The following is a 110,136-nucleotide window of genomic DNA, read 5'->3' on the forward strand; positions in this document are numbered from 1 at the left end:
GGGGTCAGGGATCCGCTCGCCACTGCGGCGACGGTGCCGCCCACCCAGGTCCCGACCGGCCGTCCGCCCGCCGTGCGCACGCCCGCGTGCAGCGTCGAGGGCCGCCCCATCTCCGCGCCCTGGGAAACGACGAACGCGTGCTCGCCGTCGTCGGGCACCAGTCCGCGATCGGCCAGGAACACCCCGAGCGCGACGGCCGCGGACCCGGTGGCCGGGTCCTCCGGGACCCCCGAGGCGGGCGCGAACATCCGAGCGTGCACCCGCTCGGCGGTCGCGTCGACCGCGGCGACGAGCACCCCGATCACGTCGCCGGGCAGCGCGGCGATCGCGGCGGCGTCCGCGCGGGCCCTGGCGACCGCACCCGGGTGCACGAGCAGGATCGCGTACTCGACGCCGGCGCCGGCCGACCCCGGGGCGGCCGCGCCGTCGACGTCGTCGGGCCCGAGCCCGACCGCGGCGGCGAGCGCGGCCGCGTCCAGCTCGTCGCCGACCGACGGCGGGCCGCCCTCGACCCGGGCGCCGCTGCCGTCCACCCGGACCGGGAGCAGTCCGGCGCCGCACTCCTGGATCCGCTCGCCGTGCCCGATCACGCCGTCCCGGGCCAGCACCCAGGCGGTGCCGACGCTCGGGTGCCCGGCGAAGGGCAGCTCGCGGCGCGGCGTGAAGATCCGCACCCGGTAGTCGGCGCCCGCGTCGGCGTCGCCGGTCGGGGGCAGCGGGAAGGCGGTCTCGGACAGGTTGAACTCCGCGGCGATCGCCTGCATCCGGGCCGTGGAGAGCGCTTCGGCGCCGTGCACCACGGCGAGCTGGTTGCCGGCGTAGGGCCGGTCGGTGAAGACGTCGACGAGGTCGTAGCGCAGCGGGTCCGGGCCGGGCCGGTGCACGGGTTCGGGATGCGGCTCGTTCACGTCGCGCGAGCCTAATCACCGCAGGCCGCGCCGGCGCACCGCCCGGCCCGCCCGGCCCGGCCCCTCTACTCTCGACGCCATGGCCTCGGCACGGGTGTTCGTCGCGCGGCTGGCCGGGCTGGCCGTGTTCGGCCCGGACGGCGAGCGGATCGGGAAGGTCCGCGACGTCGTGGTGTCGTTGCGGGTCGACAGCCATCCGCCGCGGGTGCTCGGCCTGGTGGTGGACCTGTCCGCGCGGCGCAGCATCTTCGTGCCGATGCTGCGGGTCTCCGACATCGCCGGATCGGCGGTCACGCTGGCCAGCGGCTCGGTCAACCTGCGCTCGTTCGACCAGCGGGCGAACGAGACGCTGGTGCTGGGCGAGCTGCTGAACTCACCGGTCACCGTGCGCGACTCCGGCGAGGACGGGGTCGTGGTGGACGTCGCGATCGAGCCGACGCGCACCCGGGACTGGGCGATCACCCGGGTGGCGGTGCGGTTCCGTCGCACCCGGCTGGCCCGCCGCGCCCGGGTCGACGTGCACGGCTGGGAGAACGTGTCCGGGCTCGACGTGGCCGCGGCGCAGGGCGCGGACCGGCTGCTCGCGGTGTTCGACTCGATGCGCCCGGCCGACGTGGCGGCGGCGCTGTCCCGGCTGCCCGACGAGCGCCAGCACCAGGTCGTCGACGCGCTCGACGACGAGCGGCTGGCCGACGTGTTCGAGGAGCTCTCCGAGTCCGACCAGCGCGAGCTGCTGGCCTACCTCGACGACGACCGGGCCGCCGACGTGCTGGAGGCGATGAGCCCGGACGACGCCGCCGACCTGCTCGGCGAGCTGCCCGACGACGAGGCCGGCCGGCTGCTGGGGCTGATGGAGCCGGGCGAGTCGGAGCCGGTGCGCCGGCTGATGCGCTACGAGTGGGACACCGCGGGCGGGTTGATGACGCCGGAGCCGATCACGCTCGGGCCGGACGCGACGGTCGCCGAGGCGCTGGCCCGGATCCGCAACCCGGAGGTGCCGCCCGCACTTGCGTCGATGGTGTTCGTGGTGCGGCCGCCCACCGCCACCCCGACCGGCCGCTACCTCGGTTGCGTGCACGCCCAGCAGCTGCTGCGCGCGGCGCCGTTCGAGCTGGTCGCGGGGATGGTGGACACCGAGCTGTCGCAGATCGGGCCGGAGACCGGGCTCGGCGGGGTGACCCGCTGGTTCGCCACCTACAACCTGGTCGCCGGGCCGGTCGTCGACGCGCAGAACCACCTGCTCGGCGCCGTCACCGTCGACGACGTGCTGGACCACCTGCTGCCGCAGGGCTGGCGGGACCGCGATCTCGGACCGGCCGAGGTGGGCCGCGGATCGGCGAACGGACGACCGGGGGCGCACCATGCCTGAGATCACCACCGGCCGCCGGCTGGACCAGCCCCGGATCGGCCGCAGGCGGTTCGAGGTCGATCCGGACGGCTTCGCCCGGCTCTCCGAGCGGGTCGCCCGGTTCCTCGGGACCGGCCGGTTCCTGGCCATCCAGAGCGTGATCGTCGTCGTGTGGATCGCACTGAACCTGGTCGCCTGGCAGATCCGCTGGGACCCGTACCCGTTCATCCTGCTGAACCTGGCGTTCTCCACCCAGGCCGCGTACGCCGCGCCGCTGATCCTGCTGGCTCAGAACCGGCAGGACGACCGGGACCGGATCGCGCTCGAGGAGGACCGCCGACGGGCCGAGCGGACCAAGGCCGACACCGAGTTCCTGGCCCGCGAGCTGGCGGCGCTGCGGCTCGCGGTCGGCGAGACGGTCAGCCGCGACTACCTGCGCGGGGAGCTGGAGAAGCTGTCCGGGCAGCTCGACGACGCGGTGCACCGGGCCGCGGCGGGCGCCGGTCCGGACACCGGGCGCAGCGAGCGCAGGCGGGGCCGCCGGCGGGACTGATCAGGGGATCAGCTTGCGGGTGACCCGCTCCAGGTCGGCGAGGTCGGTGGCGGCGAGCCGGTCGGCGAAGTGCTCCCGGACCCCGCGCATGTGGGTGATCGCGGCGATCCGCAGCCGCTCGTAGCCGGCGTCGGTCATCCGGGCGGTGACGCCGCGCCCGTCGTCGGCGACCCTGGCCCGCTCGACCAGGCCGGCCTTCTCCAGCCGGTCCACCAGCCGGGTCACCCCGGACCGGGACAGCAGGACCGCGTCGGCCAGCTCGGTCATCCGCAGCCGGTGGTCCGGCGCCTCGGACAGCTGGACCAGGACGTCGTAGGCGGCCAGGGACAACCGCTGCTCGGCCTCCAGCTCGGTCTCCAGCAGCTTGGTGATCCCGGCGTGGGCGCGCAGGAAGCTGCGCCACGACTCGAGCTCGTCGCGGGTCGGGACCACCCGCCGCCGTCCCGGGTTCCCGCGCCCCGGGGCGCCGCCCGCCGTCTCGTCCACCAAAGTGATGCTAGGAGACGAGCGGGACGCTCCGGACACCCACGTAGCATGGCGGTGTCGCGAGAGGAAAGAGGTCGTTGAAGCTCATGTCCGTCACCGGCAGCACCAGCACCGTCTCCGAGGCCGTGCGCGCCGCCCTCGGGACCGTCGAGGACCCGGAGATCCACAAGCCGATCACCGAGTTGGGGATGGTCAAGAGCGTCGACGTCACCGACGACGGCACGGCCCGCATCGGGGTCTACCTGACCGTCGCCGGCTGTCCGATGCGGGAGACGATCACCGCCCGGGTCACCGAGGCCGTCACGAAGGTCCCCGGCGTCGAGCGCGCCGAGGTCGAGCTCGACGTGATGAGCGACGAGCAGCGCACCGAGCTGCGCCGCTCGCTGCGCGGCGACTCCGACGAGCCGGTCATCCCGTTCGCCCAGCCCGGGTCGCTGACCAGGGTGTACTGCGTGGCCTCCGGCAAGGGCGGCGTCGGCAAGTCCTCGGTCACCGTCAACCTGGCGGCCGCGATGGCCCGCCGCGGCCTGAAGGTCGGTGTGGTCGACGCCGACATCTACGGCCACTCGGTGCCGCGCATGATCGGCGCCGACGACCGGCCGACCAAGGTCGACAACATGATCATGCCGCCGCAGTCGCACGGTGTGAAGGTCATCTCGATCGGCATGTTCACCGACGGGAACACCCCGGTCGTCTGGCGCGGACCGATGCTGCACCGGGCGCTGCAGCAGTTCCTGGCGGACGTGTTCTGGGGCGACCTGGACGTGCTGCTGCTCGATCTCCCGCCGGGCACCGGCGACGTCGCGATCTCGACGGCGCAGCTGGTCCCGAACGCCGAGCTGCTGGTCGTGACGACGCCGCAGCAGGCGGCCGCCGAGGTCGCCGAGCGGGCCGGGGCGATCTCCACGCAGACCCGGCAGCGACTCGCCGGCGTCGTGGAGAACATGTCCTGGATGGAGATGCCCGACGGCTCCCGGGCCGAGATCTTCGGCTCCGGTGGCGGGCAGACCGTCGCCGACTCGCTGAGCCGGATCGTCGGCACGACGGTGCCGCTGCTCGGCCAGATCCCGCTCGACGTGGCGCTGCGCGAGGGCGGCGACGCCGGCACCCCGATCGTCCTGGGCAAGCCGGAGACGGCGGCCGCACAGGCGCTGGAGAGCGTCGCCCAGCAGCTCGTGGTGAAGTCGCGCGGCCTGGCCGGGATGAGTCTCAACATCTCCCCGGCCGGTCGCTGACCTCCTGCCGGCACCCCGGCCGTACGCGAACGTCCCCGTTCACCGGATCCGGTGAACGGGGACGTTCGCGTGCTGCGGGACGTGCGCTCAGGAGAGCGCGTCGGTCAGCGCCTTGGTCCAGAGCGCCAGGCCCTCGTCGACCTGCTCGGCGGTGACCACCAGCGGGGGGATCATCCGCACGACGTTGCCGTGCACGCCGCAGGTCAGCAGCAGCAGCCCGTGCTCGGCGGCGGCGGCGTGCACCTTCGCGGCGGTCGCGCCGTCCGGCTTGCCCTGGGCGTCGACGAACTCGATGCCCACCATCAGGCCTCGGCCGCGGATGTCGCCGATCGCGGCGATGCCCTGCGCGGCGTCCCGGACGCCGGCGACCAGCCGCTCGCCCTGCACCCGGGCGTTCTCCACCAGGTTCTCGCCGAGCACCACGTCCAGGGTGGCCAGCGCGGCGGCGCAGGCGACCGCGTTGCCGCCGTAGGTGCCGCCCTGCGAGCCGGGCCACGCCTTCTCCATGATCGCCTTCGGCGCGGCGATGGCGGACAGCGGGAAGCCCGACGCCAGGCCCTTGGCGGTGACGATGACGTCCGGGACGACGCCCTCGGCGTGCTGGTGGCCCCAGAACCGCCCGGTGCGGCCGAAGCCGGTCTGCACCTCGTCGGCGATCAGCAGGATGCCGTGCCGGTCGGCCCGCTCGCGCAGGCCCTGCAGGAACGCGGCCGGGGTCGGCACGTAGCCGCCCTCGCCGAGCACCGGCTCCACGATGAACGCCGCGACGTCGGAGACCGGCGCGGTGCTCGCCAGCTGCCGGTCGAGCTCGTTCAGCGCGAACTCGACCGTCTGCTCCTCGGTCCAGCCGTACCGGTACGCGTACGGGAACGGCGCGAACGCGACGCCGCCCATCATCGGGCCGATCCCGGCGCGGATCTTCGCGCCGGAGGTGGTGAGCGCCGCCGCACCCATCGTCCGGCCGTGGAACCCGCCGTCGAAGGCGACGACCAGCTGCCGGCCGGTGGCCTGGCGGGCGAGCCGCACCGACGCCTCGACGGCCTCCGACCCGGAGTTGGAGAAGAAGACCGAGTCGATCCCCTCGGGCAGCACGTCACCGAGCCGCTCGGCCAGCTTCAGCAACGGCTGGTGCATGACGGTCGTGTACTGGCCGTGGATCAGCGTCGCGACCTGGTCCTGCGCGGCCTTGACCACCGCCGGGTGGCAGTGCCCGGTCGAGGTGACGCCAATGCCTGCGGTGAAGTCCAGGTGGCGTCGCCCGTCGGTGTCGAAGAGATTGACGCCCTCACCGCGGGCGGCCTGGACCGGGGTGGCCTGCTTCAGCAGCGGGGACAGCTGTGCCATGGGTTCGCAACTCCTGATGCGTCGAGAGTCGTGCGGCCGGCTCCGGGGTCGACCGGAGGCATCGATCGAGGTTGTCGAGTTGTCGACAATCTCAGGGAATCATGCCCGGGCGGCTCGGGCAAGGGGTCGCCTGTTCCTCGCTTTGCTCTGCTCACCATCCGGGGCTCCGCCCCCGGACCGCCCGGACCGGCTCCATCGGACCCGCCCCGCCCGGTGGCGGGGCGGCCGCGCCGGTCGCTTCCGGGAGCCCCTTCCGGCGCCGGCACCGGTGGGAGCGCGGGCCGGGCCGGGTGCGGGCCGCTCCGGGGGTAGGCAGAGCAAAGCGACGTGCGGACCATCCCTGCCCTCCATGGTGAGCAGAGCAGAGCGACACCCGGAGACACCTCTCCCCTGCCGGCGGCGCGCAGGCCCGCGGCGCACCGGGCGGCCGGGCCGCCGGGCCGGCGGCCGCGCGGGCCGGCGGAGCGCTCAGCTCAGCAGTGCGGCCACGACCAGTAGCACCGGCACCGCGACGACGGTCGTGGCCAGCGCGGTGTCCCGGGCCAGGGTGATGCCGCGCTCGTAGCGCACCGCGTAGCCGAAGACGTTCTGCGCGGTCGGCAGCGCGGCCAGCACGACGACCGCCAGCAGGGCCGGGCCGGTCAGTCCGAGCACTCCGGCGGCGAACGCCCAGGCGATCGCCGGATGCACCACGTTCTTGATCAGCACGGCGGTCCACACCGAGAGTGCGGTGTCGCCCACGCCGGGGCGGCGGGCGCCGTGCAGGGACAGCCCGAAGGCCAGCAGCATCGCCGGGACCGCGAGCGCGGCCAGCAGCTCCACCGGCGCCATCACCGGCTCCGGCAGCTGCACCCCGGTCCCGGAGACCGTCAGGCCGGCGGCGGTGGCGATCGCGATCGGGTTCCGCAGCGGCGCGAGTGCGACACGGAGCGGGCCCGGCCGTTCTCCCCGGCCGTCGCCGGGCAGGACGTCGAGCAGCGTCGTGAACAGCGGCGTCAGCACCGCGAGCTGGAACAGCAGCACCGGCGCGACGGCCGCGGGATCGCCGAGCACGTAGGTCGCGATCGGGATGCCGAGGTTGCCCGCGTTGACATAGCCCGACGCCATCGACCCGACGACGGTCTCGCCGGCCGGGCGGCGGCGCAGCAGCGCCGCCGGCACGAAGATCAGGCAGGCCAGCGAACTGGTCACCGCCGTCACCAGGAGGCCCGACGAGAAGACCGCGGCGACGTCGGCCCGGGCCAGCGTGGTGAACAGCAGCGCGGGCGTCCCGACGAAGAACGCGGCGCGGGCCAGCACCCGGGCACCCTGGTCGCCGAGCAGGTGGTAGCGCCCGAGGACGTATCCGACACCGACGACCACGCCGATGACCAGGAACCCCTCGAACACACCCGTCACACGCCGTCACCTTACGTAGGACAACGCTCCTGCGGCGTGCCGAGCGCGCGGGCTCACACGCAGAACACGCCGGTCAGGCGGCGCCGGGCATCGCGGCCAGGATCCGTGCGACGGCGTCGTCCATGTGTGCGGCCAGCCGGTCGAGCAGCAGCTCGGTCCGGCCGTCGCGCAGCGCGTCCCGCAGCAGCTCGTGCTCGGCGACGAGATCGGGGGCCGGCGGCGCCGTCTGCTGGAACGCGGCCAGGCACATCCGGGTCTCCACCAGGAGCCCGTCGGTCATCCGGCGCAGCCGGGGACTGCCGGACGCGGCGACCAGCGCGGCATGGAAGTCGTGGTCGGCGTCGGCCAGCCCCACCGCGTCCCCGGCCGCCGCGGCCGCCCGCATGGCGCCCAGCGGGGTCTCCAGCGCGACGACGGCGGCGGCCCGGTCCGCGGCCAGCACCTGCAGCGCTGCCGCCCGTTCGACGGCGGTCCGGGCCAGGTAGACGTCCCGCACGTCGTCCGGGCCGAGCTCGCGCACGAACAGCCCGCGATGCCGCTCGCTGCGCAGCAGTCCCTCCGCGACCAGGCGTTGCATCGCCTCCCGCAGCGGGCCGCGGCTCACCCCGAGCCGCCCGGCGAGGTCCACCTCGCCGAGCTGGGCCCCGGGCACGAAGGTGCCGCGCATGATCGCCGTGCGGATCCGGTCCGCGACGATCTCCGCGGTGGACCGCCTGCTGACCGGCTCCAGTTCCGGGACCTCGATGCTCACCGTGTCATCCCTTCCGGAACAGCGTCCCCAGGCCGGGGCGGACGATGTCGGCACCGGCCAGGCGCAGGCCCTGCCAGATGCTGACCTGGTTCGCCGTCAGCACCGGCTTGCCCACCCGGGCGTCGAGCGCGTCGAGCAGTTCGACGGTGTGCAGCGCGGTGTCGGGCAGCAGCACCGCGTCGGCCTCCGGGGCGTCCGCCGAGACCGCCGAGACGAAGTCCAGCACGGTCTGTGCGGGCAGCGTCCCGACCTCGGCGGCGGTGATGATGTCGCGCGCCGAGACGGTCAGCACCGTGATGCCATGATGGGCGAGGAAGGCGACGAACGCGTCCGCCACGTCGGGCGGGTAGGTCGCGCCGAGCGCGACGGTCGAGATCCCGAGCCGTCGGCAGGCGTCCACGAACGCGAACGACGTGCTCGACGCCGGCACCCCGGCGACACCCTCCAGCGCCGCAACCTGACGCGCGGCACCCTCCGGGCCGAAGATGAAGCTGCCCGACGTGCAGGCCCAGACGATCGCGTCCAACGGCCCCGCCTCGGCCGCGACCCGCCGGGCGCCGTCGGCCAGCACCTCGTCACCGCCGATGTCGAGCAGCGCTTCCGGCCGGTGCGCGTCGACCTTCATCTCGGTGTGTACCAGCGGGAGCAGGCTGCCGTCGTCCAGCCGCTTCTCGGCGCGCGGGTAGTCGTCCTCGGCCGAGTGACCGGGATACAGGATTCCGACCGTGCTCATGTTGTCGACAATCCTACAGAGGCCCCCGGGCCCGCAAGGGTCACTCGATCCGCGAGTAGACGAGCCGCTCGCCGACGCTGCCCGAGCGCCACACGTCGTGGCAGGCCGTCTTCATCGCGTCCAGGCCGTCCACGATGGTGGCGAAGACGTTGCCCGGGACCCAGCCGACGTCGCCGTTGAGCAGCAGGTTGTTGCGTCCGTAGAAGATCGCGAGATCGATGCCGCCCGCCTCGGCGTCGATGCCCTGGTCGTCCTTGAACGACGCGTCGAGCATGCCGCCGTGGAAGTCGAAGTAGCACACGTCACCCGGGATCGGGGTGACCGTCGGGTTCTCCTGCCCGATCCGCGGCCCGAACCGCGGGACGATCGTGTAGACCTCGTTGCGCGCGTACTTGGCGTGCTGCGCGTCGCCACCCACCGGGCCGTCGGCGAGCGACTCCCATACGGCGGCCGCCGTCCGCGGCGCGTCCTTCTCCAGCAGCTCCGCGGTGCAGGCGACGCCGCGCTTCGCGAGCTCGATCCTGATCAGCTTGGTCACGGTTCCCCCAGGAACGATCGTGGGTGCGGGGAGACCTCCGCCGAATCGGCGGATTGTTGACAATCGTAGGTGCGCTTCATAGCGTGTCAACGCCGCCCGACCTCACCACCGACAGGATCTTGCTTTGCCGGTTTCCGCTGGTCAGGACCCCATTACCGTTGCCGTGCTGCACGCCGGCGAGGCCCCGCCCGGGCTGGAGGCCCGCGCGGGTGACGCACGTCTCCGGTTCGCCGCCGACGCCGACGAGCTGGCCGGCGCCCTCCCCGGCAGCGACGTGCTGCTGACCTGGGACTTCACCTCCGACGCCGTCAAGGAGGTGTGGCACGACGACCTGGCACGGTCCCTGCGCTGGGTGCACACCGCCAGCGCCGGCGTCGACCGGGTCGCCTTCCCGGAGCTGCTCGCCGCCCCGCTCACGCTCACCAACTCACGCGGCGTCTTCGACCGGCCGATCGCCGAGTTCGTGCTCGGCGCCGTGCTGGCGTTCGCGAAGGACACCGCCCGGTCGCTCGCCCTGCAGCGGGACCGGACCTGGCGGCACCGGGAGACCGAGACGATCGTGGGCCGGGTCGCCACCGTCGTCGGCAGCGGGCCGATCGGGCAGGCGATCGCGCAGCTGCTGGGCGCCGCCGGGCTCGACGTGCGGCTGGTCGGCCGGCGGGCCGCGGACGGCGTGCACGCGTTCGACGAGCTCCCCGGCCTGCTCCCGGACTCCGATTTCCTGGTGCTGGCGGCACCGCTCACCGGCGCGACGCGCGGCATGCTGCACAGCGGGACGATCGCGCTGCTCCCGGAGCGCGCCCGCCTGATCAACATAGGCCGGGGGCCGCTCGTCGTGCAGGACGACCTCACCGCCGCGCTCGCCTCGGGCCGGATCGCCGGGGCCGCGCTGGACGTGTTCGAGGTCGAGCCGCTGCCCGCCGACTCGCCGCTGTGGACGATGGAGAACGTGCTGATCTCCCCGCACATGTCCGGCGACGTCGTCGGCTGGAAGGACATGCTCGTCGAGCTGTTCGCGGACAACCTGGAGCGCTACCGGACGGGCCGGGAGCTGCGCAACGTGGTGGACAAGGAACGTGGGTACGTGAGCTCCTCCGGGGGAAGGGCGTGACGCCAGTGAGCAGGGACAGGGACACCACCGGGGACACGACCGGCACGGCGGACCTCAGCGCGACCGAGCTGCTGGCCGGTTACCGCAGCGGGGAGATCTCCCCGGTACAGGCGACCCGGGACGCGCTGGAGCGGATCGAGGAGCACGACAGCGCGGTGAACGCGTTCTGCCTCGTCGACGCCGACTCGGCGCTGGCGGCGGCGAAGGACTCCGAGGCGCGCTGGCAGGCCGGCGAGCCGATCGGCCCGCTCGACGGCGTCCCCACCTCGATCAAGGACATGCTGCTCACCATCGGCTGGCCGACCCGGCGTGGCTCGACCACCACCCCGTCCGAGGGGCCGTTCGAGGTGGACGGCCCGCCGGTGGCCAGGGTCCGGGAGGCCGGGGCGGTGCTGCTCGGCAAGAACACCACCCCCGAGCTCGCCTGGAAGGGCGTGACCGACTCGCCGCTGACCGGCGTCACCACCAACCCGTGGGACCCGTCGCGCACCGCGGGCGGCTCGTCCGGCGGGAGCGCCTCCGCGGTCGGGCTGGGCATGGGCCCGCTGTCGCTGGGCACCGACGCCGGCGGCTCGGTCCGCATCCCGGCCGCGTTCACCGGGACCGTCGCGCACAAGCCCACCTACGGCCGGATCGCGCACTACCCCGGCTCGGCGTTCGGCACGCTCGCCAACGTCGGCCCGATGACCCGCACCGTCGCCGACGCGGCCCTGCTGTTCGACGTCGTCGCCCGTCCCGACACCCGCGACCCGTGGGTGCTCGACGTGCCCCGCGAGTCCGCCGTCGACCGGCTCGCCGGCGGCGCGCAGGGACTGCGGATCGCCTTCTCCCCGACCCTCGGGTTCGTCGACGTCGATCCCGAGGTCGCCGCACTGGTCGCCGCCGCGGTCGAGGTCTTCAGCTCGCTGGGGGCGACCGTGCAGAGCGCCGATCCCGGGTTCGCCGATCCGGTCGAGCCGTTCCACACCCTGTGGTTCGCGGCGGCGGCGAAGTCCCTCGAACCGATCGACGCCCGGGCCCGCGAGCGGATGGACCCGGCGCTGGTCGAGATCGCCGACCAGGGCACGTCGGTGACGGCGCTCGACTACCTGGGTGCGATGGCCGTCCGCAACGAGCTCGGCACCCTGATGAGCGCCTTCCACGACGAGTACGACCTGCTGCTCACCCCGACGCTGCCGATCACCGCGTTCGAGGGCGGCCGGGAGGTCCCGGAGGGCTGGCCGTACCCGCGCTGGACGTCCTGGACGCCGTTCACCTACCCGTTCAACATGACCCAGCAGCCGGCGACCAGCGTGCCGTGCGGGTTCACCTCGGCCGGGCTGCCGGTCGGGCTGCAGGTGGTCGGGCCGCGGCACGCCGACGCGACGGTGCTCGCCGCCGCACACGCGTACCAGCAGGCGACCGACCACCACCTCCGGCGCCCGCCGCTGCTGGGCTGATCCGGCACCCGGTGCGCGGGCCCGCGGGTCCGCGCACCGGGTCACGTGCCGGGTCGGCCGAGCTGGTCGGCAGAGCGGCGTGCCTACGTGGCGTCGGGATCGACCGGGGGACGCTCGTCCGCCGCGAGCGGCTGCTGCGGGACCGGTCCGGCCGGTGCGGTGGCCGTCGTACCGGCCTGCGGGGTGCCGGCCGCGGTCGTGCCGCCGGACGCAGAACTCTGGGATGCCGTGCCACCGGACGTGCTGCCACCGGACGTGCTGCCGGGTGCGGTGCTCCCGGACGTCGCGGCGGCCGCCGCACCACCCGCGGCGGCGGCGCCGAGCCCGCCGGCCGTGCCGCGGGCGCCGGGGCTGTGCCCGTTGCGCTTCACCGGCTCATCATCGGAGAACAGGCTGCGGGTGATCGCGGTCCGCGGGTTGAACGACCGCAGGCTGCGCAGGTCGTTCAGCGGCTGCTGGATCTTGTCGAACTCCGGGCCGAGCTCACGCTTCAGATGGTCCTGGGCACCGGTGGCGTACTCCTTGACCTGGCGCACGGCACTGCCCAGCCAGCGGGCAGCCTCGGGGAGCCGCTCCGGGCCGAGGATGAACAACCCCGCGACCACCAGGATGAGGATCTCCCACATGCCGATGTTCTCGAACACCCCACCAGGGTACGGACACCGGCTGTGTGCCGGGTGTACAGGCCGGTGATCAGCGCCGGGACGTCGCCCGGGATCAGCGCTCGCCGAGCGTCGCCGTCACCGTGAGCGGCCTGCCCTGACGCACCAGCTCGATCGGCACCGGCTCCCCCGGCGCGTGCTCCCGCACCGCGACGACGAGTTCGTCGGCCCCGGCGATCGAGCGTCCACCCACCCGCACGACGACGTCCCCCTCGAGCAGTCCGGCCGCCGCCGCCGGTCCCCCGGCGGTGACGTTCTGGACCTGGGCGCCGTCGGTGGCGCCGTCGGTGACCGAGCGCGCGTTCACCCCCAGATCGGCGTGCGCGACCCGGCCGGTGCGGATCAGCTCCTCGGCGATCGTCCGGGCGTCGTCGATCGGCACCGCGAAACCCAGCCCGATCGACCCGCCCTGTCCGCCGGCCTCGGTCCCGGCGCTGCGGATCGCGGTGTTGATCCCGACGACGGCGCCGGTCGCGTCGACCAGCGGGCCGCCCGAGTTGCCCGGGTTAATCGCGGCGTCGGTCTGCACGGCGTCGATCACCGCGTCCCCGGCGCTGCCCTCCGGATCGAGCCGCAGCGGCCGGTCCACCGCCGACACGATGCCGGTGGTGACCGTGCCCGCCAGCCCGAACGGCGAGCCGATCGCGATCACCGCGTCACCGACCGCGAGCTCCGACGAGCGGCCGATGGCGGCCACCGTCGGGTTCGCGACCGGGACCCGGAGCACCGCCAGGTCGGTCAGCGGGTCGGTGCCGACGACGGCCGCCGGGACCCGGGAACCGTCGGAGAAGACCGCCTCGATCGAGCCCTCGCCGGGCCCGGTGGCCGGGGCGACGACGTGGTCGTTGGTGAGCACGTAGCCGTCCGGGTCGATGACCACCCCGGAACCGTTGCCCGCCTGGTTGCCGACCGTCACCTCCAGCGAGACGACCGACGGCAGCACCCGGGCCGCGACGTCCGGCACCGAGCCGGGCGGGCGCTCCTTCGCCTCCTCGGCGGTCGCGAGCACCGCGCCCGGGCTGGTCAGCGCGCTCGCCCCGGACGCCGTCCAGTGCCCGGCGAGCCCCCCGATCGCACCGATGCCGAGCGCCAGCACCCCGAGCAGCGCCAGCGCCCGCGGCTGGACGCGGTCGCCGAACAGCACCTCGCGCACACTCAGCCGGGGCCCGTCCGGGCGGTCCGGGGCCGGTTCCGGATCGGCGTCGCCGTGCGGGGGCGCGGCGACCACCGGCGCACCGGGGTTGCGCCACGGGTCGTCGGCGGAGCCACCGGGCCAGAACGCGTCCTTGCTCTGCTCACCATCGCCGCCGGACGTGCCGGGAGCCGCACCCGACGGCGGCCGCTGCAGACCGGTCCCACCACCGTCCGGCCTGCCGAACGCACGAGCGACGGCCCCGGTCGGCGGCGGCGCGACCGGGACCGACCCGTTCGAGACGGCGTGCGCAGGCGGCGCGAACGACGACCCGACACCGTCCGGCCTGCCGAACGCCGCGCGGTCCGCCGGATCGGGGTCCGGCCGCTCCAGCGGCCTCGGCTCCAGCCGCGGCGGGGCCGAACCGTCGCCGACCGGCGTCCCGGGGCCTCCGGACGGACCGGGGTCCGGGGTCTCGCTCATCGGCGGTCCATCACGGTCGGCACCGGGTCAGCCTGCCGGGCGGCCGGTGAAGTTCCTGTTTCGGGAACCTGCCCGGGCCCGGCCTCAGCCGGACGGGGGCAGGCCCGCGTTCCGCATCGGTGCCCCGGGATCCGGAGCACGCGTGACATCGGTCGCCTCCGGCGCGCCGGAGCCGCCCGGAGCGGGCGTCGCCGACGCCGAACGCTGCCGCGGCGCCTGCGTGGGGGTGGTCGCGAACCGGGCCACCGCGGCCGTCGCCGGGCCCTGGCCACCCTGGCCGGGGGCCGGCGAGGAGGTCGTCGCCGCGGGCATCCCGAAGGCCAGCGCGCCGAGCGCGATCCCCGAGACGGCGGCGCCGGTACCCAGCTTCACCCGCCGGGAACGGCTGGACCGGCGCTGCGGCTCGGCCAGCGGTGCCGGACGCAGCACCGCCACGAGCTCGCCCTCGGGGGTGAGCGACAGCCCGGCCGGTGGCGGGGGCAGCTCGGTGTCCTGCGGGATCGACCGCAACGCACTCATCAACGACGGCGGCAGGGTCGGCGCGTCCGCACCGCGCAGCGCGGACCGGGCCCGCCGCTGCTCCGCGACCTCGGCCGCACAGTCGGCGCACCGCTGCAGATGCCGGGTGGCCCGCTCGTGCGGACCGGAGGCAAGCTCGTCGTCCACGTAGGCGACGACGGCCTCCAGCGTCAGGTGGGCCTCCCCCCAGTTCGGGGGGACGACCTGGAAACGCCGCCGATCGGTCACGGCACCAACTCTGCCACCGGGCCGCGGTCGGGTGCCACCGCCTCCTTCATGTCGGTTCCGGTGCGCCGCTCCGCAGGCTCCGCGTCGGTGCCGATGCGCCGCTCCGCAGGCTCCGCGTCGGCTGCCCGGTGGCGCTCCAGCGACGCCCGCAGCGCCGTCCGCCCACGGTGGATCCGGCTGCGGACGGTGCCGAGCTTCACCCCGAGCGTCGCGCCGATCTCCTCGTAGGACAGTCCCTCGACGTCGCACAGGACGACCGCGACCCGGAAGTCCGGCGGCAGCTCGTCGAGCGCGGCCTGCAGGTGCGGGTCCAGGTGGTTGATCGCGAACACCGTCTCCGGCTCCGGGCCGCCACCGGGGAGCCGGTCGGTGTCGTCGGGCAGCCCCTCCATCCGCAGCCGGGCGCGGCGGCGGACCATGTCGAGGAACAGGTTCGTGGTGATGCGGTGCAGCCACCCCTCGAACGTCCCCGGCTTGTAGGACGCCAGCGACCGGAACACCCGGATGAACGTCTCCTGGGTGAGGTCCTCGGCATCGTGCTGGTTGCCGGACAGCCGGTAGGCGAGACGGTAGACACGGTCGGCGTGCTCCCGGACGACCTCGTCCCAGCTGGGCGGGGTCCAGTCGGCACCCTCGCCGGGGCGGGTGCCGTCGGCGGCGTCCCGGACCGGGGCGTCGTCGTGATCACGAGGAGCGGGCATCGGGGCGGGGCACCTCCGGTGTGGCGAGCTCACACGATCCCGTCCGTGTCCGTGCGACGGATGCGTGCGACCAGCGCGGTGTCGTTCGTTGCTATACAGAGTGCCCTCGCCCGATGAGGAAGATGTGAAACCCGTCTGAGAGAAGTCTGTGAAATCTCGCCCGCGGGGTCGCACCGATAATCTTGCGCCATGAGCACACCCGCGGGCGCGACCGCGTACGCCGAGGGCTACCTCGCCGAGGACGACGCGCTCGGTGCCGCGCGCTCCCTCGGCGCCACCGCCGGGGCGCACCCGATCAGCCCGGCCGGCGGTGCGGCGCTGTCCGTGCTGGCCGCGACGATCTCCGCGCGGGCGGTCGTCGAGGTCGGGACCGGGGCCGGGGTCAGCGGGCTGTACCTGTTGCGCGGCATGGCCGGCGACGGCGTGCTGACCACCATCGACGTCGATCCGGAGCTGCAACGATCGGCCCGCCGCACGTTCCTGGACGCCGGGTACGGGCCGGGCCGGCTGCGGCTGATCAACGGGATGGCGCTGGACGTGCTCCCCCGGCTCACCGACGGCGGGTACGACCTGGTCGTCGCCGACGCCGTCCCCGGTGAGTACCCGGGCTACCTCGCGGAGGCGATCCGGCTGCTGCGGCCCGGTGGCGTGCTCGTCCTGGAGGGGGTGCTCGACGGCGGCCGGGTCGCCGGCGACGGCAGCGGCGACGGGCCCGGCACGGCGGCGCTGCGCGAGACCGCCGGGCTGGTCCGCGACGACGAGCGGCTGCTCTCGGCGCTCCTGCCGGTCGCCGACGGCATGCTGTGCGCGGTCCGGCGCTGACCCCGGTCCGCCCTGCGGAAGGCCCCGCGCCTAGTGGGCGGTGACGCCCTTGCCGAGCACGACCACGCCGCCGTTGGAGACCGTGTAGCGGCTGCGGTCCAGGTTCATGTCGACGCCGATCAGTGCACCGTCCGGGACGACGACGTTCTTGTCCAGGATCGCCCGGCGCACCACCGCGCCGCGGCCGATCCGGGCCCCCGGGAGCACCACCGAGTCCGATACCTCGGCGCCGCCCTGGACGCTCACGTTCGGGCTGATCACCGACCGCCGGACGATCGCCCCCGAGATGATCGTCCCGGCGCCGACCACCGAGTCCTGGGCGATCCCGCCCTCGACGAACTTCGCGGGTGGCAGCGCCGGCGTCGCGCTGCGGATCGGCCAGCGCGCGTTGTACAGGTTGAAGATCGGGTGCACCGAGACGAGATCGGTGTGCGCGTCGTAGTACGCGTCGATCGTCCCGACGTCGCGCCAGTAGCCGGCGTCCCGGTCGGTCGCGCCCGGGACGATGTTGTCGGCGAAGTCGTAGACGTTCGCCTCGCCGCGCTCCACCAGCGCCGGGATGATGTCGCCACCCATGTCGTGGTCGGAGTCCGCGTTCGAGGCGTCGGCCCGCAGCGCGTCGAGCAGGGCCTGGGTGGTGAAGACGTAGTTGCCCATCGAGGCGAACGTCACGTCCGGATCGTCCGGCACGTGCGGCGGGTCGGACGGCTTCTCCAGGAACTCGGTGATCCGCCCGGTCTCGTCGGAGGCGATGCAGCCGAACGCCTTCGCCTCGGCCCGCGGCACCCGGATCCCGGCGACCGTGACCCCCGCACCGGACTCGGCGTGCTCGGCGATCATCTGCGCCGGGTCCATCCGGTAGACGTGGTCCGCGCCGAACACCGCGATGTACTCGGGCTCGTCGTCGTAGACGAGATTGAGGCTCTGGAAGATCGCGTCGGCGCTGCCGGTGTACCAGCGGCGGCCGAGCCGCTGCTGGGCCGGGACGGTGGTGATGTACTGGTCGAGGACGCTGGACAGCCGCCAGGTCGTCGAGATGTGCCGGTCCAGCGAGTGCGACTTGTACTGGGTCAGCACGCACAGCCGGTCCATGCCGGCGTTGACCAGGTTCGACAGCACGAAGTCGATCAGCCGGTAGTTCCCGCCGAACGGGACGGCCGGCTTCGCACGGTCCGCGGTGAGCGGCCACAGACGCTTGCCCTCGCCACCCGCCAGCACGATTCCCAAGACCCTGCCGGGCAGCCGTCCGGACGACGTCGGTCGCATGGGGTGAACCCTAGTGCCCGCACGGTGAAGGAGCCATACGTCCGGCGCGCCCTCCGGCCGCGGGCCGGGGAGCACTCGATCACTGCTCGCGACGCCCGGCCCGGATCCCGTACGGTCAGCCGCCGTGCGCGTCGGCCTCCTCACCCGTGAGTACCCCCCTGCCGTCTACGGCGGTGCCGGGGTCCATGTCGGACACCTCGTACCCGCCCTGCGGGAGCTCGTCGATGTCGACGTGCACTGCTTCGCCGAGCCGGGGAGCGACGCCCCGCCGGACGCCCGCACCCACTCCGCGCCGCCGCTGCCGGACGGGGCGAACGCGGCGCTGTCCACGCTCGGGGTGGACCTGTCGATGGCGGCCGAGCTGGAACGCTGCGACATCCTGCACTCGCACACCTGGTACGCGAACATGGCCGGGCACCTCGGCGGGCTGCTGCACGGCCGCCCGCACGTGGTCACGGCGCACTCGCTGGAGCCGCTGCGGCCGTGGAAGGCCGAGCAGCTGGGCGGCGGGTACCGGCTGTCGTCCTGGGTCGAGCGGACCGCCTACGAGGCCGCGGACGCCGTCATCGCCGTCTCGCACGGCATGCGCCGCGACGTGCTGGCCGCCTACCCGGCGATCGACCCCGAGCTGGTGCACGTGGTGCACAACGGGATCGACACCGAGTTCTACCGGCCCGACCCCGCCCGCGACGCGCTCGTCGAGAACGGGATCGACCCGGACCGGCCGAGCGTGGTGTTCGTCGGGCGGATCACCCGGCAGAAGGGGCTCGCCCACCTGATCGCCGCCGCGCACCGGTTCGACCCGTCGGCCCAGGTCGTGCTGTGCGCCGGCGCACCGGACACACCGGAGATCGCCGCCGAGACCGAACGGGCGGTGGCCGAGCTGTCGGCGTCCCGGTCCGGGGTGGTGTGGATCCAGCGGATGCTGCGCACCACCGAGGTCCGCCAGCTGCTGTCCGCCGCGACGGTGTTCGTGTGCCCGTCGGTGTACGAGCCGCTCGGCATCGTCAACCTGGAGGCGATGGCCTGCGGGACGGCCGTTGTCGCCTCGGACGTCGGGGGCATCCCGGAGGTCGTCGCGGACGGCGAGACGGGACTGCTGGCGCACTACCACGCGGGCGACACCGCGGCCTTCGAGACCGCGGTCGCGGACCGGGTGAACGAGCTCGTCGCGGACCCGGAACGGGCGGCCCGGATGGGAGAGCGTGGGCGGGAGCGCGCGGTCGGCGACTTCGCCTGGGCCGAGATGGCCCGGCGGACGCTGGACGTCTACGAGAGCGTGGTGTGACGGGCGGGTGGCGGCACCGCGCACGGTGCCGCCACCCGGAGTGGGTCAGCCGACGGTCGCCTTCAGCGCCTCGCTGAGGTCGGCGGCCTCGTCGGGGGTCATCTCGACCACCAGGCGGCCACCACCCTCGAGCGGGACGCGCATCACGATGCCCCGGCCCTCCTTGGTCACTTCCAGGGGCCCGTCGCCGGTGCGGGGCTTCATCGCGGCCATTCGTCCGTCCTCCGTCAAGGTCCACACACACTGTCGTCCCGCGTGGACGCGTTCGGGGCACGCGCCGCGGCGGGAACACCATTGTCCCTCATCACCGGTGCCGGGGTGCAACCGAGGCGATCACGGCGCGGCGGCGGCCGTCCGGAGCCGATCCGGCATCGACGCAGCGCAACGGCCCGGCGACGTTCCGGTCAGCTCATCCGGGCCGCCCGGAGGGCTCCGCGCCGCCGCCGGCCCGCCAGCAGTACGCCACGTGATCGTCGACCAGTCCGGTCGCCTGCATGAGTGCGTAGCAGGTGGTCGGCCCGACGAACCGGAACCCGCGCTTCTTCAGCGCCCGCGACAGCGCGGTGGATTCGGGCGTGCTCGCCGGGACGTCGGCGAGGGTCGCCGGCCGGGGCCGGACCGCCGGATCGGGTGCGAACGACGCCAGGAAGCCGCCGAGATCGTCACCGGCGTCGATCAGGTCGAGCACCGCGCGGGCGTTCGACACCGTCGCCTCGATCTTCTGTCGGTTGCGGACGATCCGGGCGTCGGTGAGCAGCCGGGCCACGTCGTCGTCGCCGAAGCGTGCCACCCGCTCCGGGGCGAACCCGGCGAACACCTCGCGGAACGCCGGACGCTTGCGCAGGATGACGATCCAGGACAGCCCGGACTGGAAGCCCTCCAGCGTCATCCGCTCGAACCACGCGGCGGTGCCGTGCACCGGCCTGCCCCACTCGTCGTCGTGGTAGGCGACGTAGTCGGGCGCGGAGAGCGCCCAGTCGCAGCGGCCGCGACCGTCCAGCCCGGTCGTCGGCCCGGTCACCGGCCCGCCCGGTAGCGGTCCTCGGTGCGTTCGGCCATCGTGCGCAGCGACCGGGCGACGCCGGCCCGCAGCGCCGGGCGCGCCACCGGCCAGCCGAGCCGGCCGAGCGCCCCCAGCGGCAGGTCGAGCAGCTCGGTCCACAGGAACCGGCTGCGCCGCGGGCCGAGCTCCTCGACGGCGAAGATCCCGTCGCCGCGGATCAGCCTGCCGGTGTGGGTGACGACGATCCGCCGGACACCCGGTTCGCGCGCCGGTGGCTCGGTCCATCCGGTGACGCGCATCGTGTCGGCGACGCCCAGCGGGCCGAACCCGGTGACGGCGCGCAGCTCGGTGCCCACCGAGCGGCCGTCGCCGGCGACGACCTCGACGGTGGTGGCGAGCATCCAGTCGGACTGGCCCTCGAGATCGGAGACGACCTCCCAGAGCAGGTCTGCGGGGACGTTCACGTCGACGGTGACGGTCAGCTCCGCCGCTCTGCTCTGCTCACCGGTGCCGCTCTGCTCACCGGTACTGCTCTGCTCACTGTTCCGGCCGGTTCCCGTCATCCGGACCCTCCTCGGCGCGCATCCGCGCGATCGTCGCCTCCAGCCGGACGACCCGCTCGGCCAGCTCGTGCCGCTCGACCTGGATCCGGTCCAGCTCCCCCGCCAGCCGGTCCAGCGCCCAGTCGACCTCGGCCATCCGGTAACCGCGCAGGACCTGCTGGAATCGCAGGTCACGCACGTCGGTGCCGGACACCTCGCGGGCGGGCAATCTCGTCGGTGTCGCGTCCGGGGCGAGCGGGGCGAGCTCCTCGCCACGGCCGAACACCGCGGCGGCCAGCACGAACACCAGCCCCGCCACGACCGCGAGGACGAGCACGTACACCAGTGCGGTCCCCATGGCGCCATCTCATCACGTGCCGGCGATACCGACATCCCGCCCCGCTGGGCCGTTCGCCGCCGGGCGCCGGGCGGCCGAACGGCTAGCTGACGGGACGGGCGCAGGCCGCGAGCGCCTCTTCGACCGGATCGGCCACGGACACCGCGACGGCCGCCGATCCCGGGGCCGCGCCGGATCCGCCGCCACCACGCACGACCCGCAACCGCTCCATCGGCGCCGACGAGGTGAAGCCGCCCGCGGCGAGACCGGCGACCCAGGTGAGCAGTCCGTCCCAGTGCCCACCCGGGTCGAGCAGTACGACGGGCTTGCCGTGCAGTTCAAGGACCGCCGAGGACCACACCTCGAACAGCTCCTCACAGGTACCGATGCCGCCGGGCAGCGCGAGGAATGCGTCGGATCGTTCCTCCATCAGCTGCTTGCGTTCTCGCATGCTGCCGGTGATGACGAGCTCGTCGCTGTCGTGGTCGGCCCACTCCCGCTCGACCATCGACCGCGGGATGATCCCGACGGTGCGACCGCCTGCGGCGCGCGCACCGGCCGCGACCGCGCCCATCATCGACTTCCGGCCGCCCCCGGAGACCAGCGTCCAGCCCCGCGCCGCGATGCCGCGGCCGACGGCCTCGGCGAGATCGAGGTGGTGTGCGGCGACGCCGTCCGAGCTGGCGCAGTAGACGCAGACCGCGAAGCCCCGTTCGCCGCCGTCCATCAGTGCGTCTCCTCCCAGGCGTGGTACGCCTCGTTCACCACGTCGACGGCGTCGTCGATGTCGTCGGTGACGTGCAGCAGGTCGAGATCCCGCGGCGAGATCTTGCCGTCACGCTGGACGGTCGTCGCGATCCAGTCGTAGAGGCCGCCCCAGTACTCGGTGCCGAGCAGGACGACCGGGAACTTCGTGACCTTCTTCGTCTGGACCAGCACGAGGGCCTCGAACAGCTCGTCCAGGGTGCCGAACCCGCCGGGCAGGCAGACGAACGCCTGCGAGTACTTCACGAACATCGTCTTGCGCGCGAAGAAGTAGCGGAAGTTGATCCCGAGATCGACCCAGGGGTTGAGGCCTTGCTCGAAAGGCAGCTCGATCCCCAGGCCGACCGACAGCCCGCCGGCCTCGGAGGCCCCGCGGTTGGCGGCCTCCATCGCACCCGGTCCGCCCCCGGTGATCACCGCGAACCCGGCTCCTGCGAGCCGGGCGCCGAGCTCGCGTCCCAGCTCGTACTCGGCCGAGCCGGGCGGCGTCCGCGCCGAACCGAACACGGTCGCGGCGCGCGGCAGCTCGGCGAGCATGCCGAAGCCCTCGACGAACTCGGCCTGGATCCGCAGCACCCGCCACGGGTCGGTGTGCACCCAGTCCGCCGGGCCCCGCGAGTCGAGCAGCCGCTGGTCGGTGGTCGTGGGCTCGATGCTGCGGCTGCGGCGGAGCACCACGGGGCCGCGCTGCTTCTCCGGCAGCCTCTGGGGGTCGGCGTTCTGGTCGGCCATGCGGAGCACGGTATTCCGGGGTCCGGACGGCCGATCGGCCGGATGGCTCAGGGCGCGAGATACCGTCGCAGCACGCCCGTGCAGGCCGTGATCGCGGCCTCGGCGACGTGCTCGTCGCGGGTGTGCGCGAGGTTCGGGTCGCCCGGGCCGTAGTTGACGGCCGGGATCCCCAGCGCGGCGAAGCGCGACACGTCGGTCCAGCCGTACTTCGCACGCGGCACGGCGCCACTGACCTCGACGAATTCGGCTGCGGCCGGCGCCGACAGTCCCGGCAGCGCACCCGGCGAGAGATCGGTGACGGTCAGCGGGAAGCCGTCGAACACCTCACGGACGTGCTCGACGGCCTGGTCCGCGGACCGGTCGGGCGCGAACCGGAAGTTCACGGTGACGGTGCATTCGTCGGGGACGACGTTGCCCGCGACCCCGCCGGAGATCCGGACGGCCTGCAGGCCCTCGCGGTACCGGCAGCCGTCGATGTCGACGTCGCGGGCCTGGTACGACGCCAGCCGGGAGAGGATCTCCCCGGCCCGGTGGATCGCGTTGTCACCGAGCCAGGAGCGCGCCGAATGTGCGCGCCGGCCGCCGGTGCGGAGTTCGACCCGCAGCGTGCCCTGGCATCCGGCCTCCAGCGCGCCGTCGGTCGGCTCGCCGAGGATCGCGAGATCGGCGTCGAGCCACTCGCGGTGCTCCCGCTCGATCCGGCCGAGCCCGTTGCGCTCGGCCTCGATCTCCTCGCAGTCGTAGAAGACGTAGGTGACGTCGTGCCGCGGCTCGGGCAACGTCGCCGCGAGATGGGCGAAGACGGCGTCGCCTGCCTTCATGTCCGAGGTGCCGCAGCCGTGCACGATCCCGCCGGACCGCCGGGACGGCACGTTGTCCGTGATCGGCACCGTGTCGAGGTGGCCCGCGAGCAGCACCCGGTGCGGCCGCCCGAGCCGGGTGCGAGCCAGGACCGCGTTCCCGGACCGCAGCACGTCCAGGTGCGGGGCCTGGTCCCGCAGGGCCCGCTCGAGCAGGTCGGCGAGCTGCCGTTCCTCGCCGGACACGCTCGCGACGTCGACCATCGCCGCGGTCAGCGCGACCGGATCGGCAGTCAGGTCCAGGGCGGGGATCGTGCTCGTCACCGCGACGACGGTACCGACCCCGCGGCGGTCCCCCGCCGCCGACCGCGCTCCGGACCCGAAGGCGTCCGTGGAGCGGGCCGGACCGGCGGCCGGGGCCCGGGGTGGTGGGGACCCCGTGTGTCGCTTTGCTCTGCTCACCTCGGGTTTCCGCCGGCTCCACACCGGCCCGGAGCCCTGCCGGGGCTCCCGCCCGTGCCCGTCGCGTTGCCGCGTACCGCGGGCCACCGCCGTAGGCCGCAGCCCCATCGCCACCTGCCCCGGACACGGGCCGGCGCCCGCCTCCCGGCTCGGCCGGACGGCTCGGTGGTGGCCGGGCGCCGCTGCTCCGCTCGCGCACCGACCCCGGCCGGTGAGCAGAGCAAAGCGGGACACACCCCCACCCACCTCCCGTCCGGTGTCGCCCAGCAGGGCGCGCCCGTACCGGCGGTCGGACAGGTAGTTGTCCACAGGGGGTCGAACGATCCACAGGCACGGAGGTCGCCGGTCCGGCCGGCTGGATCCCGCTCACGATCGAGGCATGAACAGGCCGGCGGACGACGATCGTCCACCCGAGGATCCGCGACCCCCCACCCCGGTCGGGGCGGTGCCCGACGTCTCCGGGATCGTGCGCGCGGTGCGACGCCGGGCCGATCTCTCCCAGCGGGAGCTGGCGGAGCGCACGGGCCTGTCACCGGCCACGATCGGCCGGATCGAGAGCCGGTCGCTGGTCCCCGCCCTCACCACGCTCGCGGCCATTCTCGCCGTCGGTGGCATCCGGCTGGTCGCGGTCGACGAGGAGAACCGGCGGGTCACGCCGATGGAGGATCCGCCCGGCGACGAGCTCCGCGACGGCGCAGGCCGGCGTTTCCCGTCCCATCTCGACGTCATCCTCGATCCGGAGCCCGGCGAGTGGTGGGCCGACCGCTACGGCTTCGCCCGGCCACCGGAGACGTTCCGGCGGGATCGGACGATGCGTGACGTGATGCGCCGCCGCAGCGTCTGGGAGGTCCGGGTGAAGGACTACCAGTGGGCGGATCCGCCGCCCACGATCGAGCGGTGGATCCAGCTGCAGGCTCGGTGCGAACAGTGCGGGCGGATCCCACCGCCGGTTCCGCCGCCGTTCACCGCCGAGCGGGTCCACCGCTACCTCGACGCGGCCGCCCGCATCGCGAGCGCTCAGGTGGCGGGCACGAGGGTGGCCGGGCGCACCCACGGCGGCGCGCCGCGACCGTCACCGGACCGGTAGGTTCGTGGTCCGTGAGTACCGAGTACCGCCGCGAAGGCGCTTCCGGCACCGGCCTGGCCACCGTCACGACCAATGGCACCGTCCTGGACGTGTGGTACCCGGCCCCGGCGCTCGCCGGGACCGAGGTGACCGATCCCGCTGACGATCTGGCCGCGCTCGTCACCTCCGACGAGCTGCGCGGGGTGCGCTCCGAGGTCGTCCGCACCGAGATCGCGTCGCTGGCCGACGCTCCAGCCGACGCCGCCGACGTGTACCTGCGCCTGCACCTGCTCAGCCACCGTCTCGTCCAGCCGCACCAGGTGAACCTGGAGGGCCAGTTCGGCCTCCTGGCCAACGTCGTCTGGACCAACCACGGACCGTGCCCGGTCGCCGGTTTCGAGCTGACCCGCGCGAAGCTGCGGGCACGCGGCCCGGTGACCGTCAGCCACGTCGACAAGTTCCCGCGGATGGTCGACTACGTGGTGCCCTCCGGTGTCCGCATCGGCGACGCCGACCGCGTCCGGCTGGGAGCGCACCTGGCCGAGGGTACGACCGTAATGCACGAGGGGTTCGTCAACTTCAACGCCGGCACCCTGGGCACCTCGATGGTGGAGGGGCGGATCTCGGCCGGCGTCGTCGTCGGCGACGGGTCCGACCTCGGCGGGTCCGCCTCGGTCATGGGCACCCTGTCCGGCGGCGGCAAGGAGGTCATCTCGATCGGGCGGCGCTGCCTGCTCGGCGCCAACGCGGGCCTCGGAATCTCGCTCGGCGACGACTGCGTGGTCGAGGCCGGCCTCTACGTCACCGCCGGAACGAAGGTGACGCTGCCCGACGGGACGACGGCCGCCGCGCACACCCTGTCCGGGCAGGACGGGGTGCTGTTCCGCCGCAACTCCGTGACCGGTGCGGTCGAGGCGCTGCCGCGCACCGGCGACGGCATCGCCCTCAACGCCGCGCTGCACGCCAACTAGGCCGTGAGCATGGACGGGGCCCCGCAGCCTCCCTCGAACCTGTACGGCGCCGCGGATCTCGGCGAGCCGTTGGCGGCCGGCCCCGGGGGGCCGGCGGTGAACCACGTGCGGGCGCTGCTGGACAAGCGACTGCGCGCGATGCTGCACCACGAACCGGGCGTCCGGGACGGCTCCGATCCCGAGGAGCTGCACCAGATGCGGGTCGCCGTCCGGCGGATGCGCGCCGCGCTGAAGTCCGCGCGGCCGCTCCTCGACGGCGTCTGGGCCGACGAGCTGCGTGCCGAGCTGGGCAGGCTCGGCCGGGCGCTGGGCCCCGTCCGTGATCTCGACGTGATGATCGAACGGCTGCGCGGTGCGGTGGCGACGCTGCCGCCCGCCGAGCAGGCCGCCGGGCAGCGCCTGGTGTCGGTGCTGGAGGCCGACCGGATCGGGGCGCGGTCGGAGATGCTCGACGAGCTCGACGCCGACCGGCACGCCGCTCTGCGCCGCCGTCTCGTCGAGGCGGTGTCGGCGCCGCTGCCGGAGCCGCCCGACGACGGGTCGCGACCGGCGCTGATCGACCTGGTCCGGACCGAGACCCGCAAGCTGACCAGGGCGGTGCGCCGGGCCGGGCCGAACCCGCCGGACATGATCCTGCACGACCTGCGGATCCGGACGAAGCGGCTGCGCTACACCGGCGAGCTCGTCGAACCGGCGATGCGCACGTCGAAGGGCAAGCGCACCTCGGACGCCAAGCGGGTCCGGAAGATACTCAAGGCCGCGGAGGGCCTGCAGGAGGTCCTCGGCGACCATCAGGACGCCTGCGTCGCCGAGCACCGCATCCGTGTGCTGCTCGACGAGCTGGGCAGCTCACCCGATGCCCACGAGGTCTTCGTCGGTGGCCGGCTCGTGGAACGTGAGCGGGCGCGCGCCGAGCAGCTCCGCGGCTGCTGGTGGGAGGCGTGGGAGTCGCTCTCCGCGCGGGCCGACCGGCTCTGAGCTGCACCGTTCCGCTACGCCGGGCGATCGCCGATCCGGGCGACGGCGATCCCCTGGACCAGCCCGGCCGCGACGAGCAGGCCGATGGCCGGTCCGAAGCCGCCCACGTCGATGAGCAGGCCCATCACCAGGGGGCCGAGGCCGGCCGCGAGGTAGCCGATCCCCATCGCGAACCCGCTGATCCCCGCGCTCCGGGCCGGGGTCGGGGTGCGCCAGGCGATCACGGTCAGCCCCAGCGGGAGACCGGACCCGACGCCGAAGCCGATCAGCACCGTCCACAGCCACGGCAGGGCCGTCTCCGGCGCCGGCGCCAGCAGGGCCCCGGCGGTCCCGGCGACGGTGCTCAGCACGGACAGCGAGGCCCAGAACCGCCAGCGCCGCCGTCGTTCCGCGGCGGCGGGCACCAGCAGCGCGACCGGAATCTGCGCGACGCTCCAGACCGCCAGGAGCAGCCCCGCCACCTGCGGGCTCCAGCCCTGCGACTCGTAGTACGGCGACAGCCAGGTCAGCCAGCCGTAGAACGCGGTCGACGAACCGGCGAGGTAGCAGGCGGTCCAGCGGGCGAACGGGTCCCGCCAGGTGCGCACCTCCGGCGTACCGGCACAAACCGGCCCGGACCCGGCGGTCGCCGAACCGGCGGCCACAGAACCGGCGGTCACCGAACCGGCGGTCACGGGCCGGGACCGGCCGATCCGGGCGGCGACCGGCAGCCACACGGTGAGGGCCAGCAGCGCCGGGACGGTCCACAGGGCCAGCGAGAGCGACCAGCCGCCGAGCAGCACCGCCAACGGGACCGCGACCGCGGACGCTACCGTCGCCCCCACCATCATCGCGACGACGTAGGCACCGGTCACCGCACCGGCCCGGTCGGCGAGGTGCTCCTTCACCACCCCGGTCAACTGGGCACCGGCGATGCCGATCCCCAGCCCGACCAGCACGCTGCCGCCGACGAGGGCGGGCAGCGCGGCGACCGACCGCAGCGCGCTGCCGAGCGCGATCGTCGCCACGGCGATCCCGAGCAGCCGCTCCCGCCCGATGCGGGCGGTCAGCGCCGCCGCACCGAACGATCCGGCCGACATCATCAGCACCGAACCGGCCTGGACCAGGCCGGCCGCACCGGAGCCGACGCCGAGATCGGCCCGGATCGTCTCCAGCAGCGGCGGATAGCCGGCCAGCGCGGCACGCAGGTTCACCGCCACCACCAGCACCCCGAGCAGGACCAGCGCGGGCCGGACCGTTCGCAGCGCGGGCGACGGGCTCGCCGGGGACGACATCAGGCTCCTTCGCCTCGCTGGACCAGGACCCGGCGCACCGGCCCGCAGCGGCGCCCCAGCGGGGACGTGCGGACACCGGTGGACGGGCTCAGGTGCCGCCGAGCCGCTCCACGGCGGCGTCGATCCGCTCGTCCGGCGCGGTCAGCGCGACCCGGACGTGACGCGCTCCGGCCGGTCCGTAGAACTCGCCCGGCGCGACCAGGATCCCGAGCCCGGCGAGCCGGTCGACGGTCGTCCTGCACTGCTCACCATCGGTGGCCCACAGGTACAGCCCGGCCTGGGAGTGCACGATCTGCAGACCGGCCTTCTCCAGACCGGCCCGCAGGCGTGCCCGGCGGGCGTCGTAGCGGGCGGCCTGCTCGGCGACGTGGGCGTCGTCGGACACGGCGGCCTGCAGCGCCGCCTGCACCGGCCGCGGAACGATCATGCCGGCGTGCTTGCGCACCTCCAACAGGCCCGAGACGAGCGCCGGGTCACCGGTCACGAACCCGGCCCGGTAGCCGGCGAGGTTCGACACCTTCGACAGCGAGTGCACCGCCAGCAGGCCGGTGTGGTCACCGTCCGAGACGTCGGGATGCAGCACCGACCGTGGCGCGGGATCGGCGTCGCCGGGCAGCCCGAGGTAGCACTCGTCGGACGCGACGACGGCGCCGCGCTCGCGTGCCCAGGCGACCACCTTGCGCAGGTGCTCGACGGGCAGGATGCGTCCGGTCGGGTTGGACGGCGAGTTCAGCCACACCAGCCCCACCCGCGCCGGACCGGCCGCGGTCAGCCCGTCCGACCGGATGTGTTCGGCCCCCGCCAGCCGGGCCCCGACCTCGTAGGTCGGGTACGCGAGCTCCGGGATCACGACGGTGTCGCCGGACCCGAGCCCGAGCAACGTCGGCAGCCAGGCCACCAGCTCCTTGGAACCGATGGTCGGCAGGACGGCGGCCGGATCGACGCCGGTCACCCCGAAGCGCCGCTGCAGCGAGGCCGCGATCGCCTCGCGCAGCGGAGCCGGGCCGTGCGTCGTCGGGTAGCCCGGCTCCGCGGCGGCCGGGCCGGCCAGCGCGTCGCGCAGCAGCCCGGGGACTCCGTCGACCGGGGTGCCGACGGACAGGTCGACGATGCCGCCGGGGTGCCCGCCGGCCCGCTCACGCGCCGGGACCAGCGAGTCCCACGGGAAGTCGGGAAGGTCCAGCCTGGTCACTCGTCGTGTTCCTGCGGGGGCAGGCTCTTCGCGGGCTCCACGTCGTGGTCGACCTTGCCGACCTTGGAGGCACCGCCGGGCGAGCCCAGCTCGTCGAAGAAGTCGACGTTCGCCTTGGTGTAGGCGGCCCACTGCTCGGGCACGTCGTCCTCGTAGTAGATGGCCTCCACGGGGCAGACCGGCTCGCACGCACCGCAGTCGACGCACTCGTCAGGGTGGATGTAGAGCATCCGGCCGCCCTCGTAGATGCAGTCCACCGGGCATTCCTCGATACACGCCTTGTCGAGCAGGTCGACGCAGGGCTCGGCGATCACGTAGGTCACTTCGGTGGTCCTCCACTCGGGGCGCGGGCCCCCGGAGATCGTGTGGTGGCGGGGGGCCCGGTCAAACTGGGACTCCCGCAGGTTAACCCGCGACCCCGGCAGGGGCAGGAGTGAGGTGGTCGGCGCCATGCCGGAGAAGTTCCTCGGACGCCGGGTGGCGCTGCGCCACCGGATCGCCGGCGACGGGGCGGAGGGCCCCCGCTTCACCGACGCGGTCGGCGAGCTCGCCCCTGACGGGCCGGACGCGGTGATCGTGCACACCCGCGGCGGACCGGTCCGGGTGGAGCGGGACGCCGTCGTCGCGATCCGGTCCGTGCCGCCCGCCCCGCCGCGCCGGGCGTCCCGCGCGGCCGTGGCCCGCCTGGAACGGCTCCGCGCCGACGCCTGGCCTGCGCCGGTGCGGGAACAGCTCGGCGGCTGGCTGCTGCGCGCCGCGGGCGGGTACACGAAACGGGCGAACTCCGCGCTCGCGCCGGCGGACCCGGGTGTGCCGGTGGAGCAGGCCCTGGACCGGGTCCGGGAGTTCGCGACCCGGCACGGCATCGCCCCCGTCGTGCAGGCCCCGGCCGGTTCGCCCTGGTCGAACCGGGTGCTCGACGCCGGATGGCGGGTACTGCCCGAATGGGGCGGGGAGTGCCGGGTGCTGGTCGCACCCGCCGGGGCCGCCGACGGCGCACCGGACTGGCCGGCGATCCCGTCGGCGGCGTGGTGGGCCGCGTCCGGTGAGGAGCCGCCGTCCCACGGCTCACCGGCCTGGGCGGTGCTGACCGGCGCGGCCGGGCCGGTGCACGGAGGAGGTGAGCAGAGCAAGGAGGGCGGGCCGGCCGGGCAGACCGGCCCGCCGCCGCATGGTGAGCAGAGCAGAGCGACACCGCAGGTGGGGTTCGGCATGGCCGAGACCGACGACGGGGTACCGGCGGCGGCGATCCGCGCCGCCGTCGTCGAGGATCATGTGTACGTCGCGCGGCTGCAGGTCGCCGAGCCCTTCCGCCGGCGCGGCCTCGGCACCCGGCTCACCCGCGACGCGCTCGCCTGGGGCGCGGCGCGGGGCGCGCGGTTCGCGCTGCTCGACGTCGCGGTCGACAATCCGGCAGGCCGCGCGCTGTACGCCGGCGAAGGGTGGACCGAGCACCATCGGTACCACTACCTGGTGCCCGGATCGGGCTGATCCGGCGGCGGCTCGCCGCTCAGCCGGTCGCGGCGAGGCCGTGCCGGTCCAGCCAGCTGCGGCCCTGCTTGGCCGCCCGCTTCAGTCCGGACCACTCGCCGAGGTACTTCCCGACCGCCCCGACGACCGGCAGCAGCCCCAGCCACTGGTGGTAGAAGCGCCCGTGCGGGCGCTTGTCGAGCTCGTCCTCGACCGACCAGAGGGCGCGGCCGAGCCGCCAGACCGCCCCGCCGACCTTCTTCAGGGTGGCCCGGGTGCCGGAGCCGGCCAGCTCGCCGGTGAGCTCGCGGGCCCGGGCGTCGGCCGCCGCGTCCTCCTCGGCGGTGAGCGCCAGGTCCGCGACCGTCAGCTCCCGCTGGAACAGCACGGAGGCGAGCAGCTCCACCAGCCGGTCCTCGTCGCGGACGCCGTGCTCGCCGGCGATGGCGACCAGCAGCAGGCCCTCGCCGGCGGCGCCGACGGCGTCGGACACCGGCAGCGTCCGCGCCAGCGCACCGCCGAGCCCGGGGATCGCCGCGATCAGCGTGGTGAACCGGCCGACCCGGTAGATCCACCAGTGCGCGCGACCGTCGACGTCCATCCGGGCCCAGGCCGCCGTGCCCGGGACCTGCACCGACGCGAGCGTGTCCAGGATCTTCTCGGACAGCCGCCGCTCCTCCGGCGCCGCACCGGTGGCGCCGGGCGTCGCCCGGGAGCGCAGCCCGAACGGGTCCGACTCCCGCAGCCCGTCGAGCACCGGCCGGGTGGCCCGGACGAACGGGCGCAGCACGGTCACCAGGTGATGGTCGGTCATCCCGCTCATCGCAGGGTCCTTCCGGAGTCGGCTGCCGCGATGTTCTCCACGGCCCTGCGGAACGCGATCAGCCCGGCCGCCGCCCCGGCCACCAGCAGCAGCAGGGACTGCCAGGTCGCCGGGAGCAGGATGTCGCCGCCGGGACCGAACATGCCCAGCACCAGGACGGAGGCGAACCACACCAGAACCGGGGCCGCGGCCCCGGCCGTCGTCGGGGAGATCTCAGTCACCGTGGCGTGCACCAGCCACGGCAGCGACACCAGCACGATCACGGTGCCGATCGGCACCGGGACCGGTCCGATGTAGAGCATCTGGAACATCAGCTGGAACGCGACCAGCAGCACCGAGATGACGAACAGCAGCGCCGCGAGCGGTGCCCGGGCCAGGACGGTCAAGGGGCCACCCCCTCGAACAGGTCGGTCTCCGCGCATCCGGATTCGGCCCCGGCCAGCACGAACTCCTCCACCCCGAGCAGCGGCTGCACGATCCCGTTGCTCATCGCGAACGCCGTCCAGCCGGGCCCGGTGCGGACGTCGATCTGGGTGGCGTGCGCGCGCATCGCGGCGATCCGCTCGGCGTCGTACTTGCCGACGTCGATCCGGGTGGTCACGGCACCGGCGTCGTGGCCGGGGTGCTCGTCGGGTTCCGGCCAGCGCAGCCCGGTCCCGCCGGTGTCACCGCAGGCCGTCAGCAGCCGGTCCAGGCCGTCCTCCAGCAGCGCCGCCGACCGGACGGCGAAGTACAGCTTGGCGACGACGTCCGGGCGGGCGGCCGCGGCGGCCACCGTCAGCTCGTGCGCGCGGACGTGATCGGGATGGCCGTAGGTCCCGTCGGCGGCGTAGGACACCAGGACCTGCGGCCGCACCTCGTCGACGATCTCCAGCAGCTGGGCGAGCTGGGCGCCGAACGGATCGGCGGCGGCGAACGCCCGCGGGTGCAGGTCCGGTGGCAGCGCGGCCCGGGTGCCGTGCCCGGCCAGCACCATGCCGGTGTCCCGCCAGCGCCCGGCCCCGCCCAGGAAGCGGTGCTCCGGCCCGCCGAGCGCGGCCAGCGCCGTCTCCAGCTCGCGGATCCGGTAACCGCCCAGCTGGTCGCCCCGGTCGGGGGCGAGCTCGGCCAGCTCCGGCCCGATCACCTCGCCCTCCTCGCCGAGCGTGCAGGTCACCACGGTGACCCCGGTACCGGGGTCGGCGGCGTAGCGGGCGATGGTGCCGCCGGTGGTCAGGGTCTCGTCGTCCGGGTGGGCGTGGACGAGCAGCAGGCGGCGGTCGGGAGACACCCATGGAGCTTACGAGGCACTCATCGCGCAGACCTGCAGGCCCTCGTCCGTCTCGCGGAGGTGCGGCCCCGGATCGTCCTCCGGCGACCGCACCCCCGTGTCGACGTGGCGGTCAGTGCAGGGTCGGTCCGCCGCCGTTCACCACCAGGTTCTGACCGTTGATGTTCTTCGCCCGGTCGCTGAGCAACCAGGTCACCGCCTCGCCGATGTCGTCCGGGGTGGACAGCGTGCCCAACGAGGTGAGGGCCTGCACACCGCTGCGGATCTCGTCGACCGACGTACCGGTCAGCTGCGACTCGGTCGCCCACTTCTCGGCGATCAGGTCGGTCTCCACAATGCCCGGCGAGACGCTGTTCACCCGGATCCCGAGCGGGCCGAGCTCGAGCGAAGCAACCTGATTGAGTCCGGTCTGGGCGAACTTGCTCGGCGAGTAGGCGCCGTACAGCGGCCAAGCGCGGATCGCCGCCTCCGAGTTCACGTTGACGATCGCACCGCCACCGATCCCGGTGAAGTGCCGCGCCGCCGCCTGTACCCCGAACAGTGAGCCGAGGAAGTTGACCCGATAGCTGTCGACCGCGTCCTGCTCGGTCAGTTCCAGCAGCGGCTTGGTGATCAGGATGCCGGCGTTGTTGACCCACCCGTCCAACCTGCCGAAGTTCGAGACGGCTGCCGAGACCAGCTCGTCGGCCACCCCGTGCTGCGAGATGTCGCCACGGACGGCGACTGCCTCGGTGCCGAGCTCCTTGAGCTCCGCGACGGTCTCCTCAGCAGCGGCCGTACCCGCGTGGTAGCCGACGACCACCCGGAATCCGCCTTTCGCGAGGGACCGGCTGACACCGCGGCCGATCCCGCGTCCCCCGCCGGTGACGACTGCGACCGGTGAATCACTGGACATGCTGTTCCTCCTGGATGTCGGCGGCTGCCACCGCGGGCAGCCGGCGTCGGTGCGGGGGGTGGACGGCCGCTCGCCGGACCCCGGATTGTCCGCGGCTCCGTGTCGTCACGGTGTGACCGACTGGGTATCGGGTTCCGCGGGCGCCGCGCCGTTCTGCTCCGGTACCGGGACCGCAGCGGTGGGCAGCGTGCTCTCGACGGTCCACGAGTGGCGGGAGGCCGGGTGGTCGGGCCGCACATGCTGCTGCCCGACGCCGTAGTGGTATTCCCGCAGCGTGGAACCCTCGTAGCCGTCCCAGACCAGGCCCCGGCGGCGTAGCTCGGGGACGACGAAGTTGACGAACTCCTCGAACACCGCGGGCAGCGGATAGTCGACGAGCGTGATCCCGTCAATGTCGGCGACCTCGACCCACCGCTCGATCTCGTCGACGACGGTCTTCGGGGAGCCGACGAAGATCGGGGTCAGGTCGCCGTAGGCGAACCACTCACCGAGCTCCCGCGGCGTCCAGACCCGGTTCGGATCGCTCTTGGTGACAATCTCCATGAACCCTCGGAAGCCCTGTACCTCGACGTACTCGAGCGGGGTGTCCAGGGTCAGCTGGCCGATGTCGTACCCGACCATGGAGCTGAACCGCGACAGCCCGCCTTCGGGGTAGACGTACTTGCGGTACTTCTCGTACTTGTATCGCGCCGCCTCGTCGGTGTCGTCGACCACTACGTTGATCGCGGGGAGGAACCGCAGCGAGCGCGGGTCCCGGCCGAGCGCGGCGGCCCGGGCCCGGACGTCCTCGACGATCGGCCGCAGGAACTCCGGCGCGGGCGCGGTGAGGAACACCCCCTCGGCGTGGGTCGCCGCGAACTGGCGGCCCTTGTCCGATGTACCTGCCTGGTAGATGACGGGTGTCCGCTGCGGGGACGGCTCGGCGTGATGGATCCCCGGTACCGTGAAGTACTTGCCCCGGTGCCCGATCTCGTGCACCCGGGAGGCCTCCACGTAGAGGCCCTCGTACCGGTCGTTCACGACCGCGTCGGGCTGCCAGCTGTACTCCCACAACTTGTAGGCCACTTCGGTGAACTCGTCAGCCAGGTCGTACCGCTCGTCGTGGTCGAGCTGCTTGGGCCGGCCGATGTTCTGTGCGGCGGTATCCGTCGCCGAGGTGACGATGTTCCAACCGATCCGGCCTTTCGAGAGCCGGTCCAGTGTGGTGAAGCGGCGGGCAAGGATGTAGGGCAGCTCATAGCTGGTGGACCCGGTCACGACGAACCCGAGGTTGCGGGTCTCGGCGATCATCGCCGCGACGGCGGGGAACGGATCGTCACCGGGCACGTTGTTGCCGGTCCGGAGGGATTCGTCCCGACGTCCCTTGTAGACGTTGAAATCGCCGAGGACGTCGGCGATGAACAGTGCCTCGAAGTTCCCGCGTTCCAGGATCTTCGCCTGCTCCACCCAGAACTCGAGCTCGCCGTAACGGTGCGACTGCTCACCGAAGTACCGGTTCAGCCCGATGTTGATGTGCCCGGCGCTGGGCTGACGGATCGCGTTGAGCTGCAGCTTCTGGCGAGGGATGGTCACGGCTACTCCGTGGGGGTGTCGAGGGTCAGGTCGAGCTGGATGACCAGGGCTCCGCCGGAACTGCGGAGCGCGGCGATCTCGGCCCGGACGGCCGCGAGCACCACGCGGATGCGTTCCTCCGGGTCGTCGTCCGCCCTTAGCCGACCGCCGGACAGCACGACCGCGTCCAGCGAGCGCCGATCTCGCCGGACAGTGTCGAAGAGCTCCGCGGCGGCGTGCTCGCTCTGCGCCGGGGCTGCACGGACGACCGTTCCCTGTTCGTTCGTAATGTGTTCGAGAGCCGCTTCGGCATGGCCGAACCCGCCGTCGACGGAAACGACGACGTAGCGGTCGAGGGCCGAACCGTGGACGGGAGTGGTCTCCAGGTCGATGCCGAGCACTTTCGTGTCGACCGCGCGGAGCGGACCGCTGATAGGCATGGTTCTCCTTCTGGACGAGGCGATGGACGGGACGGCGTCAGGCCGGACAGGTGTGCTGCAGCCGGGGCAGCACACCCTCGGCGAACTGCAGGGCTTCCTCGACGTGCGGCTGCCCGGAGAGGACAAAGTGGGTGATGCCGTGCCCGCGGTACTCCCGGATCCGGTCCGCCACCTGCTCATGGCTTCCCACGAGTGCTGTCCCGACACCGCCGCGGACCAGCCCGAACCCGGTCCACAGGTTCGGTGACACCTCAAGCTCCCGGATGCGGCCGGAGTCGTGCAGCGCGACCATGCGGCGTTGCCCCTCCGACTCGACCAGGCGCAGGGCGCGCTGCGTCTCCTCGATCCGGCGACTCGGGATGCGGGACCGGAGATGCTCCGCGACCGTCCATGCTTCCGAGGCGGTCTCGCGGGTGATGACGTGCAACCGGATCCCGGACGCGACGGTCCGGCCGGCCCGGTCGGCGAGCTCAGTCAACCGGGCGACATGCTCGGCGACCGCGGCCGGCGGCTCCCCCCAGGTGAGGTGCACGTCGGCGTGTTCGGCCGCGACCTGCTTGGCCCGATCGCTCGCCCCACCGACGAACACCGGCGGCCGCGGAACCGTCGGCAGCTGCAGCCGGGCCCCCTCGACGTGCACGTGGCGGCCGCGGAGTACCACCGGCGGTCCGCCGTCCAGCGTGTCCAGCGCTGCCCGGTACGCGGTCAGGAACTCGGCGGTCCGCCCGTACCGCTCTCCGGCGCTGAGGTGGTCGCCGTAAGCCCGTTGCTCCGCGGCGTCGCCCCCGGTCACGATGTTCACCGAGAGTCGGCCACCCGAGTGCCGCTGGAAGGTCGCCGCCTGCACTGCGGCCGCTGTGGGGGAGACGAGCCCCGGCCGGAAGGCGACCAGGAACCGGATCCGCCGCGTCCGGGCGGCGAGGAAGGACGAGACGACCCAGGCATCGTCGCACCAGCTGCCGGTCGGGGTGAGCAGCGATTCGAACCCACCCACCTCCGCGGTCCGCGCGACCACATCGAGGTAGTCGAGAGTCGGCGCGCGCCATCCGTCGCCCGGGGCCGCCGACTCGCCGGTGCTGACGATGTCACGCGAGTCGCCCTGGGTGGGAAGGAACCAGTGCACACGTATGGTCATGGCAGTCAGATGAGGCCGTGCCTGGGTGGCCGGGTGTCGTGCAGCGCGTAGTTCCCGATGTGCCGGTGCTTCCAGCGGATCGGATCGTGCAGGGTGTGGGTGCGCGCGTTGCGCCAGTACCAGTCCAGGCCGTGCCCGGACGCCGTCGCACTCGCCCCGCCGAGTTCGAACAGGCTGTTCGCCGTCTCGATCGCGACCCTCGTCGTGGCGTCCTTCGCCGCGGCGACCTCGATCGACAGCGTCGCGGCGCTGTCGGCGGTGACGTCCTCGGCGACCACCTCATCCCACCGCCGGGCAGCCGCTGCGAGCGCCCCGTCGGCCGCGATCACCCGCGCGGCGATCTCACCGAACCGGGCGACCACCTCCGGCTCGTCGACGATCCGCTCCGCCTCGGACTCGAACCAGACCCGGGCGTGGTCGCGCAGGTAATCGCGGGTGGCGGTGAGGGCTGCCCGGGCGATGCCCTGGTCGATGGCCGCGTGCAGCAGCTGGTCGAACGCCCCCTCCACACCCGGTGTATCGCCGCCCTTCCACAGCGGCAGCACGTTCGCCGGATCGACCCGGACATCCGTAAGGACCACTGAGCCACTGGCTGTGGCTCGCTGGCCGAACGAGTCCCAATCGGCCTCCAGCACCAGGCCTGCGGCGTCGGCCGGAACGACCGCGAGGACCAGCCGGTCGTCCGCGTCCAACGCGGTGATCCCGAGACGACGGGCCGTGAGCGCACCGGTCGCGTAGTACTTGCGCCCCGAGAGGGTCGGCGGGTCACCGGGGCGCAGCCGGGTCGCCGGGACCCAGGCCCGCGGCGTTCCCCGCTCCGAGGCCCCCGCGGACAGCCGCCCGCCCGCCCGGATCTCCTCGACAACCTGCGTGACCAGCTCGGGCCCACCGAGCCCGAGGATCACCCGGACCTGCACGAAGTGCGGCAAAAGAAGCTGGGTGACCGCAGGATCGGCGGCCGCGAGCGTCGCGAAGACCTCGACGAGCGCCGCCGTCGGGAGTGCCTCGCCGTCGTGCTCGGCGGGGAGCGTGGCGCCGAGCAGCGCGGGCCGGTCGATCAGGCCCAGGTCGTCGGCGCTCGCCGTCCCCTGCTCGTCGCGCCGGCGGCGCCCGGCCGCGAGCTCCTGCGCGACGTCGACGACGACGTCCCGGAGCGGCGACGGGATCCGCCCCGCCCACCGTCCGTGGATCAGCTCCAGCGACATCGACCCTCCAACTATCGAGTTCGTAATCCCGATCGGAAAACTAGCAATTCAGTCGACGGGCGGCAACCCCCTGCGGCGCAGCCCGACTAGGCTTCAGAGGGGAGCAGCCCTTGCAGGAGCCGCGATGAGCTATGTCGACGAGTGGGAGCGCTGGCACGCCCAGCGCGTCCGCAGCCTTGCCACGCCGTATGGCCCGCTCATCAGCCTTTGCGCTCGCAGACTGCAGATGTCGGCCGGCCACAGTGACGCCGTCGGACTGCACTGGTCCCTACCGGGCCTACCCGTGCCCGGTACCGCGAACAGCGCCGGCCGGGCCGGTGACCGGACCCGCACCCGCTACATCGAGTTCCGGATCGAGATTCCGCGCAACCTGCCCGACAGCGACGTCCCGCCCAGCATCCGGCCGCTGGTCGAGGCGGAGGGCCTCTACGCGCTCCGCGCCATCGAGGAACAGCTACTGGAGACCGCCTTCGGCGGGATCGAGGTCTACGAACCCGACATCGAGTGGGTGATCCCCGGCCGTTTCGTCCCGGTGCTCGAGCCGACGGGCACCACCGTCCCCTACACCGACGGCCGCGACCGGTCGCTCGCCGTCGCCGGCGAGATCCGGTGCACCGTCGACGGCCGAGAGATCAGCCTCACAGCGAGCCCGCTGGCCCGTGGCCGCCTGCACGTGATCTTCGCCGACCGGACCAGGTCGGAGCTCTTCCCGTTCCGTTTCCTCAGCATCGACCCGCCCGATGACGACGGCCATGTGATGGTCGACTTCAACCGGAGCGTGGTACCGCTGGCCGCCTTCTCCGAGTACTGCCCGGGCCCGACTCCGCCACCGGGCAACACTCTGGACATCGCCGTGACGGCGGGCGAGGACCGGCCGTTCCTCGGGACCCGGGAGGGGCCGGGCGACTGAACGCTGGTCAGCCCCGGGCGCCGGCCCGGCTCGCGTCCCGGACGACGGTGGTGATCCCGGGCGGGAGGTTTCCGTTCACCACCTGGGCGATCGTGACCGACTCCAGGACGCCGAGCAGCGCCGTGCGGGCCGCGATCCACACGTCCTGCAGCGGTGCGGCCGGGCCGTCGTAGCTGACCTGCTCGGCGAGCTCCCCGCGCACCGTGGCGACCGGGCCGTCGACCGCCTGCACGACGTCGGCGAGGCTGATCTTGTCCGGCGGGCGCGCCAGGCTGAATCCGCCTCGCGCCCCACGGTGACCGACCGCGATCCCGCTCCGCCGGATGTCGGCGAGGATGAGCTCCAGGAACTGACTCGGGATCTGCTCCGTCTCGGCGAGCGACGCCGCCGAGATCGGGCTGCCCTGCGAGACCGCGAGGCGCACGACGGCTCGGACGGCGTAGTCGACGCGAGCTGAAACCCTCACATGAGTCCTTCACCGGCAGCGGGTCCGCATGAGTCTATACCGCTCGTCCGCCCGGTCCTGGTTCGCGCCCGCCTCGGAACCGCCTCTGTGAGCCCCCGCGTATGTGTCCGGCACCACATCCTCAGCGGCCCGCCACCGTGCCAAAGTTGAAGGGTGACGCCTCCGCCCAAGCCGGTCCTCCTCGGCTTCACCCGGCGACGGCAGGTCGACCTCGGATACGTATGCAGCGCCGTGTGTCTCATCGCAGCCGCTCCGTGGTCCCCCGGGAACTGACCCGACCTGCCCCGAGCCTCGGCTCGCCGTCCGGAGAACTGCCGTTGCCGCCGTGTCTGCACTCGTCGTTTCCCCGTCCCGCTGCGCCCTGACCGACCAGGCGATCCGCGAGGCCCTGTCCTACGAGCAGTTCGTTCGAGGGCACCTGAGGGCGCGGGTCCGCCTCCCGGGTGCCGACCTGTCCGCATCCGAACGTGCCGCGCTGGACCTACTGCCCGCCCCGCTCGACGTCCTCGCCCTGGTCCGGACCCCCGTCGTCACCCCACTCCCCGATCTGAACCGTCTCATCCGCCTCGCTGACGACCGGGGGCGGCTACGCGTGCACGTCTGTGTGGCGGGTCCCGCGGCACAACAGCTGTGCGCGCAACATCTCGGCGGTCACGCACCCGCAGGCTACCTCCTCGTCGACCGCCGGGGGCGGTCGCTGGGCACCCTGGACCATCCGCGCTCGGCCGTGGCCCGCCGACTCGCCGACCTGCTGGCGACACCTCCCACCGATCCCGCGCCTGCCGGCCCATCGGGCTGGCAGGATTCAGTACGTGCGGATCTCGACGAAGGCGGACAGCGCGATCCGAGCCGCCCTGGTGCTCGTCACGACCGAGGGGCGGCCGGCGACCTGCAGCGAGATCGCGCATGAGCAGGGGATCCCGGAGAAGTACCTGGAGGGGATCCTCAATCAGCTGCGCCGGGCCGGTCTGGTTCGCAGCCAGCGCGGCGCAGAGGGCGGCTACTGGCTGAGCAGACCGGGCCGGACTATCACCCTCGCCGAGGTGGTACGGGCCGTCGACGGCCCGATGGCGACGGTCCGCGGAGTCCCGGCCCAGGACCTGGAGTACGAGGGCGTGGCGACCGCACTCCCTCAGGTGTGGATCGCGCTGCGGGCCAGCATCCGGGCCGTGATGGAGGAAGTCACACTCAGCGACGTGGTAGAGGGGCCGCTGCCCCGGCCGGTCAGCGAGCTGAGCAGGCGCCCCGGCGCATGGGACAGCCGCTGAGCTCCGCCGTTGGCCGACCGGTCAACGCGCGCCCGCCACCGGGTGCGCCGCGGCCTCCCTCTCCGCTGGCGGGACCGGGACCGCGGCACCGCTCAGCGGCACGGTCGGCACCGCCGTCGTCGCCAGCCCGGCCGGTTCGATCCCGGACCGCACCAGCAGGTCGCCCAGTGCGGCGATCATCGCGCCGTTGTCGGTGCACAGCCGGGGCGCGGGCACCCGCAGGGTGATCCCGGCGGCGGCGCAGGCCCGCTCCATCTCCGCGCGCAGCACCCGGTTGGCGGCGACCCCGCCGACCATGAGCAGGGTGTCCGCTGCGCGCTCGGCGCACGCCCGCAGCGCCTTGCGCACCAGCACGTCGACCACGGCCATCTGGAACGAGGCCGCCACGTCCGGCACCGGCACCGGCCGGCCGGCGTCCTGGGCCGCCTCGACGTGCCGGGCGACGGCGGTCTTCAGGCCGGAAAAGGAGAAGCCGAACGCGGCGTCGCGCGGCCCGGTCATCGGCCGCGGGAAGGCGACGGCGGCCGGATCGCCGTCGAGCGCGGCCGCCGACACCGACGGCCCGCCCGGGTAGGGCAGCCCGAGCAGCCGGGCGACCTTGTCGAACGCCTCCCCCGCCGCGTCGTCGACGGTGTCCCCGAGGTGTTCGACCGGGTCGCGGGCCAGGTCGCCGAGCGAGAGCAGCGAGGTGTGCCCGCCGGACACGATCAGGCAGATGCAGCGGGCCGGCAGCGGGCCGTGCTCCAGGACGTCGACGGCGGCGTGCCCGGCGAGATGGTGCACGCCGTACAGCGGGACGTCCAGCGCCGTCGCGTACGCCTTCGCCGCCGCCACCCCGACGTGCAGCGCCGGGGACAGCCCGGGGCCCGCGGTGACCGCGACGGCGTCCACGTCGGACAGCGACACCCCGGCCGCGGCGACGGCGGCCCGCACCGTCGGCACCACCGCGCTCACGTGCGCGCGGGCGGCGACCTCGGGCACCACGCCGCCGAACCGGGCGTGCTCGTCGGCGGACGACGCCAACCCCTCGCCCAGCAGCGTCCCGTCCCGGACGAGCCCGGCGCCGGTCTCGTCGCAGGACGTCTCGATTCCCAGCACCAGCGACACGCCGTCCAGTCTCGCACCGGGCAGCGTGTCGCCGGCGGCGCCCCGGCCTACAGCAGCGCGCGGGCCTGCGCGTAGTGGCACGCCACCGGGTGCCCGCTGCCCCGCTCGACGAGCGCGGGCTCCTCCTCGACGCACCTGCTCTGCTCACCTGTGGTGAGCGCGCCGGCGAAGGTCGGGCAGCGGGTGCGGAACCGGCAGCCCGACGGCGGATCGGCCGGGCTGGGCAGGTCCCCGACCACGGTGATCCGCTCCCGGGCCCGCTCGCGGCGCGGATCGGGCAGCGGGATCGCCGAGATCAGCGCGTGCGTGTACGGGTGGGCTGGCGCCTCGAACAGCGACGCCGCCGGCCCGGTCTCGACGATCTTCCCCAGGTACATGACGGCGATCCGGTCGGCGATGTGCCGCACCACCGACAGGTCGTGCGAGACGAACAGGTAGGACAGCCCGCGCTCGGCCTGCAGCTCCTGCAGCAGGTTGAGCACGCCGGCCTGGATGGACACGTCGAGCGCGGAGACCGGCTCGTCGAGCACGATCAGCCGGGGCTGCAGCGCGAGCGCGCGGGCGATCCCGATCCGCTGCCGCTGGCCGCCGGAGAACTCGTGCGGGTACCGGTTGCCGTGCTCGGGGCGCAGCCCGACGGTGCTCATCAGGTCGCGGACCTGGCGGCGGCCGTCGTCGCCGTAACGGCCGTGGATGCGCAGCGGCTCGGCGATCAGCTCGTTGACCGGCATCCGCGGGTCGAGCGAGGCGTACGGGTCCTGGAAGACGAGCTGCATCTCGCGGCGCAGCGCCCGCATCCGCCCGCCGGACAGCCCGGTGATCTCCCGGTCGTCGAACCGGACCTCGCCGGACGTCGCCGGGATCAGGTTCAGCGCGACCCGGGCCAGCGTCGACTTCCCGCAGCCGGACTCGCCGACCAGCCCGAGCGTCTCGCCGCCGGCGATGTCGAACGACACGTCGCTGACCGCCTGCACCGCACCGACCTGCCTGCGGAACAGGCCGCCGGAGCGGATCGGAAAGTTCTTGACCAGGTTGCGCGCCGACAGCAGCGCCGGGGTGGTCACCGTGTCGCTCATCGGGCCCCCTCCGCGGTCGCCGGGCTCTCCGGGTCGACCGGGCCGACGGGGCCGACGGCCAGGTCGCCGTCGGCGACCGCGGCCGGGTCGAACACGTCCTCCGCCGCCACCCCCGACACCTGGGCCGAGTGGTGGCAGGCGGCGTGGTGGTCGGCCGAGCCGTCGCCCACCGCCACCAGCTCCGGCTCGCTGTCCCGGCACACGTCGGTGGACAGCGGGCAGCGCGGCGAGAACGGGCAGCCGGGCGGCATGTTCACCACCGACGGCGGCGCCCCGGGGATCGGGGTCAATCGCTCAGTGGGCCGGTCCAGCCGGGGCAGGCTCCCGAGCAGGCCCAGCGTGTAGGGCATCCGCGGCTCGTAGAAGATCGGCTCGACGTCGCCGACCTCGACCAGCTTGCCCGCGTACATCACCATCACCCGGTCGGCCTGCCCGGCGATCACGCCGAGATCGTGGGTGATCAGCACCATCGCGGCGCCGGTCGCCTGCTGCGCGGCCTGCAACGCCTGCATCACCTGGGCCTGGACGGTCACATCGAGGGCGGTGGTCGGCTCGTCGGCGATGATCACGTCCGGGTCGTTGGCCATCGCGATTGCGATCACCACCCGCTGCCGCATCCCGCCGGAGAGCTCGTGCGGGTACGACGAGACGCGCTGCTCCGGGTTCGGGATCCGGACCAGGCCGAGCAGCTCGACGGCCCGTTCCCGGGCCTGTGCTCTGCTCACGTCGCGATGCGCGAGCACCGCCTCCTCGACCTGGTAGCCGACCGTGTAGACCGGGTTCAGCGAGGTCATCGGGTCCTGGAAGATCATCGCGATGCGCTCGCCGCGGATCCCGTTGAGCTCGTTCTCCGACAGTGTGAGCAGGTCCCGGCCGTCGAAGACGATCGAGCCGGTCACCTGCGCGGTGCGCGGCAGCAGGCCCATCACGGCGAGCGAGGTGACCGACTTTCCCGAGCCGGACTCACCGACGATGCCGAGGACCTCGCCGCGGCGCAGCCGGTAGTCGACCCCGCGGACGGCGCGGACCGGGCCGTCGGCGCTGGGGAAGGTGACGGTCAAACCCGAGACGTCCAGCACCGCCGGGTCCGTTGCTCTGCTCACTGATGCACCTTGCTCACTGACGCACCTTCGTCTGTTGCGGGTCGAACGCGTCACGCAGGCCGTCGCCGATGAAGTTGATCGTGAGCGCGATGACGATGATGAAGATTCCCGGGAAGTAGAACAACCACGGGCGGGTGGTGAGTGCCGTCTGCGCCTCGGAGACGAGCAGCCCGAGCGAGGTGTCCGGTGTCTGCACGCCGAAACCCAGGTAGGACAGCGCCGTCTCGAGCAGGATGGCGAGCGCCACCAGGATGGTCAGGTTGACCAGGCTCGAGCCGAGCGCATTCGGCACGAGATGGCGCACGATGATCCGGGTGTCGGACGCGCCGAGCGCCCGGGCGGCCTCGACGAACTCCTTCTCGCGCAGCGAGAGCACCACCCCGCGGGCGACCCGGGACACGTATGCCCAGTACAGCCCGGCGATGACGATCGCGATCAGGTACCAGGTGCCGCCGAAGTTGTGCGCGAGCATCGCGGCGACGGCGACCAGCGGGAGGGTGAGCACCAGGTCGGCAATCCGCATCATGAGGCTGTCCACCCAGCCGCCGAAGTAGCCGGCGACCGACCCCCACAGGGTGCCGACGAACGTCGCGACGAGCGCGACCAGTGCCGACACCTGCAGCGAGATGCGGGTGCCGCCGAGCACCTGGGCGAACTGGTCCTTGCCGACCGAGTCGGTGCCGAACGGGTGTTGCAGCGACGGCGGCTGCGAGTTCGACGGTGTGATCTCGCCGACGTCGTAGCGCCACAGCCAGCCGCCGACGTAGGCCAGTAGCACCAGTGCGACGAGCACGACCAGGCTGACCATCGCGGCCCGGTGCCGGACGAAGCGGCGCAGCACCAGCTGCGCCTGGCTGCGCTCGGCGACGGTGAACTCGCGATCGGTCACGGCGTCCGGCTTCGTTCCGGTCGCGTCAGGCATAGCGGATCCTGGGGTCGAGGACGCCGTAGAGCAGATCGGCGACCAGGTTGAAGGCGATGACGATGACCGCGGTGACGAGCAGCCAGGACGCGACCGCGTAAGTGTCGTAGAGCTTGATCGACTCGAGCAGGAAGTCGCCGAGACCGCGCCACTGGAAGACCCGCTCGGTGACCACGGCGCCGCCGAGGATGGCCGCCATGTCCAGCGCCGTCACCGTCGTCAGCGGGATCAGCGCGGTGCGCAGCGCGTGTCGGACCATCACCGTCCGCCGGGGCAGCCCCTTCGCCCGGGCCAGCCGGACGTAGTCCGAGTTCAGGGTCTCCAGCATCGACGCCCGGGTGAACCGGCTCCACGAGGCGTAGGAGATCAGCGCCAGCGCGGTCGTCGGCAGCACGAGATGGCCTGCGATGTCGACGACCCGGGCGAGGCCCTGCTCGGGCGGGATCGACTCGGCGCCGATCGTGGAGATCAGCTGGACACCGAGGATGTTGTTGACGTCGATGCCGCCCTGCTTGAGCAGGATGGCCAGCCAGAATGACGGCATCGCCAGGAACAGGAAGCCCAGGAAGGTCGCCGCGTAGTCCGACCTGGAGTACTGCCGCACGGCCGTCCAGACGCCGACCACGACGGCCAGCACGAGTGCGATCACCATCGCCAGGATGACCAGCCGCATGGTCACCCAGAACCGGGCGGCGAGCTCGTCGCCGATCACCTGGGTGGAGACGACCGACGGCCCGAAGTCACCGCGCAGCACCCCGCCCAGCCAGGACAGGTAGCGCGGGAGCAGCGGCTGGTCCAGGTTGAGCCGGGCCGCCTCGGCGTCGAGCACGTTCTGCGGTGGTGGTGGGTTGCGCAGCAGCAGCGGGGTGAGCGGGTTGCCGGACAGCGTGCCCAGCCAGAAGACGATGAACGACGAGGCGAGCAGTATCGGGATCGAGATCACGACCCGGCGCACTGCGTACATGAGCATGAAGGGGTCTCTCCGCCGTGGTGGGAGCGGTCGTCGGTGTGGCCCCGGCCGTGCCCGCGCCCTCAGGGGTGCGGGCACGGCCGGAGCTCCCGGCTCGGGGTACGGGTCAGCCCTCGGCGCGCAGTGCCCACTCGGCGACGTTGTACATCGGCCCGTCCAGGGTGGCGTTGCCGCGCACGTTGGCGACGTTGTCGCGGGTCGCCAGCAGGGTCGGCTTCTGGTAGATCGGCAGCACGTAGGCGTCCCCGAGGATGATCTTGTCGGCCTCGTTGAGCTGCTGCGCGGCGGCCGCCTTGTCCGTGCTCGACGCGGCGGCGTTGATCAGCTCGTCGGTCCTCGGGTTCTCGTACTGGCCGAAGTTCGAGCCGGAGTCGGACAGCCACAGCTGCTGCGCGCCGCCGAACGGGAACGGCGACTGCACCCAGGCGAACACCATGATGTCGTACTCACCGGCGGAGAGCGTGGTGCCGAGGTCGTCGGTCGGCTCGACGGTGATCCCGATGCCGAGCTGCTGCATGTACTGCGCGAACAGCTCGGACTGGCTCTGCCGGATCGCGTTGCCGACGGTGTAGCGGATCCGCAGGTCCGGGACGGCCTGGCCGTCCGGCGCGACCAGGTCCTGGCCGACGCCGGTGTAGCCGGCCGCGGTGAGGATCTGCCGGGCCCGCTCGACGTTGCCGCTGCCGAGGTCGGTGCCCGCGAGGTTGTCGGTGTACTCCTCCTGCTGCGGGAGGAACATCAGACTGTTCAGCGGCGCGACCTCGGGATTGAACTGGCCGACCGTCTTGTCGATGATGTCCTGCCGGTTCACCACGGTGAACATCGCCTGGCGCAGCGCGGTGTCCTGCAGGACCGGGTTGCGCAGGTTCAGGTCGAAGTGCTCCCAGGTCAGGCCGAGCTGCTGGACCTGCGAGACACCGGGGATCTGCTGGATCTGGGTCACGATGTCCACCTGCGGCTGCGGGTAGAGCACCTGCACCTCGTTGTTCTGCAGTGCGATCGGCTCCTGGGTGGCGTCGGTGACGACGCGCAGGATCAGCGTGTCCACCCGGGGCTGCGTCGCGCCGTACCAGCGCTCGTTCGGCACCAGGGTCAGCGCCTGGTTGTTCTCCCAGCTCTGGATCGTGAACGGGCCGCCGGAGTAGGTCGGGGTGTTCGCCCCGAGCCACTCGAACGACGACGCGAGACCGGCCGGGGTGTTGATGTCGCCCTGCTGCGCGGCGATGTGCGCCGGGTAGAGCGGGGCGTTGGACCCGAAGAACGACTGCCAGTCGGTGTAGGGCCGCTCCAGGGTCAGCGTGACGGTCTTGCCCCCGTCCGACCCGACGACGTCGGCGATCTGGTCGTAGCCGCCGTTGCCGGCGCTCGCGCAGTCCGGGCACTCCCGCGGGTCCTGGGTCTTCCAGGCATAGACGAAGTCGGCCGCGCCGATCGGCGTGCCGTCGCTCCAGGTCGCCTCGGGCTTGATCCGGTAGACCGCGGTCGTCGGGTTCGTCAGCTCCGCCGAGACCATCAGGTCGGAATTCAGCTCGGTGGTCAGCTCGGGCGTCGAGTTGAAGGCGTAGGGCAGGAACGCCTTGGTCGCCATCCCGGTCTCGAACACGTTCCCCTCGGCCGAGTTGACGTTCCAGTTCGCGATGTTCTTCTCGATCGCGAACGTGATCGTCCCGCCGTCCTGCAACTGGTCCGCCGGGACCTCGTTGCAGGTGTTGATGTTCTCCGGGCAGTCGGCGAAGTTGCCGCTGGCGGTGGCATCGCCACCGCCTCCCCCCACGCCGCACGCGCTCAGCAGCAGGGCCCCCACTCCCGCCACCGCGACCGCAGCCGCCGCCTTCATCCGCATCGTCGAATGTGCCTCTCGAGATCAGCGGGCGCACGCCGGTGCGGCGCCCGATCCGGGATGGCAGGGCACCGGATATACCGCCGGGTAACCCGCCGGGAGGGCGGCTAGGAATCGCGTCCCCCGCTCGCGATGGGCGCGGTGGATCGTGACCAAACAGTGACCGTGAAAAGGGATAACGAGGTCAGGGGTGGCATCGACCGCTCATAGCGGGAGATCCTCGCCACTCGGCATCTACCACACACCGAGGACTGTTTGGTACACATGTACCACTCATCGTCAGGAACGTCGGCTGTCGCGGCTGACCACCCGGAACGTCCTGATGATGCCGCCCGTCCCGTGCAACCGATTTGTAACCTACTTGACGGTTCGCGGCGGTTACTGTCCCAACCCACAGTCGCCCGTACGGCCGTGCCCCCACCCCCGCCCGGCCCACTGCACAGAAACCGGAACCCGATGCGATCACGCCGAGCTGCTGCGCTCCTCGCGCTCTCCCTCTCCACCACACTGGTACTCAGCGCCTGCGGCGGAGGCGGGGACGCCACCGGTGACGCCCAGGCCGACGCACCGACGATCTCGGTCTTCGGCACCGAGCCGCAGAACCCGCTGCTCCCGGGCAACACCCGCGAGACCGGCGGCAGCAAGATCATCGACTCGCTCTGGGTCGGCCTGGTGGGCTACACCCCCGAGGGTGAGACCGAGAACATCGTGGCCGAGTCGATCGAGACCACCGACGCGCAGAACTACACGATCACCATCGGCGAGGGCTGGACCTTCCACGACGGCACCCCGGTCACCGCGCAGAGCTTCGTGGACGCCTGGAACTACGTGGCCTACGCGCCCAACGGGCAGTCCAGCACCGGGTTCTTCGCCCCCATCGCCGGCTACGACGACGTCGCGCCGGCCGAGGGCGAGCCGACCGCCGAGACCATGTCCGGCCTGCAGGTCGTCGACGACCGCACCTTCACGGTCGCCCTCACATCCCCGTCGCCGGTCTTCGAGACCACCCTCGGCGACATCTCGTTCTTCCCGATGCCGGAGTCGTTCTTCGCCGACCCGCAGGCGTTCGAGGAGAACCCGATCGGCAACGGCCCGTTCCGCTTCGAGTCCCGGGTCCCGGACCAGAACGTGACCGTCACCCGCTACGACGAGTACGGCGGGCCGGCCCCGGCCAACGTCGGCGGCGTGGAGTTCCGGTTCTACGCCGACAGCGAGGCCGCCTACCAGGACGTCGTCAGCGGCAACCTCGACTTCCTCGAGTCGATCCCCGGCTCGTTCCTGATCGACAACCTGTACCAGCAGGACCTGCCGGAGCGGAACGGCAACCAGCCCTACGCCGGAATCAACACGATGGCGTTCCCGATCTACGAGGAGCGCTACGCCGACCCGCAGGTGCGCCAGGCCATCTCGATGGCGGTCGACCGCGAGGCGATCATCGACAACGTCTACAACGGCCTGGTCGAGCCGGCCACCGGCTTCATCCCCGAGGGCGTGCCCGGCTACGTCGCCGACCAGTGCGGCGAGCTGTGCACCTTCCAGCCCGAGCGGGCCCAGGAGCTCTTCGCCGCGTCCGGCTTCGACGGCACGATCGAGCTGATCTCCAACGTCGACTCGGCGATCAACCGCGAGTGGATGCAGGCCGCCTGCATCAGCATCTCCAACACCCTCGGCGTGGAGTGCAACTTCGTGCCGGTGCCGACCTTCGCCGAGTTCCTCACCCAGCGCCAGGCGCAGGAGCTGACCGGGATCTGGCGCTCCGGCTGGATCGCCGCGCAGCCGACCATGGAGTACGTCCTGCAGCCGCAGTACGTCACCGGCGCCGAGAACAACGACGGCCAGTACACCAACCCGGCGTTCGACGCGCTGGTCGCGCAGGGCAGCAGCGCCGCCTCGATCGAGGAGGCGCAGGAGCTGTGGGCCGAGGCCGAGCGGGTGCTGATCCAGGACATGCCGGCCGTGCCGATCAACGACCAGTCCGCGCAGTTCGGCTGGTCCGAGCGGCTGGACAACGTGTCGATGACCTACGACCGTGAGCTCGACCTGATGTCGGTCACCGTCCAGGAGTAGTCCGCACCACCACGCACGCCACCACCACACGCACAGCCGCCGACGGCCGGGTGATCCCCGGCCGTCGGCGCACGTGTCCGGCGCGGTCCGCCGGGCGTGTCCCGAACCCGGAGGTGACCCGTGGGGCGCTATGTCCTGCGACGACTCCTGCAGCTGGTGCCGGTCTTCATCGGCACCACCTTCCTCATCTACTTCATGGTCTGGGCGCTGCCCGGCGACCCGCTGGCCGGCAAGTGCGGCGACCAGGCCTGTCCTCCCGCCTTCATCGAACGCATGCGCGTGGAGTACGGTCTCGACCAGCCGATCCTGGTCCAGTACTTCTCGTACCTCGGTGGACTGCTGCAGGGCGACTTCGGGCAGAACTTCCGCGGCCAGGACGTCGGCACGCTGATCGCGAACACCTACCCGGTGACGATCAAGCTGGCCGTGGTCGCGCTGCTCATCCAAGCGGTCATCGGTCTCACCGCGGGCGTCCTGACCGGACTGCGGCCCGGCGGCTTCCTGGACAACGTCGTGCTCACCGCGACGCTGTTCCTGGTCGCCGTCCCGGTGTTCGTCACCGGCTACGTGCTGCAGGCCGTCCTGGGGCTGCGGCTGGGGCTGATCCCGCCGACCGTCCCGGCGAACCCGGGCTTCCTCGACCTGATCGTGCCCGGCTACGTGCTCGGCAGCCTGTCCCTGGCCTACGTGGCCCGGCTGACCCGGACCTCGATCGCGGAGAACTCGCGGGCCGACTACGTACGGACGGCGACCGCGAAGGGCCTGAGCCGCAATCGCGTCGTCGGGGTGCACCTGACCCGCAACTCGGCGATCCCGGTGATCACCTTCCTCGGCGCGGACTTCGGCAGCCTGATGGGCGGCGCGATCGTCACCGAGGGCATCTTCAACATCCGCGGGATCGGCGGGCTCATCTTCGAGTCGATCCAGCGGCTCGACGGGGTGGTCGTCACCGGGGTGGTCGTGCTCCTGGTGATGGTGTACCTCCTCGCGAACCTGCTCGTGGACGTCACCTACGCGCTGCTCGACCCGAGGATCCGCCTTGACTGACCCCACCACCGTGACCTCGGACAAGCCGGTAGCGTCGCCGGCGGCCGCGGAGGCCGCCGTCACCCGCTCCCGGAGCCTCGGCGCCGACGCCTGGTACGACCTGCGGCGGAGGCCGCTGTTCATCGTCGCCGCGACGCTGATCGGGGCGCTGCTCGTGCTGGCCGCGTTCCCGCAGCTGTTCACCTCGGTCGATCCGACCGTCGGCGACCTCTCGCGGGCCCGGCAGGGGCCGTCGGCGGAGGCCTGGTTCGGCTACGACAACCTCGGCCGCGACGTGTTCGCCCGCACCATCTACGGCACCCGGGTCTCGATCGTCGTCGGCGTGCTGGCGACCACATTCGTGGTGCTGCTCGGCGCCGTCATGGGTCTGATCGCCGGGTTCGTCGGCGGCTGGCTCGACTCGCTGCTGGCCCGGATCGCGGACGTGTTCTTCGGCGTCCCGTTCGTGCTCGGCGCCATCGTGGTGCTCTCCACGTTCCGCCAGTCCGTCGGGCAGAGCGTGATCGGGATCAGCGGCCTGGTGATCGGCACGATCGGCCTGCTGTCCTGGCCGGTCACCATGCGGATCATGCGGTCGGCGGCGATCGCGGCCCGCAGCCAGGACTACGTGAAGGCGGCCCGCGCGCTGGGCGCCGGGCCGTGGCGGATCATCGTGCGGCACATGCTGCCGAACACGATCGCGCCGGTGATGGTCTACGCCACCATCGCGCTCGGCGCCTTCATCGGCGCCGAAGCGACGCTGTCGTTCCTGGGTGTCGGCCTGCGCGATCCCGTCGTCTCCTGGGGCGTGATGATCAGCGAGGCGCAGAGCTACCTGCGGACCTCGCCGCACCTGCTGCTGTTCCCGGGCGGATTCCTGGTCGTCACCGTGCTCGCCTTCGTGCTGCTCGGTGACGCCGTCCGTGACGCGTTCGACCCGAAGGGCCGCTCATGAGCACCCCACCCGCAGGGCCGCTCGTCAACACCGAGACGAGTGCGGCGCCCGGGCCCACCGGCCTCGCCGACGCACCGCTGCTGGAGGTCGAGGACCTGCGCGTCGAGTTCCACACCCGGGACGGGGTGGCCTCGGTGCTCAACGGCGTCAGCTACCACGTCCGGGCCGGCGAGACCCTCGCCGTGCTGGGCGAGTCCGGCTCCGGCAAGTCGGTCACCGCGAACACGGTGATGGGCATCCTGCCGGTGCCGCCGGCCCGGATCACCGGCGGCGCGATCCGCTACCGCGGCGAGGAGCTGCTGACCGCCGACGAGGAACGGCGCCGGGAGCTGCGCGGCGAGCACGTCGCGATGATCTTCCAGGACGCGCTGTCCGCGCTGAACCCGGTGTTCACCGTCGGGTTCCAGATCGGCGAGCAGCTGCGCACCCGGCGCGGGATGAGCCGCCGGGACGCCCGGGCCCGGGCCGTCGAGCTGCTCGACATGGTCGGCATCCCGGGCGCGAAGCAGCGCGTCACCAGCTTTCCGCACGAGTTCTCCGGCGGGATGCGGCAGCGCGCGATGATCGCGATGTCGCTGGCGCTCGATCCGGACGTGCTGATCGCCGACGAGCCGACCACCGCGCTGGACGTCACGGTGCAGGCCCAGATCATGGACCTGCTCGCCGACATCCAGCGCGAGCGGGAGATGGGCCTCATCCTGATCACCCACGATCTCGGCGTCGTTGCCGAGGTCGCGGACCGGATCGCGGTGATGTACGCGGGCCGGATCGTGGAGCAGGGCGACGTGCACCAGCTGTTCGCCGAGCCCCGCCACCCGTATACCGAGGCCCTGCTGGCGTCGATCCCGCGGCTGGACAGCAAGGGCACCGAGCTGCAGGCGATCCGCGGGCTGCCGCCGACGCTGACCCGGATCCCGTCCGGCTGCCCGTTCCACCCGCGCTGCCCGCGGGTCAGGGACGTCTGCCGGGAGACCGACCCGCCGCTGCTGGCACTGCCCGGCGGGCGTGCCTCGGCGTGCCTGTTCGCCGAGGAGCTGGCGCAGTCATGAACACACCCGAACAGATCCTCGAGGTCGACGGCCTCGTCAAGCACTTCCCGGTCAAGATCGGCGCGGTGATCAAGCGGACGGTCGGCCACGTCCGCGCCGTCGACGGGGTGTCGTTCACCCTGAACAAGGGCGAGACGCTCGGCATCGTCGGCGAGTCGGGCTGCGGCAAGTCGACGCTGGCCCAGGTGCTGATGCGGCTGGAACCGCCGACCGCGGGCGCCGTGCGCTTCCACGGTGAGGACATCTTCACCAAGCGCGGCGCCGCGCTGAAGGCGCTGCGCCGGCAGGTCCAGATCGTGCTGCAGGACCCGTACACCTCGCTGAACCCGCGGATGACGGTCGCCGACATCGTCGGGGAGCCGTTCGAGATCCATCCGGAGGTGGCCCCGAAGGGCGACCGGCGGCGGAAGGTGCAGGAGCTGCTCGACGTCGTCGGGCTGAACCCGGACTTCGTGAACCGCTACCCGCACCAGTTCTCCGGCGGGCAGCGGCAGCGGATCGGGATCGCCAGGGCGCTCGCGCTGCGCCCCGAGGTGATCATCTGCGACGAGCCGGTGTCCGCGCTGGACGTGTCGATCCAGGCGCAGGTGATGAACCTGCTGGGCGAGCTGCAGCGCGAGTTCGGGCTGTCCTACATCTTCATCGCGCACGACCTGTCGGTGGTGCGGCACCTGTCGGACCGGGTCGGCGTCATGTACCTGGGCAAGATGGTGGAGCTCGGCACCGAGGCCGAGATCTACACCCGGGCCGCGCACCCGTACACCCAGGCGCTGCTGTCCGCGGTGCCGGTGCCCGACCCGTCGGTGCGCGAGGGACGGTCGCGGATCCGGCTGACCGGCGACGTCCCCAGCCCGGTGGACCCGCCGAGCGGCTGCCGGTTCCGGACGCGCTGCTGGAAGGCCACCGAGATCTGCTCGACCGAGGAGCCGGAGCTGACGGTCCGCTCCGGCGGGCACCATCTCAGCGGCTGCCACCACGCGCACGAGGAGAACCTGCTGCCCGGCTGATCCGCCCGCGGTGGCCGTGCCGTGCGGCGCGGCCACCGCGGTGGACCGGATGCCGGATCAGTTGTCGGCGTCCGGCTCCTCGGTGCCGGTGTCGTCCTCCCGCGAGCCCTCCGGCTCGGACCAGGCCTGCGCGCCGGTCATCGGCCCGGTCGCGATCGGGCCGGGGGTGACGCCGGTCGACGCGTCGGTCTCCCGGTTGCTGATCACGAGCCCCTGCGCCTGGTAGAGCGGCAGCGCGGGGAGCTGGCGCCACAGCACCCGCTCGGCCTCGGCGACGACCGCCGGATCGGCCACCGAGCCGGTCAGCTCGTCCAGCAGCGGCTGCAGGACCGGGAAGCAGGACGTGCCGGGCAGGTCCTCGCCGACGTCGTCCGGCGGGCAGCCGTACACCGAGTCCAGCCGCGGCCCGATCGCGCCGTAGGCCGGCCGGGGCGCGACGAGCACGTCCACCGCGACCGGTGCGCCGCCGCCCGCGGCGGTGGTCGGGGACGTGGTCGGCGGACTCGTCGGCTCGGCGGGGTCCGTCGGCCCGGCGGCCGGCGGTGGAGTGCCTGCCCCGTCGCCGGGGGCGGGGCCCGCCCCGGGCGCCGGGGTGGTGGTCGGGCTCGGCGTCGTCGGGGCGACGCTGGCGCTGGTCAGCAGATCCGGCGCGGACGGCGCGACGATCGTCGCCTGGATGCCGCCCGCCGTCAGCTGCTCGGCGACGATCCGGGCGACCTCGACGTCCTCGCTCCGTTCGGCGCCGGCCCCGATGACGACGCTGAGCGGCCGCCCGCCGAGCGTCCAGCGCCCGTTCCCGCCGCGGACGTACCCGGCCTCGGTGAAGGCCGCCTCGGCGACGGCCGGGTCCGGCCGGCCGGGCGCCCCGGGTGGTGCGGTCGGCTGGTAGCCGGGATCGGAGGGGGCGGCGCCGAACGCGTCGGTGGGGACGGCCTCCGGGCTGACCCGCTCGCGGATCGCGGCCCGGTCCAGTGTCGCCGCGATGCCCTCGCGGACCCGCGGATCGGCCAGCGGGCCGTCCTGGGTGCGGAACTCCAGCTGCTGCACGGCCGGGCGCGGGCCGCGCTGCACGGTCGGTGGCTCCGGGGACCCGGCGAGCACGTCGAGCGCCTGCCCGATCTCCGGCCGGGCGTCCGGCAGCGCCAGGTCGATGCCCTGACTCTCCAGCGCGGTCGGCAGCGTGTTCGGCGGGATCCGGCGCAGCACGATCTCGTCGATCACCGCGGAGGTGTCCCAGTACGGGTCGTTGCGGACCAGTAGCACCTCGCCGCGCAGCCGGTCGACCTGCATCAGCCGGAACGGGCCGCCCGAGGCGGGCACACCGTTCGCGAACGGGGCCGTCCAGCCGCCGGGCGCGTCCTTGAGCAGGTGCGCGGGGAGCAGGTTGTCGAACAGCTCCTGCCAGTGCGGGTAGGGCCGGTCGAAGACGACGTCGACGGCCTTGCCGGCGGCCCGCGACCGGACGTCGGTGATCTCCCGGTAGCCGGCGGCGCCGATCGTGTTCGGCTGGGTGCGCATCTGCTGCCAGAGGTAGACGAAGTCCTCCGCGGCGATCGGCGCGCCGGTGGACCAGCCGGCCTCCACGTTCAGCTCGTAGCTGACCGTGAACGGCTCCTGCGAGGTGACCGTCGCGTCGGTCGCGACGGTCCGGTCCAGCTGCAGGTTCCCGTCGGTGTCCGGGCGGAACACCGACGGGAGCGCCATCGTGGCGATCGCCGTCGTCACCGGCGACTGGTCGGAGCGCAGGTGCGGGTTGAACCCGGGCCCCAGCTCGTCGACGCCGGCCACCACCCGGGTCGCGGTGGTGATCGGCTCGGTGGGTGCGTCGATGTCCGGCGGCGGGGCGGGCTGGGGATCGGCGCTGCACGCGGTCAGCGCCAGCAGGCCGGCCAGCAGCAGCGCGGGGAGCGCTCGGAACGGTCGCCGTGCTCTCACGTCCGCAGTATCCCCGCCGGGCTCCGCCGGCCCACCGGACGGGGTGGGTCGGCGGGTCGCTCTGCTCTGCTCACCTGGGCGCGCCGGGGTGCCTCTGCTCTGCTCACCAGGGCACGCCGGCTCTCACCCCGCCCGCGGCCGACGGCCGGGCTCACTTGGCGGCGTTCGCCGCCGCCTTGGCCCGGGACCGGGCGCGGGCCCGCAGGTTCGGGTCCAGCTCGGTCTTGCGGATCCGCACGTTCTCCGGCGTGACCTCGACGCACTCGTCGGTCGCGCAGAACTCGAGCGACTGCTCGAGCGAGAGGACCGTCGGCGGTATCAGCTTGACCAGCACGTCGCTCGTCGAGGAGCGGATGTTGGTCAGCTTCTTCTCCCGGGTGATGTTCACCTCGAGGTCCTCGTTGCGCGTGTACTCGCCGACGACCATGCCGCCGTAGACGAGGGTGGTCGGCCCGACGAACAGGGTGCCGCGGTCAGCGAGCTGGTCGATCGCGTACGGCGTGACCGGCCCGGACCGGTCGGAGATCAGCGAGCCCTTGTTGCGGGTACGGATCTCGCCGACCCAGGGGCCGTAGCCGTCGAAGACGTGACTGGCGATGCCGGCGCCGCGGGTGATCGTGAGGAACTCGGTGCGGAAGCCGATCAGGCCCCGCGACGGGACCCGGAACTCCATCCGCACCCGGCCCTCGCCGTGCACCATGTCGCCCATCTCGCCCTTGCGGGCGGCGAGCAGCTGGGTCACCGCGCCGAGGGCGTCCTCCGGGACGTCCACCGACAGCTGCTCGAACGGCTCGTGGAGCTTGCCGTCGACGGTCTTCGTGACCACCTGCGGCTTGCCGACGGTGAGCTCGAAGCCCTCCCGGCGCATCGTCTCGACGAGCACGGCCAGCGCCAGCTCGCCGCGGCCCTGGACCTCCCAGGTGTCCGGACGCTCGGTGGGCAGCACCCGGACCGACACGTTGCCGACGAGCTCGGCGTCGAGCCGGTTCTTCACCAGCCGCGCGGTGAGCTTCTTGCCGGGGACCGGGTCGCGGCCGGCCAGCGGCGAGGTGTTGGTGCCGATCGTCATCGAGATCGCGGGCTCGTCGACGTCGATCCGGGGCAGCGCGACCGGCCGCTCCGGGTCGGCGAGGGTGTCGCCGATGGTCACCTCGGCGATGCCGGCGACGGCGACCAGGTCACCGGCGCGGGCCTCGTCGGCCGGGACGCGGGTGAGCGCCTCGGTCATCATCAGCTCGGTGATCTTGACCCGCGGCGTGCTGCCGTCCTCCCGGCACCAGGCGACCTGCTGGCCGCGGCGCACCACGCCCGCGCGGACCCGGCAGAGCGCGATCCGGCCCAGGAAGCTGGACGCGTCGAGGTTGGTGACGTGCATCTGCAGCGGGGCGTCCGGGTCGTCGGACGGCGGCGGCACGGTCGCCAGCAGCGTCTCGAACAGCGCGGTGAGGTCCTCGGCGTCGGGCAGCTCGCCGTCGCCGGGACGGATCCGGGACGCCTTGCCGGCGCGGCCGGAGGCGTAGACGACCGGGAGGTCGAGCAGGTGGCCGGTGACGGACTCGTCCAGGTCCAGCTCGTCGGCCAGCTCGAGCAGCAGCTCCAGGGACTCGTCGACGACCTCGGCGATCCGGGCGTCGCCGCGGTCGGTCTTGTTGACGACGAGCATCACCGGCAGGCCGGCGGTGAGGGTCTTGCGGAGCACGAACCGGGTCTGCGGCAGCGGGCCCTCGGAGGCGTCGACGAGCAGCACCACGCCGTCGACCATGGACAGGCCGCGCTCGACCTCGCCGCCGAAATCGGCGTGGCCCGGGGTGTCGACGACGTTGATCGTGTAGCCCTGCCAGCTCACCGCGGTGTGCTTGGCGAGGATCGTGATCCCCTTCTCGCGCTCCAGGTCGCCGGAGTCCATCACGCGGTCGACGAGCTCGGCGCGCTCGCCGAAGGCGCCGGACTGGCGCAGCATCGCATCGACGAGGGTGGTCTTGCCGTGGTCGACGTGCGCGACGATCGCGACGTTGCGCAGCTCGGGACGGCCGGCCTGATCAGGCACGGCGTCGCTCTCGAGCGCGGAGCGAGCATCGAGGGCCGAGGCGGAACGGGGGATGGTCACACCTCCACGGTATCCGGGGCAACCCCTGGTCCCTGCGCCGGGCGCAGGTTAGCCTGGCCTCCTCATGGGCAAGGTGAAGAAGAAGTGCTGCCGGTCCAAGCCGAAGCGCTGCAAGAGCTGTCCGGTCGTCGCGATGCGGTTGCGCAAGGCAGGTGCGGACGATCTGAGTGGCAAGGCCTTCGAGCGCGCACTGAAGATCGCGCGCATCTACTGACCCGTCCGTCAGGGCGCTGACCGGCCACGACACCGTTCGCGCGGGCACCGTAGTGCGCCGCCGAACGGTCCGGCCGCGGCGCCTGCGCGGGCGCGTGGGCGCCCGCCCGGGCGACCCGCAGATCCGCCGCGAACGTCCTCGACGGGGCCACCGGCCGGGCTCTGCGAGCCCCGTCCGGCCATGGCCGGAATCACATCGTCGTCCCGGTCACTCCGGTCCGGCGGCACCGCCCGTCCAAGCCACGGCCGGCCGCCGTGCACCGGTCCGGCACATCCCGTCCGTCCGGTGTTCACGCCGCCCAGGTCGCCGCTGGTCATGCCGGGACCCGTGCCGCCGTTCATGACAGTGTCCATGCCGCTGCCGTCCATGCCGCTGCTGTCCATGCCGCTGCCGTCCATGCCGCTGCTGTCCATGCCGCTGCCGGTCATGCCCAGGCCCACTCCGTTGTTCACGCCGTCGTTCATGCCGCGCGGCGCCCGGCCGCGCCGCCGCCGGGGCCGCCGGGGCGGCGGGTCAGCGCGAGCCGCAGCGCCGTCAGCGTGGCCGCCGGACGCAGCCACGGTTCGGCCGGATCCAGCACGAACACCCGCCAGCCGTGCCGTCGCAGCACGGCCTGCCGCCAGCCGCTGCCCGCGCGCGCCCCGGCGTACCCGTCGATCTCCACGGCGAGCCCGGCTCCGGGGAACGCCAGCGGCAGCACGATCCCGGCCACCGGGTGCGCGCACCGCCAGCCGCGGATCCGGTCCCGCTGCAGCAGGACGCGGAGCCTGTGCACCGCCCGGTCGGCCGCCCGCCGCGACGTCTCGGCCAGCAGCCTGCCGCTCTCCGCCGACCCGTGCGCGCCCAGGTTGCGGGCGTGCGCGGCGGTGAGCGCCGCCAGATCCGGTCCGGCCCCGCACAGGACGCGTTCCAGGAGTTCGGCGCCGGGCACCCCGGGATCGAGCACGGTCTCCAGCACGGCGAGCGCCGGAGCGGCGACGGCCATGCCGGCGTGCCCGGCGACGTCGGCCGGGCCGAGATCGCGTCTGCGAACCCGGATCCCGGCGCGCGACCGGGGTGCCCGGCAGCGCGGGACCGTCACGGTGACCTCAGCGGGTGCGGTCGCGAGCAGGCCCCAGCACCAGGCGGCCGCCGCGCCGGTCAGCACCGCGTCGTCGCCCGCCCACAGCACCGCGGCGCGGATCCGGGCCCGCTCCGAAGTGGGGCCCGCGGGATCGCGGTAGACCCGGGGATGGACCGGCTCCCAGCGCCGGGCCGCGAGCCGCCGGTCGACGACGTCGCGGGACAGACCGTGCGCGAGGGCCTGGGCCCGGGTCACCAGGCCGTCCTGCGCGGTGACGAGCCGGGCGAGCGGCGCCGGGAGCGGCCGGGCGGCGGTCGTCGGGGTCGGGGTCGGGGTCGGGGTCGGGGTCGGGGTGACGGGATTCCGGTTCATGTGGCTTGGACGACGCCGGGGCCCTCGCGGTTCCGGCCCGTCCCGGATGATCTCCACTTCGGCACCGGCGACCGCGCCGGACCGGCACCGGATCAGGGGCGCAGCAGCCCGAGCAGCTCCGCGACGACCGCGCGATCGGCGTCCAGCCAGCCCAGCGCCGCGATCTCACGCACCCCGACCCAGCACAGCGCCCGGTGCTCCCGCGGCTGCGGCTCCGGCGATCCGGGCAGCAGCCGGGCGGTGTGGATCCGCAGCACGCGACGGCCGATCGGCAGATCGGTACCCAGCCGCTCGCCGATCTCCACCCGGGCGTCCAGCTCCTCGGCGCACTCCCGGACCAGCGCTCCGGCCTCGGACTCCCCCGCTTCCACCCCGCCGCCCGGGAGCTCCCAGCGGCCGGCCAGCGCGGCCGGGTAGGACCGCTGGGCGGCCAGCAGCCTCCCGTCACGCACGATCGCCGCACCGACGACGACGGGTGCCACGCGCAGCTCGCCGGCCCGCTCGGCCAGCACGTCGCGGCGGGCGTCGAGCAGCCGGTGTCCGTAGCGTCGCAGTACCGGGTCGGTGAGCCGGCCGAACCCGCCGAGCGGCGCCGTCCAGGCGAGCTCGTCCTGCACCAGGGTCCCGCCGGTGCCGTCCGCGACGATCCGGGTCGCGTGCCGCAGCGCGGCCGCCGGGCCGGCCGCGAGCTCGGACCACAGGCCGTCCCGGCCGGCCCGGGTGATCCGGGTCCGGCAGCCGACGAGCCCGCCCGGGAGCGTCACCCGGACCTCGTCGCCCGCGACGAGCAGCGCCGCCTGCGCGGTCAGCCGGGCACCGGCCCGGGCGACGGCGGCCGCGGCCGGCGCCGTCTCCCGCAGCACGCCCGCCACCAGCTCGGGCGGGCCGGCCACACGATGGTCGAGACTGATCACCGGCACGGCGCCGATCCTCGCAGGGCGGTGCGGACGGGTGCGCGGCGCCGGTGGGTGCCGGGAGCGGACGTCACCGGTGGATGTTGCCGAAACGGCCCGCCCACGGATCCGGACGGCCACCCTGTCCCGGTGCACCCGACCGTCACCCTTCCGCCCGGCCGCCCACCCGCCGTCCGCGCCGTCGGCCTCGGCCGTGGCTTCCGCGGGGTCCGGGCCGTCGACCGCGTCGATCTCGACGTCCCGATGGGCTCCGTCCTCGGCCTGCTCGGTCCGAACGGGGCGGGCAAGACGACGTTGATGCGGATGCTGCTCGGGTTGCTCGCGCCGACCGAGGGCACGGTCGAGCTGCTCGGCAGGCGGTTGCCCGGGCGGGCCGCCGAGGTGCTGCCGCACGTCGGTGCGCTGATCGAGCTGCCCGCCGTGCACCCACACCGGACGGGCAGGCAGAACCTGCTCCGTTACGCCGCCGCCGAGCCGCTGCTGGACACCGCCCGGATCCCGTCCGCGGTCGCTGCGGTGCTGCACCGGGTCGGGTTGTCCGGGGCCGCCGACCGCCGGGTGCGCGAGTACTCGCTCGGCATGCGCCAGCGGCTCGGCCTGGCGGTCCCGCTGCTCACCCGGCGCCGCCTGGTGGTGCTCGACGAGCCGACCAACGGTCTCGATCCGGCGGGCACCCGCGACGTCCGGCGGCTGATCGGCGAGATGCACGCGGCCGGGGCGACCGTCGTGATCAGCTCCCACCTGCTCGGCGAGATCGAGGCGACCTGCACCCACGTCGCCGTGCTCCGGGCCGGCCGGCTGCTCACCGCCGGGCCGCTGGACGAACTGCTGGGCGGCGCCCCGGACCTCCTCGTGATCACCACCCCGGACGGCGGCCGGGCCGTGCAGGCGCTGCGGCAGCGCGGGGTCGACGCCGTCGCCGCGTCCGACGGCCGGGTGCACGTGCCGGGGGGGCGGGCCCCCGAGGTGGTGGCGCTGCTGGTGCACGCCGGCGTCGCGGTGCACGAGGTCACCCGGCCGTCCGCCCGGCTGGAGGACGTGTTCGCCCGGCTCACCGGCGACACCGGCGGGCCCGGGTCCCCCGCGGTGCCGGTCGGGGCGTACCCGTGAACCCGCCCGCCCGGCCCGGCCGGCCGGGGTGCCCGGCGGTACCGCCCGGGACGCACCGATGAGCGCGCCCGCCCGGCCCGGTGCCGGCCGGTTCCCGCAGCCCGGCCCGACGGTGGACCGTCCGGCCCGTACCCGGCGCCGGACGGCGGCGCCGCTGTCCCGGCTGCTGCGCTCGGAGATCGAGCTGGCGCTGGCCCGCCCGCGGACCGCGGTCGCCCTGGCGGCCGCCGCGCTCGTCCCGATCCTGGGGGCGACCGCGCTCGCGGCGAGCGGCCCGGAGCGCTACGCCTACGTCCTGGGCGTGCTGATGGTCGCACTGGCCGAGCCCGCCGCGTTCTCGCTCGGCATGCCGGTGGTGCTCGTCGCGGCGGACGCGTTCGCCACCGAGCGGGCCCGCGGCACCCTGGACGGGCTGCGGCTGTCCCCGGTCGGTTCCGGCCGGCTGGTGCTGCTGAAGGCGTCCGCCGTCGCCGCCGCCGCGGTGCTGGCCTCGGTCGTGGTGGTCGGCACCTCGCTGCTCGCCGGCTGGGCGGCGCTCGGGGCCGGGCCGTTCGGGACCGGCCCGACGCTGGCCAGGGCGCTGCTGCTCACGGTCTGGACGGCCGGTCAGCTGACCGGATTCGGCGTCCTGCTGCTCGCCGTGTCGGCGGCGGCGCGGCGCCCCTCGGTCGTCGTGGTGGCCGGGCTGGTGGCGCTGGTCGTCGCGCCGCTGGTGGCGGTGCTGTGGGGGCCTGCGGCACCGGCGCTGCCGACCGGGCACTGGCACGAGGTGCTCGCGGGCACGTTCAGCGCGCCGGTGGACACCGCAGCGGCATGGGCGACGACGCTGCGCGCGGCCGGGTTCGCCGTCGCCGGCGCCGGCGTCGCCGGGTACCTGCTGGGGCGTGGCTCGTGACCGCCCACGGGCCGTGCACGGCGGGCCGCTGGGCCGGACCGGGGCGATTACGCCACGATGGGGCGATGGCCACCCCCACGCTGTCCGACGCCGAGATCACCGCATCGCTGCTGAAGCTCCCGGGCTGGGAGCGGGACGGCGACGCGATCGTCCGCACCGCGAAGCTGCCCGACTTCGCCGCCGCGATAGCGGTGGTGGACCGGGTCGCCGACGACGCCGAGGCCGCCGACCACCACCCGGACATCGACATCCGCTACAACACGCTGACCTTCCGGCTGTCCACCCACTCCGAGGGCGGGCTGACCGCGAAGGACACCGACCTCGCCGGGCACATCTCGGACCGGATCACCGCGGCCGGCGGCTGAGCGGCACCCCGGACACCGGCCGGACAGGCCGGACGGCCCCGGGACCTCTCAGAAGCGCCGGTTGCGCAGCACCGGGACCTGCTCGCGCACCTGCCCGGCCACGGCCGGGTCGAGGTCCACGACGAGCAGACCCGGCTCCGCGCCGAGCCCGTCGACGATCTCGCCACGCGGACCCGCCACCAGGCTGTACCCGATCCCGGTCGGCGCCCGGCCGTGCTCGCCGCCGACGGTCGTCGGGTCGGCCTGGTCGCAGGCGACCACGAACGAGCCGGTGTCCAGCGCACGGGCCCGGGCCAGCAGCTCCCACTGCTCACGCTTACCCTCCCCCGCCCCCCAGGACGCCGGGACGACGAGCACCGTGGCGCCGGCGTCGGCGAGCCGCTGGTAGAGGCCGGGGAACCGGACGTCGTAGCAGGTGGACAGGCCCACGGTGACCGGATCGGTGCCGGCGCCGTCCGCCTCCGGGAGGTCCACGGTCACCGGCTCGGTCCCGGCGGCGACCGTGTCGGACTCGGCGAACCCGAAGGCGTCGAACATGTGGATCTTGTCGTAGTGCGTGTCCACGCCGCCGCCGGTGACCAGCAGCGTATTGCGGACCCGGCCGTCGCCGGACGGGGTGAACATCCCGGCGGCCACCGTCGTCCCGTGCTCGGCCGCGAGTGCGCGCACCCGGCCGGCCCACGGGCCGTCCAGCGGCTCGGCGACCGGGCTGAGCGGCACCCCGAAGCGGCACATCGTGGCCTCCGGGAACAGCACCAGCCGGGCGCCCGCGGCGACCGCCTCGCGGGTGAGCCGGTCGACCTCGGCGAGGTTGGCATCCGGGTCCGGGGCAGAGGAGATCTGGGCGAGCGCGATCCGCATGCGTCGGTGGTACCACGCGGCCGGGCCGGACACGCGCTCGATCTCCGGACGCCGGGTGGGGTACGGTCGGATCGTGCACAGCGCCTACTACTGGTTTCGCCAGCCGGCCCGGGATGGGTCGGCCGGCGCTGTAGTGCGCTGACCCTCCATCCCTCGAGCCGGCATCACGGACCGGCTCGGGCGAGGTGATCCGGGGCGGTCCGCCGGGAAAGGACCGCGGTCCCCGATGAGTACCCCCACCGCTCCACTGCTGGACGCCCCGCTGGACGACCGGCGCATCGAGCGGATCAGCCCGCTGATCTCCCCCGCGCTGCTGCGCCACGACCTGCCGTGCACCCCCGCGGTCGCCGACACGGTCACCCGCGGCCGCGCCGCGGTCACCGGCATCCTCGACGGCGCCGACGACCGGTTGCTGGTCGTCGTCGGCCCCTGCTCGGTGCACGATCCGGACGCAGCGCTGGACTACGCGCGGCGGCTGGCCGACCGGGCCGCGGAGCTGTCCGGCGAGCTGTGCGTCGTGATGCGCACCTACTTCGAGAAGCCGCGCACCACCGTCGGCTGGAAGGGCCTGATCAACGACCCGGGCCTGGACGGCACGTTCGACGTGAACCGGGGCCTGCGCACCGCCCGCAAGCTGCTGCTCGACATCTCCGCGCTGGGCCTGCCGGTGGGCTGCGAGTTCCTCGACCCGATCACCCCGCAGTTCATCGCCGACGTCGTCAGCTGGGGCTCGATCGGCGCCCGCACCGCGGAGAGCCAGGTGCACCGGCAGCTGGTCAGCGGCCTGTCGATGCCGGTCGGGATCAAGAACGCCACCGACGGCGACGTCCGCGCCGCGGTCGACGGGATGCGCGCGGCGGCGGCGTCGCACGTGTTCATGGGGGTCAACGCCGACGGGCTCGCCGGCCTGGTGACCACCACCGGCAACCCGGACACCCACGTGATCCTGCGCGGCGGCGCCCGGCCCAACTACTCCGCCGACGACGTCGCCGCGGTCGCGGCCCGGCTGCGGGAGGCCGGCCTGCCGGACCGGGTGGTGGTCGACGCCAGCCACGGCAACAGCGGCAAGGACCACGTGCGGCAGGCCGGCGTGGTCGGCGAGCTGGCCGGCCGGATCGCCGCCGGGGAGCGCGCGGTGACCGGCCTGATGATGGAGAGCTTCCTCGTCGAGGGCCGCCAGGAGCTCGGGCCGGACATGGTGCGCGGCCGGTCGGTGACCGACGCCTGCATGTCCTGGGACACCACCGACGCGCTGCTCGGGACCCTCGCCGACGCCGTCCGGGACGGACGCCGCTGAGCCCCGGCACGGCGTGGTGCGCCCCCGTGCCGGCCCCGGTGATGCCAGGCTCTGGACCCGGCCGGTCGGTTCACCGGCCGGGTCGACCGGGAAGGGACGGGCATGTTCAAGGGTTTCAAGGACTTCCTGATGCGCGGGAACGTCGTCGATCTCGCGGTGGCCGTGGTGATCGGCGCGGCCTTCACCGCGGTCGTCACGGCGTTCACCGAGGCGTTCCTGGAGCCGCTGATCCGGCTGGTGTCGGGGGGTGGCGAGCTCGGCGGCACCTTCGTGGTGAACGGCATCGAGTTCAACTGGGCGATGTTCGTGAACGCCGTGATCACCTTCCTGATCACCGCGGCCGTGGTGTACTTCCTGGTGGTGCTGCCGCTGAAGACGGTCCAGGAGCGGCGCAAGCCCGGCGAGCAGGAGGGCCCGGCCGATCCGACGGAGGTCGATCTGCTGGTGGAGATCCGCGACCTGCTGCGCGAGGGACGCCGGGACGAGGCGGCCGGCCGGCACGCGGCGGGCGGCCCCGCCGACTGACCGCACCGCCCCGGCCGCCGGACCGGCGGCCGGGCCCGGCTCAGCGGGCGGCACCGGGACCGCCGATCCGGGCCAGCACCCGCCGGCGCAGCAGCGTGTACTGGGCCCCGCAGCGCCGCGGCGGCCCGGGCGGTCGGACCACCACCCGGGGCGGCTGCACCGTCTCCCCCGGGGCGAACTGGTCGCCGGTCAGGTCGATCTCGACGCCGCCGGGCAACCGGTTCCACCAGTGGTAGCCCTGCAGCCGGCCGTCCGGATGCCACACCTCGGCGAGCAGCAGATCGCCGCCGAACAGGTCGTGCAGCACCAGGGCGGTGGCTCCGCACTGCCCGCGCGAGGGCAGCCGGGGGCTCCAGCCGCCGCGGTCCGCGTCGTCACAGGTGTCCCGGTCCCAGGACGACCGCACGGCGGCGGCGACCTCGGTCAGGGTGGGCACCGGCCCGGCTGCGGTGGTCATGGGCGCAACGCTAGGACCCGCCCCTGACAGTTCCGGCTCCGCCGCAGGTCAGGGCCCGTCCGGAACCGGCAGCGCGAGGGCGCGCTCCATCCGGTGCTCGGTGATCCCGTCCGGCCGTTCGACCACGCCGAGATCGGCGAACCCGTGCCTGCGGTACAGCGCCGCGGCCCGCCCGTTGCCGACGACGACGTGCAGGGCCAGCCGCCGCGCACCCCATCCGACGGCGTGCTCGGAGACGGCCGCGATCAGCGCGTCGGCCACCCCGGTGCCGCGGGCGTGCGGGGCGACCCACAGGGCGACCAGGTCGGCGACGCCGTCCGGATCCGGCGGCACCGCCACCACCTGCGCGCACGGCCGGCCGTCCAGCTCGGCGACCAGGTAGCGACCGGGGGCGTGCAGCCGGTCCCGCCACTCGTGCTCACCGGCACCCACCCAGTCCGCCAGCCGGCTGTGGAACGCCTGTGGCGCCTCGGCCAGCGCGGCCAGCCGCAGGTCGCGCCAGGTCCGCCAGTCGTCGGGACCCAGCGCCCGCACGGTGATCAACGAGCGCCTCCCGGGTACGGACGGACGCCGAACCTAGCAGCGCTGCGTCCGTCCACGGTCGTGCGACCGGCGTGCCATCGAGCCGGTGACGGCGAGGCAGCCGCAGGCGACCACGGCCGTCGTCTGGAGCACCGGATCGCCGTGCACCAGCAGCGTCACGACCAGGGCGGCGACCAGAGCCGCGCCGGTACCGCCGGCGGCCGGCGGCCGGGCGGCGGTCGGCAGGGCGGCGCGGAACCCGGCCGCGGCGGTGCCGAGCGCGGCCGCGAGCAGCAACGCCACCACCGCGTCCCACCAGGTCCACCCGGTCGTCACCCGGCGCTCCGTCCCGGCGCCCGGCGGCGCCCCGCGGACCAGCATGCCGGGACCGGCCGCGCCGGGCCTCGGCAATCCTGATGATCCACAGCCGGTCCGGGCGCGGACGGACGGCGCACCGGGAGCCGAGCTGCGAGGATGCCGCGGTGGATCCCAGGGTGGTGCGGACACGCCGGCGGCTGCAGGACGCGCTCCTGGCGCTCGCCCGCGAGCGCCTGCTGGAGGCGATCACCGTCGCCGACGTCGCCGAGCGCGCCGGGGTGAACCGCAGCAGCTTCTACCAGCACTACACCGACAAGGAGTCGCTGCTCGCGGACGCGCTGAGCGCGCAGGCCACGCTCGCCGGGGCGGACCTGTCCGACCTGGTCCTGGCCGAGATCGGGGCGCAGCCGCCGGCCGCGCTGCTGCGCTGGTTCGCGCACGTGTCCGATCACGCGACGCTCTACCGGCAGGCGCTCGGCGGTGCGGCCGCACCGGACGCGGCCGCGGTGATGCGGCGCTGGATGCAGGGCTTCGTCGCCGACACCGCCCAGCGGATGGGCTTCGCCGAGTCCGACGCCGGGATCCCGCTGGACGTGTTCGCGGCCGGGATGACCTGGTCGTTGCTCGGGGTGGCGGCGAGCTGGCTGGAACGCGATCCGCTGCCCGCCCCGGAGGTGGCCGCCGGGTGGGCGTGGCGGATGCTGGTGCGCCGGGACTTCTGAGCCTGCTCGGCGGTCCCGGACCGGCCGTGCCGCCCGGGCCGGGTCCATCGGCCCGGGCGGCACGTACCGCCCGCGGTGCGGGTCGGTGCGGGTCGGTGCGGGCTGTCAGCCCTGGACGATCCCGGAGTTGCTCTGGTCCACCGAGGTGGTGGACTGCGAGACCGGGCCGCTGGAGAGCAGGCCGCCGATGTTGATCGACGGGTTGACGGTCGCGTCGATCCCGATCAGGCCGCCCTTCTGGGAGGCGTAGCCGCCACCCGGGCCGTGCCCGGAGCCGGACTGCAGCACGCCGCTGTTGGAGCGGTCGACGGTGGTGGTGGACTGCTCGACCGCACCGGAGTTGAGGATGCCGCCGAGGTTGACCGACGGGCTCACGTCGAGCCCGAGGCCGACCAGGTCGTCGACCTGGACGGCGTGGCCGGCGCCGCAGCCGGACTGCACGATGCCCGAGTTGGACTCGTCGACGGCGGCGATGTGCTGGGAGACCGGGCCGCTGTTGGCGATGCCGCCGATGTTCAGGGCCGGGTCGACGGCCGCGTCGAGACCGAGCAGGCCGCCCTCCTGCGAGGCGAAGGACGGGGCGCAGTCGCGCTTCTTGTCGTGGCCCTTGCCGCTGTCGTGGTGGTCACCGGCGAGGGCCATCCCGGCGGAGCCGAGGGCGAGCGGGACGGTCAGGGCGCCGACGGTGGCGATCCGCCGCGCGGTACGGCGGGAGGAGGACGTCTCGGGGGCGTTCATGGCTCTCCTTCTCATCTGTGTGAACCGACCGTCAGCGTTCACGCTGTGTCACGGCCCGGTGTCGCAGAACGTACGGAACGCCTCTACGCAAGAGGACGTCGCCCCTCACTTGGTGCCCCATTCATCCGGTTATCCGGCGACAGTCCTACCGCTCGCCGTTGATCAACTACACATAGTGCTATCCAGCAGGTGTTGGATAAGCACTCTCCGTGAGATTTCGACACTTCACAGATCGTTACGGGCGACCCTCGATAAGAGGCACAGATCACATCGGTGCAACGCCGGCGCGACCGACACGTCCTAGGGCCCGACCACTTTCCGGCGATCCGGCGCGACACCCTCTCAACTGGCCGATGACGTGCCGAAGTGACCCGGTCGGAGCAACGACGACTGGACCGTTCCCCGCCTTCCACCGCACCGCTCGCCGCATATCGATCGCCGAACGGCCCTCTTGCGAGAGCGCCCCGCCGCACTCCGGCGCACCGGCCACGGTCACCGGCCCGACGACCCCTGACCTGCCACTACGCCATCTGACGTGATCGACTACGCCGGACGGCGGTGCGTCCCGGCCGGCCCGCGGGCGGACCGGAGAGCGACCCCAATCCGACATGTGTCGGAGAAGCTCGGCTAGGGTCGTCCCGGCACGGAACGAACGCTCCCCCGTTCACGGCCCGGCCACGCCCGGGCGTCACCCCGAGGAGTCCGTCGATGCCGACTCTCACCCGGCGCTCCCTGCTGGCCGCCGCAGCGGCCGCCGGCGGTGCGGCCGCACTGCACCTCGGCACCCGGTCCGCCGTCGCGGCGCCGGCCCCGGCGCGGGAGGAACGGCGGCGCGCGGTCGTCGTCGGTACCGGGTTCGGCGGGGCGGTCGCCGCGGCCCGGCTGGCCCGGGCCGGCGTCCCCGCGCTGGTGCTCGAACGCGGTGTTCGCTGGCCGGTCCGGCCCGGCGGCGACACCTTCCCGCTGATGTTCTCGCCGGACCGGCGGGCGTCCTGGCTGACCCCGGGACCGGTGCTCACCGGGTCCCCGCCCGCCGTCTGGAAGCCCTGGACCGGCGTCCTCGACCGGGTCCGCGGCATCGGGATGGACGTGCTCTGCGGCGCCGGCGTCGGCGGCGGCTCGCTCGTCTACCACGGGATGACGATGCAGCCCTCGGCCGAGACGTTCGCCGCGTCGATGTCCGCCGAGCTCGACTTCGAGCGGTTCGACCGCGACCACTACCGGCGGGTCGAGGCGGTGCTGGCCCCGGCGACGATCCCGGACGACGTGCTCGCGCACGGTCGCTACCGCAGCTCCCGGCAGTTCCTGCGGCGGGCCGAGGAGGCGGGGACCCCCGGCTTCCGGGTGCCGCTGCCGCTCGACTGGGACGTGGTGCGGCGCGAGCTGCGCGGCGAGCTCCCGCCGTCCTACAGCACCGGGGACGTGCTCTACGGCGCGAACAACGGCGGCAGGAACACCGTCGACCGGACCTGGCTCGCCGAGGCGGAGGCGACCGGGCTGGTCGAGGTCGCGCCGCTGCACCGGGCCGCCGACGTCGAGCGGGACCGCTCCGGACGCTGGGTGGTGCACACCGAACGGATCGGCACCGACGGCGTCGTGCTGGAGCGGATCCGGATCGTCACCGACGCGCTGTTCCTCGCCGCGGGCTCGGCCGGCACCACCCGGCTGCTGGTGAAGGCGCGGGCGAAGGGACTCGTTCCGGACCTGCCCGACGGCGTCGGCACCCGCTGGGGCAACAACGGCGACCGGATCTTCGCCTGGACCCCGGTCGGCGAGAGCCCCGGCGCCCTGCAGGGCGGGCCGGCCTGCGTCGGCGTCCGGGACTGGTCGGACCCGGCGCGCGCACTCACCGTCATCCAGGCCGGCGTGCCGTTCCCGGTCGACGTCGGCACCACCAGCATCATCGGCTACGGGATCGTCGAGCCGCGCGGCGAGTTCCGCTACGACCCGGTGCGCGACGACGCCGTCCTGCACTGGAGCCAGGCGTACGACGCGCAGCTCACCCGCGACGTCACCGCCCGGATCCGCCGGATCGTCGGCGGCGACCTGGTCACCGGCCTGCTGAACCCGACCCTGGACACCACCGCGTTCGACACCACCACCTACCACCCGCTGGGCGGCGCGACGATCGGCGACGTGTGCGACGCCGCCGGCCGGGTCCTCGGCCAGCGCGGCCTCTACGTCGTCGACGGCGCACTGATCCCCGGATCGACCGGGGCCTGCAACCCGTCGATGACGGTGGCCGCGCTCGCCGAGTACGCGCTGGACGGCATCCTCGGCGACGACCTGGGGACGGTCTTCTGATCGCCCGGCGAGCAGCGCGCCGGCCAGCAGCGCCGACAGCAGCACGTCGATCACCGAGGTGCGGGTGATCCCGGCGGGCAGTCCGCGCCGAGCAGGCCGAGCAGCACCGCCCGGTGCCGCAGCAGCACCGCGGTGGCCGGATCGGCCGGCGTCGTCCCGTAGAGCCTGCGCAGCGCGGAGCCACCGAGCAGTCCCGCGACCGGGGCCGCGTTGACCAGGCCGACCAGCAGGAACGTCGCGCTCACCAGGAGATCCACGGTGCCGATCCTGCGGTCGTCGACGGGCACCCGTCGAAGACCTGCGAGGTGACCGGCTAGCGGCCGCGCAGCAGGGTGGCGAGCGCCCGCGCAGGACTGCTCAGGCCGGTCCAGCTGCGGCAGGCGACGAGCAGCTCGCGGGCGGCCCATCCGTCGCGCAGCGGGACCCCGACCAGGCCGTCGGCGACATCGCGGGCCGGGAGCACGGCGATGCCGACGCCCGCCGCCACCGCGTGACAGACCGAGCCGGCGTCCGGGAAACGGGCCCGGTGCCGCGGATGGCCGCCCAGTGGGACGGCGTGCGACCGCAGGTGCTCCTCCAGCGGGCTGCCCTCGGAGTAGCCGACCAGGGCGTCGTCGTCGAGCACCTCGGCGAACGCGACCGCCGCCCGCCCGGCGAACCGGTGCCCGGGATGGACCACGACGACCAGCGGATCCGGCCCCAGCGAGATCGCCTCCAGCCGGCCGAGCTCCACGTTGTCGGCGAGCACGCCGAGCTCGGCGCGGCCCTCGGCCAGCGCCGCGACGATCCGGTGGCTCGGCTGCTGGACCAGGTCGACGTCGACGTCGGGATGCTCGTGCAGGAACCCGGTCACCGGGCCGGTGAGCAGGGTCGCGCCCGCGGTGTTGGTCAGGATCGTGACGGTCGCCGCGTGCCCCCCGGCGAGATCGGCCAGCTCCAGCCGCATCCGGTCGTGCCGGCCGACGATCTCCCGGGCGTGCGACGCGAGCAGCTCACCCTGCCGGGTCGGCGTGACACCGCGGCGGTGCCGGTCGAACAGCGGGAGGCCGGCCGCGCCCTCCATCGCCGCGATCCGGCTGCTCGCCGACGCCAGCGACAGATGCACCAGCTCCGCGCCGCGGGTGATGGAGCCCCGTTCGACCACTCCGAGGAACAACCGGAGGTCGAGCACCTCGAACGCCATGTCAAGAGGCTACAGACTCTATGAAAGCCGAAGGCTGGGTCCGACTCTTCGCTCTTCCAGACGACACCGACCCGGGTCAGGCTTCGATGGTGAACATTTCAGACCGCTCGGACACGCAGCGCGCGGCACAGCTGCGGCGGGCGACGCCGGTCCTCGTCGTCGTGCTGGTGACCGTCGCGCTCTGCATCGGGCACCTTGCCGGCGTCCGGGCCGTGCAGCGGGAGGTGCCCGACGCGCACAGCACGGTCGCGACGGTGCTGGCCGTGACCGCGGCGCCGCAACCGGGCGGTCCGGTCCGCAGCACCGTCCGCGCCCACTGGACCGGGCCCGACGGGCGCCCGCACGTCGGGCCGCTGGTGCTCGGCGGACGTCCGGCGCCCGGCGAGACCCGCAACATCTGGACCGACCGGCAGGGCGAGCCGATGGCGCCGCCCACCGAGGGCAACGGGCCCGCGCTGACCGCGGCCGCGCTGGTCCTGCTGATCGGTGGCGGGCTGCTGCTGCGGGCGCGGATCGTCACCTCACGGCGGGCCGGTCGCGAGATCGGCGCGCAGTGGGCGGCGCTGGAGCCGGGATGGAGCGGGCGCGGCGCGGCGTGATCGTCCGTCGCCGGGGTTCAGTCACCCGGGCCGGCCCGCGGCACGAGCGTGACCAGCTCGGGAAGCGCCTTCGCCAGCGCCTCGTCCATGGTGGCGAGCGTGGCGTCGGTACGGGCCGCGACGAGGCCCGCCAGGTAGGCGTCGGTCACCTGGCGGTGTCCCCGGACGTGGCCGAGAGCCACGTCGGCGTAGGAGACCGCATCGGGCCAGAACTCACACCCGGGAAGCGCATGGACCGCCCGCAGCAGCTCGACCGGCACCGCGGGCGTCTCACCCGCCCTGACGAGGAATCGGACGAGTGCCCCCTCGACCACCGGGCACAGCGCGAAACGCTCGATCCCCGCCACCCACCTCGACGCACGGTCGTGGTGCTCGTGCTAGGCCACGATGAGTGCGATGAGGACGTTCGCGTCGAGCAGGTGGGTCGTCACTCCTCGTCCAGCACGGTGGCGACCTCCGACGAGGTGACCCGGTGACCGATGCTCACCACCGGGAAGCCGGACCGCTCGTCGCGGTCGATGACGGCCTGCTGACCGAGCTGGATCAGGCCGCGGGCCGTGAGTTCGGCGATCACGGCGGACAGCGACAGACCACGCCGCTCGGCGATCTCCTTGGCCTGCCGATGCACCGCAGGCGGCAGGTCGACGGTGGTCCGCATGGCTGCATCATAACTGCATCAGTACTGATGCGCTCTCGCCGCGACCACTCCGTCGGGACCTCCGTGCTCGCGGATCGGAGCGAGGGTGACGATGCGGACCCGGGTCAGACGTTGAAGCGGAACGAATCGGCACGATCCGCGGACCTGCGGCGCTCGCGATCGCACATGTCCTGAGCTGCGTGAACGTGCCCTGACTCCTGCCGTTGACTATCGCTGCCGGTGGACGTCCTGACGAACGACTGACGAACGGCTGCGGCGTTCTTCGGGCCCCCGGCAGACTGCCGAGATGCCGCCTGCTCCCCCACCGATCGAGTCCGTCATCGAAGAGCTGATCGACAACCCGGTCCGCACCCAGCACGTCCGAACTCAGGTGCCGTCGGCGCCGGGCCTCTACGCCTGGTGGGCGCCTCCCGCCATCCTGCCCGACCTGCCGGGTCGTCTCCACCCGACGGTGCCGGATCTGCGGCTCACCTATGTCGGTCTCGCGACGAAGCTCCGCTCCCGGATCGCCTCGAATCACCTTCGTCGGAGCGGCAGCTCCACGCTCCGACGAACACTCGCCGGCCTCCTGATGGATGAGCAGGACTACCGCACCCGCTGGACCGATCGCGTCGTACTCGTCGACGACGACGAAGATCGGCTCACCGATTGGATGGCCAGCAAGCTCCGTGTGTCCTGGTGCGAGTATCCGACACCGCGTGACGTTGAAGCCGATGTCATCCGGGCCCTACACCCGCCCCTCAACGTCGACCACGCCTCGGGCCCCGCCACCCACGTCGTCAAGGCCGCTCGACGGCGCTACTACGACAGCGCCGGGCCGCGCCCGTCCGACGGGCAGCCGTAGCCCGTCGACTCCTACCAAGAAGCGAAGAATCCGAGGTCTATCACGTCAGTCTTCCTGCCGAACGGAGCACCTTAATCGCTGTCAATGCGGCATTATCCCTATACGTCTTACTCTCTGCGACCTTTATAGCTACTTCTGCCACCTCCGTCAGATTGAATACCTTAATCGGCCCCACGCCGACATTCTGAGATCCGCACCATTGGCGAATCTCTTGCTCGTGCAATCCAGTAGTTGGCGCGGCGAAGCGCCCAGCATATAGACGAAACTCGACTTGTTCAGGAAGGTATCCGAATCTCTGGCATGCACCATCGAGAACAGCATCACGCAACTCAGGATTATTTAGGAGCGCATATCCACGATGATGGGAGGCAGACTCAGGGCCGACTGTTACGTGTTCGACCGCCACTCCTCGGGAGCCCAAGAAGGACTTAACAGTGGCCAGGACCAGCCGGTCCGCCCTTGCCCCGACAAGGTCTACCTCGTAGCCGTGAACTTGTACTTCCTCGTACGCCGACTTCTTAGTTCGCCGTGGAACCGGAAACTTGATCGCTTCGGACACGACCAAGCCTTCGTCCTCCATGGCCAACGCGACAAACGACTCGAATGCTTCCATGCAGGCGATTCTCCAGTACAGCCCCCTGGCCGTACCGGCCAACCCGACGACAGGGCCCTTCCTTGCACCTCAGGCCCCGCGACTCAGTCGTCAACGCACCCCCGACGCCGCTACTACGACGGTCCTGAGCCTCGATGACCTACCAATCGTCGGACCCTCAACCCGCGGAGACAAGATCCACTACGTCCGGCTGCGCTCGACGTTCGCCGTCGCCTCTCGTGCGCTGCGCGGACTAGCAGACGCACCTTCCACTGATAACGGTCCGCCGTCGGCTTCTGCCGTTGAATTCCGGGGGTAACCCGGGGGCGAGCCCACTCCCCCGCGCCTTCTGGGTGCCATCCCGTCGACCTGTCGCCAGACCGACCGTGCGGGCGCCCGTGGGCGGCCCTCGACGCAACCGCATCCGACCATGCCACGCTCCGCCGACGGGTGTCCGTGCGGTACGCCCTCCGGGAGGTCGAGGGGATGGCACGGAGCAACCATCCCGGAGACCTGCCCGCCCGGCGAGGGCAGCGTTGAACTCACGAACAGGTGGCGAGCACTCTGCACAACACCGGCGATGGCCAAATCGTCGATCACCGTGAGTAGTCACTATGCTGCGCTCCGTGATAATGACAGACTTGGCAGGTATCGTTGTACTGTCATTCCCTAGACGATCTTGCTTCCGGCGGCGAGAGGAGGCGCGTGAGCGTGACCGAGCACAGCCAGCGTCGGGTTGAGAACCTGAGTATTCGTGCGTCCGGGCCTGCAACAGCCGGCGGACGCATTTCCCTGACCGAGCTTTCACGTATCTCGTCCGGACTCCAGGCAACCCTAGAGCGGATTGCATACTCTTTACTTATCGGACAGCGACGACGCCCAGGTCGCTTCCCCAAAGAGATCGCAGATGCCGTCCGAATGGACTTCATCGGATTTCGCGAAGGTTCAGCGGTCTTAGACTTGGATCGTCCACAGTCGGAAACGCTTGACGATCTTCTAAGCGAGTCGTTCGAGGCACTAGAGACCGGCATTGCTCAAATCCAGGAAGACCCTTCGACTGCGCCCCTTCACTTTAGTCCATCAGTCGTGAGTGGCCTTATTACAATGTGCGGCGGCATCAGCGCACGGAATATCACAGAGATCAGCTTCGAGAGTGGGTCGCAACTTCGTTTCAAACTGAACGCCGAGAGCCGCGCATCGCTCCGTAAGGTTCAGAAGTCTGGCCCGCAAGAGCAATTGACAATTGTTGGTCGCCTGCACATGGGCGACTTTGACCCACTGAGTCTTAGATGCCGGATCGACACGCACTCAGGCAGTATTAATTGCGATCTTGATGATGACCTTCGAGATACTGTCCTTGATCTACTGGACTCGCTTGTCATCGCTAGTGGAGTTGCAGATCTACACCCTGACGGAGTCACAGTGCGCGTCCTACACCTAACCGAAATCGAGGAAATCGAGACGTCCAGCCCGAGTTCACTCGACGAACTAGCACGCCAGCAAGCAGTCGGCCCCGTCGACAGCTTTGACTCGATGCGTGGCGAGCCGATTGATGATTTCGATGACTTTATGGCGATTATTCGATCGGCGCGGTGAGTGACAGTTGCCCTCATATGTAGTCGTAGATACGGACGTCTTTTCCTATATCTGGCAAAATAGGGCTGAGGCCGCGCCGTACGAGCGATACATCAAGGGAAAGATTCCCGTGCTTTCCTTCACCTCGGCTGCCGAACTATACTATGGAGCCAGCTACAAAGGATGGGGAGAGCGCAAAGTTCGAGAGCTTGAAGCTTCTCTTAAATCTTACCTAATCGCGCCGTACACGCCACAGATGGCGAAACTCTGGGGGTCACTGAAGGCGACAGCTCGCGCGACTGGCCATCCTCTGGGCGTGAGCGAACACTCAAACGACTTGTGGATCGCTACTATGGCCATATTCCATGATGCACCACTTCTAAGTCACAATCGGCGCCATTTCCATGATCTTCCTGGGTTAGACCTGGTCAGTCCACGACCGTGGGAGTAGAACCCGACCGCTTCAGCGATTCCATCGTCCGCCTTGATTGACTCGTAGAAAGCAGGGTTCGGCAGGCCAGATGACGCCCGCAGAGAGGAAGGCTCCGCGAGACTGGTCCATCCCCGCTCTGACCAGGACGACGGACCGTCGTCAATCGCCCCGAGTGACCGTGGTTGACCGCGTCTAGTTGCACGCTAATTGCACGCCGCGAACCCTGACACTCGCCTACAGCGGGAGCGGGCGGGTCTCGACGACGGTCTTCATGACTAGTGTGGAGCTCAGCCGTGGGACGCCGGGGAGTAGCGCGGCGAAGCGGTTCCCCGGGTCTCGCGGCGGGCTGCTGAGCAGATGACTGAGACTGTCGGTCCCCGCCGCTACGTTCAAGGCATGGGCTTCGACGCACATGCACTACTCGTCCTGATCGCTTCGCCCGGTGACACCATCGAGGAGCGTGACGCCACCGAACGCGCTCTGCACGGGTGGAACGCCAGCCGTGCGGAACGCGAGCAGGTCGTCTTGCTCCCACAACGCTGGGAGACAGGCACCACTCCCCGTCTCGGCGACCGAGCTCAGAGCATCATCAACGAGGACCTCGTCGACAAGGCCGATGTCGTGCTGGCACTGTTCGACAGCCGGCTCGGCACCGCCACCGGCGAGGCAGTCTCCGGTACCGCCGAAGAACTACAACGGGCACACGAAGCCGGTAAGCCCGTGCACGTTTGGTTCTCCGAGGAACCGCTCCCCCGTGATGCCGATCTGGCCCAGGTCGAAGCGCTTCGGGCGTTCAAGGCGACGCTGGAACCGCTCGGTCTGCTCGGCAGCTACGCAAACCCCGACGACCTCGCCTACCAGGTCCGCAACGCGATCGAGAGCGATCTAACCCGCCTCGAGCTTGGTCCCATCACCACCCGGAAGCAACCAGCAGGTGCAGTCTTGCGTGCCCGCTACGACTACGAGCGTGAGGCGTACACCGACGGACGCGGCAAGACGAAGCACCGGACACGGCGGGAGCGGATCGTGGTCCAGAATCTCGGTAACGCCACTGCCGAGAATGTCAACCTCGGGATCGCGCCACTTGGCGACGGCGACGCACCCGGGACCCAGAACGACGAGACTCCATCGATCATCCCGCAGTCCGAGTACGCATGGTCGATCTTCACGGCGATGGGCCACTCGCGGTCGGCCAGGTTGACGCTGACGTGGACCGAAGACGGTGTGGAGCGATCTGAGACTCAGGACCTCGCCCTAACGTGACCGCGACGGTCGAGAACGTGAGTGAGGTCGATGAATTGGAGCGGAGGGGACTCGAACCCCTGACACCTTGACTGCCAGGCACTGGCGCGACACTTCCGACCGGCACCGGGAAAGGGATTCCTACTACTCAGGAGTCCGATGCCGTCCGTGGATGTCCAGCGAGCCGCCGGTTGGTTGTCACTCAGTTAGACACTCAACGGAGTCTCGACCAATCAGCCTGGCGCCTTGGTGCCCACGCCTCTGCCCCCATGCCCCTGCCCACCATCCGCGGCCCGAGCGCGCCTGCCCGTGGGGAGTCGTCGAGGGTGAGAGACTGACGCCGTGGAGATCCAGTCCGCGGCACCCAGATTGCCTGTTGTTTACCTCGATCAGAACCAATGGATCACGATCGCTCAGGCGAAATATTCACCCCAAAAGGTAAAGAACGTAGTTGAACTTGGTGCAGCGGACTCGGTAGTCCGATCGGCGACAGACGGTAAAGTACTCCTGCCTCTCTCCACCGCACACCTGGTCGAAACTGCCCGGACAGGCAATCCGGAACGACGGGGCAAGCTCGCCGACAGCATGCTAGAACTATACGACGGCTGGCACATGCGCCACCCTCTAGATATTCGCCAGTTCGAACTGATGAGCCTCCTGAGGGGTGAGACTGCGCCGAGGAGCATCGAACTTGAGCCATTTAGCACGAAGCCCAACACCCCCTTTCAGGCCGCACAATGGGGTAACGCATTCCAAGCCTCTGATGATTTTACTGCAGCTCAGCAGAAATTTATTACGGATCGAGCATGGAGGGCCGCTTGGTCTGAGACCTTACGCCATGATACATATGATGCGGATGAGCGCCGGACGTCCGATCAGTTCGTCGAAGGCTGGGCCAAAGGGTTCGAGGAACTCGGTCGCTACATGGGCAACAATCCAGCACCACGCGACGTTCGACTGGTCGCAGCCGGAAAATTAATGGCTGACCTAAACAAGGAGATAGCGCTCGCGTCTGCTAAGACAGGTATCACACCCGAGGACTTGGCACCATTCCTTCGGCCAGAAAACTTAGTGGATTCGTTTGCGAAGCTGCCATTCATTGGCCGCCTTCTAGACGTGACATTCCAGCGCCTGAGGAACCCACAGACACGGTGGAAACGCAACGACTTAAATGACATGACGTACCTCTGCTGCGCGGCAGCTTACGCCGATTTCGTCGTTGCCGAGCGCGCCACAGCTCATTTTTTACGTCTTGGCACAGGCAACTTCCCCTCGGGCGCTCTAGTACTCCGGGATTTATCCGAACTTCGGCCGTTGCTTCCTTAGCTCACCTAAAGGTAGCGATAGAGCACCGCTCTCCTAACGCGAATCAGGCTCGTCAAATGCCTGCGTGTCCGTTCCGAGACCCACGATCACCAGCCCAACCGCTGCCACGGCGAGTCAGCGACTACCGGGCTGTCATGGGCCGGATGTGCCCCAGATGTGGCCCGGCGCGGCCCGCCCCCTCGCCTGCCAGTGCCATCCCGTCGACCTGCTGCAAGCCGACCGCGCGGACGGCCGTGGGCGGCCCTAGACGCAACCGCTGGCCTACCTCGCCAAGGCCCGCCCACGGTCGTCCGTGTGGTAGCCCGGAGGGAGGTCGGCGGGATGGCACGCCCACCATCCCGGAGACCAGCCCGCCCGGCGAGGGCATCTTTCTGGCAGTCACGGACCCAGCCGGGCGACCAATTCGTTTAGTTCATCGTGCTTCTCTCTAATAGAGTCACCCTCAGGGAGCGGTGACTCTGGCTTCTGAGTCCAGCCGGAGTGAAGACGCATTTCGTTATGAAACGCCAGCGTCGCGTAGTTTACAAGCTTTGCACAGAAGATTTCATCGCCACCGCCCGCCAGAGACTCCACGTACGCAAACATAGTCGGATGCGTCAGCGAGGATAGGTATCCATAAACGTATTTTGCGCTCACATCTTGGGGGGCAAGAACATCCTGCGCGATTTCAACAAACTTGGAAGTCTTCGGAAGCCTCTGCGCCCGGAGCGTAATCACTCCACCGTCGCCGGAGTCGATCTCGCCGGCCCAAAAGGGTCCAGGCTTTGATATTGCGTCTCGCGCCGCGCGATACTCATCACCCATCTCGGCGCGGTCTGGATGCTCCAATCCCGCCGCGATCTGCTTGCGTCGTGTTGCGTCGTCCGCCTCATCTAGAAGAAGCCGAGCTACTCGCTCGCGTGCGTGCGACTCGATCCCGATTCGGTTGTCGAGCAGCCACGCCATCTTCCCGCACGCCTCCGCGACGCAACGGGCAACTGGAGCAATCCCCGGCCCGTACGGATACCCGTCCACCATCGCGTACAAAGATCCGAGATAGTTCCGCGAACCTGCAAGATAAACAGAAACGCGATCAGTCAGGCGGCGACCAAAGTCGTCGGCCCAGAAACCGTCAGGTCCTTTGCATTTCCGCGTAGCTGATTGGAAGATAGAAAGTGGCGACTCCGCCTCCTCAGGGACATTACCCGTACGCGCATCGTATTCGTTGAATGCTTGGATGGATGTGAATAAAACGTTGCGGCTTGCCGCGATCAACGACGCCTTGTCGTCGTCGCTCAGCTGGACTGGCATCGGTGAAGAGTACCCATCAGGCACATGGTCGACCTCCGGTTCTCCGCGGTGCCGCGCGCCGGGACCGGGGACCGGCCGGAGGCCGCACGCCCCGGGCCCGGCGCTGGCGGCGCGGCGCCGGAGGCGCCGCCTTGATACCGAATGGAAGGTCTAGACACGACGTGCGCTGGCGCCGACAGTGCGCTGGCGCCGTTCTAGACAGGGCGGCTGGGCGGCTGCCAGGGTTGTCGGGCGCTGGATCAACACGGACGGAGCCCAGACACCGGACCAGGGGAGACGGCGTGAGTGGTCGCCAGCCACGGATCCCCACGCCTACTGCCGAGCACGGGTGATCGCCGTTGACATCCGCGGATACCTCGCAATCCGCCGGGCAGGCGATGGACATCGCGCTACCGCGGGGCTTGCAGGACACCGTCCAGGACGAGGTTCACGAGTTGCTGGGCGATGTCGTCGTCGAGTGGGCGGCGCCGGGCGAGGATGCGGAAATGCATGGTTCCGATCAGTGCTTCGTACACAAGTGGCGCAACTGCGGGATCCGGTATCTCGCCGCGCTGGGCGGCACGGTCGAAGATGACCTGGGCACGTTCGAAACGATCGGCCCAGAAGGTGTCCCGCAGGACTCGTGAGGTCTCGTCCTCCGAGGTGGCCCCGAGGTAGGCGAGTGCGTAGCCGGCCGGCGTGCGGAGGAACTCCGCGACCGTCCCGATCACGGCTACGAGGTCGCCGCGCAGCGATCCGGTGTCGGGCGCGACGAGCTGTTCCCCGGACAGCGTCATCAGCACGTCGGCCAGCAGTGCCTCCTTGGTGCCCCACTTGCGGTAGATGGTCGTCTCGTTGACGCCGGCACGGGTGGCGATCTGGCCGACGGTGAGGTCGCCAGGAGCTACCTCAAGTAGCAGCGTCGACGCGGCATCGAGGACGGCGGCGCGCGTACGGGCCGTCCGGCCACCCGGTCGCTGCTTCGGGCTCGTGTTCACTACCTCACTATAAACGCAAGTATGACTTGCGTTAAGGCGTGGGGGTGTCCATAGTCGGCGACATGACCTACGCGGAGCAGCCGGCCTGGCGGCAGATCCAGGAGTTCCTACCCGAGTCCTTCCGCCTGACCGAGGCGACCGTCCCGGCCGAGGAGTGGTGGGACCACCACCTCGGCCACCGGATCCATCTCGACACCTACCGCAACCCCGACGCCCCGGTGAAAGTGATCCTCTTCCACGGCGTCGGCACCAACGGCCGTCAGATGTCCACGATCCTCGGCCGCCCCCTCGCCGAGCGCGGCTACGAGACGATCGCCGTGGACATGCCGACCTACGGGGTCACCGAGGTCGCACCCGGCACCCTCGTGACCTACGACGACTGGGTGCAGATCGGGTCGGACCTCGTCGACGCCGAACTGGCCAAGGACGACCGCCCGATCGTCCTCTACGGTCTCTCGGCCGGCGGCATGGAGACCTACCACGTCGCCGCGGTGAACAAGAAGGTCGCCGGCATCGTCGGCATGACCTTCCTCGACCAGCGTTCCCGGCGGGTCCGCGTCGAGACCTCCTTCGACCCGATCAGTGGCCTCGTCGGCGCCAGCCTGATGAAGCTCCTGTCCGCCACCCCGCTACGGACGCTGCGCCTGCCCATGCGGCTGGTGAGCAAGATGCGAGCGCTGGTCAACGACCGCGGAGCCACCCGGGTCTTCTACACCGACCCGACTTCGGCCGGGAACAAGGCCACCACGACGTTCCTGTCGAGCTACCTCAACTACCAGCCCGCCGTCGAACCGCGCGACTTCGACGCCTGCCCGGTGCTGCTCACCCAGCCCGCCGCCGACCGCTGGACACCGCTGCACCTGTCCGAACCATTCCTCGCTCAGATCACCGGGGTTCCGGTCACCACGATCATGCTCGACAACGGCGGCCACTACCCCATCGAGCAACCCGCACTCGACCAAATGGTCGAGGCGATCGACGCCTTCGTCGCGAAGAGCGCCCGGCCGTGAGCGGCACGATCGTCGTCCTCGGCGCCACCGGATACACCGGCCGGCTCGCGGTCGAGGCACTGCTACGGCGAGGCGTCCGGCCCGTCCTCGCCGGCCGCCGCGCCGACGAACTCGCCCGGCTCGCCGACCACCTCGGCGGGCTGCAGTGGGCCACCGCCGACGTGACCGACCCGGAGAGCGTGCGAACCCTCCTCGGTCCGGGTGACACCCTGCTGACCACGGTCGGCCCGTTCGAGCGCTTCGGGTACCTCGTCGCCGAGGCCGCAGCGTCCGTCGGCGCGCACTACGTCGACTCCACCGGCGAGGTCGGCTTCGTGCGCGAGATCCACCGACGGTACGACGACGTGGCTCGCCGACACGGTGCGACGATGCTGCCCGCGTTCGGCTACGACTACGTACCCGGCACCCTGGCCGGCGCCCTCGCCCTCGCCGAGGCACCAACCGCGCAGCGCCTGGAGATCGGCTACTTCGCCACCGGCTCACTGCGCAACGGGCTCAGCCACGGCACCCGCACGACGATGGCTGACGGCCTGACCCTCCCCACGACGGTCTGGCGCGACAAACATCTCACCGACGTCCGCACAGCGAGTGCTGTGAGCACGTTCCGGGTCCGAGGTCGCCGTCGCACGGGCTTCCTCGTGTCCGGGACCGAGGTCCTCTTCCTGCCCGCCGCCCATCCTTCTCTCACATCCGTCGAGGTCTACAACGGCTGGTTTCCCGCTCTGAGCCGGGCCATCACCGTCACCTCCGCGCTCGCCAACCAGCTCACCCGCCGACCTGCCGGTGCCCGACTCGTCGACCGGATCAGCACACTCGCAACCGGGCCCGCCGGCGGCCCGGACGAGGCCGAACGCGCCCGCACCCTCACCCACGCGGTCGCACGAGCCACCGACAGCGCCGACAACACACTCACCGAGGTCCACCTCGAAGGGCCCAGCATCTACTCCCTCACCGGCGAGCTGCTCGCCCTCGCAGCACAGCTTCTCGACACAGGGGCCGCGCACCTGCCGGGCGTTGTCGGACCGATCGAGGCCTTCGACCTGAGCGTGATCGAGAACGAATGCGCCCAGGTCGGGCTGCGCCGAACGACCACCTGAACACTCAGAAGCGTCCGACCTTCTAGTCACGGCAAGTTTCTGGGTCGACAACCAGGTCATGCACCTCACCGCGGGCGGGGCCGGCTCAAGACCAGGTCGATGTCGGGCGGTCAGCGGGTGTCGGGCTGCCAGGTAGCGACGGTCTTGTCGTCATGGCGCTTGGCCCTGGGGAGGTCCCGGCCATCCGGGTCTCGCTCAGCTTCCCAACGGTGTAGGCCGCGAAGGAGGCCGAGTATCTCGTCATCGCTCTTGGCCGCGATGACGGACCAGGCCATGTGTAGGTGGTCGATGGTGCGCTGGGCGCCGTCGGTGGCGAGCACGGCCCAGTGGAGTTCGTCGGCGTCGATGTGGTGGACGGTGGCGTGATGGCCCGCCTCATGGGTGGCTTCGGCGATCCAGTAGCCGTCGTCGGAGTTCCGAGCGCGACGCTCGATGACCTGGAGATCGGCCAGGAGCTGCCGGTGGGTCTCGTCATAGCCACTCCCCCGCCGCAGCCGCTCGCGATAGCTCTGACGCTGAACGGGCGCGACGGACTCCAGCCTCTCGTCACAGAGCCGGACCTCGTGGCCACCGCGGCAGCCCAGGATGATCGTGCTGTCGCCTAGCACAGCAGCGTCGACACCGTGGTCAGTCCACCGCAGCAGAGCGACCGTCGAGGACGGGCCGTCGCCCGGGGTCAGGTCGAGCTCGGAAGACACGCAGTCGATGGCATCGGCGATGACCGTCCGCAGGTCCGACGTGGAGCTGAGGCCCGTACGGAGGGCGTCGAGCAGGGCCCCGACGTACTGCTCTGCTGGCGGGACGCCGGGGGCGATGGCCGTCGCGCCGTCGAGCACGATCAGCCCGTTCGGGGTGGCTGCCCAGCGGTCCTGTCCGGGGCCCGTTGCCCCGGGTAGCGATGCGCCGTGGGTGCTCATCGGGGCCATCGTCGCGGAGGGACGAGCACCTTCAGCGTGGTGGGGGTCAGCTCGTCAAACTCACCGCTGAGGACCATGCTGAACGACTCCTCCCCCAGCTCCGCCCACAGGTCCACGACGTGCTCGGTGAGGTAGTGCGCGGCCCCCACAGACCCCAAGGCGTGCAGCCCGGCGATGTGGACGACGACCGCACCGGTGGGCATCACGTGGCGCGCGAGGTAGGCGATGTCGGCCCGGCGCGGCTCGGGATCGTCCATCGGGGACACCAGGCGCTCGCCGGTCTCGTCGTCGACGATCCCCCAGCGTGCGCCGTCGCCGATCGTCATCCTGAAGAAGGGATCGCGCTCCATCAGCGCGTTGCCCACGTGTGCGGACGCCGGACCGCAGACCACGACAGCGTCGCCAGTGGGTTCCCACTCCTGTAGCGGGTCGATGATGCGGCGCTCGACGGTGAACATCAGGCGCTCGGCCTCGTCGGTGAGGTGCACGCCGGTGGCGTCGTCCTCGCTGGCAATCACGAGATCGTCGCGGTTGAGCAGTCGGCGCCCGGGCAGCGCCAGTTCCAGGGGGCCGACGCCGAAGAACGCCCGGTGCGCTGGTGGGGCGCTGCTGCGGATCTGAGTGATGCGGCCCTTGGTCAGACCGAATGCCCGGGCAACCTCGGTATAGCTGCCGCCGAGCTGGTCGCGGGCCTCCTCGACCGCGGCGCGGCGGATGCGCGCGAGTTCGACCGAACGCTGCTGGTAGGTCGCCAGCAGGTCGGTTGCACGCCGCCCCCGCCGGACCGGGTCCGGCTCCAGGCGAAGCGCATGGAACTCATCGTCAACAGCAGCCACACCCCGAGTTTAGGCCCCTTGACAAGTTGGGCGAGCGTGCGCATCCTGGTTTAGCCCCCTGAACACGCACTCACTCGATAGCTAAGTTTAGGGGTATCAACGCACGAGAGGTGGAGTCATGAGGGATCTTCCGGTGGTGCTCGACGGCTACAAGCTCACGGTGGTGGAGCCGCCCGCACCCAAGACACGCCAGGACGCCAACGGCGCCGATGTACCGGTGACCGATCGGGATGGGGTGGCGCAGTTCGTGGTGTCGTTGTTCGCGAAGTTGCAGGTTCAGGCGGGGCAGCGGGCGCCGAAGGGTGAGGAGATCAAGGTGACGCTGACTGCTGATCCTGGGGAGGGTTTCCCGGAGGACACGCGGGTACAGCTGATCGACGCGAAGATCAACCCGTACTCGATCGAGTCCCCGGACGGGCGGACGGTGTCGGGGATCGCGTTCAAGGCGATGGGGATCAAGCACTCCGCCCCGGCGCCGATGCCGATGCGGCGTGGCAAGGACGGCGGGGAGGGTGAGTCGTGAGCCGCCCGGACTTCTTGCCGTCGTTCACGGTCTCGGTCGGGATCCACGTCTACGCCACCACTGAGTTCGTGACCCGTACCTATCCGGACGAGGACCGGGTCACGATCGACGCGACCGGCTCCGGCGGGTCGGTGACGGTGTTCCTCGACCGTCGCGACATCGCCCGCCTGCGCACCGTGCTGGAGCAGGCCGAGCACGATTTGACAAGCAGACAGCACGACAACGGGGCCCGTTCGATCAGCGGGCCGGCCGCCTGATGTAGCGGCCCACTTCTTTCGGCCGGACCTGATTTTCGGCACTTCCATGCAATTCCGAGACGGGGACACCTGTGTCCCGGATCAGGGGTGATCGCCAGTGGTGTGTGACGACTGCGCCGGTAGCCGCGCCTGCGATGTGTGTGACGGCTACGGCGACTCGATCTCAGGGGTCGAGTGCACGGCCTGTGGCGGTTCCGGGGCCTGCCCGGGCTGCCTCGGAGACGGCGAGACCAGCGGCCCCGCGTCGCTGGCGGAGACGGAGGCACGGCAATGAACACGACCACGAACAATCGACCCCGGACAACAACGGGTGTCGGGCGGCTGGTGCGGCGCCTGGAGATCGAGCGGCGTCGTTGGTCCCGCAACGACTACCCGGTGGTGCCCACCGAGCAGGCGTGGCGGGCCGGGGTCGCCGAGGGCCTGCGCCTGGCCCAGCTCGCGATCCGTAAGGGCGTGTAGGCGATGGCACTCAACCTGGGCTCGCGGGACCGGCTGACGACGTTGCCGAAGGTCAACCGGCGCGCGCTGCGCAAGTACGGCGAGTTCTGGCGGGCGTTGCAGCTGGTCGGGGACGCCCTGGCCGAGGCGGAGAAGGTCGCCGCCAAGTCCACCGACGGCACCAGGTCCAAGCGCGGCGGGAAGAGCGTCTCGGCGAAGGCCGGCGGCGAAGGGCAGCACTGGTCGGTCGCCTCGCCGGATGAGATCTCGGCGTCGGCGAAGAAGGCGCATGGCTCGCTGAAGGTAATGACCAGTTCGGCGAAGAGGTGGGAGGCCGAGCTGGTCTCCCGGGAGTGGAGGAAGTGACATGTCCAAGGCCGTCGACCGGACCGTGGAAGAGCTGGACGCGGCGATGCGTGAACTCAGGCGCTCGCTGCACGGGATCCCGTATCGGACCGGTGGGTTCAAGAACACCCACGACAACCTCGCCCGCGACGTCGCGCACCTGACCGTCCATCTGGACTCGGCACGCGGCGCATTGCGCGAACAGAAATGATCCACTCGGGCGGTGGGGTCGCCCGCCGAACTGATTCTTGGCGGAAACACACGGCGGGCGCCCCTGCTACCCGACATCTCATCTCGTGAGGACTGGTAGCAATGACCAAGCGTAGTAGTATCGCAACCCGCATCAACGGTCCGGCCCGCAGCCACGCGGGGCGTGCCACCCGGCCTCCGGGACGGGAGTTCCAGGCTCTCGCGTGGACTGCGCGCCACCCGGGGTTCGTGGCCGCCCCCCTCGTGGTGCTCGGCCTGGCCCTGATCCTCGGCCCGCTGGTCACGACGGCCGCCCTCGGTGGCCTGGTCGTCGGCGCGCTGGTGTGGGGCCGGGCCCACCCGGGGAGTTTCGACCGGTTCGCCGCACCTGCCCTGCGGGCTACGTGGCGGCGCTGGACGGTCTACCGCGGCCACCGCTGGGCACAGCTCATGTCGGACACCGGGCTGACCCGCGAGCACCGCCACACCGGCGCCCAGCTGGTCCCGCGCGTGCTCCGGGTCCGGTCGTCGTCGGCGTCGATCGACACCGTCTACGTCCGCATGGTCCGCGGGCAGGACGTCGCCTACTGGCAGGAACGCGCCTCCGTGCTCTGGGAGGCGTTGATCGCGCACCGGGTCGCGATCACCCGACACCGCCCCGGCGTGATCGCCGTGGTGATCGAGTGGGAACTGCCGTTCACCCGCACCATCCCCGCCCCCGACATCCCCGAGACCACCGACGACGTCGACCTCGGCGCGGTCGAAATTGGCGACAACGAACGCGGCGACCCCTTCACCGCCCCCGTCACCGGCGGACACCGCCTCGTCGCCGGCGCCTCCGGAGCCGGCAAGGGCTCGATCCTCTGGTCGACCCTGCGCGGGATCGGACCCTGCATCCGCGACGGCATCGTCCGGGTCTGGATGGTCGACCTCAAGGGCGGGGTGGAGACCGAGCAGGGCGCCCCGTTGTTCCACCGCTACGCCACCACCATGGCCCAGGCGCTGGAGCTGCTGACCGAGTTCCGCGACAGCATGCGCGACCGCCAGGACGACATGCGCGAGCAGAACATCCGCGCCTGCACGCCCAGTACGGGGACGCCGGTGGAGCTGCTGGTCATCGACGAGATGGCCATGCTCACCGCCTACGGCGACCGCACCAGCGTCCGCGAAGCCCTCAGGCTTCTCGCAGAGGTCATGACCCAAGGTCGGGCGTCGCTGTTCGCCGTCCACGGCTACCTGCAGGAGCCCTCCAAGGATGTCGTCGACGTCCGTGAGCTGTTCACCCAGCGGATCTGCCTCGGCGTCACCGCCGCCTCGCATGTGGACATGGTCCTCGGCGAGGGCGCCCGCGAGCGCGGTGCGTTGGCCGACGAGATCCCCGGAGACGCCCGCCATGCCGGGATCGGGTTCGTGATTGACCGTGGGTCCCGGCTGCCGGTCCGGTTTCGGGCCGCGTTCGTCTCCGACGACGACATCACCGAACTCGTCACCCGCTGCGCACCGCCAGTGGCTGAGGTCATCGACCTCCCCCACGACAACACCGACAACCAGGCCGATGACGGTGACGAGCGGGGGGCGGCGTGATGGGAACGACGACTATCTGGGCGCTGCGCACGTGGGCCAAGCTCACCCTGCTGTTCCTGCTGGTCATCAGCGGGACCTGGCTCTATCTGGGCACCGGTTCGGGCTGGTTCTGGGTGGTGGTCGGTGGGGCGGTCGTGGCCGAGTACTACGTGATCCGCCAGCTCGCTCGTGAGTGGTCCTGGGAGGCCCGCGCCACCTGGTGGTGGTCGGCATGACCGCCCAGACCGGCACAGCACAGGCCGGCACGGTGCAGGGGGCGCTGTTCGGGGACCCGGAGCTGATCGAGTCCCCCGCCGACGACCGCACGGCGGCGACGCAGGATCCGCGGGAGGTCGCCCGGATCGTCGCGCTGGCCCAGGACCCGGGCCTGCTGCTGATCGAACGGACCGGGCTGGTCCTGCGCACCGATCCCGCTCGGCCCGGCTGCGCCGACACCCTCGCCCGCCACGACGGCGACACCGTGGCCCAGCTGCTCGACACCGGCCACTTCAAGCTCGGCGGCACCCACCACGTCCACCACAACGGCTCCGAGGGCCCGGCCCGCTCGATCCTGGTCCCCCGCGTCACCCGGGACATGGCCACCCGCTGGCAGCACCTCCGCCCCGTCCCCCAGACACCGGCCACACCGAAGCAGGGGCCGCAGCCCACGACAGGGGTGATCGGCGTCGACATCGTCGAGCCGGGCAAGGCCCTCGTCACCTTGGGCGGCACCGGACATGGCGGGACCGTGCTGCGCGACGGCACCCGCTACCGCGTCGAGAACGACCACGGCACCCACATCGGCCACGCCTCCTCCTACCGGGCCGCTGCCCGCCTGCTCGCCCGCTACCACGGCTACGCGCCGGGCCCGGTCGAGATCGAGCACGAACACCGCACCTACCGCCGCTGACCAGGCCCGGTGTCTCCGGTCCGGTCCCGCCGACGTCCGAGTCCAGCTCCCGGCGGGACCGGAGCCCCACAACCACGCTCTCGGGAGGGATGCCGTCATGACGGCTGCCACGACCCAGCACGAACACGACCTCTCGCACCTGTTGCGCTCGCCGGGCTTCCAGGACTGGCGCCGTGAGGTCACCGCCCTCGGCGGCTGCGCCGCCCCCATCCATCTGACCGGCTCCTCACGGATCCACGACCGCGCCACCGGTGCTGTGCTCGCCGAGCGCGACGGCGAGATCCTCGCCCCGTGCGGGAACCGGCGGGCGTCGGTGTGCCCGGCCTGCTCGGACCGCTACGCCTCCGACGCCTACCACCTCATCCGCTCCGGAATGGCCGGTGGCAAGGGCGTCCCCGACACTGCGGCCGGCCACCCGCGGGTATTCGTCACTTTGACAGCGCCGTCGTTCGGGCCCGTCCACACACGCCGGGTCACCGCCCGCGGTCTGGTCGTCCCGTGCGGCTGCGGGGACAAGCACCACCCCGACGACCCGCGCATCGGCTGTGCGCTCGACCCGGACACCCACGACTACGTCGGCGCGGTGCTGTGGCAGGCCCACGCCGGGAAGCTGTGGAACCGCTTCGCCATCCGCCTGCGCCGAATCATCGCGCAGATGCTCGGGATCAAGGTCCGCAAGTTCCGCGACCACGCCCGCCTCTCGTACGCCAAGGTCGCCGAGTACCAGCGCCGCGGGCTCGTGCACTTCCACGCCGTCGTCCGCCTCGACGGCCCCGACGGACCCACCACCCCCGCACCCCTCGGGATCACCCCCGACGGCCTACACGCCGCGGTCCGGGACGCGGCCCGCTCGGTGTCACTGGTCGTCGACCGCCCGGACGGAACGCCGCTGCCGCTGAGCTGGGGCCGGCAGGTCGACGTCCGCCCAATCACGTCCACCACCGCGGCCGCGCTCGAGGACGACGACGGCGAGATCACAGACTCCGCCCTGGCCGCCTACGTCGCCAAGTACGCCACCAAGGGCACCGGCAAGTCCGAGGCCACCGACCGCCCCATCCGCGACATCGCCCACCTGCGCCACCTTGATCTCACCCCGCACCACCGCAAGCTGATCGAGACCGCGTGGGAGCTCGGCGGCCATGAGCAGTACGAGGACCTGAACCTGCGCCGCTGGGCGCACATGCTCGGGTTCCGGGGGCACTTCCTCACCAAGTCCCGCAACTATTCCACCACCTTCGGCGCGATCCGCGGCGAACGCCGCACCTACCGCCTCGGCGAGACCCTCGCCGCCCTCAACACCCCCGCCGAACCCGGCTCGGTGCTGGTGGTCAACGACTGGCACGTCGTCCAGTTCGGGCACCGCAACGACGCCGAACGAGAGATCGCCCTCGGCATCGCCGAACGACGACGCGAGCAACGCCGCACCCGTACCAAGAGGAACGCCCGATGAGCAGTGCTGAGCGGTTGTGGACGATCCAGGACGTCGCGCACTACCTCGGGGTGCCGGTGCAGACCCTCTACCAGTGGCGCAGTCGCGGCTACGGCCCGAGGGGCGTCCGGATCGGCCGGCACGTCCGGTACCGCTCGGACGACGTCCGGCGCTGGGTCGCCGACCAGGTCAAGGCGAGCGCCTGATGGCCAGCGTGCGGAAACTGCCCGATGGTCGGTGGCAGGCGCAGTACCGGCCGTTCCCGGGCGGGAAGCAGATCACCCGGACCACCCGGAAGAAGTCGGACGCGCAGCGGTGGTTGGACGAGCAGACCACGTCGCTGGTCAGCGGCAACTACGTCGATCCCCACGCCGGGCGGGTCACCTTCGGGGCCTACTTCGAACGCTGGTCCGCCCGTCAGATCTGGGTGCCGGGGACGGCGCGGGCGATGACCCTGGCTGCTCGCTCGGTGCCGTTCTGGGATGTCCCGCTACAGCGGTTACTGCGGTCGCACATCGAGCTGTGGATCAAGGAGATGCAGACGGCCAATCGCGGCCCTGACCGCGCCGCCGGGCTCGCGCCGGGAACCATCCGGACGCGGGTGAACAACGTCCGGGCCGTTCTACGCGGGGCGGTCAAGGATCGGGTCCTGGCGACCGATCCGAGCGAGGGCGTCAAGCTCCCCCGTGCCCGTCGCACCGACGTGGCGATGGAGCTACCGACCTCGGACGACGTCCGGGTGCTGCTGGAGATGGCCGACCGACGGTTCGTGTGCTTCATCGCGCTGTGTGCCTTCGCCGGGCTGCGGCTCGGGGAGGCTGCCGCGGTCCAGGTCGGTGACTTCGATCTGGCGGCCCGGAGGCTCGTGGTCCGGCGGCAGGTGCAGCGGGCGAACAACCAGGCCGTCGAGATCCGGGCACCCAAGTACGGGAGCGAGCGGACGGTCCACCTCGCCGACGGCCTGGTGGACATCGTGCGGGTGCACCTGGCCGGGCTCTCGGGCCGTGGGTCGGAGCGGTGGCTGTTCCGGGGCGAGAACGGCAACCCGCCGCACCAGAACACAGTCGGCTACTGGTGGCGCAAGACCCGGCGCGACGCCGGGCACCAGACGATCCGCCTGCACGATCTACGGCACTTCTTCGCCTCGGGGCTGATCGCGGCCGGCTGCGACGTGGTGACCGTGCAGCGGGCACTCGGGCACTCCAGTGCGACCGTCACCCTGAGCACCTACGCGCACCTGTGGCCGACCGCGGAGGACCGCACACGAGCCGCTGCGGACTCGATGCTGACGGCCGTCCTCGGCGCTACTGACGAACCGGTGACGAATACGCCGGAGCCCTAACGTGCTGACCAGCGGAAACGGGACCCGATCAGACGTTGAAGCGGAACTCGACCACGTCGCCGTCCTGCATGACGTAGTCCTTCCCCTCCATCCGCACCTTGCCCGCGGCCTTGGCGGCGTTCATCGACCCGGCGGCGACGAGATCGTCGTACGACACCACCTCGGCCTTGATGAAGCCGCGCTCGAAGTCGGTGTGGATGACCCCGGCCGCCTGCGGCGCGGTGGCGCCCTGCGGGATGGTCCAGGCGCGCGACTCCTTCGGGCCCGCGGTGAGGTAGGTCTGCAGGCCGAGCGTGGTGAACCCGGCGCGGGCGAGCTGGGCCAGGCCCGGCTCGTCCTGCCCGATCGACTCCAGCAGCTCGGCGGCGGACTCGTCGTCGAGCTCCAGCAGCTCGGCCTCCACCTTGGCGTCGAGGAAGACGGCCTGCGCCGGGGCGACGAGCTCGGTGAGCTCCTTGCGGCGGGCGTCGTCGGTGAGGACGGCCTCGTCGGCGTTGAACACGTACAGGAACGGCTTGGTGGTAAGCAGGGTGAGCTCGCGCAGCGGGGCGGCGGCGACGCCGGCCTGGAACAGCGTCCGGCCGCTGTTCAGCACCTCGGCCGCGGCCTGGGCCGCCTCCAGCGCGGGGCGCCGGTCCTTCTGCGTGCGGGCCTCCTTCTCCAGCCGCGGGAGCGCCCGCTCCAGGGTCTGCAGGTCGGCCAGCACCAGCTCGGTCGCGATCGTCTCGATGTCGCTCGCCGGATCGATCCGGCCGTCGACGTGCACCACGTCGGCGTCGTCGAAGACCCGCACGACCTGGCAGATCGCGTCGGACTCGCGGATGTTGGCGAGGAACTTGTTGCCCAGCCCGGCGCCCTCGGAGGCGCCCTTCACGATCCCGGCGATGTCGACGAACGACACCGTGGCGGGAAGGATCTTCTCCGACGAGAAGATCCGGGCCAGCTCGCCCAGCCGCGGGTCCGGGAGCGGGACCACCCCGACGTTCGGCTCGATCGTCGCGAACGGGTAGTTCGCGGCGAGCACGTCGTTGCGGGTCAGCGCGTTGAACAGGGTCGACTTGCCGACGTTGGGCAGACCGACGATGCCGAGGGTGAGGGACACGGACGACCAGGGTAGTCGCCCTCCGCGGACCCCTCTCAGCCCGGTTCGAGCCGGTAGCCGGTGCCGCGGACGGTGGCGATCCGGCCGGCGCCGAGCTTGCGTCGCAGGTAGCGCACGTAGACGTCGACGACGTTGGATCCGGAGCCGGACTCGCCGCCCCACACCAGCCGCAGCAGCTGGTCCCGGGACAGCACCTGCCCGGGGTGCCGCAGGAACGTCTCGGCGAGCGCGAACTCGCGCGCCGACAGCTCGACGGTCCGCCCGTCGACGGCGACGTGCCGGGTCCGCGGGTCCAGCTCCAGCCCGCCGAACGCCAGCACCTCCGGGTCCGGCGCCGGGCGGGAGCGTTCCAGCCGGAGCCGCACCCTGGCCAGCAGCTCCTCGAACTGGAACGGCTTGGCCATGTAGTCGTCGGCGCCGCCGGTGAGGCCGGCGACGGTGTCGCCCACGCTGTCCCGCGCCGTCAGGATGATCACCGGGACGGTGCTGCCGGCCGCGCGGATCCGGCGCAGGACGGCGAACCCGTCCAGGCCGGGCAGCCCGATGTCGAGCACCATGAGGTCGAACCCGCCGCCGACGACGTGATCGTGCACCCCCGGCCCGTCCGGCACGACGGTCACCTCGAAACCGGCGGCGACCAGCCCCTTCTTGAGGAACGACGCGATCCGCGGCTCGTCCTCGGCGACCAGGATCCGGCTGCTCACCGCGCGTCCCCCGGAAGGTCCAGGGTGAAGGTGGCGCCGCAGCCGGGGGTGCTCTCCAGCAGCACCCGCCCGCCGTGCGTGGTCGCGATGGCCTCGACGATCGACAGGCCGAGGCCGGCGCCGTCCGAACGCGGGGCGTTCTCGCCGCGGGCGAACCGCCGGAACACCCGGGTGCGGTCCTCCGGCGCGACGCCGGGCCCGGTGTCGGACACCCAGATCCGCACCCGTTCGCGGACGGTCTCCGAACCGAGCGCGATCCGGTCGCCCGGGCCGGTGAACCGAGTCGCGTTGTCGGCCAGCGCCACGACCGCCTGGGTGATCCGGTGCGGATCCATCCGCACCCGCACCGGGGCGACCGACTGCAGCACCCAGTCCCGGTCGGCGAGCCCGGTGAGCTTGTCGAACAGCTCGCGGGTCAGCTCGGCGACGTCGACCTGCTCCGGGCGCAGCAGCGACGGCTGCTCGGCGCGGGTGAGCGCGAGCATCTCCGACACCAGGCGGTTCATCCGTTCCAGCTCGTCGTCGACCAGGGCGACGGTGTCGGTGACGTCCTCGGGATCGCTCGGATCGAGCACGCCGAGATGCCCGCGGACGATCGTGATCGGGGTGCGCAGCTCGTGCCCGGCGTCGTCGACGAACCGGCGCTGCGCCTCCATCCCGCTCTGCACCCGGTCGAGCATGGCGTTCAGCGTCCGGGCCAGCTCGGCGATCTCGTCGCGGGCCCTGGCCCGCTGCGGCACCCGGTGGGACAGGTCGGTGCCGGTGATCGTGCGGGCGGTGGTCGCGACGTCGCGCAGCGGGCGCAGGATCCGGCCGGCGACCAGCCACGCGCCCACCGCGGCGAGCAGCGCCGTGCCGACGCCGACGATCACCATCAGCCGGGCGGCCTCGTGCGCGAACTCGTGCTCCTGGTCGGTGAAGTAGCCGATCACGATGACCCCGCGCGAGGGGTCGCCGGCCAGCCCGACCGGCAGCGCCGACCAGCGCACCTCGCCGGCCACGCTCTGGTAGGAGCCGCGGGTGTGCCGCTGCACGGAGGAGACCATCGCGTTGAACGCCGGGTCCTCCCGCAGCAGCACCCGCGAGCTGGTGCGCCGGGACTCCCAGCGGAACCGGCCGTCGAGGTAGCCCATGAACTTCTCGTTGGGCCGGGCCACGTTCGCGGCGATCACCGAGCGGAGGATCTCGTCGACCGAGCCGTACGGCTGCCCGGTGGTCGGGTTGATCCCGGTCTCGGTGACCCGGGCGAACTCGGCGATCTCCGACGTCAGTGCGGTCTCGATCCGGCGGTCCGTCTCGTCGATCAGCAGCAGCCAGGTGACCAGGGTGACCACCCCGAGCGAGCTGAGCACGAGCAGCAGCACCCACCCGACGATGCGGGTGCGTGCCGCGGTCGCCCGGCCCGCGCGTCGGCCGCTGCGGCCGGCGTCGGCGGGTTCGCTCGCGATGGTGGTCTCCTCCTCGGACACTGCCTGGTCATGATCGCGTACCGGTCGCCGGAGCGATCGGCGACTCCCCCTTGCGAAATGTCACGCACCGTCGCCGTCGTTACTCCGACCGGCGTACGCCATACTGCGCCGAGCGCCCGGACGTGACGCAACGTTCGCCATCACGGCCGGCGCATCACCCGTGGGGCCCAGTACCGGTCCCGGCGGGTGGGAAAAGCGGTTCCGACACCGAGGGGAATCCATGCGCCTGCCGGGGATGCACGCCCTGCTGACGACCGGGGTGGCCGTGCTCGCCACCGCCGGCACCGTGTCCGCCGTGTCGTTCAGCGCGACCGGACCGGACGACACACCACTCCCGCCGCCCGCGCCGGCGTCCACCGCCCCGCCACCGGCACCGGCGTCGTCGCCGTTCACCGTCCCGCCGACCGGCTCCGACGACGGGCCCGGTGCCGGATGGTCCGCCGACTCGCCCGGCCGTGACACCGGCGGCACCGGCGGCCCGACCGGCACCGGTGGCACCGGCGACGGCACCGGCGGCACCGGCGGCACGGGCAGCGGGACCGGCGGCACGGGCGGCGGCACCGGGCCGGCCCCGGGCGGTGCGCCGGCCGCACCGGGCGGTGGCAGCGGTGGCGGCGGCGGGGGTGGCGGCACCGGGGACGGTGGCGCCGGGACCCCGGCCGATCCTGCGGACCCGCCGTCCGCGCGCCCCGGCGACGGTCTCCCGCCGCGCGGCGCGCCCGACGACGAGAACGAGCGCAGGCAGCAGATCGAGTTCGCCTGCCAGCAGGGCTGGATCCGCGGCGCCGCCTGCAACGGCTGAGCGGACCCGCCGACACCGGCGACCGATTCCCGCGAGTCCCGGGCCGTCCGCGGTGGCATCGTCGGTGCCGTGCTCCTCGACCACGACACCTGCTACCGGGCCGTCTCGGCCCGGGACGCCCGGTTCGACGGCCAGTTCGTCACGGCCGTGCGGACCACCCGGATCTACTGCAGGCCGTCCTGCCCGGTGCCGCCGCCGAAGGCGCGCAACGTCGAGTTCCTGCGCACCGCCGCCGCGGCCCAGGCGGCCGGCTACCGGGCCTGCCGGCGGTGCCTGCCCGACGCCGTCCCCGGGTCCCCGGAGTGGAACCTGCGGGCGGACGCCGCCGGGCGGGCGATGCGGCTGATCGCCGACGGCGTCGTCGAGCGGGAGGGGGTGCCCGGGCTGGCCGGCCGGCTCGGCTACTCCTCCCGCCAGCTCGGCCGGATCCTGTCCGCCGAGCTGGGTGCCGGCCCGCTCGCGCTGGCCCGCGCGCAGCGCGCGCACACCGCCCGGATCCTGGTCGAGACGACCCCGCTGGGACTGGCCGACATCGCGTTCGCCGCCGGTTTCGGCAGCGTCCGCCAGTTCAACGACACGGTCCGCGCCGTCTACGGGGTGCCGCCGTCGCAGCTGCGGGCCGAGGCCGCCCGGCGACGGCCGGCCCGGCCCGGCGACGCCGCCGGGGCACCCGGCGCGCTGACCCTGCGACTGCCCTATCGGGCACCGTTCGACCCGCACGGCCTGCTCGAGCACCTCGCCGTCCGGGCCGTCGACCGGGTGGAGACGGTCGAGGGCGGCCGGTACCGCCGCACGCTGCGGCTGCCGCACGGCCCGGCGACCGTCGATCTCGACCTGACCGCCCGGCCCGGGGCGGTGCTCGCGACGCTGCGCGCGACCGACCCGCGCGACGTCGGCCCGGCCGTGTCCCGGCTGCGCAGGCTGCTCGATCTCGACGCCGACCCGCAGGCGGTGGACGCCGTGCTGGGCGCCGATCCGGTGCTCGCCCCGCTGGTCGCGGCGACGCCCGGGATCCGGCTGCCGGGCACCGTCGATCCGGCCGAGACGGCCGTGCGCACCGTGCTCGGGCAGCAGGTGTCGGTCGCCGCGGCGCGCACCGCCGCGGCCCGGCTGGCCGCCGCGTTCGGCTCGCCGCTGCCCGCCGAGCTGCACACCGGTGACGGCCCGGACCTGCTGTTCCCGGATCCCGCGACGCTGGCCGACGGGCTCGCCGCGGCGCCGCCGGGCGGCCCGGCCCGGCGCGCGGAGGCGCTGCGCGGGCTGTGCGCCGCGCTGGCGTCCGGCGAGCTCGTGCTGGACGCCGGCCGGGACCCGGCCGCGCTGCGGGCCGAGCTGTGCGCGCTGCCGGGGATCGGCCCGTGGAGCGCCGGTTACCTGGCGATGCGGGTGCTCGGCGATCCCGACGAGCTGCTGGCGTCGGATCTCGCGGTCCGGCGCGGCGCCGAGGCGCTCGGCCTGCCGGCGGAGGCGTCCGCACTGGCCGGGCGCGCCCGCGCCTGGGCCCCCTGGCGGTCCTACGCCGCCACCCATCTGTGGCGGGCCGCCGCGTCCGCCGTCCCGTCCGTTCGGAGGAACACATGACCGGAACCGCTGTCTGGGCCACCCGGGAGACCCCGGCCGGGCCCTTCACCGCCGTCGTCGACGCCGACGGGTACGTGCTCGCCTCGGGCTGGACCGCGTCGGTGGACGAACTGCTCGCGCTGGTCCACCCGGCACTGGCCCCGTCCGGGATCACCGGCGGTGATCTCGGGACCGTCGGCGACGCCGTGGACCGCTACCACGACGGCGACCTGTCCGTGATCGACGACGTGCCGGTCCGGCAGCGCTCCGGGCCCTACCGCGAGCACGCCTGGGACGTCCTGCGCACGGTCCCGGCGGGCGCCCCGGTCACCTACACCGGGTACGCGGAGAAGACCGGCCGGCCGGCCGCGGTCCGGGCCGCGGCCGGCGCCTGCGCGCACAACGCGGCCGCCCTGTTCGTGCCCTGCCACCGGGTGCTGCGCAGCGACGGGACCCTCGGCGGGTTCCGCTACGGGCTCGCCGTGAAGCGGTGGCTGCTCGAGCACGAGTCGGCGGACCTACGGCTGACCTGAGCCCGGCGCCGGTACCGGTCAGCCCGGCCGGTGCTCGGTCACCGGCCCGACCAGCGTCCCGGCGTCGACGGCGAGCGGACCGTGCGCGGTGACCGGTCCGGGGAACGGCGAGTCCGGCGAGTACGGCGTCATCGTGATCTCGTTCGCCGAGGCCGGCCCCGGACCGTCCGGCACCTGGACGTCGAACTGCACCGGATCGGCGGGGCCGAACACGACCGCTCTGCTCTGCTCACCATGGGGCAGCGCGGTCACCGCCCGCGGCGAGCCGTTCAGGCTGAAGACCGGGTTCGACGGCGATCCGGCGAGCGTGCACGGGGCCGTGCCGGGAGCGGCACTCAGCACCACCGTGTAGTGCCGGTGCCCGGCGCTCGCCGGTGCCGGGGCGACGGTCGCGTTCACGTGGTCGGGCCGGCAGGAGCTCGGCGCGGGCCCCCCGGGTCCGGCCGGGGCGGCGTTCGCGACGCCGGCCGGGGCCAGCACGGCCCCTGCGGCGAGGAGCGCCGCGGCCGCGGCGCGTCCGAGGGTGCCTGCGGTGCGGTGCGGGTGGGCGAGTCGGGTGTTCACGTGGGTACCTCTCTCGTTCCTCGCTGGGTCCGTCCCGGCGGACCGGGACGTGCTCACACTCCGGACGACGTGCGCACCGCGGAACGGTTCGCCCGCGGTGAGGTCCGTCGCCGGGACGCAACCCACTAGGCCGTCCGGCCGCCCCCCGTTGCGCCGATCGGCAGACAACGGCCCGCGGACACGCCCGCGACGTGCCGGTTCGCCGGAACTGTCAGGGGTCGGGTGCACGCTGCGGGACGTGGATGTCACCAGCCTTCTCGCCGGGTCGCTGTTCGGCGCCGCGATCGCCTGCGCCGTCACCTGGCTGCTGGCGGCCGCCCGGTTCCGGGCCGAGGCCGCCGAGGCGGCCCGCGCCGCGGCGAACACGGCCGCGACCACCCGGGCGGATGCGGCGGGCCTGCGTGCCGAGCGGACCGGATTGCTGGAGCGCATCGAGGAGCTGCACGAGTCGCTCGACGAGGCGACCGTGCGGGCCCGGCGGGCCGAGTCCGAGGCCGCCGGCGCGACCGCGGCGCTTCACGCGGAGCGCGAGGCCCGTGCGCAGGCCGAGGCCGGGTTGAAGGATTCGTTCGCCGCCCTCTCGCAAGATGCGCTGGCCCGGAACAACGAGGCCTTCGTCACTCTCGCCGAGCGCCGGATCAAGGAGGCCACGGCCGAGCTGTCGGCCAGGGCACAGGGCGAGGAGACGTCGCGGGCCAAGGCCGTGGAGCAGCTGCTCGATCCGGTCTCGGCGGCGCTCTGCCGGGTCGAGGGGCAGCTGCGGTCGGTGGAGAAGGAGCGCGAGTCCGCCTACGCGGGGCTGCGCGAGCAGGTCCGGGCGATGGCGGCGAGCTCGGAGAAGCTCGGCACCGAGACGAAGGCGCTCGTCAACGCGCTGCGCGCGCCGCAGGTGCGCGGCCGCTGGGGCGAGATGCAGCTGCAGCGGGTCGCCGAGATGGCCGGGATGGTCGAGCACTGCGACTTCTCCACCCAGGTCAGCGCCGACGGGGAGGACGGCGGCGTCCGGCCGGACATGATCGTCCGGCTGGCCGGCGGCAAGCAGGTCGTGGTCGACGCGAAGGTGCCGTTCGCCGCGTACCTGGAGGCCGTGGAGACGGGCGACCCGCAGGTGCACGCGCAGAAGCTGGCCGCACACGCCCGCCAGCTCCGGGCGCACGTCGACCAGCTGGCCGGCAAGGCGTACTGGGAAGCGTTCGAGCCGACGCCGGAGTTCGTGGTGCTGTTCGTGCCGGGCGACCCGTTCCTGGAGGCCGCGCTGCGCTCGGACCCCGCGCTCCTGGAGCACGCGTTCGGGCGCAACGTCGTGCTGGCGACGCCGACCACGCTGGTCGCCCTGCTGCGCACGGTCGCCTACGGGTGGCGGCAGGAGGCGCTCGCCCGCAACGCCGCCCAGGTGCACCGGCTCGGCCGGGAGCTGCACGGCCGGCTCGCCACGATGGGCACGCACGTCGCCCGGCTCGGCCGCAGCCTCGACTCGGTCGTCGAGAGCTACAACCGCACGGTCTCCTCGCTGGAGGCCCGGGTGCTGGTGAGCGCCCGCAAGTTCACCGAGCTCCAGGTGAGCGACACCGAGCTCGACGAGCCCGGGACCGTCGACCGCACCCCGCGCGCGGTGTCGGCGCCGGAGCTGGTGGCCTCCGCGGGCGAGGCGCTGGTGTCGCTGGAGGATCTCGGCCGGGCCGCCGAGCTCGCCGACCGGCCCGATCGCCGGTCGTCCCGGGCGGACGGCGCGCGGGGCGACGCGTTCGGCGCCGGGGACGGCGCGGCGGACGAGGGGCACCGGCAGGCCGCCCGCGGCGAGTTAGGCTGACCGGGTGAACACGACCCGCTCGAGCTCGGCCCGCCGGCCCGGCGGGTCCACCACCCCCCGGCCCGCGGCGCCCGGCCGGGGCGGCTGGCCGGTCCGGGAGCGTTCGCTGCTCCGGCCGGTGCTCGGGATCCCGCCGGTGGCCGCGATCGGCCTCGCCGTGGCGGCGACCGCACTCGGCGTCCTCGTCGACTTCCTGCGGATCGGCACGGTCGGCCGGGTGTTCGAGATCGCGTACCTGCTCGGCTGCGTCCTCGCGGTCTGCTGGGTGCGCAGGCGCGGCATCTTCCTGCCCGCGGTGCAGCCGCCGTTGCTGCTGGCCGTGGTCGTCCCCGTGGTCGCGATCCTGATCGGGGCACCGAGCGGCGGCGGCACCGCACAGAGCGTGCTGATGGCGGGCGCCCCGCTGATCAACGCGTTCCCGGCGATGGCGGTGACCACCCTGGCGGTGCTCGCGCTCGCCGCGTTCCGGCTGGTCCGCCAGCGGCTCGGCCCCGACGACTCGGTCGGGCGGTTGCGGGCCCGGCTCGGCCGGGACCCGGGCGGCCACGATCCGGACGGTCCGCGGCTCAGCCGCTCCGAGCGGCGGCAGGACCGCGCCGGGTCCCGCACCTCCCGGCCGGAGACCGACCGGCGCGGCAGGCGCACCGCCGACCGTTCCGCGGGCGCCCTCGCCCGTGAGGCCGCGGCGACCGGCTCCGCGCGCGGCGCACGACCGGCCGGCGCCCCCCGCAGCACCGGCAGCACCGGCAGCACCGGCCGTGGAGCAGGCACCGGCAGCACCACCCGCGGCAGCAGCACCCGCGGCGCGGGCAGCAGCGGCACCACCCGCGGCGCCGGATCCACCGGCGGCTCTCCCCGCAGCGGATCGGCCGGCGGCACCGGGTCCGGTTCCCGCGGCACCGGCACGTCCGGCAGCACTCCCCACGGCTCGGGGACCGGCACCTCCGCCCGCGGTGCCTCCGGCGGGATCTCCGGCACCGGCGGCTCGCGGATCGGCCGGCGCGGATCGTCCCGGCCGTCGTCGGCGACACGCGGTGGCGCCTCGGAGGCGACACGCCGACGATCCCGCTGAGTGACGACCCGAATCCGGACCGTCTCTCGCGCGTTGTCACAGGTGAGCACCACGACCGGACCCCGGTGGCCGGATCCGGCACGACGGGCCGGAAGATCGAGGCAACCCGACGCCCCACCCGGGCGTCACACAACCAGGAGCCGGTGTGACCCCGCCGCGCCCTGCACGTCAGCCGGACGACCTGGAGAACGATGTCCACCACCCGGAGCACCCGCTCCCCCCGGCCCGCGATCGTCGTCGCCCTCGTCACCGCGGCACTCGCGCTGATCGGTGTCGGTACGGCGCTGGCCGCCACCCCGGCCGCGCAGGCGTTCCGCGAGCAGCCGCTGGTGCCAGGTACCCCGTGCACCATCACCGCCAGCGCCTGCGTCGACCTCGACACGAAGCAGTCCTGGCTGTTCGAGAACGGCAAGATCACGCACGGCCCGGTGCCGGTCGCGATCGGCGGCCCGGGCAAGGAGACGCCGGTGGGCCACTCGCTGCGCGTCTACCGCAAGGAAGAGCTGCACAAGAGCGGCGAGTACACGATGTCCAACGGCGAGCCCGCCCCGATGCCCTGGTCGGTGTTCTTCCAGGACGGCGGCATCGCGTTCCACGAGGGCCGCACCGACACCCCGTCGGCCGGCTGCGTCCGGCTCAGCCGGGAGAACGCCATCACCTGGTACAACAACCTGGAGATCGGCGACCAGGTCCAGGTGGTGTCCGCCCAGGCGGTGCACGCCGCCCGCGCCTGATCCACCGCACGGACGAGGAACGCCCCGGACCGACCCGGTCCGGGGCGTTCGTCGTACCGGGGTCAGCGGGCCGCGGCACGCGCCGGGCGCAGCTCCCGCGGCAGCGAGAACACCAGCGTCTCCTCGGCGGTGTCGACCTCCTCGACCGAGCCGAAGCCGCGCTCCGCGAGGTGCTCGACGACGCCGCGCACCAGGACCTCGGGCACCGACGCGCCACTGGTGACGCCGACCGTGCTGACGCCCTCCAGCCAGCCCTCGTCGATCTCCTTGGCGTAGTCGATCAGGTACGACGCGCCGGCGCCGGCGCCGAGCGCGACCTCCACCAGCCGGACCGAGTTCGACGAGTTCCGCGACCCGACGACCAGCACCAGGTCACAGCGCGGGGCCATCGTCTTCACCGCGACCTGGCGGTTCTGGGTGGCGTAGCAGATGTCGTCCGACGGCGGGTTCTGCAGCTTCGGGAACCGCTCTCGCAGGGCGCGGACGGTCTCCATCGTCTCGTCGACGCTGAGCGTCGTCTGGGACAGCCACACGACCTTGTCCGGGTCGCGGACGGTGACCTTGTCCACGTCGGCCGCCGACTCGACGAGCTGGATGTGCTCGGGCGCCTCGCCGGAGGTCCCCTCGACCTCCTCGTGCCCGGCGTGGCCGACCAGCAGAATGTCGTAGTCCTCGCGTGCGAACCGCTTCGCCTCCTGGTGCACCTTGGTCACCAGCGGGCAGGTCGCGTCGATCGTCCGCAGCTGCCTGCCCTTCGCCTCCTCCCGCACCGCGGGCGAGACACCGTGCGCGGAGAACACGACGTGCGCGCCCTCCGGGACCTCGGACGCCTCCTCCACGAAGATCGCGCCGCGGTCGCGCAGGGTCTCGACGACGTGCTTGTTGTGCACGATCTCCTTGCGGACGTACACCGGGGCGCCGTACTTGTCGAGCGCCTGCTCCACCGCCTCGACGGCACGGTCGACGCCTGCGCAGTAGCCGCGGGGCTTGGCGAGCAGGACCTGCTTGGCAGTACCGGACATGGCTCCAGCGTACGGATGACCTCCGGCCCGGGCAGCGTCACGTGACACGCTCGACCGTCCCCGCGCGACACCGGCGCACCGATCAGGGGACAATGGCTCGCATGTCGCCGTTGCCGTTCCCCGTGCGGATCGCCGCGGGCCTCGTCGTCACCGCCGTCGAGCAGGCCCGTGAGCTGCCCCGGCACGCCGTCGAGCTGCCGGTGACCGCGGTCAGCCAGGCACTGCAGGTGTCGATGCGCCTGCAGCAGAAGGTCACCGAGCTCGCGATCAAGGGCGACCGCGCGCTGGGCGCGCTGCGGCCGGCCGACGAGGTGCCCAGCTGGGCCACGTTCGACGACGACATCCCGGACCTGAGCCTGCCCGAGCCGCAGCCGGTCACCGACCCGCGCAACGGCACGGTGTCGTCGCTGCGCCCGGCCCGCTCCGGGATCCCGATCTCGCGGCCCGAGCGGCCCGCCGGCACGTCGAACCGCGCGGAGGCGACCACCGGTGCGCCGTACGCCGTCCCCGAGTACCCGACGATGACCGTGCCGCAGTTGCGCGGGAAGCTCCGCACACTCAGCGTCGACGACCTGTCGGACCTGCTCGCCTGGGAGACGGCGCACGAGAACCGCCCGGCCTACGTCACGATGCTGACGAACCGGATCGCGACGCTGTCCCAGGAGAAGTGAGCGCCCCGGCCTCGGAGGAGAACCCGTGGCCGGTCCGGACGGTCGCCCGCAAGATCGCCGAGTGGGTGGACCGTCTCGGTGCGGTCTGGGTGGAGGGTCAGCTCGCGCAGGTGAACGCCCGGTCCTCCACGGCGTTCCTGACCCTGCGTGACCCGGCAGCGGACGTGTCACTGCAGCTCATCGCGCCGGCCGCGCTGGTCCGCGAGTCCGGCGGCGCGGTCGCCGAGGGTAGCCGGGTGATCGTGCACGGCAAGCCGTCGTTCTACCTGGGGCGCGGCACGTTGAACCTGCGCGTCGACCGGATCCGCGCGGTCGGGCTCGGCGAGCTGCTCGCCCGGATCGAGCGCCTGCGCCGGCTGCTCGCCGCCGAGGGGCTGTTCGATCCGGCGCTCAAACGCCGGCCGCCGCTGCTGCCGCGCACCATCGGCCTGGTGACCGGGCGGGACTCGGCCGCCGAGCACGACGTCGTGACGAACGCGACGCTGCGCTGGCCCGCCGTGCGGTTCCGGATCGAGAACGTGGCCGTGCAGGGCGGGCTGGCCGTCGAGCAGATCGTCGGTGCGCTGCAGGTTCTCGATCGCGACCCGGACGTGCAGGTGATCGTGCTCGCCCGCGGCGGCGGCAGCGTCGAGGACCTCCTGCCGTTCTCCGACGAGACGCTGTGCCGGGCGGTCGCGGCTTGCCGCACGCCGGTGGTGTCGGCGATCGGCCACGAGCCGGACACCCCGCTGGTCGATCACGTCGCCGATGTCCGGTGCTCGACGCCCACCGAGGCGGGCCGCAGCCTGGTGCCCGATCTCGCCGAGGAGACCGCCCGGATCTCCGGTCTGCGCGACCGGGCCCGGCGGGCCCTGCACGGCTGGGTGGACCGGGAGCAGCGCCGGCTCGCCGACCTGCGCTCCCGGCCCGCGCTCGCCGATCCGCTCCGGCTGGTCGCGGCCCGCGTCGACGAGATCGCCGACGCCCGCGCCGCGGCGCACCGGGCGATGCTGCGCCGGTTGGACCGGTCCGCGGCGGAGCTGGGGCACCTGGGTGCACGGCTCACCGCGCTCGGGCCGTCCGCGACACTGGCTCGCGGTTACGCGATCGTGCAGCTCCCCGGTGCCGGTGACGGGGTGCCGCCGTTGCTGCGGTCGGTCGCCGACGCCCCGGCCGGGGCGGCGCTGCGGATCCGGGTGGCGGACGGTGCCGTCGCCGCGACGGTGACCGGCACAGAGACCGGCGCAGAGACCGGCGCAGAGACCGGCGCGGAGACCGACCTCGATCCCGATCCCGATCCCGATCCGGAGGACACCCCATGAGCGAGCGGCCCGCGGTCGACAGCCTCGGCTACGAACAGGCCCGTGACGAGCTCGTCGAGGTCGTCCGCGCGCTCGAGGTCGGCGGCCTCGGCCTCGACGAGTCCGTCGCGCTCTGGGAACGCGGCGAGGCGCTCGCCCGCCGCTGCGACGAGCAGCTCGCCGGGGCCCGCGAACGCATCGAGACCAAGCTCTCCGAGGCCGAGTCCTCGGATTCCTGACCCCCGGCCGCCGGGGCCCTGGGCCGACCGGATCCGCACTCCGCGGGCCTGGCGGACTCCGGGATCGCCAGGGCGCTACGGGAGGGCCGGCTGAGCCGGGTGTGCCGGGGGATGTACGTGCCCGGACCGCAGGCGTCGCACAGCCGCTCAGGGCCGGAGACCAGGAGGCTGCCCGGCACATCCGGGCGGTGCGCGGCGTGCTGGCCCGGCTCGGCGCTCCCGCGGTGGTCAGCCATGCCTCCGCGGCCGTCCTGCACGGGTTGGACGTCTGGAACCTCCCGCTCGATCTCGTCCACCTCACCCGGAACCGGGCCAGCGGTGCCCGGCGCGGCCGGGACCTGCACCTGCACGTGGGCCCGTTGAGCGACGCCGACGTCACGCGGGTCGGCGGCATCGCTGTCACCACCCCGGCCCGGACGGCGATCGACATCGCCCGCGAGCGGCCGTTCGCCCAGGCTCTCGTCGTCGCCGACGCGGCGCTGCGCGCCCCGCACACCGACCGGGCGGACCTCGACGGGGCGCTCCGCGCCGCCGCCGGACGCACCGGGGTGCGCAACGCCGCCCGGGTCGTCGCGTTCGCCGACGGGCGCTCCGCCAGTCCCGGGGAGTCGCTCAGCCGGCTGCTGTTCCACCGATCCGGGCTGCCCGAACCGGTGCCGCAGCGCGAGATCACCGGGTGGAACGGCGAGCGGGTGGCGACCGTCGACGTCTGATGGGACGGAACGCCGCCGGTGATCGGCGAGTTCGACGGCGAGAGCACGTACGGCCGGTTGCTCCGGCCCGGGCAGACGCCGGGCCGGGCCGTCGTGGAGGAGAAGATCCGCGAGGACCTCCTGCGCGAGCTCGGCCCGGAGGTCGTGCGCTGGACCTGGCGGGACCTCAGGGAGCCGCAACACCTCCTGTCCCGGCTCCGCCGCCGCCTGACGCCGCCCCTCTGACCCGCGGGCGACCGCGCGACGCCATCGCACCGGCTCGCCCCGCGCCGGCTCGCCTGATCCGCACGGGTTCACCTCATCCGCACGGGATCGGATCCCGTGCGAACGCGACGAACCCGTGCGAACACGGGCCCGAGCGCCCGCGCGAACCCGCCGAACCGCCGAACCGCTCAACCCCCGCCGGCCGTGGGGGCCTCCACCACCGCGTCCGCGAGGGTGCGGAACTGCTCGTCGGAGCCCGAGCCGGTGACCAGCAGACGGACGTCGGGGTCCCCGGGGAGCGTCGCGATCCGGAACGGCTCACCGCCGTCGCGCTGGTAGACCTCCCATTCCAGCCCGGCGGCGTCGAGGGTCCCGCGCATCAGCGGCGGGCCCTCCCCCCGCCCCGCCGCACCCGACTCGGTCGCGAGGATCCCCGCCGCGGTCCCGTCGGTCTGCACCAGGCTGAGGAAGTCGGCGTCCGGCGTGACGTAGCCGATCCGGACGGCGGTGCCGCCGCCCTCGACCGGGCCGCGGTCGGTCGAGTTCGCGCGGAACGGCACATCCGGCACCCGCAGCGGGAACGCCGAGCCGACGGCGTACTCCGCGAGCCGGCTCTGCACGTTCACGGTCGGCCCGGAGTTCGGGTCCTCGACCGGCATGCCGGGGGCGAACGAGCACGAGTTCCCGACGCTGAACAGCAGCAGCCCGACCGGCACCAGGATCAGCAGCGCTCCGATCATGTCCCGGACCGAGGTCTCGCCCCGCCCCGGCTTGCGCAACGCCCGCGGCCCGACCCGGGGGGCCGCGCGCCCGGCCGTCCCACCACCGGCCGTCACCCCGCCGGAGGGCTCGTCGGACGGCGGGGTCGTGCTCGGATCCGGTCGCGAACTCACCCCCCCATCGTCTCCCAGGCATGGCGTCGGTCGCTCAGCACTCCTCCGCGACCCGCCCACGTGCGAGGATCGGGCGGTCGCGTCCCCCGACCGGGGACCCGCTGAGCACGCCGCCGTGAAGGAGACGTCCGTTGAGTCAGCCCGCCAGCCAGCCCGCCCGCCGCCGTGAGGCCCCCGACCGCAACCTGGCGATGGAGCTGGTCCGGGTCACCGAGGCCGCAGCGATGGCGGCCGGCCGCTGGGTCGGCCGCGGCGACAAGAACGGCGGGGACGGCGCGGCCGTCGACGCGATGCGCCAGCTGATCTCGAGCGTGTCGATGCGCGGGGTGGTCGTCATCGGGGAGGGCGAGAAGGACGAGGCCCCGATGCTGTTCAACGGCGAGGAGGTCGGCAACGGCGAGGGCCCGTTCTGCGACGTCGCCGTCGACCCGATCGACGGCACCACGCTGATGAGCAAGGGCATGCCGAACGCGCTCGCGGTGCTCGCGGTCGCCGAGCGGGACGCGATGTTCGACCCGTCCGCCGTGTTCTACATGGAGAAGATCGCGGTCGGACCGGAGGCCGCCGACGTCATCGACATCACCGCGCCGGTCGCCGAGAACATCCGCCGGGTGGCCCGCGCGAAGCAGGTCGACGTCGCCGACGTCACGGTCTGCGTGCTGGACCGCCCGCGACACGAGCAGATCGTCCGGGAGATCCGGGAGGCGGGCGCCCGGATCTCGTTCATCTCCGACGGCGACGTCGCCGGTGCGATCGCCGCCGCCCGTCCCAGCTCGGGCGTCGACATGCTCTACGGCGTCGGCGGCACCCCCGAGGGGATCATCACCGCGGCCGCGATGAAGTGCATGGGCGGCGAGATCCAGGGCAGGCTCTGGCCCACCGACGACGCGGAGCGCGACCGGGCCGTCGCCGCCGGGCACGACCTGAGCGCCGTGCTCACCACCGCCGAGCTGGTGCGCGGCGAGAACGTCTTCTTCTGCGCCACCGGCATCACCGACGGCCCGCTGCTGCGCGGCGTGCACTACCGCGGCGGCGGCGCGACCACCCAGTCGATCGTGATGCGATCGAAGTCCGGCACCGTCCGGCTGATCGACGGCTACCACCGGCTGACCAAGCTGCGCGAGTTCTCCTCGGTCGACTTCGACGGCGTCGAGGGCGAGGCCCCGCCGCTCCCGTGATCCACTGAGGTGAGCCTCACCTAAGGCAGCGGCAGTCGTCCGGGTGGAGTAGACCTGCCGGTATGAGCTCCGACTACCGCATCGAGCACGACACCATGGGCGAGGTCCGGGTCCCGGCACACGCGCTGTGGCGGGCCCAGACCCAGCGTGCCGTCGAGAACTTCCCGATCTCCGGCCGCCCCCTGGAACGCGCCCAGATCCGGGCGCTCGGCCTGGTCAAGGCGGCTGCGGCCCGGGTGAACGGCGAGCTCGGCGTGCTGGACGCCGACCGGGCGGCCGCGATCGCCGCCGCCGCCGACGAGGTGGCGCAGGGCGCGCACGACGAGCACTTCCCGGTCGATGTTTTCCAGACCGGCTCGGGCACGTCGTCGAACATGAACGCCAACGAGGTGATCGCGACGCTGGCCGAGCGGACCGGCGGCGGCAACCTCACGGTGCATCCGAACGACCACGTCAACGCCTCGCAGTCGTCCAACGACGTCTTCCCGACCACCATCCACGTGGCCGCGACCGAGGCGCTCGCCACCGACGTCGTCCCGGCCCTGGAGCACCTGGAGGCGGCGCTGCGGCGGCGCGCGTCGGACTGGTCGGAGGTCGTGAAGGCCGGTCGCACGCACCTGATGGACGCCGTCCCGATCACCCTCGGGCAGGAGGCGGGCGGCTGGGCCAGCCAGGCCGGCTACGGCGCCGACCGGGTCCGCGACGCGCTGCCCCGGCTGGCCGTGCTGCCGATCGGCGGGACCGCCGTCGGGACCGGGCTGAACGCGCCGGACGGGTTCGGCGCCGCCGTCGTCGAGAAGCTGCGCGAGGCGACCGGTCTGGACCAGCTGTCCGAGGCGACCGACCACATCGAGGCGCAGGGCTCGCGGGACGGGCTGGTCGAGGCGTCCGGGGCGCTGCGCACCGTCGCCGTCAGCCTCTACAAGATCGCCAACGACCTGCGCTGGCTGTCCTCCGGCCCGCGCACCGGGCTCGCCGAGATCGCGCTCCCGGACCTGCAGCCGGGCAGCTCGATCATGCCGGGCAAGGTCAACCCGGTGATCTGCGAGGCGACGATGATGGTCTGCGCGCAGGTCATGGGCAACGACGCGACGGTCGGCTTCTCCGGCAGCCAGGGCAACCTGGAGCTGAACGTGATGATGCCGGTGATGGCGCGCAACGTGCTGGAGTCCGCGCGGCTGCTCGCCAACTCGGCCCGGCTGCTCGCGGACAAGGTCATCGACGGCATGCAGGCCGACCTGGAGCGCACCCGGGAGTACGCCGAGTCGTCGCCGTCGATCGTGACGCCGCTGAACTCGGTGATCGGCTACGAGGAGGCGGCGGCCATCGCGAAGCAGGCGCTGAAGGAGCGCAAGACGATCCGCGAGGTCGTCGTGGAGCGCGGGCACGTGGAGTCCGGCGCGCTCACGGAGGAGCAGCTGGACCGGGCCCTCGATGTGCTGGCGATGACCCGCGGCGAGAAGCGGAGCTGACCGGCCGCTCAGTGGTGGTCGTGCCCGGACGCGGGCGCGCTCGTCGGCGGCGGGACCGGTGGCGGCGGAGGCGGCCCGGTGTCGCAGCCGGCGAGCGCAGCCGCGGCGAGCAGCACCGCCAGCAGGACGACCGAGGGGGACCGGCCGGGCCGGGTGGCCGGCCGGCGGGGGCTGTCGCTGTCCGTCATGGCCGGGGAT

The 110,136-nt window shown here is 72.5% G+C and carries 119 protein-coding genes and 2 pseudogenes (1 of these 121 only partly in view); 58 read left to right on the forward strand and 63 right to left on the reverse strand.

The genetic code is table 11. The features are described from left to right. Positions 1–908: the 5' portion of a PhzF family phenazine biosynthesis protein gene (locus tag ABZ881_RS09285; protein ID WP_358483193.1), read on the reverse strand. The gene continues 19 nt to the left of window position 1, outside the view; only the first 908 of its 927 coding nucleotides appear in the window; it begins with the start codon at positions 906–908; its stop codon lies off the left edge, out of view. Between the two features lie 79 nt (positions 909–987). Here ABZ881_RS09285 and ABZ881_RS09290 point away from each other — a divergent pair, with 79 nt between their 5' ends. Next, positions 988–2,277, forward strand: a complete 1,290-nt coding sequence (locus tag ABZ881_RS09290; protein ID WP_344023736.1) for a CBS domain-containing protein — start codon at positions 988–990, stop codon at positions 2,275–2,277. Next, a complete protein-coding gene (locus ABZ881_RS09295; protein ID WP_358483195.1) occupies positions 2,270–2,809 on the forward strand; it encodes a DUF1003 domain-containing protein in 540 nt (179 codons plus the stop codon). Before ABZ881_RS09290 ends, ABZ881_RS09295 begins: the two co-directional genes overlap by 8 nt. On the opposite strand, the gene ABZ881_RS09300 is transcribed toward ABZ881_RS09295, so the two are convergent. Continuing rightward, positions 2,810–3,295, reverse strand: a complete 486-nt coding sequence (locus tag ABZ881_RS09300; protein WP_358483196.1) for a MarR family transcriptional regulator — start codon at positions 3,293–3,295, stop codon at positions 2,810–2,812. An 86-nt stretch (positions 3,296–3,381) separates the two neighbouring features. On the opposite strand from ABZ881_RS09300, the gene ABZ881_RS09305 reads away from it, so the two are divergent. Next, positions 3,382–4,530, forward strand: coding sequence for an Mrp/NBP35 family ATP-binding protein (locus ABZ881_RS09305; protein WP_358483567.1), 1,149 nt, complete (start codon positions 3,382–3,384; stop codon positions 4,528–4,530). 87 nt (positions 4,531–4,617) lie between these two features. Here the strand turns inward: ABZ881_RS09305 and ABZ881_RS09310 are convergent, their stop codons facing one another. The 5 genes from ABZ881_RS09310 to ABZ881_RS09330 form a co-directional block, all read right to left on the reverse strand. Then, entirely contained in the window at positions 4,618–5,874 is a 1,257-nt protein-coding gene (locus ABZ881_RS09310) for an aminotransferase class III-fold pyridoxal phosphate-dependent enzyme (protein ID WP_358483199.1), read from the reverse strand. Between the two features lie 468 nt (positions 5,875–6,342). After that, positions 6,343–7,272, reverse strand: a complete 930-nt coding sequence (locus ABZ881_RS09315) for an AEC family transporter (RefSeq protein WP_358483201.1) — start codon at positions 7,270–7,272, stop codon at positions 6,343–6,345. A 73-nt stretch (positions 7,273–7,345) separates the two neighbouring features. Continuing rightward, positions 7,346–8,023, reverse strand: coding sequence for a GntR family transcriptional regulator (locus tag ABZ881_RS09320; RefSeq protein WP_358483203.1), 678 nt, complete (start codon positions 8,021–8,023; stop codon positions 7,346–7,348). A 4-nt stretch (positions 8,024–8,027) separates the two neighbouring features. Then, positions 8,028–8,756, reverse strand: coding sequence for a maleate cis-trans isomerase (locus ABZ881_RS09325; protein WP_358483205.1), 729 nt, complete (start codon positions 8,754–8,756; stop codon positions 8,028–8,030). Positions 8,757–8,796: 40 nt separating this feature from the next. Next, complete coding sequence (locus ABZ881_RS09330; RefSeq protein ID WP_358483207.1) at positions 8,797–9,294, reverse strand: DUF3830 family protein; 498 nt, start codon at positions 9,292–9,294, stop codon at positions 8,797–8,799. A gap of 163 nt (positions 9,295–9,457) precedes the next feature. On the opposite strand from ABZ881_RS09330, the gene ABZ881_RS09335 reads away from it, so the two are divergent. Both ABZ881_RS09335 and ABZ881_RS09340 read left to right on the forward strand, forming a co-directional pair. Next, positions 9,458–10,405 (forward strand): D-2-hydroxyacid dehydrogenase, encoded by a 948-nt coding sequence (locus ABZ881_RS09335; protein WP_358483209.1) that lies wholly within the window; start codon positions 9,458–9,460, stop codon positions 10,403–10,405. 5 nt (positions 10,406–10,410) lie between these two features. Beyond that, the gene (locus tag ABZ881_RS09340; RefSeq protein ID WP_358483211.1) at positions 10,411–11,844 is read left to right on the forward strand and encodes an amidase; all 1,434 of its coding nucleotides are present in this window, start codon (positions 10,411–10,413) and stop codon (positions 11,842–11,844) included. Positions 11,845–12,151: 307 nt separating this feature from the next. On the opposite strand, the pseudogene tatB reads toward ABZ881_RS09340, so the two are convergent. From tatB to sigE, 4 genes and pseudogenes are all read right to left on the reverse strand, one after another. Further along, positions 12,152–12,488 (reverse strand): annotated as a pseudogene (gene tatB / locus ABZ881_RS09345) (Sec-independent protein translocase protein TatB); the annotation flags it as partial. Positions 12,489–12,561: 73 nt separating this feature from the next. Next, entirely contained in the window at positions 12,562–14,121 is a 1,560-nt protein-coding gene (locus ABZ881_RS09350; RefSeq protein ID WP_358483212.1) for a trypsin-like peptidase domain-containing protein, read from the reverse strand. 84 nt (positions 14,122–14,205) lie between these two features. Beyond that, the gene (locus tag ABZ881_RS09355; RefSeq protein WP_358483215.1) at positions 14,206–14,868 is read right to left on the reverse strand and encodes a hypothetical protein; all 663 of its coding nucleotides are present in this window, start codon (positions 14,866–14,868) and stop codon (positions 14,206–14,208) included. Further along, on the reverse strand, positions 14,865–15,569 hold the full coding sequence (gene sigE / locus ABZ881_RS09360; protein WP_358483217.1) for an RNA polymerase sigma factor SigE: 705 nt from the start codon (positions 15,567–15,569) through the stop codon (positions 14,865–14,867). The genes ABZ881_RS09355 and sigE overlap by 4 nt, the downstream gene beginning before the upstream one ends. Before the next feature lie 189 nt (positions 15,570–15,758). Between sigE and ABZ881_RS09365 the strand changes: the two genes are divergently transcribed. Then, the gene (locus ABZ881_RS09365) at positions 15,759–16,391 is read left to right on the forward strand and encodes an O-methyltransferase (RefSeq protein ID WP_344026394.1); all 633 of its coding nucleotides are present in this window, start codon (positions 15,759–15,761) and stop codon (positions 16,389–16,391) included. A gap of 30 nt (positions 16,392–16,421) precedes the next feature. Here the strand turns inward: ABZ881_RS09365 and glgC are convergent, their stop codons facing one another. Then, complete coding sequence (gene glgC / locus ABZ881_RS09370) at positions 16,422–17,657, reverse strand: glucose-1-phosphate adenylyltransferase (RefSeq protein WP_344026396.1); 1,236 nt, start codon at positions 17,655–17,657, stop codon at positions 16,422–16,424. Positions 17,658–17,781: 124 nt separating this feature from the next. On the opposite strand from glgC, the gene glgA reads away from it, so the two are divergent. After that, on the forward strand, positions 17,782–18,945 hold the full coding sequence (gene glgA, locus ABZ881_RS09375; RefSeq protein WP_358483219.1) for a glycogen synthase: 1,164 nt from the start codon (positions 17,782–17,784) through the stop codon (positions 18,943–18,945). Between the two features lie 45 nt (positions 18,946–18,990). On the opposite strand, the gene ABZ881_RS09380 is transcribed toward glgA, so the two are convergent. The 7 genes from ABZ881_RS09380 to dapE form a co-directional block, all read right to left on the reverse strand. Continuing rightward, positions 18,991–19,158: a DUF3117 domain-containing protein gene (locus ABZ881_RS09380; RefSeq protein ID WP_344026400.1), complete on the reverse strand. Its 168-nt coding sequence runs from the start codon at positions 19,156–19,158 to the stop codon at positions 18,991–18,993. Positions 19,159–19,354: 196 nt separating this feature from the next. Continuing rightward, entirely contained in the window at positions 19,355–19,966 is a 612-nt protein-coding gene (locus ABZ881_RS09385; RefSeq protein ID WP_358483223.1) for a DNA-3-methyladenine glycosylase I, read from the reverse strand. Then, positions 19,963–20,511, reverse strand: a complete 549-nt coding sequence (locus ABZ881_RS09390) for an SRPBCC family protein (protein WP_358483224.1) — start codon at positions 20,509–20,511, stop codon at positions 19,963–19,965. The genes ABZ881_RS09385 and ABZ881_RS09390 overlap by 4 nt, the downstream gene beginning before the upstream one ends. Next, the gene (locus ABZ881_RS09395; RefSeq protein WP_358483225.1) at positions 20,486–20,848 is read right to left on the reverse strand and encodes a DivIVA domain-containing protein; all 363 of its coding nucleotides are present in this window, start codon (positions 20,846–20,848) and stop codon (positions 20,486–20,488) included. Before ABZ881_RS09395 ends, ABZ881_RS09390 begins: the two co-directional genes overlap by 26 nt. Positions 20,849–20,930: 82 nt before the next feature. Continuing rightward, a complete protein-coding gene (locus tag ABZ881_RS09400) occupies positions 20,931–21,554 on the reverse strand; it encodes a TIGR00730 family Rossman fold protein (protein ID WP_358483226.1) in 624 nt (207 codons plus the stop codon). After that, positions 21,554–22,324 (reverse strand): TIGR00730 family Rossman fold protein, encoded by a 771-nt coding sequence (locus tag ABZ881_RS09405; RefSeq protein ID WP_344026410.1) that lies wholly within the window; start codon positions 22,322–22,324, stop codon positions 21,554–21,556. The genes ABZ881_RS09400 and ABZ881_RS09405 overlap by 1 nt, the downstream gene beginning before the upstream one ends. Before the next feature lie 47 nt (positions 22,325–22,371). Beyond that, entirely contained in the window at positions 22,372–23,436 is a 1,065-nt protein-coding gene (gene dapE / locus ABZ881_RS09410; RefSeq protein WP_358483569.1) for a succinyl-diaminopimelate desuccinylase, read from the reverse strand. Positions 23,437–23,965: 529 nt separating this feature from the next. On the opposite strand from dapE, the gene ABZ881_RS09415 reads away from it, so the two are divergent. From ABZ881_RS09415 to ABZ881_RS09425, 3 genes are read left to right on the forward strand one after another with little or no spacing between them, the layout of a single operon-like run. Beyond that, on the forward strand, positions 23,966–24,673 hold the full coding sequence (locus ABZ881_RS09415) for a helix-turn-helix transcriptional regulator (RefSeq protein WP_358483229.1): 708 nt from the start codon (positions 23,966–23,968) through the stop codon (positions 24,671–24,673). 11 nt (positions 24,674–24,684) lie between these two features. Then, the gene (gene dapD / locus ABZ881_RS09420) at positions 24,685–25,623 is read left to right on the forward strand and encodes a 2,3,4,5-tetrahydropyridine-2,6-dicarboxylate N-succinyltransferase (RefSeq protein ID WP_358483231.1); all 939 of its coding nucleotides are present in this window, start codon (positions 24,685–24,687) and stop codon (positions 25,621–25,623) included. Between the two features lie 9 nt (positions 25,624–25,632). Then, positions 25,633–26,601, forward strand: coding sequence for a CHAD domain-containing protein (locus ABZ881_RS09425; protein ID WP_358483233.1), 969 nt, complete (start codon positions 25,633–25,635; stop codon positions 26,599–26,601). A gap of 14 nt (positions 26,602–26,615) precedes the next feature. Here the strand turns inward: ABZ881_RS09425 and ABZ881_RS09430 are convergent, their stop codons facing one another. The 3 genes from ABZ881_RS09430 to fdxA all read right to left on the reverse strand — a co-directional run bounded on the left by ABZ881_RS09430 (position 26,616) and on the right by fdxA (position 29,390). After that, entirely contained in the window at positions 26,616–27,875 is a 1,260-nt protein-coding gene (locus ABZ881_RS09430; RefSeq protein WP_358483234.1) for an MFS transporter, read from the reverse strand. Positions 27,876–27,963: 88 nt separating this feature from the next. Beyond that, complete coding sequence (gene dapC, locus ABZ881_RS09435; RefSeq protein WP_358483236.1) at positions 27,964–29,067, reverse strand: succinyldiaminopimelate transaminase; 1,104 nt, start codon at positions 29,065–29,067, stop codon at positions 27,964–27,966. Next, positions 29,064–29,390, reverse strand: coding sequence for a ferredoxin (gene fdxA, locus ABZ881_RS09440; protein ID WP_344026424.1), 327 nt, complete (start codon positions 29,388–29,390; stop codon positions 29,064–29,066). Before fdxA ends, dapC begins: the two co-directional genes overlap by 4 nt. 127 nt (positions 29,391–29,517) lie before the next feature. Here fdxA and ABZ881_RS09445 point away from each other — a divergent pair, with 127 nt between their 5' ends. After that, entirely contained in the window at positions 29,518–30,558 is a 1,041-nt protein-coding gene (locus tag ABZ881_RS09445; protein WP_358483238.1) for a GNAT family N-acetyltransferase, read from the forward strand. A gap of 19 nt (positions 30,559–30,577) precedes the next feature. Here ABZ881_RS09445 and ABZ881_RS09450 read toward each other — a convergent pair whose 3' ends face one another. The 8 genes from ABZ881_RS09450 to ABZ881_RS09485 form a co-directional block, all read right to left on the reverse strand. After that, on the reverse strand, positions 30,578–31,360 hold the full coding sequence (locus ABZ881_RS09450; RefSeq protein ID WP_344026430.1) for a hypothetical protein: 783 nt from the start codon (positions 31,358–31,360) through the stop codon (positions 30,578–30,580). Continuing rightward, the gene (locus ABZ881_RS09455; protein WP_344026433.1) at positions 31,357–31,746 is read right to left on the reverse strand and encodes a hypothetical protein; all 390 of its coding nucleotides are present in this window, start codon (positions 31,744–31,746) and stop codon (positions 31,357–31,359) included. The genes ABZ881_RS09450 and ABZ881_RS09455 overlap by 4 nt, the downstream gene beginning before the upstream one ends. Further along, a complete protein-coding gene (mshB, locus tag ABZ881_RS09460) occupies positions 31,743–32,630 on the reverse strand; it encodes an N-acetyl-1-D-myo-inositol-2-amino-2-deoxy-alpha-D-glucopyranoside deacetylase (RefSeq protein ID WP_358483240.1) in 888 nt (295 codons plus the stop codon). The genes ABZ881_RS09455 and mshB overlap by 4 nt, the downstream gene beginning before the upstream one ends. Before the next feature lie 112 nt (positions 32,631–32,742). Beyond that, complete coding sequence (locus tag ABZ881_RS09465; protein ID WP_358483241.1) at positions 32,743–33,525, reverse strand: SDR family oxidoreductase; 783 nt, start codon at positions 33,523–33,525, stop codon at positions 32,743–32,745. 105 nt (positions 33,526–33,630) lie between these two features. Further along, positions 33,631–35,097 (reverse strand): LLM class flavin-dependent oxidoreductase, encoded by a 1,467-nt coding sequence (locus tag ABZ881_RS09470; protein WP_358483243.1) that lies wholly within the window; start codon positions 35,095–35,097, stop codon positions 33,631–33,633. A 2-nt stretch (positions 35,098–35,099) separates the two neighbouring features. Then, positions 35,100–35,516 carry a hypothetical protein gene (locus tag ABZ881_RS09475; protein ID WP_358483246.1) on the reverse strand — a complete coding sequence of 139 codons (417 nt, stop codon included), beginning with the start codon at positions 35,514–35,516 and terminating at the stop codon, positions 35,100–35,102. A gap of 37 nt (positions 35,517–35,553) precedes the next feature. Continuing rightward, the gene (locus tag ABZ881_RS09480) at positions 35,554–36,651 is read right to left on the reverse strand and encodes an LLM class flavin-dependent oxidoreductase (RefSeq protein ID WP_358483247.1); all 1,098 of its coding nucleotides are present in this window, start codon (positions 36,649–36,651) and stop codon (positions 35,554–35,556) included. A gap of 5 nt (positions 36,652–36,656) precedes the next feature. Next, positions 36,657–37,856, reverse strand: coding sequence for an acyl-CoA dehydrogenase family protein (locus ABZ881_RS09485; RefSeq protein ID WP_358483248.1), 1,200 nt, complete (start codon positions 37,854–37,856; stop codon positions 36,657–36,659). A gap of 283 nt (positions 37,857–38,139) precedes the next feature. Here ABZ881_RS09485 and ABZ881_RS09490 point away from each other — a divergent pair, with 283 nt between their 5' ends. Further along, positions 38,140–38,766 (forward strand): DUF1684 domain-containing protein, encoded by a 627-nt coding sequence (locus ABZ881_RS09490; protein ID WP_358483249.1) that lies wholly within the window; start codon positions 38,140–38,142, stop codon positions 38,764–38,766. Between the two features lie 7 nt (positions 38,767–38,773). Here the strand turns inward: ABZ881_RS09490 and ABZ881_RS09495 are convergent, their stop codons facing one another. Beyond that, positions 38,774–39,232: an Rrf2 family transcriptional regulator gene (locus ABZ881_RS09495; RefSeq protein WP_358483250.1), complete on the reverse strand. Its 459-nt coding sequence runs from the start codon at positions 39,230–39,232 to the stop codon at positions 38,774–38,776. An 812-nt stretch (positions 39,233–40,044) separates the two neighbouring features. On the opposite strand from ABZ881_RS09495, the gene ABZ881_RS09500 reads away from it, so the two are divergent. After that, positions 40,045–40,500 (forward strand): Rrf2 family transcriptional regulator, encoded by a 456-nt coding sequence (locus tag ABZ881_RS09500; protein WP_358483251.1) that lies wholly within the window; start codon positions 40,045–40,047, stop codon positions 40,498–40,500. 21 nt (positions 40,501–40,521) lie between these two features. Here the strand turns inward: ABZ881_RS09500 and tsaD are convergent, their stop codons facing one another. The 6 genes from tsaD to ABZ881_RS09530 all read right to left on the reverse strand — a co-directional run bounded on the left by tsaD (position 40,522) and on the right by ABZ881_RS09530 (position 47,515). After that, the gene (gene tsaD, locus ABZ881_RS09505; RefSeq protein ID WP_358483253.1) at positions 40,522–41,607 is read right to left on the reverse strand and encodes a tRNA (adenosine(37)-N6)-threonylcarbamoyltransferase complex transferase subunit TsaD; all 1,086 of its coding nucleotides are present in this window, start codon (positions 41,605–41,607) and stop codon (positions 40,522–40,524) included. 47 nt (positions 41,608–41,654) lie between these two features. Next, positions 41,655–42,683: an oligopeptide/dipeptide ABC transporter ATP-binding protein gene (locus ABZ881_RS09510; protein WP_358483255.1), complete on the reverse strand. Its 1,029-nt coding sequence runs from the start codon at positions 42,681–42,683 to the stop codon at positions 41,655–41,657. After that, positions 42,680–43,786, reverse strand: a complete 1,107-nt coding sequence (locus ABZ881_RS09515; protein ID WP_358483257.1) for an ABC transporter ATP-binding protein — start codon at positions 43,784–43,786, stop codon at positions 42,680–42,682. Before ABZ881_RS09515 ends, ABZ881_RS09510 begins: the two co-directional genes overlap by 4 nt. A gap of 13 nt (positions 43,787–43,799) precedes the next feature. Further along, positions 43,800–44,708, reverse strand: a complete 909-nt coding sequence (locus ABZ881_RS09520; RefSeq protein ID WP_358483258.1) for an ABC transporter permease — start codon at positions 44,706–44,708, stop codon at positions 43,800–43,802. Continuing rightward, positions 44,701–45,678 carry an ABC transporter permease gene (locus tag ABZ881_RS09525; RefSeq protein ID WP_358483259.1) on the reverse strand — a complete coding sequence of 326 codons (978 nt, stop codon included), beginning with the start codon at positions 45,676–45,678 and terminating at the stop codon, positions 44,701–44,703. Before ABZ881_RS09525 ends, ABZ881_RS09520 begins: the two co-directional genes overlap by 8 nt. A 106-nt stretch (positions 45,679–45,784) precedes the next feature. Continuing rightward, a complete protein-coding gene (locus tag ABZ881_RS09530) occupies positions 45,785–47,515 on the reverse strand; it encodes an ABC transporter family substrate-binding protein (protein ID WP_358483261.1) in 1,731 nt (576 codons plus the stop codon). A 459-nt stretch (positions 47,516–47,974) separates the two neighbouring features. On the opposite strand from ABZ881_RS09530, the gene ABZ881_RS09535 reads away from it, so the two are divergent. The 5 genes from ABZ881_RS09535 (at position 47,975) to ABZ881_RS09555 (ending at position 53,622) form a co-directional block, all read left to right on the forward strand. After that, the gene (locus tag ABZ881_RS09535) at positions 47,975–49,585 is read left to right on the forward strand and encodes an ABC transporter substrate-binding protein (RefSeq protein WP_358483262.1); all 1,611 of its coding nucleotides are present in this window, start codon (positions 47,975–47,977) and stop codon (positions 49,583–49,585) included. A gap of 120 nt (positions 49,586–49,705) precedes the next feature. Continuing rightward, positions 49,706–50,632 (forward strand): ABC transporter permease, encoded by a 927-nt coding sequence (locus ABZ881_RS09540; RefSeq protein WP_344026455.1) that lies wholly within the window; start codon positions 49,706–49,708, stop codon positions 50,630–50,632. 10 nt (positions 50,633–50,642) lie between these two features. Next, positions 50,643–51,566, forward strand: a complete 924-nt coding sequence (locus ABZ881_RS09545; RefSeq protein ID WP_358483570.1) for an ABC transporter permease — start codon at positions 50,643–50,645, stop codon at positions 51,564–51,566. Beyond that, positions 51,563–52,615 carry an ABC transporter ATP-binding protein gene (locus ABZ881_RS09550; protein ID WP_358483265.1) on the forward strand — a complete coding sequence of 351 codons (1,053 nt, stop codon included), beginning with the start codon at positions 51,563–51,565 and terminating at the stop codon, positions 52,613–52,615. Before ABZ881_RS09545 ends, ABZ881_RS09550 begins: the two co-directional genes overlap by 4 nt. After that, positions 52,612–53,622 carry a dipeptide ABC transporter ATP-binding protein gene (locus tag ABZ881_RS09555; protein WP_358483267.1) on the forward strand — a complete coding sequence of 337 codons (1,011 nt, stop codon included), beginning with the start codon at positions 52,612–52,614 and terminating at the stop codon, positions 53,620–53,622. The genes ABZ881_RS09550 and ABZ881_RS09555 overlap by 4 nt, the downstream gene beginning before the upstream one ends. Before the next feature lie 57 nt (positions 53,623–53,679). On the opposite strand, the gene ABZ881_RS09560 is transcribed toward ABZ881_RS09555, so the two are convergent. Both ABZ881_RS09560 and typA read right to left on the reverse strand, forming a co-directional pair. Next, the gene (locus tag ABZ881_RS09560) at positions 53,680–55,557 is read right to left on the reverse strand and encodes an ABC transporter family substrate-binding protein (protein WP_358483269.1); all 1,878 of its coding nucleotides are present in this window, start codon (positions 55,555–55,557) and stop codon (positions 53,680–53,682) included. 151 nt (positions 55,558–55,708) lie between these two features. Continuing rightward, positions 55,709–57,604, reverse strand: coding sequence for a translational GTPase TypA (gene typA, locus ABZ881_RS09565; RefSeq protein WP_358483573.1), 1,896 nt, complete (start codon positions 57,602–57,604; stop codon positions 55,709–55,711). A gap of 124 nt (positions 57,605–57,728) precedes the next feature. Here typA and ABZ881_RS09570 point away from each other — a divergent pair, with 124 nt between their 5' ends. After that, positions 57,729–57,878, forward strand: coding sequence for a hypothetical protein (locus tag ABZ881_RS09570; RefSeq protein WP_344026465.1), 150 nt, complete (start codon positions 57,729–57,731; stop codon positions 57,876–57,878). A gap of 8 nt (positions 57,879–57,886) precedes the next feature. Here the strand turns inward: ABZ881_RS09570 and ABZ881_RS09575 are convergent, their stop codons facing one another. From ABZ881_RS09575 to ABZ881_RS09585, 3 genes are all read right to left on the reverse strand, one after another. Continuing rightward, positions 57,887–58,342, reverse strand: a complete 456-nt coding sequence (locus ABZ881_RS09575) for a hypothetical protein (RefSeq protein WP_358483272.1) — start codon at positions 58,340–58,342, stop codon at positions 57,887–57,889. After that, positions 58,339–59,313: a hypothetical protein gene (locus ABZ881_RS09580; protein WP_358483273.1), complete on the reverse strand. Its 975-nt coding sequence runs from the start codon at positions 59,311–59,313 to the stop codon at positions 58,339–58,341. The genes ABZ881_RS09575 and ABZ881_RS09580 overlap by 4 nt, the downstream gene beginning before the upstream one ends. 92 nt (positions 59,314–59,405) lie before the next feature. After that, a complete protein-coding gene (locus ABZ881_RS09585; RefSeq protein ID WP_358483275.1) occupies positions 59,406–60,233 on the reverse strand; it encodes an NUDIX domain-containing protein in 828 nt (275 codons plus the stop codon). A gap of 123 nt (positions 60,234–60,356) precedes the next feature. On the opposite strand from ABZ881_RS09585, the gene ABZ881_RS09590 reads away from it, so the two are divergent. From ABZ881_RS09590 to ABZ881_RS09600, 3 genes are all read left to right on the forward strand, one after another. After that, positions 60,357–61,337 (forward strand): ABC transporter ATP-binding protein, encoded by a 981-nt coding sequence (locus ABZ881_RS09590; protein ID WP_358483276.1) that lies wholly within the window; start codon positions 60,357–60,359, stop codon positions 61,335–61,337. 58 nt (positions 61,338–61,395) lie between these two features. Next, on the forward strand, positions 61,396–62,232 hold the full coding sequence (locus tag ABZ881_RS09595) for an ABC transporter permease (protein WP_358483278.1): 837 nt from the start codon (positions 61,396–61,398) through the stop codon (positions 62,230–62,232). Between the two features lie 65 nt (positions 62,233–62,297). Further along, a complete protein-coding gene (locus ABZ881_RS09600; RefSeq protein ID WP_358483280.1) occupies positions 62,298–62,597 on the forward strand; it encodes a 4a-hydroxytetrahydrobiopterin dehydratase in 300 nt (99 codons plus the stop codon). A 48-nt stretch (positions 62,598–62,645) separates the two neighbouring features. Here ABZ881_RS09600 and ABZ881_RS09605 read toward each other — a convergent pair whose 3' ends face one another. Then, positions 62,646–63,458: a carbon-nitrogen hydrolase family protein gene (locus ABZ881_RS09605; RefSeq protein WP_358483281.1), complete on the reverse strand. Its 813-nt coding sequence runs from the start codon at positions 63,456–63,458 to the stop codon at positions 62,646–62,648. A gap of 226 nt (positions 63,459–63,684) precedes the next feature. On the opposite strand from ABZ881_RS09605, the gene ABZ881_RS09610 reads away from it, so the two are divergent. Then, on the forward strand, positions 63,685–64,755 hold the full coding sequence (locus ABZ881_RS09610; protein WP_344026478.1) for a 3-deoxy-7-phosphoheptulonate synthase: 1,071 nt from the start codon (positions 63,685–63,687) through the stop codon (positions 64,753–64,755). A gap of 102 nt (positions 64,756–64,857) precedes the next feature. Next, a complete protein-coding gene (gene mscL, locus ABZ881_RS09615) occupies positions 64,858–65,280 on the forward strand; it encodes a large conductance mechanosensitive channel protein MscL (RefSeq protein ID WP_358483283.1) in 423 nt (140 codons plus the stop codon). A gap of 40 nt (positions 65,281–65,320) precedes the next feature. On the opposite strand, the gene ABZ881_RS09620 is transcribed toward mscL, so the two are convergent. The 3 genes from ABZ881_RS09620 to ABZ881_RS09630 are packed head-to-tail and all read right to left on the reverse strand — an operon-like array spanning position 65,321 to position 66,595. Further along, positions 65,321–65,737 carry a hypothetical protein gene (locus ABZ881_RS09620; RefSeq protein WP_358483286.1) on the reverse strand — a complete coding sequence of 139 codons (417 nt, stop codon included), beginning with the start codon at positions 65,735–65,737 and terminating at the stop codon, positions 65,321–65,323. A gap of 48 nt (positions 65,738–65,785) precedes the next feature. Continuing rightward, positions 65,786–66,271 (reverse strand): GNAT family N-acetyltransferase, encoded by a 486-nt coding sequence (locus ABZ881_RS09625; protein WP_358483574.1) that lies wholly within the window; start codon positions 66,269–66,271, stop codon positions 65,786–65,788. A 42-nt stretch (positions 66,272–66,313) separates the two neighbouring features. Beyond that, positions 66,314–66,595 carry a hypothetical protein gene (locus ABZ881_RS09630; RefSeq protein ID WP_358483288.1) on the reverse strand — a complete coding sequence of 94 codons (282 nt, stop codon included), beginning with the start codon at positions 66,593–66,595 and terminating at the stop codon, positions 66,314–66,316. A gap of 146 nt (positions 66,596–66,741) precedes the next feature. Between ABZ881_RS09630 and ABZ881_RS09635 the strand changes: the two genes are divergently transcribed. Continuing rightward, positions 66,742–67,299, forward strand: a complete 558-nt coding sequence (locus ABZ881_RS09635; RefSeq protein ID WP_358483290.1) for a TetR/AcrR family transcriptional regulator — start codon at positions 66,742–66,744, stop codon at positions 67,297–67,299. A 105-nt stretch (positions 67,300–67,404) separates the two neighbouring features. On the opposite strand, the gene ABZ881_RS09640 is transcribed toward ABZ881_RS09635, so the two are convergent. Next, positions 67,405–68,037 (reverse strand): hypothetical protein, encoded by a 633-nt coding sequence (locus ABZ881_RS09640; RefSeq protein WP_358483292.1) that lies wholly within the window; start codon positions 68,035–68,037, stop codon positions 67,405–67,407. 708 nt (positions 68,038–68,745) lie between these two features. Between ABZ881_RS09640 and ABZ881_RS09645 the strand changes: the two genes are divergently transcribed. Next, positions 68,746–70,341: a GMC oxidoreductase gene (locus ABZ881_RS09645; protein ID WP_358483294.1), complete on the forward strand. Its 1,596-nt coding sequence runs from the start codon at positions 68,746–68,748 to the stop codon at positions 70,339–70,341. 50 nt (positions 70,342–70,391) lie between these two features. Here ABZ881_RS09645 and ABZ881_RS09650 read toward each other — a convergent pair whose 3' ends face one another. Together ABZ881_RS09650 and ABZ881_RS09655 are read right to left on the reverse strand one after the other, a co-directional pair. Continuing rightward, positions 70,392–70,598, reverse strand: a complete 207-nt coding sequence (locus ABZ881_RS09650) for a hypothetical protein (RefSeq protein ID WP_358483296.1) — start codon at positions 70,596–70,598, stop codon at positions 70,392–70,394. 56 nt (positions 70,599–70,654) lie between these two features. Next, a complete protein-coding gene (locus tag ABZ881_RS09655) occupies positions 70,655–71,524 on the reverse strand; it encodes a LysR family transcriptional regulator (protein ID WP_344026496.1) in 870 nt (289 codons plus the stop codon). An 89-nt stretch (positions 71,525–71,613) separates the two neighbouring features. Between ABZ881_RS09655 and ABZ881_RS09660 the strand changes: the two genes are divergently transcribed. Continuing rightward, positions 71,614–72,123: a hypothetical protein gene (locus ABZ881_RS09660; protein ID WP_358483299.1), complete on the forward strand. Its 510-nt coding sequence runs from the start codon at positions 71,614–71,616 to the stop codon at positions 72,121–72,123. A gap of 17 nt (positions 72,124–72,140) precedes the next feature. On the opposite strand, the pseudogene ABZ881_RS09665 reads toward ABZ881_RS09660, so the two are convergent. Then, positions 72,141–72,488 (reverse strand): annotated as a pseudogene (locus ABZ881_RS09665) (VapC toxin family PIN domain ribonuclease); the annotation flags it as partial. Positions 72,489–72,550: 62 nt separating this feature from the next. After that, positions 72,551–72,781, reverse strand: a complete 231-nt coding sequence (locus ABZ881_RS09670; protein ID WP_358483301.1) for a hypothetical protein — start codon at positions 72,779–72,781, stop codon at positions 72,551–72,553. A gap of 286 nt (positions 72,782–73,067) precedes the next feature. On the opposite strand from ABZ881_RS09670, the gene ABZ881_RS09675 reads away from it, so the two are divergent. Beyond that, positions 73,068–73,625: a GIY-YIG nuclease family protein gene (locus ABZ881_RS09675; RefSeq protein WP_358483302.1), complete on the forward strand. Its 558-nt coding sequence runs from the start codon at positions 73,068–73,070 to the stop codon at positions 73,623–73,625. A gap of 40 nt (positions 73,626–73,665) precedes the next feature. Here ABZ881_RS09675 and ABZ881_RS09680 read toward each other — a convergent pair whose 3' ends face one another. Beyond that, positions 73,666–74,238, reverse strand: a complete 573-nt coding sequence (locus ABZ881_RS09680; RefSeq protein ID WP_358483304.1) for a hypothetical protein — start codon at positions 74,236–74,238, stop codon at positions 73,666–73,668. Positions 74,239–74,922: 684 nt separating this feature from the next. Here ABZ881_RS09680 and ABZ881_RS09685 point away from each other — a divergent pair. The 4 genes from ABZ881_RS09685 (at position 74,923) to ABZ881_RS09700 (ending at position 78,793) form a co-directional block, all read left to right on the forward strand. Continuing rightward, a complete protein-coding gene (locus ABZ881_RS09685; RefSeq protein ID WP_358483307.1) occupies positions 74,923–75,813 on the forward strand; it encodes a hypothetical protein in 891 nt (296 codons plus the stop codon). A 7-nt stretch (positions 75,814–75,820) separates the two neighbouring features. Further along, the gene (locus ABZ881_RS09690) at positions 75,821–76,243 is read left to right on the forward strand and encodes a type II toxin-antitoxin system VapC family toxin (RefSeq protein ID WP_358483309.1); all 423 of its coding nucleotides are present in this window, start codon (positions 75,821–75,823) and stop codon (positions 76,241–76,243) included. A gap of 378 nt (positions 76,244–76,621) precedes the next feature. Next, complete coding sequence (locus tag ABZ881_RS09695) at positions 76,622–77,488, forward strand: hypothetical protein (protein ID WP_358483311.1); 867 nt, start codon at positions 76,622–76,624, stop codon at positions 77,486–77,488. Positions 77,489–77,809: 321 nt separating this feature from the next. Further along, positions 77,810–78,793 (forward strand): hypothetical protein, encoded by a 984-nt coding sequence (locus ABZ881_RS09700; protein ID WP_358483312.1) that lies wholly within the window; start codon positions 77,810–77,812, stop codon positions 78,791–78,793. A 378-nt stretch (positions 78,794–79,171) separates the two neighbouring features. Here ABZ881_RS09700 and ABZ881_RS09705 read toward each other — a convergent pair whose 3' ends face one another. After that, complete coding sequence (locus tag ABZ881_RS09705) at positions 79,172–80,083, reverse strand: hypothetical protein (protein ID WP_358483314.1); 912 nt, start codon at positions 80,081–80,083, stop codon at positions 79,172–79,174. A gap of 389 nt (positions 80,084–80,472) precedes the next feature. Next, positions 80,473–81,060, reverse strand: coding sequence for a TetR/AcrR family transcriptional regulator (locus tag ABZ881_RS09710; RefSeq protein WP_358483317.1), 588 nt, complete (start codon positions 81,058–81,060; stop codon positions 80,473–80,475). Positions 81,061–81,122: 62 nt separating this feature from the next. On the opposite strand from ABZ881_RS09710, the gene ABZ881_RS09715 reads away from it, so the two are divergent. Both ABZ881_RS09715 and ABZ881_RS09720 read left to right on the forward strand, forming a co-directional pair. Further along, positions 81,123–82,070, forward strand: a complete 948-nt coding sequence (locus ABZ881_RS09715) for an alpha/beta fold hydrolase (protein ID WP_358483318.1) — start codon at positions 81,123–81,125, stop codon at positions 82,068–82,070. Next, entirely contained in the window at positions 82,067–83,167 is a 1,101-nt protein-coding gene (locus ABZ881_RS09720) for a saccharopine dehydrogenase NADP-binding domain-containing protein (RefSeq protein WP_358483321.1), read from the forward strand. The genes ABZ881_RS09715 and ABZ881_RS09720 overlap by 4 nt, the downstream gene beginning before the upstream one ends. A 110-nt stretch (positions 83,168–83,277) precedes the next feature. Here the strand turns inward: ABZ881_RS09720 and ABZ881_RS09725 are convergent, their stop codons facing one another. After that, a complete protein-coding gene (locus ABZ881_RS09725) occupies positions 83,278–84,084 on the reverse strand; it encodes a hypothetical protein (RefSeq protein WP_358483323.1) in 807 nt (268 codons plus the stop codon). Beyond that, the gene (locus ABZ881_RS09730) at positions 84,081–84,920 is read right to left on the reverse strand and encodes a hypothetical protein (protein ID WP_358483324.1); all 840 of its coding nucleotides are present in this window, start codon (positions 84,918–84,920) and stop codon (positions 84,081–84,083) included. The genes ABZ881_RS09725 and ABZ881_RS09730 overlap by 4 nt, the downstream gene beginning before the upstream one ends. Before the next feature lie 133 nt (positions 84,921–85,053). Here ABZ881_RS09730 and ABZ881_RS09735 point away from each other — a divergent pair, with 133 nt between their 5' ends. From ABZ881_RS09735 to ABZ881_RS09785, 11 genes are all read left to right on the forward strand, one after another. Beyond that, positions 85,054–85,443 (forward strand): hypothetical protein, encoded by a 390-nt coding sequence (locus ABZ881_RS09735; protein WP_358483326.1) that lies wholly within the window; start codon positions 85,054–85,056, stop codon positions 85,441–85,443. Continuing rightward, positions 85,440–85,700: a hypothetical protein gene (locus tag ABZ881_RS09740; RefSeq protein ID WP_358483327.1), complete on the forward strand. Its 261-nt coding sequence runs from the start codon at positions 85,440–85,442 to the stop codon at positions 85,698–85,700. Before ABZ881_RS09735 ends, ABZ881_RS09740 begins: the two co-directional genes overlap by 4 nt. 270 nt (positions 85,701–85,970) lie before the next feature. Next, entirely contained in the window at positions 85,971–86,159 is a 189-nt protein-coding gene (locus tag ABZ881_RS09745; RefSeq protein ID WP_358483328.1) for a hypothetical protein, read from the forward strand. Between the two features lie 3 nt (positions 86,160–86,162). Then, a complete protein-coding gene (locus ABZ881_RS09750; protein ID WP_358483331.1) occupies positions 86,163–86,504 on the forward strand; it encodes a hypothetical protein in 342 nt (113 codons plus the stop codon). A 1-nt stretch (position 86,505) separates the two neighbouring features. Next, entirely contained in the window at positions 86,506–86,694 is a 189-nt protein-coding gene (locus tag ABZ881_RS09755) for a hypothetical protein (protein ID WP_161152823.1), read from the forward strand. Between the two features lie 227 nt (positions 86,695–86,921). Next, a complete protein-coding gene (locus tag ABZ881_RS09760) occupies positions 86,922–88,256 on the forward strand; it encodes an FtsK/SpoIIIE domain-containing protein (protein ID WP_358483333.1) in 1,335 nt (444 codons plus the stop codon). Then, positions 88,256–88,471, forward strand: a complete 216-nt coding sequence (locus ABZ881_RS09765; RefSeq protein ID WP_358483335.1) for a hypothetical protein — start codon at positions 88,256–88,258, stop codon at positions 88,469–88,471. Before ABZ881_RS09760 ends, ABZ881_RS09765 begins: the two co-directional genes overlap by 1 nt. Further along, positions 88,468–89,145, forward strand: coding sequence for a hypothetical protein (locus tag ABZ881_RS09770; protein ID WP_358483336.1), 678 nt, complete (start codon positions 88,468–88,470; stop codon positions 89,143–89,145). Before ABZ881_RS09765 ends, ABZ881_RS09770 begins: the two co-directional genes overlap by 4 nt. A gap of 97 nt (positions 89,146–89,242) precedes the next feature. Beyond that, positions 89,243–90,595: a replication initiator gene (locus ABZ881_RS09775; protein ID WP_358483338.1), complete on the forward strand. Its 1,353-nt coding sequence runs from the start codon at positions 89,243–89,245 to the stop codon at positions 90,593–90,595. After that, positions 90,592–90,780 carry a helix-turn-helix domain-containing protein gene (locus ABZ881_RS09780; protein ID WP_337826566.1) on the forward strand — a complete coding sequence of 63 codons (189 nt, stop codon included), beginning with the start codon at positions 90,592–90,594 and terminating at the stop codon, positions 90,778–90,780. The genes ABZ881_RS09775 and ABZ881_RS09780 overlap by 4 nt, the downstream gene beginning before the upstream one ends. After that, entirely contained in the window at positions 90,780–91,916 is a 1,137-nt protein-coding gene (locus tag ABZ881_RS09785; RefSeq protein ID WP_358483341.1) for a site-specific integrase, read from the forward strand. The genes ABZ881_RS09780 and ABZ881_RS09785 overlap by 1 nt, the downstream gene beginning before the upstream one ends. 28 nt (positions 91,917–91,944) lie before the next feature. Here the strand turns inward: ABZ881_RS09785 and ychF are convergent, their stop codons facing one another. From ychF to ABZ881_RS09800, 3 genes are read right to left on the reverse strand one after another with little or no spacing between them, the layout of a single operon-like run. Further along, positions 91,945–93,018 carry a redox-regulated ATPase YchF gene (gene ychF, locus ABZ881_RS09790; RefSeq protein WP_358483343.1) on the reverse strand — a complete coding sequence of 358 codons (1,074 nt, stop codon included), beginning with the start codon at positions 93,016–93,018 and terminating at the stop codon, positions 91,945–91,947. Between the two features lie 35 nt (positions 93,019–93,053). Further along, positions 93,054–93,722 (reverse strand): response regulator transcription factor, encoded by a 669-nt coding sequence (locus tag ABZ881_RS09795; RefSeq protein WP_358483344.1) that lies wholly within the window; start codon positions 93,720–93,722, stop codon positions 93,054–93,056. Next, entirely contained in the window at positions 93,719–95,191 is a 1,473-nt protein-coding gene (locus ABZ881_RS09800) for a HAMP domain-containing sensor histidine kinase (protein ID WP_358483346.1), read from the reverse strand. The genes ABZ881_RS09795 and ABZ881_RS09800 overlap by 4 nt, the downstream gene beginning before the upstream one ends. Before the next feature lie 220 nt (positions 95,192–95,411). Between ABZ881_RS09800 and ABZ881_RS09805 the strand changes: the two genes are divergently transcribed. The 3 genes from ABZ881_RS09805 (at position 95,412) to ABZ881_RS09815 (ending at position 98,086) form a co-directional block, all read left to right on the forward strand. Next, complete coding sequence (locus tag ABZ881_RS09805) at positions 95,412–95,993, forward strand: hypothetical protein (RefSeq protein WP_358483348.1); 582 nt, start codon at positions 95,412–95,414, stop codon at positions 95,991–95,993. A 69-nt stretch (positions 95,994–96,062) separates the two neighbouring features. After that, entirely contained in the window at positions 96,063–97,574 is a 1,512-nt protein-coding gene (locus ABZ881_RS09810; RefSeq protein ID WP_358483350.1) for an AlkA N-terminal domain-containing protein, read from the forward strand. Next, positions 97,571–98,086, forward strand: a complete 516-nt coding sequence (locus ABZ881_RS09815) for a methylated-DNA--[protein]-cysteine S-methyltransferase (RefSeq protein ID WP_358483351.1) — start codon at positions 97,571–97,573, stop codon at positions 98,084–98,086. Before ABZ881_RS09810 ends, ABZ881_RS09815 begins: the two co-directional genes overlap by 4 nt. Before the next feature lie 18 nt (positions 98,087–98,104). On the opposite strand, the gene ABZ881_RS09820 is transcribed toward ABZ881_RS09815, so the two are convergent. Next, on the reverse strand, positions 98,105–98,650 hold the full coding sequence (locus ABZ881_RS09820) for a hypothetical protein (protein ID WP_358483354.1): 546 nt from the start codon (positions 98,648–98,650) through the stop codon (positions 98,105–98,107). A 238-nt stretch (positions 98,651–98,888) separates the two neighbouring features. Here ABZ881_RS09820 and ABZ881_RS09825 point away from each other — a divergent pair, with 238 nt between their 5' ends. The 3 genes from ABZ881_RS09825 (at position 98,889) to ABZ881_RS09835 (ending at position 102,266) form a co-directional block, all read left to right on the forward strand. Next, entirely contained in the window at positions 98,889–100,460 is a 1,572-nt protein-coding gene (locus ABZ881_RS09825; protein ID WP_358483356.1) for a DNA recombination protein RmuC, read from the forward strand. Positions 100,461–100,464: 4 nt separating this feature from the next. After that, positions 100,465–101,532 carry a DUF6542 domain-containing protein gene (locus tag ABZ881_RS09830; protein ID WP_358483357.1) on the forward strand — a complete coding sequence of 356 codons (1,068 nt, stop codon included), beginning with the start codon at positions 100,465–100,467 and terminating at the stop codon, positions 101,530–101,532. 191 nt (positions 101,533–101,723) lie between these two features. Next, complete coding sequence (locus tag ABZ881_RS09835; RefSeq protein ID WP_344026524.1) at positions 101,724–102,266, forward strand: L,D-transpeptidase; 543 nt, start codon at positions 101,724–101,726, stop codon at positions 102,264–102,266. A 62-nt stretch (positions 102,267–102,328) separates the two neighbouring features. On the opposite strand, the gene ABZ881_RS09840 is transcribed toward ABZ881_RS09835, so the two are convergent. Continuing rightward, positions 102,329–103,288, reverse strand: coding sequence for a 4-hydroxy-3-methylbut-2-enyl diphosphate reductase (locus ABZ881_RS09840; RefSeq protein ID WP_358483359.1), 960 nt, complete (start codon positions 103,286–103,288; stop codon positions 102,329–102,331). Positions 103,289–103,389: 101 nt separating this feature from the next. Between ABZ881_RS09840 and ABZ881_RS09845 the strand changes: the two genes are divergently transcribed. The 5 genes from ABZ881_RS09845 (at position 103,390) to ABZ881_RS09865 (ending at position 106,416) form a co-directional block, all read left to right on the forward strand. Beyond that, entirely contained in the window at positions 103,390–103,959 is a 570-nt protein-coding gene (locus tag ABZ881_RS09845; RefSeq protein ID WP_344026528.1) for a lipid droplet-associated protein, read from the forward strand. Further along, on the forward strand, positions 103,956–105,260 hold the full coding sequence (gene xseA / locus ABZ881_RS09850; protein ID WP_358483361.1) for an exodeoxyribonuclease VII large subunit: 1,305 nt from the start codon (positions 103,956–103,958) through the stop codon (positions 105,258–105,260). Before ABZ881_RS09845 ends, xseA begins: the two co-directional genes overlap by 4 nt. Then, positions 105,257–105,478, forward strand: a complete 222-nt coding sequence (locus ABZ881_RS09855) for an exodeoxyribonuclease VII small subunit (protein ID WP_344026532.1) — start codon at positions 105,257–105,259, stop codon at positions 105,476–105,478. Before xseA ends, ABZ881_RS09855 begins: the two co-directional genes overlap by 4 nt. Positions 105,479–105,666: 188 nt before the next feature. Then, entirely contained in the window at positions 105,667–106,191 is a 525-nt protein-coding gene (locus ABZ881_RS09860; protein ID WP_358483363.1) for a hypothetical protein, read from the forward strand. Positions 106,192–106,209: 18 nt separating this feature from the next. Next, entirely contained in the window at positions 106,210–106,416 is a 207-nt protein-coding gene (locus tag ABZ881_RS09865; RefSeq protein ID WP_358483364.1) for a hypothetical protein, read from the forward strand. A 167-nt stretch (positions 106,417–106,583) separates the two neighbouring features. On the opposite strand, the gene ABZ881_RS09870 is transcribed toward ABZ881_RS09865, so the two are convergent. Further along, positions 106,584–107,288, reverse strand: a complete 705-nt coding sequence (locus ABZ881_RS09870; RefSeq protein WP_358483365.1) for a DUF4245 domain-containing protein — start codon at positions 107,286–107,288, stop codon at positions 106,584–106,586. A 191-nt stretch (positions 107,289–107,479) separates the two neighbouring features. On the opposite strand from ABZ881_RS09870, the gene glpX reads away from it, so the two are divergent. Both glpX and ABZ881_RS09880 read left to right on the forward strand, forming a co-directional pair. Beyond that, positions 107,480–108,466 (forward strand): class II fructose-bisphosphatase, encoded by a 987-nt coding sequence (glpX, locus tag ABZ881_RS09875; protein WP_358483576.1) that lies wholly within the window; start codon positions 107,480–107,482, stop codon positions 108,464–108,466. Positions 108,467–108,528: 62 nt separating this feature from the next. After that, positions 108,529–109,938 carry a class II fumarate hydratase gene (locus tag ABZ881_RS09880; RefSeq protein ID WP_358483367.1) on the forward strand — a complete coding sequence of 470 codons (1,410 nt, stop codon included), beginning with the start codon at positions 108,529–108,531 and terminating at the stop codon, positions 109,936–109,938. Between the two features lie 8 nt (positions 109,939–109,946). Here ABZ881_RS09880 and ABZ881_RS09885 read toward each other — a convergent pair whose 3' ends face one another. Beyond that, positions 109,947–110,126, reverse strand: a complete 180-nt coding sequence (locus ABZ881_RS09885; protein ID WP_358483369.1) for a hypothetical protein — start codon at positions 110,124–110,126, stop codon at positions 109,947–109,949. Between the last annotated feature and the right edge of the window lie 10 nt (positions 110,127–110,136).

Origin of the sequence: Pseudonocardia sp. NPDC046786 (assembly GCF_040645415.1) — a bacterium.
GTDB classification, from domain to species: domain Bacteria; phylum Actinomycetota; class Actinomycetes; order Mycobacteriales; family Pseudonocardiaceae; genus Pseudonocardia; species Pseudonocardia kongjuensis.

Excerpts from the sequence above, each read along its gene's own strand:
- ABZ881_RS09290 (WP_344023736.1), top strand. The coding sequence starts at position 988 with ATGGCCTCGGCACGGGTGTTCGTCGCGCGGCTGGCCGGGCTGGCCGTG.
- ABZ881_RS09295 (WP_358483195.1), top strand. The coding sequence starts at position 2,270 with ATGCCTGAGATCACCACCGGCCGCCGGCTGGACCAGCCCCGGATCGGC.
- ABZ881_RS09305 (WP_358483567.1), top strand. The coding sequence starts at position 3,382 with ATGTCCGTCACCGGCAGCACCAGCACCGTCTCCGAGGCCGTGCGCGCC.
- ABZ881_RS09310 (WP_358483199.1), bottom strand. The coding sequence starts at position 5,874 with ATGGCACAGCTGTCCCCGCTGCTGAAGCAGGCCACCCCGGTCCAGGCC.
- ABZ881_RS09325 (WP_358483205.1), bottom strand. The coding sequence starts at position 8,756 with ATGAGCACGGTCGGAATCCTGTATCCCGGTCACTCGGCCGAGGACGAC.
- ABZ881_RS09350 (WP_358483212.1), bottom strand. The coding sequence starts at position 14,121 with ATGAGCGAGACCCCGGACCCCGGTCCGTCCGGAGGCCCCGGGACGCCG.
- sigE (WP_358483217.1), bottom strand. The coding sequence starts at position 15,569 with ATGCCCGCTCCTCGTGATCACGACGACGCCCCGGTCCGGGACGCCGCC.
- ABZ881_RS09365 (WP_344026394.1), top strand. The coding sequence starts at position 15,759 with ATGAGCACACCCGCGGGCGCGACCGCGTACGCCGAGGGCTACCTCGCC.
- glgC (WP_344026396.1), bottom strand. The coding sequence starts at position 17,657 with ATGCGACCGACGTCGTCCGGACGGCTGCCCGGCAGGGTCTTGGGAATC.
- ABZ881_RS09380 (WP_344026400.1), bottom strand. The coding sequence starts at position 19,158 with ATGGCCGCGATGAAGCCCCGCACCGGCGACGGGCCCCTGGAAGTGACC.
- ABZ881_RS09390 (WP_358483224.1), bottom strand. The coding sequence starts at position 20,511 with ATGACGGGAACCGGCCGGAACAGTGAGCAGAGCAGTACCGGTGAGCAG.
- ABZ881_RS09395 (WP_358483225.1), bottom strand. The coding sequence starts at position 20,848 with ATGGGGACCGCACTGGTGTACGTGCTCGTCCTCGCGGTCGTGGCGGGG.
- ABZ881_RS09400 (WP_358483226.1), bottom strand. The coding sequence starts at position 21,554 with ATGGACGGCGGCGAACGGGGCTTCGCGGTCTGCGTCTACTGCGCCAGC.
- ABZ881_RS09405 (WP_344026410.1), bottom strand. The coding sequence starts at position 22,324 with ATGGCCGACCAGAACGCCGACCCCCAGAGGCTGCCGGAGAAGCAGCGC.
- ABZ881_RS09415 (WP_358483229.1), top strand. The coding sequence starts at position 23,966 with ATGAACAGGCCGGCGGACGACGATCGTCCACCCGAGGATCCGCGACCC.
- ABZ881_RS09425 (WP_358483233.1), top strand. The coding sequence starts at position 25,633 with ATGGACGGGGCCCCGCAGCCTCCCTCGAACCTGTACGGCGCCGCGGAT.
- ABZ881_RS09430 (WP_358483234.1), bottom strand. The coding sequence starts at position 27,875 with ATGTCGTCCCCGGCGAGCCCGTCGCCCGCGCTGCGAACGGTCCGGCCC.
- ABZ881_RS09445 (WP_358483238.1), top strand. The coding sequence starts at position 29,518 with ATGCCGGAGAAGTTCCTCGGACGCCGGGTGGCGCTGCGCCACCGGATC.
- ABZ881_RS09450 (WP_344026430.1), bottom strand. The coding sequence starts at position 31,360 with ATGAGCGGGATGACCGACCATCACCTGGTGACCGTGCTGCGCCCGTTC.
- ABZ881_RS09465 (WP_358483241.1), bottom strand. The coding sequence starts at position 33,525 with ATGTCCAGTGATTCACCGGTCGCAGTCGTCACCGGCGGGGGACGCGGG.
- ABZ881_RS09475 (WP_358483246.1), bottom strand. The coding sequence starts at position 35,516 with ATGCCTATCAGCGGTCCGCTCCGCGCGGTCGACACGAAAGTGCTCGGC.
- ABZ881_RS09480 (WP_358483247.1), bottom strand. The coding sequence starts at position 36,651 with ATGACCATACGTGTGCACTGGTTCCTTCCCACCCAGGGCGACTCGCGT.
- ABZ881_RS09485 (WP_358483248.1), bottom strand. The coding sequence starts at position 37,856 with ATGTCGCTGGAGCTGATCCACGGACGGTGGGCGGGGCGGATCCCGTCG.
- ABZ881_RS09510 (WP_358483255.1), bottom strand. The coding sequence starts at position 42,683 with ATGAGCGACACGGTGACCACCCCGGCGCTGCTGTCGGCGCGCAACCTG.
- ABZ881_RS09520 (WP_358483258.1), bottom strand. The coding sequence starts at position 44,708 with ATGCCTGACGCGACCGGAACGAAGCCGGACGCCGTGACCGATCGCGAG.
- ABZ881_RS09525 (WP_358483259.1), bottom strand. The coding sequence starts at position 45,678 with ATGCTCATGTACGCAGTGCGCCGGGTCGTGATCTCGATCCCGATACTG.
- ABZ881_RS09530 (WP_358483261.1), bottom strand. The coding sequence starts at position 47,515 with ATGAAGGCGGCGGCTGCGGTCGCGGTGGCGGGAGTGGGGGCCCTGCTG.
- ABZ881_RS09535 (WP_358483262.1), top strand. The coding sequence starts at position 47,975 with ATGCGATCACGCCGAGCTGCTGCGCTCCTCGCGCTCTCCCTCTCCACC.
- ABZ881_RS09550 (WP_358483265.1), top strand. The coding sequence starts at position 51,563 with ATGAGCACCCCACCCGCAGGGCCGCTCGTCAACACCGAGACGAGTGCG.
- ABZ881_RS09555 (WP_358483267.1), top strand. The coding sequence starts at position 52,612 with ATGAACACACCCGAACAGATCCTCGAGGTCGACGGCCTCGTCAAGCAC.
- ABZ881_RS09570 (WP_344026465.1), top strand. The coding sequence starts at position 57,729 with ATGGGCAAGGTGAAGAAGAAGTGCTGCCGGTCCAAGCCGAAGCGCTGC.
- ABZ881_RS09575 (WP_358483272.1), bottom strand. The coding sequence starts at position 58,342 with ATGAACGACGGCGTGAACAACGGAGTGGGCCTGGGCATGACCGGCAGC.
- ABZ881_RS09580 (WP_358483273.1), bottom strand. The coding sequence starts at position 59,313 with ATGAACCGGAATCCCGTCACCCCGACCCCGACCCCGACCCCGACCCCG.
- ABZ881_RS09595 (WP_358483278.1), top strand. The coding sequence starts at position 61,396 with ATGAGCGCGCCCGCCCGGCCCGGTGCCGGCCGGTTCCCGCAGCCCGGC.
- ABZ881_RS09600 (WP_358483280.1), top strand. The coding sequence starts at position 62,298 with ATGGCCACCCCCACGCTGTCCGACGCCGAGATCACCGCATCGCTGCTG.
- ABZ881_RS09605 (WP_358483281.1), bottom strand. The coding sequence starts at position 63,458 with ATGCGGATCGCGCTCGCCCAGATCTCCTCTGCCCCGGACCCGGATGCC.
- ABZ881_RS09610 (WP_344026478.1), top strand. The coding sequence starts at position 63,685 with ATGAGTACCCCCACCGCTCCACTGCTGGACGCCCCGCTGGACGACCGG.
- mscL (WP_358483283.1), top strand. The coding sequence starts at position 64,858 with ATGTTCAAGGGTTTCAAGGACTTCCTGATGCGCGGGAACGTCGTCGAT.
- ABZ881_RS09620 (WP_358483286.1), bottom strand. The coding sequence starts at position 65,737 with ATGACCACCGCAGCCGGGCCGGTGCCCACCCTGACCGAGGTCGCCGCC.
- ABZ881_RS09640 (WP_358483292.1), bottom strand. The coding sequence starts at position 68,037 with ATGAACGCCCCCGAGACGTCCTCCTCCCGCCGTACCGCGCGGCGGATC.
- ABZ881_RS09645 (WP_358483294.1), top strand. The coding sequence starts at position 68,746 with ATGCCGACTCTCACCCGGCGCTCCCTGCTGGCCGCCGCAGCGGCCGCC.
- ABZ881_RS09655 (WP_344026496.1), bottom strand. The coding sequence starts at position 71,524 with ATGGCGTTCGAGGTGCTCGACCTCCGGTTGTTCCTCGGAGTGGTCGAA.
- ABZ881_RS09670 (WP_358483301.1), bottom strand. The coding sequence starts at position 72,781 with ATGCGGACCACCGTCGACCTGCCGCCTGCGGTGCATCGGCAGGCCAAG.
- ABZ881_RS09675 (WP_358483302.1), top strand. The coding sequence starts at position 73,068 with ATGCCGCCTGCTCCCCCACCGATCGAGTCCGTCATCGAAGAGCTGATC.
- ABZ881_RS09680 (WP_358483304.1), bottom strand. The coding sequence starts at position 74,238 with ATGGAAGCATTCGAGTCGTTTGTCGCGTTGGCCATGGAGGACGAAGGC.
- ABZ881_RS09695 (WP_358483311.1), top strand. The coding sequence starts at position 76,622 with ATGGGCTTCGACGCACATGCACTACTCGTCCTGATCGCTTCGCCCGGT.
- ABZ881_RS09705 (WP_358483314.1), bottom strand. The coding sequence starts at position 80,083 with ATGCCAGTCCAGCTGAGCGACGACGACAAGGCGTCGTTGATCGCGGCA.
- ABZ881_RS09715 (WP_358483318.1), top strand. The coding sequence starts at position 81,123 with ATGACCTACGCGGAGCAGCCGGCCTGGCGGCAGATCCAGGAGTTCCTA.
- ABZ881_RS09725 (WP_358483323.1), bottom strand. The coding sequence starts at position 84,084 with ATGAGCACCCACGGCGCATCGCTACCCGGGGCAACGGGCCCCGGACAG.
- ABZ881_RS09745 (WP_358483328.1), top strand. The coding sequence starts at position 85,971 with ATGAACACGACCACGAACAATCGACCCCGGACAACAACGGGTGTCGGG.
- ABZ881_RS09750 (WP_358483331.1), top strand. The coding sequence starts at position 86,163 with ATGGCACTCAACCTGGGCTCGCGGGACCGGCTGACGACGTTGCCGAAG.
- ABZ881_RS09755 (WP_161152823.1), top strand. The coding sequence starts at position 86,506 with ATGTCCAAGGCCGTCGACCGGACCGTGGAAGAGCTGGACGCGGCGATG.
- ABZ881_RS09765 (WP_358483335.1), top strand. The coding sequence starts at position 88,256 with ATGGGAACGACGACTATCTGGGCGCTGCGCACGTGGGCCAAGCTCACC.
- ABZ881_RS09770 (WP_358483336.1), top strand. The coding sequence starts at position 88,468 with ATGACCGCCCAGACCGGCACAGCACAGGCCGGCACGGTGCAGGGGGCG.
- ABZ881_RS09775 (WP_358483338.1), top strand. The coding sequence starts at position 89,243 with ATGACGGCTGCCACGACCCAGCACGAACACGACCTCTCGCACCTGTTG.
- ABZ881_RS09780 (WP_337826566.1), top strand. The coding sequence starts at position 90,592 with ATGAGCAGTGCTGAGCGGTTGTGGACGATCCAGGACGTCGCGCACTAC.
- ABZ881_RS09785 (WP_358483341.1), top strand. The coding sequence starts at position 90,780 with ATGGCCAGCGTGCGGAAACTGCCCGATGGTCGGTGGCAGGCGCAGTAC.
- ABZ881_RS09805 (WP_358483348.1), top strand. The coding sequence starts at position 95,412 with ATGCGCCTGCCGGGGATGCACGCCCTGCTGACGACCGGGGTGGCCGTG.
- ABZ881_RS09815 (WP_358483351.1), top strand. The coding sequence starts at position 97,571 with ATGACCGGAACCGCTGTCTGGGCCACCCGGGAGACCCCGGCCGGGCCC.
- ABZ881_RS09835 (WP_344026524.1), top strand. The coding sequence starts at position 101,724 with ATGTCCACCACCCGGAGCACCCGCTCCCCCCGGCCCGCGATCGTCGTC.
- ABZ881_RS09840 (WP_358483359.1), bottom strand. The coding sequence starts at position 103,288 with ATGTCCGGTACTGCCAAGCAGGTCCTGCTCGCCAAGCCCCGCGGCTAC.
- ABZ881_RS09845 (WP_344026528.1), top strand. The coding sequence starts at position 103,390 with ATGTCGCCGTTGCCGTTCCCCGTGCGGATCGCCGCGGGCCTCGTCGTC.
- ABZ881_RS09855 (WP_344026532.1), top strand. The coding sequence starts at position 105,257 with ATGAGCGAGCGGCCCGCGGTCGACAGCCTCGGCTACGAACAGGCCCGT.
- glpX (WP_358483576.1), top strand. The coding sequence starts at position 107,480 with ATGGAGCTGGTCCGGGTCACCGAGGCCGCAGCGATGGCGGCCGGCCGC.
- ABZ881_RS09880 (WP_358483367.1), top strand. The coding sequence starts at position 108,529 with ATGAGCTCCGACTACCGCATCGAGCACGACACCATGGGCGAGGTCCGG.
- ABZ881_RS09885 (WP_358483369.1), bottom strand. The coding sequence starts at position 110,126 with ATGACGGACAGCGACAGCCCCCGCCGGCCGGCCACCCGGCCCGGCCGG.